Annotated in this window: 106 protein-coding genes, 1 tRNA gene and 1 pseudogene (1 of these 108 cut by a window edge); 50 read left to right on the top strand and 58 right to left on the bottom strand. The window is 65.2% G+C overall.

Translation table 11 applies throughout. The features are described 5' to 3' along the window. Window positions 1-1,519 (bottom strand): methyl-accepting chemotaxis protein (locus BLQ76_RS21675; protein ID WP_170842513.1); only part of this gene is annotated, 1,519 nt, incomplete at its 3' end. 293 nt (window positions 1,520-1,812) lie between these two features. Between BLQ76_RS21675 and BLQ76_RS07705 the strand changes: the two genes are divergently transcribed. After that, window positions 1,813-3,768, top strand: coding sequence for a PAS domain-containing sensor histidine kinase (locus BLQ76_RS07705; protein ID WP_139183959.1), 1,956 nt, complete (start codon window positions 1,813-1,815; stop codon window positions 3,766-3,768). After that, the gene (fixJ, locus tag BLQ76_RS07710; protein ID WP_090671473.1) at window positions 3,758-4,369 is read left to right on the top strand and encodes a response regulator FixJ; all 612 of its coding nucleotides are present in this window, start codon (window positions 3,758-3,760) and stop codon (window positions 4,367-4,369) included. The genes BLQ76_RS07705 and fixJ overlap by 11 nt, the downstream gene beginning before the upstream one ends. A gap of 20 nt (window positions 4,370-4,389) precedes the next feature. Here fixJ and BLQ76_RS07715 read toward each other — a convergent pair whose 3' ends face one another. After that, entirely contained in the window at window positions 4,390-5,196 is an 807-nt protein-coding gene (locus BLQ76_RS07715) for a DUF1684 domain-containing protein (RefSeq protein WP_090671476.1), read from the bottom strand. A gap of 161 nt (window positions 5,197-5,357) precedes the next feature. Beyond that, window positions 5,358-5,447 (bottom strand) — tRNA-Ser (locus BLQ76_RS07720). Between the two features lie 213 nt (window positions 5,448-5,660). Here BLQ76_RS07720 and BLQ76_RS07725 point away from each other — a divergent pair. The 5 genes from BLQ76_RS07725 (at window position 5,661) to BLQ76_RS07745 (ending at window position 11,210) form a co-directional block, all read left to right on the top strand. Further along, window positions 5,661-7,022 carry a LysM peptidoglycan-binding domain-containing protein gene (locus BLQ76_RS07725; protein WP_170842514.1) on the top strand — a complete coding sequence of 454 codons (1,362 nt, stop codon included), beginning with the start codon at window positions 5,661-5,663 and terminating at the stop codon, window positions 7,020-7,022. A 192-nt stretch (window positions 7,023-7,214) separates the two neighbouring features. Then, window positions 7,215-9,065 (top strand): ABCB family ABC transporter ATP-binding protein/permease, encoded by a 1,851-nt coding sequence (locus tag BLQ76_RS07730; protein WP_090672613.1) that lies wholly within the window; start codon window positions 7,215-7,217, stop codon window positions 9,063-9,065. A gap of 103 nt (window positions 9,066-9,168) precedes the next feature. Further along, a complete protein-coding gene (locus BLQ76_RS07735; protein ID WP_090671482.1) occupies window positions 9,169-9,867 on the top strand; it encodes a phosphatidylserine decarboxylase in 699 nt (232 codons plus the stop codon). Between the two features lie 37 nt (window positions 9,868-9,904). Then, window positions 9,905-10,654: a CDP-diacylglycerol--serine O-phosphatidyltransferase gene (gene pssA / locus BLQ76_RS07740; RefSeq protein WP_090671485.1), complete on the top strand. Its 750-nt coding sequence runs from the start codon at window positions 9,905-9,907 to the stop codon at window positions 10,652-10,654. A 1-nt stretch (window position 10,655) separates the two neighbouring features. Then, window positions 10,656-11,210 (top strand): pyridoxamine 5'-phosphate oxidase family protein, encoded by a 555-nt coding sequence (locus BLQ76_RS07745; RefSeq protein ID WP_090671488.1) that lies wholly within the window; start codon window positions 10,656-10,658, stop codon window positions 11,208-11,210. Window positions 11,211-11,219: 9 nt separating this feature from the next. On the opposite strand, the gene BLQ76_RS07750 is transcribed toward BLQ76_RS07745, so the two are convergent. From BLQ76_RS07750 to rpsF, 10 genes are all read right to left on the bottom strand, one after another. Continuing rightward, window positions 11,220-11,960, bottom strand: a complete 741-nt coding sequence (locus BLQ76_RS07750) for an SDR family NAD(P)-dependent oxidoreductase (protein WP_090671491.1) — start codon at window positions 11,958-11,960, stop codon at window positions 11,220-11,222. Window positions 11,961-11,990: 30 nt separating this feature from the next. Then, window positions 11,991-13,442 carry an amidophosphoribosyltransferase gene (gene purF, locus BLQ76_RS07755; protein ID WP_090671494.1) on the bottom strand — a complete coding sequence of 484 codons (1,452 nt, stop codon included), beginning with the start codon at window positions 13,440-13,442 and terminating at the stop codon, window positions 11,991-11,993. A 139-nt stretch (window positions 13,443-13,581) separates the two neighbouring features. Beyond that, entirely contained in the window at window positions 13,582-14,217 is a 636-nt protein-coding gene (locus BLQ76_RS07760) for a CvpA family protein (protein WP_090671497.1), read from the bottom strand. Window positions 14,218-14,290: 73 nt separating this feature from the next. Continuing rightward, window positions 14,291-15,685 (bottom strand): DNA repair protein RadA, encoded by a 1,395-nt coding sequence (gene radA, locus BLQ76_RS07765; protein ID WP_090671499.1) that lies wholly within the window; start codon window positions 15,683-15,685, stop codon window positions 14,291-14,293. Window positions 15,686-15,727: 42 nt separating this feature from the next. Continuing rightward, a complete protein-coding gene (locus BLQ76_RS07770; protein ID WP_090671502.1) occupies window positions 15,728-17,212 on the bottom strand; it encodes a replicative DNA helicase in 1,485 nt (494 codons plus the stop codon). A 130-nt stretch (window positions 17,213-17,342) separates the two neighbouring features. Then, window positions 17,343-18,614: a cyclopropane fatty acid synthase gene (locus BLQ76_RS07775; RefSeq protein ID WP_090671505.1), complete on the bottom strand. Its 1,272-nt coding sequence runs from the start codon at window positions 18,612-18,614 to the stop codon at window positions 17,343-17,345. Window positions 18,615-18,764: 150 nt separating this feature from the next. After that, complete coding sequence (gene rplI / locus BLQ76_RS07780) at window positions 18,765-19,352, bottom strand: 50S ribosomal protein L9 (protein WP_090671508.1); 588 nt, start codon at window positions 19,350-19,352, stop codon at window positions 18,765-18,767. 28 nt (window positions 19,353-19,380) lie between these two features. Further along, window positions 19,381-20,310 (bottom strand): hypothetical protein, encoded by a 930-nt coding sequence (locus tag BLQ76_RS07785; protein ID WP_090671511.1) that lies wholly within the window; start codon window positions 20,308-20,310, stop codon window positions 19,381-19,383. Between the two features lie 141 nt (window positions 20,311-20,451). Continuing rightward, window positions 20,452-20,700, bottom strand: coding sequence for a 30S ribosomal protein S18 (gene rpsR, locus BLQ76_RS07790; protein WP_062011642.1), 249 nt, complete (start codon window positions 20,698-20,700; stop codon window positions 20,452-20,454). Beyond that, on the bottom strand, window positions 20,701-21,150 hold the full coding sequence (gene rpsF / locus BLQ76_RS07795) for a 30S ribosomal protein S6 (protein ID WP_090671513.1): 450 nt from the start codon (window positions 21,148-21,150) through the stop codon (window positions 20,701-20,703). It abuts the gene before it with no gap. Between the two features lie 350 nt (window positions 21,151-21,500). Between rpsF and fabD the strand changes: the two genes are divergently transcribed. The 7 genes from fabD (at window position 21,501) to gmk (ending at window position 27,894) form a co-directional block, all read left to right on the top strand. Continuing rightward, a complete protein-coding gene (gene fabD / locus BLQ76_RS07800) occupies window positions 21,501-22,439 on the top strand; it encodes an ACP S-malonyltransferase (RefSeq protein ID WP_090671516.1) in 939 nt (312 codons plus the stop codon). 25 nt (window positions 22,440-22,464) lie between these two features. Then, a complete protein-coding gene (gene fabG, locus BLQ76_RS07805; protein ID WP_090671519.1) occupies window positions 22,465-23,202 on the top strand; it encodes a 3-oxoacyl-[acyl-carrier-protein] reductase in 738 nt (245 codons plus the stop codon). A gap of 211 nt (window positions 23,203-23,413) precedes the next feature. Further along, complete coding sequence (locus tag BLQ76_RS07810; protein ID WP_026358398.1) at window positions 23,414-23,650, top strand: acyl carrier protein; 237 nt, start codon at window positions 23,414-23,416, stop codon at window positions 23,648-23,650. A 131-nt stretch (window positions 23,651-23,781) separates the two neighbouring features. Then, window positions 23,782-25,044, top strand: coding sequence for a beta-ketoacyl-ACP synthase II (gene fabF, locus BLQ76_RS07815; RefSeq protein WP_090671522.1), 1,263 nt, complete (start codon window positions 23,782-23,784; stop codon window positions 25,042-25,044). Window positions 25,045-25,171: 127 nt separating this feature from the next. Beyond that, complete coding sequence (gene mltG / locus BLQ76_RS07820; RefSeq protein WP_425285144.1) at window positions 25,172-26,302, top strand: endolytic transglycosylase MltG; 1,131 nt, start codon at window positions 25,172-25,174, stop codon at window positions 26,300-26,302. A 36-nt stretch (window positions 26,303-26,338) separates the two neighbouring features. Beyond that, window positions 26,339-27,229, top strand: coding sequence for a YicC/YloC family endoribonuclease (locus BLQ76_RS07825; protein ID WP_090671525.1), 891 nt, complete (start codon window positions 26,339-26,341; stop codon window positions 27,227-27,229). After that, entirely contained in the window at window positions 27,226-27,894 is a 669-nt protein-coding gene (gene gmk / locus BLQ76_RS07830; RefSeq protein ID WP_090671528.1) for a guanylate kinase, read from the top strand. The genes BLQ76_RS07825 and gmk overlap by 4 nt, the downstream gene beginning before the upstream one ends. Here gmk and rsmA read toward each other — a convergent pair. From rsmA to BLQ76_RS07860, 6 genes are all read right to left on the bottom strand, one after another. Next, window positions 27,891-28,682, bottom strand: coding sequence for a 16S rRNA (adenine(1518)-N(6)/adenine(1519)-N(6))-dimethyltransferase RsmA (gene rsmA, locus BLQ76_RS07835; protein WP_210285802.1), 792 nt, complete (start codon window positions 28,680-28,682; stop codon window positions 27,891-27,893). The two genes, gmk and rsmA, sit on opposite strands and share 4 nt — an antisense overlap. Window positions 28,683-28,720: 38 nt before the next feature. Further along, window positions 28,721-29,764 (bottom strand): 4-hydroxythreonine-4-phosphate dehydrogenase PdxA, encoded by a 1,044-nt coding sequence (pdxA, locus tag BLQ76_RS07840; protein ID WP_210285803.1) that lies wholly within the window; start codon window positions 29,762-29,764, stop codon window positions 28,721-28,723. Next, window positions 29,761-30,687 (bottom strand): peptidylprolyl isomerase, encoded by a 927-nt coding sequence (locus tag BLQ76_RS07845; protein WP_090672620.1) that lies wholly within the window; start codon window positions 30,685-30,687, stop codon window positions 29,761-29,763. The genes pdxA and BLQ76_RS07845 overlap by 4 nt, the downstream gene beginning before the upstream one ends. 149 nt (window positions 30,688-30,836) lie before the next feature. Then, a complete protein-coding gene (locus tag BLQ76_RS07850; RefSeq protein ID WP_090671536.1) occupies window positions 30,837-33,287 on the bottom strand; it encodes an LPS-assembly protein LptD in 2,451 nt (816 codons plus the stop codon). 1 nt (window position 33,288) lies between these two features. Continuing rightward, on the bottom strand, window positions 33,289-34,368 hold the full coding sequence (gene lptG, locus BLQ76_RS07855) for an LPS export ABC transporter permease LptG (RefSeq protein ID WP_090671538.1): 1,080 nt from the start codon (window positions 34,366-34,368) through the stop codon (window positions 33,289-33,291). After that, a complete protein-coding gene (locus tag BLQ76_RS07860) occupies window positions 34,365-35,558 on the bottom strand; it encodes an LptF/LptG family permease (RefSeq protein ID WP_090671541.1) in 1,194 nt (397 codons plus the stop codon). Before BLQ76_RS07860 ends, lptG begins: the two co-directional genes overlap by 4 nt. A gap of 251 nt (window positions 35,559-35,809) precedes the next feature. On the opposite strand from BLQ76_RS07860, the gene BLQ76_RS07865 reads away from it, so the two are divergent. Further along, on the top strand, window positions 35,810-37,300 hold the full coding sequence (locus tag BLQ76_RS07865; RefSeq protein ID WP_090671544.1) for a leucyl aminopeptidase: 1,491 nt from the start codon (window positions 35,810-35,812) through the stop codon (window positions 37,298-37,300). 5 nt (window positions 37,301-37,305) lie between these two features. Then, a complete protein-coding gene (locus BLQ76_RS07870) occupies window positions 37,306-37,764 on the top strand; it encodes a DNA polymerase III subunit chi (protein WP_090671547.1) in 459 nt (152 codons plus the stop codon). 3 nt (window positions 37,765-37,767) lie between these two features. Here BLQ76_RS07870 and BLQ76_RS07875 read toward each other — a convergent pair whose 3' ends face one another. Beyond that, window positions 37,768-38,562 carry an alpha/beta fold hydrolase gene (locus BLQ76_RS07875; protein ID WP_090671550.1) on the bottom strand — a complete coding sequence of 265 codons (795 nt, stop codon included), beginning with the start codon at window positions 38,560-38,562 and terminating at the stop codon, window positions 37,768-37,770. A gap of 98 nt (window positions 38,563-38,660) precedes the next feature. Continuing rightward, entirely contained in the window at window positions 38,661-40,562 is a 1,902-nt protein-coding gene (locus tag BLQ76_RS07880; protein ID WP_090671553.1) for an ABC-F family ATP-binding cassette domain-containing protein, read from the bottom strand. Window positions 40,563-40,666: 104 nt separating this feature from the next. On the opposite strand from BLQ76_RS07880, the gene BLQ76_RS07885 reads away from it, so the two are divergent. Together BLQ76_RS07885 and ndk are read left to right on the top strand one after the other, a co-directional pair. Beyond that, window positions 40,667-41,365: a glutathione S-transferase family protein gene (locus BLQ76_RS07885; RefSeq protein WP_090671556.1), complete on the top strand. Its 699-nt coding sequence runs from the start codon at window positions 40,667-40,669 to the stop codon at window positions 41,363-41,365. Between the two features lie 74 nt (window positions 41,366-41,439). Then, a complete protein-coding gene (gene ndk, locus BLQ76_RS07890; RefSeq protein WP_090671559.1) occupies window positions 41,440-41,862 on the top strand; it encodes a nucleoside-diphosphate kinase in 423 nt (140 codons plus the stop codon). 54 nt (window positions 41,863-41,916) lie between these two features. On the opposite strand, the gene BLQ76_RS07895 is transcribed toward ndk, so the two are convergent. The 4 genes from BLQ76_RS07895 to uvrC form a co-directional block, all read right to left on the bottom strand. Further along, complete coding sequence (locus tag BLQ76_RS07895; RefSeq protein ID WP_090671562.1) at window positions 41,917-42,378, bottom strand: molybdenum cofactor biosynthesis protein MoaE; 462 nt, start codon at window positions 42,376-42,378, stop codon at window positions 41,917-41,919. 1 nt (window position 42,379) lies between these two features. After that, window positions 42,380-42,631 carry a molybdopterin converting factor subunit 1 gene (gene moaD / locus BLQ76_RS07900; RefSeq protein ID WP_090671563.1) on the bottom strand — a complete coding sequence of 84 codons (252 nt, stop codon included), beginning with the start codon at window positions 42,629-42,631 and terminating at the stop codon, window positions 42,380-42,382. 36 nt (window positions 42,632-42,667) lie between these two features. Then, window positions 42,668-43,252: a CDP-diacylglycerol--glycerol-3-phosphate 3-phosphatidyltransferase gene (pgsA, locus tag BLQ76_RS07905; RefSeq protein WP_090671566.1), complete on the bottom strand. Its 585-nt coding sequence runs from the start codon at window positions 43,250-43,252 to the stop codon at window positions 42,668-42,670. Between the two features lie 138 nt (window positions 43,253-43,390). Continuing rightward, window positions 43,391-45,454 carry an excinuclease ABC subunit UvrC gene (gene uvrC / locus BLQ76_RS07910; RefSeq protein ID WP_090672622.1) on the bottom strand — a complete coding sequence of 688 codons (2,064 nt, stop codon included), beginning with the start codon at window positions 45,452-45,454 and terminating at the stop codon, window positions 43,391-43,393. 373 nt (window positions 45,455-45,827) lie between these two features. Between uvrC and BLQ76_RS07915 the strand changes: the two genes are divergently transcribed. Continuing rightward, window positions 45,828-46,478 carry an outer membrane protein gene (locus tag BLQ76_RS07915; protein ID WP_090671569.1) on the top strand — a complete coding sequence of 217 codons (651 nt, stop codon included), beginning with the start codon at window positions 45,828-45,830 and terminating at the stop codon, window positions 46,476-46,478. Window positions 46,479-46,501: 23 nt separating this feature from the next. On the opposite strand, the gene BLQ76_RS07920 is transcribed toward BLQ76_RS07915, so the two are convergent. The 3 genes from BLQ76_RS07920 to BLQ76_RS07930 all read right to left on the bottom strand — a co-directional run bounded on the left by BLQ76_RS07920 (window position 46,502) and on the right by BLQ76_RS07930 (window position 48,476). Continuing rightward, window positions 46,502-47,098 carry a glutathione S-transferase gene (locus BLQ76_RS07920; protein ID WP_090671572.1) on the bottom strand — a complete coding sequence of 199 codons (597 nt, stop codon included), beginning with the start codon at window positions 47,096-47,098 and terminating at the stop codon, window positions 46,502-46,504. Window positions 47,099-47,105: 7 nt separating this feature from the next. Then, entirely contained in the window at window positions 47,106-47,555 is a 450-nt protein-coding gene (locus BLQ76_RS07925) for a hypothetical protein (protein WP_090671576.1), read from the bottom strand. Window positions 47,556-47,633: 78 nt separating this feature from the next. After that, window positions 47,634-48,476 (bottom strand): 23S rRNA (adenine(2030)-N(6))-methyltransferase RlmJ, encoded by an 843-nt coding sequence (locus BLQ76_RS07930; RefSeq protein WP_090671578.1) that lies wholly within the window; start codon window positions 48,474-48,476, stop codon window positions 47,634-47,636. A 157-nt stretch (window positions 48,477-48,633) separates the two neighbouring features. Here BLQ76_RS07930 and BLQ76_RS07935 point away from each other — a divergent pair, with 157 nt between their 5' ends. Further along, window positions 48,634-49,746 (top strand): alkene reductase, encoded by a 1,113-nt coding sequence (locus BLQ76_RS07935; RefSeq protein WP_090671581.1) that lies wholly within the window; start codon window positions 48,634-48,636, stop codon window positions 49,744-49,746. Window positions 49,747-49,853: 107 nt separating this feature from the next. After that, entirely contained in the window at window positions 49,854-51,956 is a 2,103-nt protein-coding gene (locus tag BLQ76_RS07940; RefSeq protein WP_090671584.1) for a molybdopterin-containing oxidoreductase family protein, read from the top strand. A 5-nt stretch (window positions 51,957-51,961) separates the two neighbouring features. Here the strand turns inward: BLQ76_RS07940 and purN are convergent, their stop codons facing one another. Then, window positions 51,962-52,630 (bottom strand): phosphoribosylglycinamide formyltransferase, encoded by a 669-nt coding sequence (gene purN / locus BLQ76_RS07945; RefSeq protein WP_280140056.1) that lies wholly within the window; start codon window positions 52,628-52,630, stop codon window positions 51,962-51,964. Next, entirely contained in the window at window positions 52,627-53,697 is a 1,071-nt protein-coding gene (gene purM, locus BLQ76_RS07950; RefSeq protein ID WP_090671587.1) for a phosphoribosylformylglycinamidine cyclo-ligase, read from the bottom strand. The genes purN and purM overlap by 4 nt, the downstream gene beginning before the upstream one ends. Window positions 53,698-53,863: 166 nt before the next feature. On the opposite strand from purM, the gene BLQ76_RS07955 reads away from it, so the two are divergent. From BLQ76_RS07955 to BLQ76_RS07970, 4 genes are all read left to right on the top strand, one after another. Further along, window positions 53,864-55,036 (top strand): AI-2E family transporter, encoded by a 1,173-nt coding sequence (locus BLQ76_RS07955; RefSeq protein ID WP_425285145.1) that lies wholly within the window; start codon window positions 53,864-53,866, stop codon window positions 55,034-55,036. After that, window positions 55,033-55,713, top strand: coding sequence for an HdaA/DnaA family protein (locus BLQ76_RS07960; RefSeq protein WP_090671590.1), 681 nt, complete (start codon window positions 55,033-55,035; stop codon window positions 55,711-55,713). The genes BLQ76_RS07955 and BLQ76_RS07960 overlap by 4 nt, the downstream gene beginning before the upstream one ends. Window positions 55,714-55,937: 224 nt before the next feature. Beyond that, entirely contained in the window at window positions 55,938-58,136 is a 2,199-nt protein-coding gene (locus BLQ76_RS07965; RefSeq protein ID WP_425285153.1) for an RNA degradosome polyphosphate kinase, read from the top strand. Then, complete coding sequence (locus BLQ76_RS07970; RefSeq protein ID WP_483073309.1) at window positions 58,111-59,643, top strand: Ppx/GppA family phosphatase; 1,533 nt, start codon at window positions 58,111-58,113, stop codon at window positions 59,641-59,643. Before BLQ76_RS07965 ends, BLQ76_RS07970 begins: the two co-directional genes overlap by 26 nt. A 10-nt stretch (window positions 59,644-59,653) precedes the next feature. Here the strand turns inward: BLQ76_RS07970 and rnd are convergent, their stop codons facing one another. Continuing rightward, on the bottom strand, window positions 59,654-60,805 hold the full coding sequence (rnd, locus tag BLQ76_RS07975) for a ribonuclease D (protein WP_090671596.1): 1,152 nt from the start codon (window positions 60,803-60,805) through the stop codon (window positions 59,654-59,656). Between the two features lie 185 nt (window positions 60,806-60,990). Here rnd and aspS point away from each other — a divergent pair, with 185 nt between their 5' ends. The 6 genes from aspS to BLQ76_RS08005 all read left to right on the top strand — a co-directional run bounded on the left by aspS (window position 60,991) and on the right by BLQ76_RS08005 (window position 68,838). Further along, window positions 60,991-62,781, top strand: coding sequence for an aspartate--tRNA ligase (gene aspS, locus BLQ76_RS07980; RefSeq protein ID WP_090671599.1), 1,791 nt, complete (start codon window positions 60,991-60,993; stop codon window positions 62,779-62,781). Between the two features lie 241 nt (window positions 62,782-63,022). Beyond that, complete coding sequence (locus tag BLQ76_RS07985) at window positions 63,023-64,465, top strand: UbiA family prenyltransferase (protein WP_090671602.1); 1,443 nt, start codon at window positions 63,023-63,025, stop codon at window positions 64,463-64,465. After that, window positions 64,458-65,798, top strand: a complete 1,341-nt coding sequence (locus BLQ76_RS07990) for an FAD-binding oxidoreductase (RefSeq protein ID WP_090671605.1) — start codon at window positions 64,458-64,460, stop codon at window positions 65,796-65,798. The genes BLQ76_RS07985 and BLQ76_RS07990 overlap by 8 nt, the downstream gene beginning before the upstream one ends. A gap of 111 nt (window positions 65,799-65,909) precedes the next feature. After that, on the top strand, window positions 65,910-66,356 hold the full coding sequence (locus BLQ76_RS07995) for an EamA family transporter (protein ID WP_090671608.1): 447 nt from the start codon (window positions 65,910-65,912) through the stop codon (window positions 66,354-66,356). Continuing rightward, the gene (locus BLQ76_RS08000) at window positions 66,353-67,366 is read left to right on the top strand and encodes an NAD-dependent epimerase/dehydratase family protein (RefSeq protein ID WP_090671611.1); all 1,014 of its coding nucleotides are present in this window, start codon (window positions 66,353-66,355) and stop codon (window positions 67,364-67,366) included. Before BLQ76_RS07995 ends, BLQ76_RS08000 begins: the two co-directional genes overlap by 4 nt. A 17-nt stretch (window positions 67,367-67,383) precedes the next feature. Next, the gene (locus BLQ76_RS08005; RefSeq protein ID WP_090671613.1) at window positions 67,384-68,838 is read left to right on the top strand and encodes an aspartate aminotransferase family protein; all 1,455 of its coding nucleotides are present in this window, start codon (window positions 67,384-67,386) and stop codon (window positions 68,836-68,838) included. A gap of 64 nt (window positions 68,839-68,902) precedes the next feature. On the opposite strand, the gene BLQ76_RS08010 is transcribed toward BLQ76_RS08005, so the two are convergent. Next, window positions 68,903-70,648 (bottom strand): hypothetical protein, encoded by a 1,746-nt coding sequence (locus BLQ76_RS08010; protein ID WP_210285761.1) that lies wholly within the window; start codon window positions 70,646-70,648, stop codon window positions 68,903-68,905. A gap of 210 nt (window positions 70,649-70,858) precedes the next feature. On the opposite strand from BLQ76_RS08010, the gene BLQ76_RS08015 reads away from it, so the two are divergent. Continuing rightward, on the top strand, window positions 70,859-71,671 hold the full coding sequence (locus BLQ76_RS08015; RefSeq protein ID WP_244519528.1) for a DUF1194 domain-containing protein: 813 nt from the start codon (window positions 70,859-70,861) through the stop codon (window positions 71,669-71,671). Window positions 71,672-71,675: 4 nt separating this feature from the next. Here BLQ76_RS08015 and BLQ76_RS08020 read toward each other — a convergent pair whose 3' ends face one another. From BLQ76_RS08020 to BLQ76_RS08060, 9 genes are all read right to left on the bottom strand, one after another. After that, window positions 71,676-72,635, bottom strand: coding sequence for a lysylphosphatidylglycerol synthase domain-containing protein (locus BLQ76_RS08020; protein ID WP_090671620.1), 960 nt, complete (start codon window positions 72,633-72,635; stop codon window positions 71,676-71,678). Window positions 72,636-72,840: 205 nt separating this feature from the next. Continuing rightward, the gene (locus BLQ76_RS22050; protein WP_170842515.1) at window positions 72,841-73,152 is read right to left on the bottom strand and encodes a hypothetical protein; all 312 of its coding nucleotides are present in this window, start codon (window positions 73,150-73,152) and stop codon (window positions 72,841-72,843) included. Window positions 73,153-73,252: 100 nt separating this feature from the next. Then, window positions 73,253-73,549 carry a response regulator gene (locus BLQ76_RS08030; protein WP_170842516.1) on the bottom strand — a complete coding sequence of 99 codons (297 nt, stop codon included), beginning with the start codon at window positions 73,547-73,549 and terminating at the stop codon, window positions 73,253-73,255. Between the two features lie 157 nt (window positions 73,550-73,706). Continuing rightward, the gene (locus tag BLQ76_RS08035; protein WP_090671633.1) at window positions 73,707-75,692 is read right to left on the bottom strand and encodes a putative bifunctional diguanylate cyclase/phosphodiesterase; all 1,986 of its coding nucleotides are present in this window, start codon (window positions 75,690-75,692) and stop codon (window positions 73,707-73,709) included. A gap of 47 nt (window positions 75,693-75,739) precedes the next feature. Then, window positions 75,740-76,684, bottom strand: a complete 945-nt coding sequence (locus BLQ76_RS08040) for a lipid A biosynthesis lauroyl acyltransferase (protein ID WP_090671635.1) — start codon at window positions 76,682-76,684, stop codon at window positions 75,740-75,742. Then, window positions 76,681-77,733, bottom strand: coding sequence for a zinc-binding dehydrogenase (locus BLQ76_RS08045; RefSeq protein WP_090672636.1), 1,053 nt, complete (start codon window positions 77,731-77,733; stop codon window positions 76,681-76,683). The genes BLQ76_RS08040 and BLQ76_RS08045 overlap by 4 nt, the downstream gene beginning before the upstream one ends. 40 nt (window positions 77,734-77,773) lie before the next feature. Beyond that, window positions 77,774-79,060, bottom strand: a complete 1,287-nt coding sequence (locus BLQ76_RS08050) for a beta-ketoacyl-ACP synthase (protein ID WP_090671638.1) — start codon at window positions 79,058-79,060, stop codon at window positions 77,774-77,776. Between the two features lie 17 nt (window positions 79,061-79,077). Then, window positions 79,078-80,274, bottom strand: a complete 1,197-nt coding sequence (locus BLQ76_RS08055; RefSeq protein WP_090671641.1) for a beta-ketoacyl-ACP synthase — start codon at window positions 80,272-80,274, stop codon at window positions 79,078-79,080. Between the two features lie 72 nt (window positions 80,275-80,346). After that, the gene (locus BLQ76_RS08060) at window positions 80,347-80,628 is read right to left on the bottom strand and encodes an acyl carrier protein (protein WP_062011556.1); all 282 of its coding nucleotides are present in this window, start codon (window positions 80,626-80,628) and stop codon (window positions 80,347-80,349) included. A 170-nt stretch (window positions 80,629-80,798) separates the two neighbouring features. On the opposite strand from BLQ76_RS08060, the gene dusA reads away from it, so the two are divergent. Then, window positions 80,799-81,821 carry a tRNA dihydrouridine(20/20a) synthase DusA gene (gene dusA, locus BLQ76_RS08065; RefSeq protein ID WP_090671644.1) on the top strand — a complete coding sequence of 341 codons (1,023 nt, stop codon included), beginning with the start codon at window positions 80,799-80,801 and terminating at the stop codon, window positions 81,819-81,821. A gap of 4 nt (window positions 81,822-81,825) precedes the next feature. Here dusA and BLQ76_RS08070 read toward each other — a convergent pair whose 3' ends face one another. From BLQ76_RS08070 to BLQ76_RS22670, 3 genes are all read right to left on the bottom strand, one after another. Continuing rightward, a complete protein-coding gene (locus BLQ76_RS08070) occupies window positions 81,826-82,524 on the bottom strand; it encodes a retropepsin-like aspartic protease family protein (RefSeq protein ID WP_090671648.1) in 699 nt (232 codons plus the stop codon). Window positions 82,525-82,534: 10 nt separating this feature from the next. Continuing rightward, window positions 82,535-82,699: a DUF1289 domain-containing protein gene (locus tag BLQ76_RS08075; RefSeq protein ID WP_090671651.1), complete on the bottom strand. Its 165-nt coding sequence runs from the start codon at window positions 82,697-82,699 to the stop codon at window positions 82,535-82,537. A 76-nt stretch (window positions 82,700-82,775) separates the two neighbouring features. After that, window positions 82,776-84,191 (bottom strand): sensor histidine kinase, encoded by a 1,416-nt coding sequence (locus BLQ76_RS22670; protein ID WP_280140057.1) that lies wholly within the window; start codon window positions 84,189-84,191, stop codon window positions 82,776-82,778. A gap of 300 nt (window positions 84,192-84,491) precedes the next feature. On the opposite strand from BLQ76_RS22670, the gene BLQ76_RS08085 reads away from it, so the two are divergent. After that, entirely contained in the window at window positions 84,492-85,052 is a 561-nt protein-coding gene (locus BLQ76_RS08085) for a uracil-DNA glycosylase family protein (protein WP_090671657.1), read from the top strand. Window positions 85,053-85,102: 50 nt separating this feature from the next. Further along, window positions 85,103-85,588 carry an Lrp/AsnC family transcriptional regulator gene (locus tag BLQ76_RS08090; RefSeq protein ID WP_062011542.1) on the top strand — a complete coding sequence of 162 codons (486 nt, stop codon included), beginning with the start codon at window positions 85,103-85,105 and terminating at the stop codon, window positions 85,586-85,588. Window positions 85,589-85,610: 22 nt separating this feature from the next. Here BLQ76_RS08090 and BLQ76_RS08095 read toward each other — a convergent pair whose 3' ends face one another. Next, on the bottom strand, window positions 85,611-86,495 hold the full coding sequence (locus tag BLQ76_RS08095) for an NAD(P)-dependent oxidoreductase (RefSeq protein ID WP_280140058.1): 885 nt from the start codon (window positions 86,493-86,495) through the stop codon (window positions 85,611-85,613). Between the two features lie 166 nt (window positions 86,496-86,661). Between BLQ76_RS08095 and BLQ76_RS22725 the strand changes: the two are divergent. Continuing rightward, window positions 86,662-86,877: pseudogene (locus BLQ76_RS22725) on the top strand (helix-turn-helix domain-containing protein); the annotation flags it as partial. A gap of 460 nt (window positions 86,878-87,337) precedes the next feature. Here the strand turns inward: BLQ76_RS22725 and BLQ76_RS22510 are convergent. The 7 genes from BLQ76_RS22510 to moaA all read right to left on the bottom strand — a co-directional run bounded on the left by BLQ76_RS22510 (window position 87,338) and on the right by moaA (window position 92,944). Next, on the bottom strand, window positions 87,338-88,111 hold the full coding sequence (locus BLQ76_RS22510) for an ABC transporter permease (protein WP_244519529.1): 774 nt from the start codon (window positions 88,109-88,111) through the stop codon (window positions 87,338-87,340). A 20-nt stretch (window positions 88,112-88,131) separates the two neighbouring features. Further along, on the bottom strand, window positions 88,132-88,839 hold the full coding sequence (locus BLQ76_RS08110; RefSeq protein ID WP_090671669.1) for an ABC transporter permease: 708 nt from the start codon (window positions 88,837-88,839) through the stop codon (window positions 88,132-88,134). A 185-nt stretch (window positions 88,840-89,024) separates the two neighbouring features. Then, window positions 89,025-89,822 carry an ABC transporter substrate-binding protein gene (locus tag BLQ76_RS08115; protein WP_090671674.1) on the bottom strand — a complete coding sequence of 266 codons (798 nt, stop codon included), beginning with the start codon at window positions 89,820-89,822 and terminating at the stop codon, window positions 89,025-89,027. A gap of 130 nt (window positions 89,823-89,952) precedes the next feature. Continuing rightward, window positions 89,953-90,579: a molybdenum cofactor guanylyltransferase gene (gene mobA, locus BLQ76_RS08120; protein WP_342028244.1), complete on the bottom strand. Its 627-nt coding sequence runs from the start codon at window positions 90,577-90,579 to the stop codon at window positions 89,953-89,955. After that, entirely contained in the window at window positions 90,576-91,493 is a 918-nt protein-coding gene (locus BLQ76_RS08125; RefSeq protein ID WP_244519530.1) for a DMT family transporter, read from the bottom strand. Before BLQ76_RS08125 ends, mobA begins: the two co-directional genes overlap by 4 nt. Window positions 91,494-91,595: 102 nt before the next feature. Beyond that, the gene (locus BLQ76_RS08130) at window positions 91,596-91,823 is read right to left on the bottom strand and encodes a YMGG-like glycine zipper-containing protein (protein ID WP_090671681.1); all 228 of its coding nucleotides are present in this window, start codon (window positions 91,821-91,823) and stop codon (window positions 91,596-91,598) included. 83 nt (window positions 91,824-91,906) lie between these two features. Continuing rightward, window positions 91,907-92,944 (bottom strand): GTP 3',8-cyclase MoaA, encoded by a 1,038-nt coding sequence (moaA, locus tag BLQ76_RS08135; protein WP_090671684.1) that lies wholly within the window; start codon window positions 92,942-92,944, stop codon window positions 91,907-91,909. 102 nt (window positions 92,945-93,046) lie between these two features. On the opposite strand from moaA, the gene BLQ76_RS08140 reads away from it, so the two are divergent. Next, window positions 93,047-93,421, top strand: a complete 375-nt coding sequence (locus BLQ76_RS08140; protein WP_090671688.1) for a gamma-butyrobetaine hydroxylase family protein — start codon at window positions 93,047-93,049, stop codon at window positions 93,419-93,421. Between the two features lie 7 nt (window positions 93,422-93,428). Here BLQ76_RS08140 and BLQ76_RS08145 read toward each other — a convergent pair whose 3' ends face one another. The 3 genes from BLQ76_RS08145 to BLQ76_RS08155 form a co-directional block, all read right to left on the bottom strand. Continuing rightward, on the bottom strand, window positions 93,429-94,187 hold the full coding sequence (locus BLQ76_RS08145) for a proteasome-type protease (RefSeq protein WP_090671691.1): 759 nt from the start codon (window positions 94,185-94,187) through the stop codon (window positions 93,429-93,431). A gap of 130 nt (window positions 94,188-94,317) precedes the next feature. Next, window positions 94,318-95,259 carry an alpha-E domain-containing protein gene (locus tag BLQ76_RS08150; protein ID WP_090671694.1) on the bottom strand — a complete coding sequence of 314 codons (942 nt, stop codon included), beginning with the start codon at window positions 95,257-95,259 and terminating at the stop codon, window positions 94,318-94,320. Between the two features lie 58 nt (window positions 95,260-95,317). After that, on the bottom strand, window positions 95,318-96,730 hold the full coding sequence (locus BLQ76_RS08155; RefSeq protein WP_090671697.1) for a circularly permuted type 2 ATP-grasp protein: 1,413 nt from the start codon (window positions 96,728-96,730) through the stop codon (window positions 95,318-95,320). A 177-nt stretch (window positions 96,731-96,907) separates the two neighbouring features. Between BLQ76_RS08155 and BLQ76_RS08160 the strand changes: the two genes are divergently transcribed. From BLQ76_RS08160 to BLQ76_RS08200, 9 genes are all read left to right on the top strand, one after another. Then, complete coding sequence (locus BLQ76_RS08160; RefSeq protein ID WP_090671700.1) at window positions 96,908-97,927, top strand: sugar-binding transcriptional regulator; 1,020 nt, start codon at window positions 96,908-96,910, stop codon at window positions 97,925-97,927. Window positions 97,928-98,052: 125 nt separating this feature from the next. Beyond that, window positions 98,053-99,372, top strand: coding sequence for an ABC transporter substrate-binding protein (locus BLQ76_RS08165; protein WP_090671703.1), 1,320 nt, complete (start codon window positions 98,053-98,055; stop codon window positions 99,370-99,372). A gap of 189 nt (window positions 99,373-99,561) precedes the next feature. Then, a complete protein-coding gene (locus BLQ76_RS08170) occupies window positions 99,562-100,425 on the top strand; it encodes a carbohydrate ABC transporter permease (protein ID WP_090671706.1) in 864 nt (287 codons plus the stop codon). A gap of 4 nt (window positions 100,426-100,429) precedes the next feature. Beyond that, window positions 100,430-101,260 carry a carbohydrate ABC transporter permease gene (locus tag BLQ76_RS08175; RefSeq protein WP_090671709.1) on the top strand — a complete coding sequence of 277 codons (831 nt, stop codon included), beginning with the start codon at window positions 100,430-100,432 and terminating at the stop codon, window positions 101,258-101,260. A 25-nt stretch (window positions 101,261-101,285) separates the two neighbouring features. Then, the gene (locus BLQ76_RS08180; RefSeq protein ID WP_090671712.1) at window positions 101,286-102,287 is read left to right on the top strand and encodes an ABC transporter ATP-binding protein; all 1,002 of its coding nucleotides are present in this window, start codon (window positions 101,286-101,288) and stop codon (window positions 102,285-102,287) included. A 183-nt stretch (window positions 102,288-102,470) separates the two neighbouring features. Continuing rightward, a complete protein-coding gene (gene rfbC / locus BLQ76_RS08185) occupies window positions 102,471-103,046 on the top strand; it encodes a dTDP-4-dehydrorhamnose 3,5-epimerase (RefSeq protein ID WP_090671715.1) in 576 nt (191 codons plus the stop codon). Next, a complete protein-coding gene (gene rfbB / locus BLQ76_RS08190; RefSeq protein WP_090671718.1) occupies window positions 103,043-104,113 on the top strand; it encodes a dTDP-glucose 4,6-dehydratase in 1,071 nt (356 codons plus the stop codon). Before rfbC ends, rfbB begins: the two co-directional genes overlap by 4 nt. A 4-nt stretch (window positions 104,114-104,117) precedes the next feature. Further along, window positions 104,118-105,002 (top strand): dTDP-4-dehydrorhamnose reductase, encoded by an 885-nt coding sequence (gene rfbD / locus BLQ76_RS08195; RefSeq protein WP_090671720.1) that lies wholly within the window; start codon window positions 104,118-104,120, stop codon window positions 105,000-105,002. Beyond that, window positions 104,999-105,931, top strand: a complete 933-nt coding sequence (locus BLQ76_RS08200) for a rhamnan synthesis F family protein (RefSeq protein ID WP_090671723.1) — start codon at window positions 104,999-105,001, stop codon at window positions 105,929-105,931. Before rfbD ends, BLQ76_RS08200 begins: the two co-directional genes overlap by 4 nt. Here the strand turns inward: BLQ76_RS08200 and BLQ76_RS08205 are convergent. From BLQ76_RS08205 to BLQ76_RS22055, 3 genes are all read right to left on the bottom strand, one after another. Next, entirely contained in the window at window positions 105,915-107,090 is a 1,176-nt protein-coding gene (locus BLQ76_RS08205; RefSeq protein ID WP_090671727.1) for a DegT/DnrJ/EryC1/StrS family aminotransferase, read from the bottom strand. The genes BLQ76_RS08200 and BLQ76_RS08205 overlap by 17 nt on opposite strands. Window positions 107,091-107,173: 83 nt before the next feature. Beyond that, the gene (locus BLQ76_RS08210) at window positions 107,174-108,340 is read right to left on the bottom strand and encodes a glycosyltransferase family 4 protein (protein ID WP_090671729.1); all 1,167 of its coding nucleotides are present in this window, start codon (window positions 108,338-108,340) and stop codon (window positions 107,174-107,176) included. A gap of 90 nt (window positions 108,341-108,430) precedes the next feature. Next, complete coding sequence (locus BLQ76_RS22055; protein WP_170842518.1) at window positions 108,431-108,733, bottom strand: lysozyme inhibitor LprI family protein; 303 nt, start codon at window positions 108,731-108,733, stop codon at window positions 108,431-108,433. A 25-nt stretch (window positions 108,734-108,758) separates the two neighbouring features. Here BLQ76_RS22055 and BLQ76_RS22730 point away from each other — a divergent pair, with 25 nt between their 5' ends. The 4 genes from BLQ76_RS22730 to minC all read left to right on the top strand — a co-directional run. Beyond that, window positions 108,759-109,469 (top strand): TspO/MBR family protein, encoded by a 711-nt coding sequence (locus BLQ76_RS22730; protein WP_342028246.1) that lies wholly within the window; start codon window positions 108,759-108,761, stop codon window positions 109,467-109,469. 74 nt (window positions 109,470-109,543) lie between these two features. Beyond that, complete coding sequence (locus BLQ76_RS08225; RefSeq protein WP_090671736.1) at window positions 109,544-110,308, top strand: SDR family NAD(P)-dependent oxidoreductase; 765 nt, start codon at window positions 109,544-109,546, stop codon at window positions 110,306-110,308. A gap of 107 nt (window positions 110,309-110,415) precedes the next feature. Beyond that, the gene (gene purU / locus BLQ76_RS08230; RefSeq protein ID WP_090671739.1) at window positions 110,416-111,282 is read left to right on the top strand and encodes a formyltetrahydrofolate deformylase; all 867 of its coding nucleotides are present in this window, start codon (window positions 110,416-110,418) and stop codon (window positions 111,280-111,282) included. Window positions 111,283-111,381: 99 nt separating this feature from the next. Beyond that, window positions 111,382-112,111: the 5' portion of a septum site-determining protein MinC gene (minC, locus tag BLQ76_RS08235; protein ID WP_090672644.1), read on the top strand. Its footprint extends 11 nt past the window's final position; the window shows 730 of its 741 coding nt (coding positions 1-730); the start codon lies at window positions 111,382-111,384; its stop codon lies beyond the right edge, outside the window.

The following is a 112,111-nucleotide window of genomic DNA, read 5'->3' on the forward strand; positions in this document are numbered from 1 at the left end:
CCTTGCCGTGCGGGCCGGCGCGTGCCGCCTCGATCGCCGCGTTCAGCGCCAGAAGGTCGGTCTGGCGCGCGATCTCCTGCACGAGGCGCACCTTCTCGGCGACCTCGGCCATCGAGGCCACGGCCTGCGTGGTGGCGCTGGCCACGTCCTCGGCCAGCGCGCGGGCCCGCACCGCCGTGCGCTCGGCCTGGGCCGCGTTGTCGGCGTTCTGGCGCACGTTGCCCGACATCTCCTCGACCGCGGCCGAGGTCTGCTCGGAGGCCGCCGCCTGCTCGCTGGAGCCCGACGACAGCTGCTCGGCGGTCGCCGCCGACTGGCGCGAGCCCGCCGCCACCTGCGCCGCCGAGCCGATCACGTCCGACACGATCTGCGACAGCTGAACGCTCATCGCATTCATCGACCGCAAGAGAGCGCCGATCTCGTCCTTGGACCGCACCTCGACGCGCTGTGAGACATCCCCCGAACCGATCGCGTCCGCAAGTTGAACAGCGTGCGCAAGCCCCCTGGCGATCGACGTCGCGATCCAGAAAGCCGCCGCAGAGCCTGCAATGAGAGCAAACGCCAGGACCGCGATCAGGGCGTTCCGGGTCGACAGGTAGTCCGCTTCGGTCGCCGCGCGCATGTCGTTCGCCGTCTTGGCTTCCGCTGCGACGAGATCCACGACCTTGGCGTTGACCGCGAGCGTCAGCGGACGAACCTGATTGATGGCGATGTCGGCGGCACGAGCGCTCGTGTTGGCCGTGCCCAGCTCGGAAATCTCGTCGAGAACCGCGATGACGTCGCCGCTCGCGGCGACCGTGGCGCGAATGTCCTTGGCGTACGGCGACGAGCTGCCGGCGGCTTCGTAGTCCGTTAGATGTTGCCGGATCGATGCGCGACGCTGATCGTACGTGTCTCGCGCGGCCTTCAGGCGACCGTCGTTCGTTTCCGCCACCGCCATGACGGCAAGGTATCGCAAGGTCTGCAGTTCGACGCGCAGATCGGCGTTGATGGTGCGCGCCGGACCGTCGTAGCCGCTCGACAACATCTTACCGCGCGTCGAGTCGAGCTGCTTGAGAAGATCGTCGCCGAGTTGGTGACCCTTCTCGGCATTAAGCTGAACGGCGCGGGCGGACGCGTTCTGCTGCGACAGGTCCATCGCCTGAACAGCGATCGCCTCCCATTCTTCGAGTTGCTGAAGAATCGCATCCGTCGCTGCGGCCACGTTCGGTGCGGCCGCCCGGTATGCCGCGAGGTCAGCTTTGGTCTTGACGAAGGTTTCCTCGACGGTCTTGCGGCGGTCGGCCTTCAACGCGACGTCGTCGACCATCACCAAGGCGTTCAGCGAGCGGCCCATGGTCTCGACCTGCTTGGCAATCGTACCCAGGGCGACGGCTCGTTCGAAGGGGCCCTGCGCGAAGTTTCGCATCGTCTCGTTGGCGGCGCCCAGACTGGAAACGCCGAGGTAGCCCGACGCAGCGAGCATCACAAGAACGCCGCCGAAGGTGCCGGCCAGTTTGGTTTTGATGGTAAGGCGCAAGACGATGAACCCCGGACGGCTGCCCCCGCGTTCAGCGGGTCTCTCGGTTGACAGGACGTCCGGATCTTCGGCGTTCGGGCTTACTCCACGTTGTAGGAGTGTCTGCGTAAAAACACCTATGCCTTGCTTGGTGGCGATGACATCGTAAGGCATACTCGCCATGCAAAACCTTGCGTCCGAGTGTCGGGATACGAAGACTGCCGACTGCTGCTTGCGCGCCGGGAACGAACGCTTGCGAATGTCGCGACCCAGGAACGGGTGTGACGATCCGAGGACGGGAGACAGCGCCGATCGTGACTTCGATCGTTGACCGAGCCCGGCACGGTCTGGTGGACGCCCAAGCCGAACCGTTCACGCCAGAAGAGACCGCCAGCGCAGGTCTTCTCTTTTCGGCCATGATGGCGTCGAAGCAGCCGATGTTCCTGGCATGGGGGGCGGACGCCCAGCTATTCTACAACGACGCCTACAGCGCCTTCCTCGGCTCGAAGCATCCCGCGGCATCGGGACGACCCGTGCTGGAGGTTTGGTCCGAGATCGCCGACGAGATCAGACCCCTGATCGAGCGCGTCTACGCCGGTGAGGCGATCCGCATGGACGATATCGCCTTGACGATCGATCGCGGGCAGGGGCCGGAAGACGCTCACTTCGCCTTCTCCTACACGCCGGTCCGGGAGCCGGGCGGTCCGGTACTTGGGCTGTTCTGCACCTGCGCCGAGACAACGGAACAGGTGAAGGCTCTCAGGCTGAGGGACGCGGCGGAAGCGGCGCTACGCGAGAGCGACGACAACTATCGGCATGTGGTCGCGCTCAGTCCGCAGATCCTTTGGGCCGCCGACGAGAACGGGCGGATCGTATCGGCGGGTCCGCGCTGGTTCGAGCTCACAGGCATGACGGAGACGGAGGCGCTCGGCGACGGCTGGACGCGCATGCTCCATCCCGACGACATCGCGCCGACCATCGCCGCCTGGACGCAGTCGATCGAGATGCGCCATCCGGTCGATCTGGAATATCGTCTGCGCGTTCGCGACGGCCGCTATCGCTGGTTCCGGGCCTATGCCGCGCCGCGCATCGCCCATGATGGCTCCGTGCTGCGCTGGTACGGTCTCCTTGAAGACATCCACGAACGAAAGGTCGGCGAGGAGCATATTCGATCCATCCTCGAGACCGTTCCCGACGCCATGGTCGTGATCGATGAGGAGGGAGTGATCCGTTCGTTCTCGAAGGCGGCGGAGCGACTGTTCGGCCTCGAACGTGTCGCGGTAGTGGGCGAGAACGTGCGTCTTCTGATGCCCGAGCCCTACCGCAGCGGTCATGACAACTACCTCGACCGATACAAGGAGACCGGCGACCGGCGCGTCATAGGCATCGGTCGTGTGGTGCTCGGTCGTCGCCATGACGGGTCGACCTTTCCGATGGAATTGGCTGTGGGCGAGGTCGCAACCGGTGACGAGCGACTTTTCATCGGCTTCATACGGGATCTGACCGAAAGCCGCCGCGCCGAGGAGCGCTTCAGTCAGCTCCAGGGCAAGCTTCTCCACATGTCCCGCTACACCGCGCTCGGCGAGATGGCGTCGGCGCTGGCCCACGAACTGAACCAGCCTTTGACGGCTGTCTCCAACTATCTGCGCGGATGCGCTCCCATCCTGTCGCGATTGCCGGGGCCGGACGGCGAACTCGTCGCTGAAGCCGTCGAGGAAGCGGCGGAACAGGCGATGCGAGCGGGCCGCATCATTCGGTCCATGCGGGAGTTCGTCACGCGCGGGGACAGCCGCCGCCAGAGCGAGGTTCTCGCCCAACTGATCGAAGAGGCGAGCGCGCTCGCCCTCGTCGGCGCCCGGGAAAAAGGCGTGCGGACCATCTTCCGTCTTGATCCGATGCTTCCCAAGGTATGGGTCGACCGTATCCAGATCCAGCAGGTCCTTCTGAACCTCATCCGGAATGCCGTCGAGGCAATGGACGGTTCATCGCGGCGGGAACTCACGATCACCGCGATCCCGGCGGATCGTGACCTCGTGGAGATCCTAATCGCCGATACGGGTCCTGGGCTCGATCCGGAGGCGGCCGAGAAGCTGTTTCAGCCGTTCAACACGACGAAGCGCGACGGGATGGGGGTCGGTCTTTCCATCTCCCGAACGATCGTCGAGGCGCATGGCGGTCAGATCGCCATGCAGCCGAACCCGGGCGGTGGCACCGTCTTCCGCTTCACGCTGCGGCGTTCCCCCTTGCACGAGATCGTCCATGCCCATTGATCCTGCCGTCCATGTCATCGACGACGACAAGGCAGTCCGCCGTTCGATCGCCTTTCTCCTGTCCGCGAACGGGCTTCCCGTACGGATCTACGAGTCCGGACGAAACTTCCTGGATCTCCTGGAGCCGGATGTCGCCGGCTGCGCGCTTTGCGATGTCCGCATGCCCGGGATGGACGGCATCGAGCTTCTGCGCGAGGTGCGTCGCCGCGACATCGCGCTGCCCTTCGTGGTGATGACCGGCCATGCCGATGTCGCGATGGCGGTGCAGGCGATGAAGGCCGGCGCGCTGGACTTCATCGAGAAGCCCTTCGAGGACCAGGCGCTGATCGCGCTCTTGCGCGAGGGCATGGAGCGCGGCCAGGCCGAGGGGCAGCGCACGCGGCGACGGGCGGCTCTCGAGGAGCGGCTCGGCCGTCTGACCCCTCGCGAGCGGCAGGTTCTCGAACTCGTCGCCGCCGGCAAGCAGAACAAGATCATCGCCCACGAACTCGGCATCAGTCCGCGCACCGTCGAAGTGCATCGCGCCAATCTGATCGAGAAGGTGGAAGCGAAAAGCACGTCCGATCTGATCGCGATCGTTCTGGAACGTTCGCAAACCTAGCGTGGCGTCGTGCTCCACCCTCAATGCGCCGGCGGGGCGCATTCTCCGGCTTCGATGCGAACCGACAGGACATTGCCGGGCGGGGGCAGGGGACAGACCGCAAAGTCCGTAAAGGCGCAGGGTGGGCTGACCGCCCGGTTGAAATCGAGACGGATCGTCGTGTCCGTCACGTCCTCGCCGAACAGGAAGCGCGCGGCCGCATAGGTCTTACCTGTCCGCGCCGTGGCATCGCGGAAGACGAACTGGGGTCGATCCGGCGATCCGTGGGTCGCGAGCAACTCGAAACGCTGTCCCCCATGCTCGAACACCGCCTTATGGGTGGCCTCGACCTCGGTGCGAATGCTGCGGCTCGTGTCGATCTCGACGGTATGGGGCGCATCCAACCGGACCCATTGGGCATCGATGCACCAGGACGGATCGAACGGCAAGGTTTCGAGGCGCGGACGCTGCTCGTCCGGCATAGGCCGCGTGTCGCGCACGCGCAGCGCATTCTCGCCGTTGAGGGTCGTCACCTCGAGAAGCAGCGGGCCGCTCGTAAAGCGCGGTGGCGCAGACTTCGACAGCGCCAACTGCTGTTCGGGTCCGCCGTCCGCCGGTCGGTAGCGCACATCCGATCCGTTCTGCAGAAGCGTTCCGACCCGCTCCGGTCCGGACGGCAGGACGATGTCGTTGTCCGGTCCGCTGCCGATCCGTATCGCGCCGTCCTCCAGCGGGTAGCGTCCGATGATGTTGAGCCAGCCGTCGGGCGCGGCCAGCGCGTCCATCCGGCGCTGGCGCCAGGCGCGAAACTCCGCTTCGAGCGTTGCCGTGGTTGAATCCGGGCGCATCGGCCAAACCTCTTTCGCTGTCGAACGGGTACCGGCACCACCCATGTCGGCGACCGTTGTCGCTCATCCATTCCGAACCGGAACCGCGATCCGCTCATCGATCGCGCTACGCCAAGCGATGTTCGATCAAGGGAAGGGCGGACGACCGCTGGTGTTCAGGATGGCGGAGAGGATGGGATTCGAACCCACGATACGGTCTCCCGTATACTCCCTTAGCAGGGGAGCGCCTTCGACCACTCGGCCACCTCTCCGGTCCGGTTGAGGTACCGGAAGGCGGCGCTTTGTTCAAGGGGAAGCAGAAGAGGCGTGCCGCCAAATCTCCGCACCGCTCGTGGCGACCGACTGACCACGCTCTGGGCGCGACACAGAGCCTTGTTCTTGCTGGAGATTGTTGTTGGGAATGAGGTCCGCTAATGCTGGGCCGACGTTTGTCAATCGTGCCCGAACCGAAAGCTTCGTTCCGAATGCGTTCCAGAACCGCGCTGATCGCTCTTTTCGTCCTGCTGGCGGCTGCCGCCTGGGGCTGGCGCGCCGGGGTCGTGGACACGCGCGGCGACCGCGCGGACGGGACGTCGACGCCGGCCGTTTCGGCGCTTGCGCCACAAGCTAGCAATCAGGCGCCATCGGTGGTGTCGCCTGCGGCGGTGCCTGCGGGCCAAGCTGCACCTGCCGGCACGCCGGCGGATCAGAAAGCTGCCGCGGAAGTGGCCGGTCAGGCCTCGCCGGCAACGCCGACCTTCGATGTGGTCCGCGTCGAACCCGACGGATCGACGGTTGTTGCGGGGCGCGCCAAGCCCGGTGAGACGGTGACCCTGCGCAATGGGGGCGACGCGCTGGCCGAGACCAAGGCGACCGCGACCGGCGATTTCGTTCTCGATCTGACGCTGCCTGCCGGCGAGCATCGTCTTCGCCTGTCGGACGCGGGCAATGCGCTGTCGCAGGATGCGGCCGTCGTCAGCGTTCCCGCACCGGGGCGACCGAACGATCTCCTGGTCATGATGGATCGTCCCGGCCAGCCGACGGAGATCCTCGCCAGCCCGTCGCGTCCGCAACCGGACGAGGTCGCTCCCACGGCGCCGGTTTCGAAGCCGGACACGCAGGTTGCTTCGGCCGTCGACAAGCCGGTGCCGACGGTCGCGACCCCGCAGGCGGGGCAAGAGGCCCGCCCGCAGTCGACCCTGGGCGTCGAGGCCGTCGAGGTCGAGAACCGTCGCCTGTCGGTCGCCGGAGCGGCGCCGGAAGGCTCGCGCCTTAATGTGTATCTCGACGACAAGTTGGTCGGACAGGCGGGCGGAACCGCCGACGAGCGCTTCATCGCCAACGCCATGGCCGATGTCTCGGTCGGATCGCATGTCGTTCGCATCGACGAGATCGGGCCGGACGGCAGCGTGGTGGCGCGGGCCGAGGTCCCGTTCAATCGGCCCGACGAGAACAGCATGGCGGCGATCGCGCCAAGCGCGCCGATCGCGGAAGCGCAGAGCCCCGTGGCGGATGCGCCGACCGTGGCGGACGCATCCGTGGCAAGCCAGCGGCCTTCGACGGACGCGACAGGTCCGACGCCGGCAGACAGCCGCGACGAGCCGAGCGGCGTTGCGACGGCCGGACCGTTGACCGTCGTCCAGCCCGCTCTCCAGGCCACGCAGGCCAAGGTCATCATCCGGCGCGGTGATACGCTCTGGCGCATCTCGCGTCGCGCCTATGGGCAGGGTGTCCGCTATACCGTCATCTACCTGGCGAACGGCGATCAGATCCGGAACCCCAATCGCATCTATCCGGGGCAGGTGTTCCGCATGCCGGACGATGGCGGGCGTCCGCCCCGCACCTGATGGTCAGCGGACGGGAATGGTTCGTCGCACTGGCGATCCGGGGCGCGGAGGACTAGAACGCCTCCAGACAAGGTGGGCTCCGATCGAGGGCCCGCACGCCGCTCCCGCCGATCGAGGCTGGCGCGGCGCCCTCCATTCCGGACATCCCCTGTGGCGAACCAGCAAGACACCGTATCGGGCGACGGCGCCGCCATGTGGCGAACGCTGCGCAACCTGTGGCCCTACATGTGGCCAAAGGAGCGCCCTGACCTCCAACGCCGCGTCTTGTGGGCGACCTTCTACCTCGTGCTGGCCAAGCTTCTGACGGTCGGCATCCCCTATTTCTTCAAGTGGGCGACCGATGCGCTGGACGGCGCGAACTCGGCGCGCGAATGGCTGCCGATCGTCCTGACCGGCGCGGTCACGCTGGTTGTCGCCTACAACGTCGCGCGCGTCGTCTCGGTCGCCTTGAACCAGTTGCGCGACTCGCTGTTTGCCAGCGTCGGCCAGTATGCGGTGCGCATCCTTGCCTTCCGCACCTTCGTCCACATGCATCAGTTGTCGCTGCGCTTCCATCTGGAGCGCCGCACGGGCGGTCTCAGCCGCATCATCGAGCGCGGCACGAAGGGCATCGAAACGATCGTTCGGTTCACGATCCTCAACACGGTCCCGACGCTTCTGGAATTCGCCCTGACCGCGGCGATCTTCGGCTTCACCTACGGCGTTTCCTATCTGGTCGTCGTGACCGCGACGGTCGTCCTCTACGGCTGGTTCACGATCAAGGCGAGCGATTGGCGCATCGCGATCCGCCGCGAGATGAACGACTCCGACACCGACGCCAATACCAAGGCGATCGACTCGCTCCTCAACTTCGAGACCGTCAAATACTTCGGCAACGAGGGCATGGAGGCCGAGCGCTTCGACCGCTCGATGGCACGCTACGAGAAGGCCGCCACGCAGACCTGGACCTCGCTCGGATGGCTGAACTTCGGCCAGGGCGTGATCTTCTCCGCTGGCATGGGCACCGCCATGGTCATGTCGGCGCTTGAGGTTCGTGCCGGCACGCAGACGCTCGGCGACTTCGTGTTCATCAACGCCCTGCTCATGCAGTTGTCGATCCCGCTGAACTTCATCGGCTTCGTCTATCGCGAGATCCGGCAGGGCCTCACCGATATGGAGGAGATGTTCCGTCTGCTCGGCATCCGTCAGGAGGTGACCGACCGGGCGGGAGCGTCGGACCTTCAGGTCACGGCCGGCGCGATCCGCTTCGAGGACGTTCGTTTCGCCTATGACCCGGAGCGACCGATCCTGCGTGGCGTCTCGTTCGAGGTTCCGGCCGGCAAGTCGGTGGCCATCGTCGGACCATCGGGCGCCGGCAAGTCCACGATCTCCCGCCTCCTGTTCCGCTTCTACGATGTCCAGGGCGGACGCATCCTGATCGACGGGCAGGACATCGCGTCCGTCACGCAAGCCAGCGTGCGAAAGGCGATCGGGATCGTGCCGCAGGATACGGTGCTCTTCAACGACACCATCAGCTACAACATCCGGTATGGTCGTATCGACGCGAGCGAGGACGACGTGCGGCGGGCGGCAGACCTCGCGCAGATCTCCGGCTTCATCGAAATGCTGCCCGACGGCTTCTCCACCATGGTCGGCGAGCGAGGCCTGAAGCTCTCGGGCGGCGAGAAGCAGCGCGTCGCCATCGCACGGACGATCCTCAAAAGCCCGCCGATCCTCGTTCTGGACGAGGCGACATCGGCGCTCGATACGCACACGGAGCAGGACATCCAAAGCGCCCTGCAACTCGTGTCCCAGCGTCGCACCACGCTCACCATCGCCCATCGCCTGTCGACCATCGTCGACGCGGACGAGATCCTGGTGCTGCGAGCGGGTGAGATCGTTGAACGGGGCACCCATCGCGACCTTCTGCAACAGAGCGGCCTTTACTCGGAACTTTGGACGATGCAGCGCGAGGAAAGCGAGGCCGAGGAAGCGTTGAAGCGGGTCCGGCAGGCCGAACGGGCCGGGAACGCACCCATGCGAGCCGACACGCAGCCGGCCTGACCGGCGGTCGCCGCGGACGAACCGGCGCACTCGGTTGTGAGCGCTGCGGTTTGCGCCTATCTCCTGCGCTCGCTTCCTCCTACGAAAGGCACGACCCCGCCCGATGGATATGATCGCCTCGATCCGAAACGCCTTCGTCCCGATCCACCGGGCCGGCTATCCGTTCATCGCGGGCTTCTTCGTCGTATCGCTCATACTCGGGCTTTTGTGGGAGCCGTTGTTCTGGGCGGGTCTCGTCTTGACATTGTGGTGCGCGTACTTCTTCCGCGACCCCTCGCGCGTGACGCCCGTTTCCGATGAGCTGGTCGTCAGTCCGGCCGATGGTCGTGTGTCGCTGGTCGGCCATGTCGTGCCTCCCAGCGAACTCGGGCTCGGCGACGAGCCGATGCTGCGCGTCTCGGTCTTCATGAACGTCTTCAATTGCCACGTGAACCGCGCGCCGGTGCGCGGCCGGATCGCACGCATCGCCTATCGCGAGGGTCAGTTCGCCAATGCCGAGCTCGACAAGGCGAGCGAGGTCAACGAGCGCTCGTCCATGGTCGTCGAGACCGTCCACGGCGAGGTGGGCGTCGTGCAGATCGCCGGCGCGGTCGCCCGTCGCATCGTCGTCTTCTCGCGCTCCGGCGACCCGCTCGAGGCCGGCGAGCGCTTCGGCCTCATTCGCTTCGGCTCACGCCTCGACGTGTACCTTCCGGACGGCGCGCACCCCCGCGTCAGCGAGGGGCAGATGGCGATCGCGGGGGAGACCGTGATCGCGGACTTCGGTCAGCGTCCCGCCTCGGTTCTGTGGCGCAAGGACTGAGCGCGCCGTGGCCGAGAGCGCCCCTTCGTCATCGCGCATGACCTTTCGGCAGATCCTGCCGAACCTCATCACCATCCTCTCGATCTGCGCGGGCGTCACAGGCATCCGCTTCGCTTTCGAGGGGCGGTTCGAGCTGGCCGTCGGCCTCGTTCTCGGAGCCGCCTTCCTGGACGGGATCGACGGCCGTATCGCGCGCCTCGTCAACGGGCAGAGCCGGTTCGGTGCGGAGATGGACTCCCTTGCCGACATCGTGAACTTCGGCGTCGCGCCGGCGCTCCTGCTCTACGCCTATACGCTGCACGACGTCGGCTCGATCGGCTGGATCGCGGCGCTCCTCTACATCAGCGGCTGCGCGCTTCGGCTCGCACGTTTCAACACGATGCTCGACGTGCCGGACCGCCCCGCCTGGCACTCGCAGTTCTTCACCGGCATCCCGTCGCCCGCCGGTGCGGCGCTCGCCCTGTTCCCGATGTATCTCGGCTTCGCGAGCAATCTGTATCTGCCCGACATCACGCCGGCCTTCGCGGCCGTGTATCTCGTCGTGGTCGGCATCTTGATGGCGAGCCGCATCCCGACCTTCTCGGGCAAGACCATCGGCATCCCCGTGCGGCGCGACCATGCGGTTGGCGTCGTTCTGGCCGTCGTTCTGTATATCGGCTTGCTGCTCAGCTTCTTCTGGGAGACGCTGACCGTGTCGGCTATCGCCTACTACGCGGCGATCCCGCTTTCGGTCCGTTCGTACCGGCGGCTGGCGGGACGGTCGGGCGGCCGGACAGACGGGGAATGACATGGCCAAGCAGTTCGAACGCATCGAGGACGGTCACCGCACCTTCATCGAGCGACAGCACATCTTCTTCTTCGGGTCGGCGGCCGGCGATAGCCGGGTCAACATCTCGCCCCGCTCCACCCAGCATTTTCACGTGCTGGACGATCTGACCGTCGCCTATCTCGATCTGACCGGCAGTGGCAGCGAGACCGCCGCTCATGCGAAGGCCGGAGGTCGCGCCACCGCCATGTTCTGCTCGTTCGAAGGGCCGCCCTTGATCCTGCGGCTCTACGGGCGCGCCCGCGTCGACTTCCGCGGAAGCGCGACCTACAAGGCGTTCCTCGCGCGGCATTACCGGTCCGGCGAGCCGCTGGGCGCGCGACAGGTCGTGACGCTCGACATCGATCTCGTCCAGACCTCCTGCGGCTTTGCCGTACCGACTTTCGAGCATACGGGCGAGCGACCGGTTCTCGACAACTGGGCCGAGAAGAAAGGCGAGGAGGGACTCCGCGCCTACCGGCAGGAGAAGAACCTCGCGAGCATCGACGGTCTGCCGACCGGCTTCGCCGAGGCCTGAGGCCGTCGCTCAGTCCGGTGCGTGGTAGCGCAGGAAGCGATTCTGCCGGACGTCGAAGAGTTGCCCGGTCTCCGTCAGTTCAGGCATGGCCAGCGGCAGGATGCGCGCCGCGACATCGGCTGGCTTGGGTAGCGTATCGGGATCCTCGCCGGGCATCGCAAGCGCGCGCATGGCCGTGCGCGTCGCGCCGGGATTGACGGAGTTGACCCGCAACGCCGTGTTCGCCGTTTCGTTGGCCCAGGAGCGCACCATCGCCTCGTCCGCCGCCTTGGTCGCCGCGTAGAGGCCCCAGAACGCCTTGCAGGAATGGGCGGCACCCGACGACAGGACGATCGCTCGTCCGGCCGGTGAGGCGCGCAGAAGCGGATCCACGGTGCGGATCACACGCCAGGTCGATGTCACGTTGAGCAGCATCGTACGCTCGAAGACTTTCGCCTCGATATGGCCGATCGGCCCTAGCACGCCGAGGACTCCTGCGTTGGCGACTAGTATATCGAGCTTGCCCCAGCGTTCGTGAATCGCACCGCCCAGACGGTCGATGCCCGTCATGTCGGCAAGGTCGAGCGGCACCAGGGTCGCCGCGCCGCCCGCGGCCCGGATCTCGTCATCGAGCTCTTCGAGCCCACCCACGGTGCGCGCGACGGCGACGACGTGCGCGCCTTCGGCCGCCAGCTGTTTGGCGAGATGATAGCCGATGCCGCGCGAGGCTCCGGTCACCAGTGCGACCGCACCGTTCAATCGTCCTGCCATGCGTCAACTCTTGCGTCCGTGTGGTCCGGGTCAGCCGTTCGTGGCGAGGAGCGAAAGCGGGCGCGTCTCCTCCGCGCTGTCGAAATCGGTCAGCGCTGTGGGGTAGTCGCCCGTGAAGCAGGCATCGCAAAACTGCGGGGCCTGCCGGTTGCGCTCCGGCTCCGCCGTCGCTCGGTAGAGACCGTCGATCGACAGGAAGGCAAGGCTGTCGACCTTGATGTAATCCGCCATCTCCTCGATCGACATACGGGATGCCAGCAGCTTCGACTTCTCGGGCGTGTCGACGCCGTAGAAGCAGCTGGCCGAGGTTGGCGGTGATGCGATGCGCATGTGCACCTCGGTCGCACCCGCATCGCGCACGAGCTGAACGATCTTCTGGCTCGTCGTGCCGCGGACGATGGAGTCGTCGACGAGAATGACGCGCTTGCCCTCGATGATCCGTCGGTTCGGATTGTGCTTGAGCTTCACGCCCATGTGGCGGATCGAGTCGGTCGGCTGGATGAAGGTCCGCCCGACATAGTGGTTGCGAATGATGCCGAGCTCAAAGGGGAGGCCGGCCTCCTGGGCGTAGCCGATTGCCGCCGGCACGCCCGAGTCGGGCACGGGCACCACGATGTCGGCCTCGGCATGGCTCTCGCGCGCCAGCTCCGAGCCGATCCGCTTGCGGATCTCGTAGACATTGCGGCCCTCGACGTTGGAGTCGGGCCGCGCGAAATAAACGTATTCGAAGATGCAGAACCGCGAGCGGCGCTTCTGGAAGGGGAAGTCGCTGGCGATGCCGTCTTCGGTGATCGTCACCATCTCACCCGGCTTGATGTCGCGGATGAAGTCGGCACCGATGATGTCGAGCGCGCAGGTCTCGGATGCGAGAACGAAGGCGTCGTCGAGCCGCCCCAGCACGAGCGGGCGGATGCCGAGCGGGTCGCGGACGCCGATCATGCGGTCCGGCGTCATGCCGACCAGCGAGTAGGCGCCCTCGAGGCGCGACAGCGCGTCGATCAGCTTGTCGTTGAAGTGCCGCGCGGCGCTCGTCGCGACCAGATGAAGGATCGTCTCGGTATCCGAGGTCGACGAGAAGATCGATCCGCGCCGCTGCAGCTCGCGCTGAACCGTGAGCGCGTTGGTGATGTTGCCGTTATGCGCGACCGCGAACCCGCCGGCGGACAGTTCGGCAAAGAAGGGCTGGACGTTGCGCAGCCCGCCGCCGCCCGTGGTGGCATAGCGCGTGTGGCCGATTGCGCATCCGCCGGGCAGGCGCTCGAGCACGGACTGCTTCGTGAACGTGTCGCCGATCAGGCCGGAATGGCGTTCCACATGGAACTGTCGCCCGTCGTAGGAGACGATACCCGCCGCCTCCTGACCGCGATGCTGCAGGGAGTGCAGTCCGAGCGTGACCAGAGCCGCCGCGTCCTGGCGGTTGAAAATTCCGAAGACGCCGCACTCCTCGTGCAGTGTATCGTCATCGAAGGGCGTCTCGTCCATGGGCTGAACCTCTCGTCCTGCCGGATAGCGGAAACGACCCATGTGGGGACGCCGCGGTGGGAATGCGAAAAGCGGAAGAAGCCCGGGGCAGCAGGTGCGTCCGGGCCTCCGTCATTCGGGAGCGTGTGCGCTCGTCGTGTCAGTTCGCCGGCGCGTCGGCCGGCTGTTCCTCGTCCTGCTGGATCGCGTCCTCGATCGACGCCGGCGCGTTCGAGGCCGGGGCATCCGAGGCGGCCGGTCCATCGGCAGGCGTCGTCGGCGTCCCGAACCGTTCGCGGATGGTTTCCTCCGGATTCTCGGGAAGCGCGGCGACGAGACGGGTGCCGAGGTCGTCGAGGAGCGGCTTGAAATGGGCGTTCGAGACCCAGGGCGGCTGGTTGCCGGTCTGGGGCGGGGTCAGCCAATTGAAGAACACCATCGCGACCACCACTAAGAGCAGTCCACGCGCGGCGCCGAAGGCGAAGCCGAGCACGCGATCGATCGCACCGATGCGGCTATCGATGATGAAGTCCGCGATCTTCAGGGTGATGAAGGAGACGACGATCAGCGTTAGGAAGAAAAGGCCGGCCGCCGAGGCCGCCATGGCGACCTTCTCGTTGCTGATGTAGTTCAGCGCGAACGGCGTGACGCGGGCATAGAACAGGAACGCGACGACCGCCGCGACGACCCAGCTGACGATGCTCAGCACCTCGCGCGAGAAGCCGCGAACCATCGCGAGCAGGCCCGATACGAGCATGATCGCAACGAGGATCGCGTCGAGAAGGGTGACGTTCATCGGCTGAGTGTGCCTGCTCGCGTTCGGTACTGTGTGCGTTGCATCATGCTTACACTTCGCTGGAGGGCAAAAATCAAGCCTCGGCTTCCAAGGCGCCTGCAGCCACGCGCGCGACCAGGTCCGGCAGTTGCTCGATCTCGATCGTCTCGCCGTCGCGCGAGCGAGGCGCGTCGGGTCCGACAAGCGGCTGCACGGACTGGCGAAAGCCTAGCTTTTCGGCCTCCTTGATGCGCTGGCCGCCATGGGACACCGGTCTCACCGAACCCGAGAGGCTGATCTCCCCGAAGTAGACGCAATCCGCCGGGAGCGGCCGCCCGGAAAGCGAGGAGACCAGCGCGGCGGCCACCGCAAGGTCGGCGGCCGGCTCCTTGATCCGGTATCCGCCGGCGACGTTGAGATAGACGTCATGCTGGCCGAGCCGCACGCCGCAATGCGCTTCCAGAACGGCGAGCACCATGGCGAGGCGCGGCTGGTCCCAGCCGATCACGGAGCGGCGAGGTGTGCCGAGCGGCGAGGGCGCGACGAGCGCTTGGATCTCGACCAGGACCGGCCGGGTGCCTTCCATTCCGGCGAAGACGGCGGCGCCGGGCGCTTTGCCATTGCGCTCGCCCAGGAACAGCTCGGACGGATTGGGAACCTCGCGCAGGCCGGCGTCCCCCATCTCGAAGACGCCGATCTCGTCGGTCGGACCGAAGCGGTTCTTCACCGTGCGCAGGATGCGGTAGTGATGCGCGCCCTCGCCCTCGAAGTAGAGGACGGCATCCACCATGTGCTCGACCACGCGCGGGCCGGCGATCTGCCCTTCCTTGGTCACGTGCCCGACAAGGATCATCGCGGCGCCCGTGGACTTGGCATAGCGGATCAGCGCCTGGCTACCGGCGCGAACCTGAGTCACCGTCCCGGGGGCGGACTCCACCACATCGGTCCAGACCGTCTGGATCGAATCGATGATCACGAGGTCCGGTCGCTTGTCCTGCCCGAGCGTGGCCAAGATGTCCTCGATGTTGGTCTCGGCCAGGAGCTCCACCGACGCGTCGGAAGCTTTCAGCCGTTGGGCGCGCAAACGCACCTGCGCGACGGCCTCCTCGCCGGATACGTAGATCACGCGATTGCCCGCACGAGCGAGCGCGGCCGCGGCCTGCATCAGGAGCGTCGACTTGCCGATGCCCGGATCGCCGCCGACGAGAAGCGCCGAGCCTCGCACGATGCCGCCCCCCGTCACGCGGTCGAGTTCCGCGATCCCGGTGCGGATGCGCGGCGCCTCCTCGGCCTCGCCCTGAAGCGGGAGCAGGGCGGAGGGACGACCCTTGCGGCGCGAGCGCGAGACAGGCCCGCCGGCGATGCCGCCACCGATATCGGACTCCTCGACGATCGTGTTCCACTCGCCGCAGGCCTCGCACTTGCCCTGCCAGCGCGAGGTCACGGCGCCGCAGTTCTGGCAGACGAACGTCGTCTTCGCCTTCGCCATCAGCGAGAGGCCTTGTTCGGTGATGCTGCGATCATGGCTCGGCTACTCGAAGCGCTCCGGCAGGTGGCTTTCCTCGGCGAGATCCGTGAAGCGCGTGAACTCGGCCTGGAAGGCGAGCGGCACCGAGCCGGTCGGTCCGTGGCGCTGCTTGGCGACGATGACCTCGGCCTTGCCGCGTGCCTCGTTCATCTCCTGCTGCCACTTCAGGTGCTCGTCGGTGCCGAGCTTCGGCTCCTTGTTCTGCAGATAGTATTCGTCGCGATACACGAACATCACGACGTCGGCGTCCTGCTCGATCGAGCCCGACTCACGAAGATCGGAGAGCTGCGGCCGCTTGTCGTCGCGGTTCTCGACCTGACGCGAGAGCTGCGAGAGGGCGATGATCGGAACGTGCAGTTCCTTGGCCAGCGCCTTGAGGCCCGTCGTGATCTCCGTGATCTCCTGCACGCGGTTGCCCGCGCTCTTGGACGATCCCTGCATCAGCTGGACGTAGTCGATCACCATCACGTCGAGGCCACGCTGGCGCTTGAGGCGTCGGGCGCGGGCCGACAGCGCGGCGATCGAGATGCCGCCGGTCTGGTCGATGTAGAGCGGTGCCTTCTGCATCATCTCGGAACACGCGACGAGCTTGGCATACTCGGCGTCCGTGATGTTGCCGCGGCGGATCTTGGACGAGGACACCTCGGCCTGTTCCGACATGATACGCGTGGCGAGCTGCTCGGCGCTCATCTCCAGCGAGAAGAAGGCGACAACGCCGCCGTTCTTGGCCTTGTACGATCCGTCCGCCTGCTCGGCGGGCTCGTAGGCCGAGGCGATGTTGAAGGCGATGTTGGTGGCGAGCGACGTCTTGCCCATGGCGGGGCGGCCCGCGAGGATGATGAGGTCGGACGGTTGAAGACCGCCCATCCGCTTGTCCATCTCGCGGATGCCGGTCGAGATACCGGACAGTCCGCCATCGCGATCCTTGGCCGCGCCCGCCATCTCGATGGCGAGCGTCATCGCGTCCTCGAAGGACTGGAAGCCGCCGTCGTAGCGACCGGTTTCGGCCAGCTCGAACAAGGCGCGCTCGGCGTCCTCGATCTGTTGCTTGGGCTCGGCGTCGATCGGCGCGTCGAAGGCAACGTTCACCATGTCCTCGCCGATGCGGATCAGCGAGCGACGGATGGCGAGGTCATAGACCGCTCGGCCGTAGTCGGCCGTGTTGATGATGGTCGTCGCCTCGGCGGCGAGGCGCGCAAGATATTGCGCGACGCTCATCTCGCCGACGCGATCGTTGGCGGCGAGGAAGGTCTTGATCGTGACCGGGGTCGCGATCTTCCCCATTCGGATCATCTGCGAGGCCTTGCCGAAGATCTCGCGATGGATCGGCTCGTAGAAGTGCTCGGCCTTCAGAAAGTCGTGGACGATGTAATAGGCGTCGTTGTTCACCAGGATCGCTCCGAGCAACGCCTGCTCGGCTTCGATGTTGGCGGGGGCCTCGCGATAAAGCGGCGACTCCTCTTCGAACTTGCGCGCGGCGTCCGCCATGGCGCGTCTCCTGTAGGCTCGGACGAAGCGTGGATCCTACAGGAGATGGGGTCTCGTGACCAACTTTCCGAGTGGGTATGCGCGCGACAAACGGACCATTTTCCTAGCCTCGCGCAAGGTCGGGGCTCCGCTACTCGGCGGCGACGCACTCGCGCGCCGGTTGGCTGACGGGGCGTGTGTCGCGCTGCTTCAGCGCCTGCTCCGCATCCTTCATGTAGTCGCGTCGGATCGGCAGCGTGTCGACCGCGTGCGTCAGCTGGATCTGGAACACGACATACCCCTGCCAGCGGAACGAGGCCTCCGAGATCGCGAGGTAGAATTCCCACATGCGGCAGAAGCGGCGGTCGTAGAGCGCTTCGGCTTCCGACCAACGGGCGAGGAACGCCTCGCGCCAGTCGCGGCACGTCTCGGCGTAGTGCAGGCGCAGGACTTCGATGTCGGTGATGCCGAGGCCCGAGCGCTCGATTGCCGGCATGACTTCGGAGAGTGACGGAATGTAGCCGCCGGGGAAGATGTGCTTATCGATGAAGCTGTTGGTGTTGTAGGGCGCGGTGGTGCGTCCGATCGTATGCAGCAGCATCACCCCGTCCGGCTTCAGCAGCTTGGCGGCCTGCGTGAAGAACGGATCGTAGAAGTCGCGTCCGACATGCTCGAACATGCCGACCGAGACGATCCGGTCGAAGCGCTCATCGATATGCCGGTAGTCCTCGAGCTCGAACCGGACACGGTCCGACAGGCCGCTCTCGGCGGCCCTCGCGTTGGAGCGCTTGAGCTGCTCGTCCGAAAGCGTGACGCCCTTCACCTTCGCTCTGCACTCGCGGGCGAGATAAAGCCCCATGCCGCCCCATCCGCTGCCGATGTCGAGCGTCGCGAGGTCGGGCCGGTCGAAGAGAAGCTTGGCCGCGATGTGCCGCTTCTTGGCAAGCTGCGCGTCGGCGAGCGACTGGTCGGGCGTCTCGAAGTAGGCGCAGGAATACTGCCAGTCGGGGTCGAGGAAGAGGGCGTAGAGATCGGCCGACAGATCGTAGTGCCGCTGCACGTTTCGCCGCGAGCGCTTCGGCACGTTGTTCTGGACGATGCGCCGGTACAAGAGGCGGACCTGTTCGATCGCCTTCATCCATGGCTGCCCCGTCGCGGTCATCGCGGCGTTTTCGAAGACGAGGGCGATCAGGTCGTAGATCGAGCCCGACATCATGTCGACCTCGCCGTCCATGTAGCATTCGCCGAGTTTCAAGGCCGGGTTATGGGCGATCTGGCGCTCGGCGGCCCGGGAGTTCAAGCGGAGCTCGACCTGGGGCGGACTGCCGTCACCGAAGCGGTACTGGCGTCCATCGGCGGTTTGGATCAGCAGCGTTCCCGTCCGGATCAGACGCTTCAGGTAGAAGGAAAGAAGCGGATACATCAGCGCCTCCGACTCGCCTCACGGACCTGCGTGAAAGCCAAATCAGAATGACGTGATCACGCAAAAAGAAAAGGCGTCCCGGTCCCCCGGAACGCCCATTCGTTGCGAAAAGCTCAGTGACGCGAAGCGATTTTGGCTTCGCGCTATGGTTCAGACCTGCGCTTCGGCCGTGTTCTCGCCGGCTTCGGTCTCCTCGGCGCCCTCGTCCTCGTCGGCATACTCGTCCTCGTCGACGCCGTAGATGGCGGCCGCGGAGGTGAGGGTCTCGCCACGCGCCTGACGCTCGGCTTCCTCGGCGGAGCGAGCGACGTTCACGTTGATCGTGATCGAGACTTCGGCGTGAAGGACGATGGTCACCTTGTGGATGCCGATCGCCTTGATCGGCTGGTTCAGCTCGACCGCGTTGCGGCTGACGTCGAAGCCTTCCGCCTTCAGAATGTCGGCCAAGTCGCGAGCGGACACCGAGCCGTAGAGCTGACCGGTCTCGCCCGCCGAGCGAACGATCGTGAAGCTCTTGCCGTCCAGCGTCTCGCCCAGGCCCTGGGCTTCGGAGCGACGCTCCTCGTTGCGCGCGACGAGCTGAGCCTTCTGCGACTCGAACTTGGCGCGGTTGGCATCGTTGGCGCGCAGGGCGCGGCCGGTCGGCAGCAGATAGTTGCGGGCGTAGCCGTCGCGCACGCGAACGGTGTCGCCCAGAGCGCCCAGGCGGTGGATGCGCTCGAGAAGGATGACGTCCATGGTACAGTTTCCTTTTGAGGGTTGAGGTTCAGGCGTCTGCCGGCGAAGCCGGCGGTTTCGCGGTCTCGAACAGGCCGAGCACCAGGAAGGCGAGAAGCGGGAAGGACAAAAGCGCGATCGCCGCATAGGTCGTGAAGAGGATCAGGACCCGCGACGGGCGGCCTCGCGTGCGCCGGTGCAGCGCTGCCAGACCGACGAACGTGAAGGCGAGCGCCAAGGCGCCGACCAGAACCGCCGCGACGGTTCCGGCCGTGCCGCCCAGAAACGAGGCTGCCAGCGCGACCGCGAAGAGCGTCAGGGCGTTGCGAGGCAACGTTGCGGTGGCCGGGATGTCGTCGCGAGGGCGTTGCAGGCGACCGCTCGTACGCGCGATGGCCGCCGAGACATACAGGCAGATCACGAGCGTCAGAAGAAGGAAGGCTGGCTGCACGAACGGGATGGCGCCGACGACGAAGTGAGCGATTTCCTGCACCTGAGCGGATTGCAGGTCGCCGCTCGCACCTTGTTGGGTCAACGCTTCGGCAACGAGCGGGGCGAGCTCGTCGCGATCAAAGCCAATCAGGGCGCCGAGCGCGATGCAGGCAGCGGCCGCCAGAAGCGTGGCTGACAGAAGGATGCGGCGGACCGGAAACCAGTCGAGCTGCGGCTGACGGTGCGGTCCTTCGATCGGGCGCGCCAGTCCGGCGATGTGTCCCAGGATCGCGGCGGGCAGCGCGACCGGGATGAGAACCGAGAAGCCTGCGTTCAACGTTCCAGCCGCAGCGGCGACGGCACCGAAGGCCGCGAGCGCCGCGACGAAGCCGCTGGCCGAGCCCCAGCCGAGGCTGGCGAGCATGATGGGGACGGGGGCAACCAGCGCAAGGCCGACCGCGCCGCTTGACTGGGTGACGAGCCCGGCGAACAGAAGGGCGGAGGCAAGGCCGGCCAGAAGGCCGATGAGAAGGGCGTCGGGCTTCATGAACTCTTCGCTGTCCTGCGGGGCGCGCAGTTAGGGGCAGGGCGCCCCAACTCGGCGATTTTCGTCGCATCCTGCATCCGGGCGCCGAGCACCGGGCAGGGAAAACGGCCGACCGCGAACGCCGCGGCCGGCCGACCTGTATTACTTCAGGACGTAGGGCAGCAGACCCAGGAAGCGGGCGCGCTTGATCGCCTGGGCGAGCGCACGCTGGTTCTTCTGCGAGACGGCCGTGATGCGCGACGGCACGATCTTGCCGCGCTCCGAGATGTAGCGCTGCAGGAGGCGGACGTCCTTGTAGTCGATCTTCGGCGACTCGCCCGACGCGAACGGGTCGGACTTGCGACGACGATGGAACGGACGGCGGGTCGGAAGCTGGGCGATGTCGACCATTTACGCGGCCTCCTCGGTGCGGGGACGGCGGGGACGATCGTCGTCCTCGCGACGCGGACGATCACCGTCGCGGTCACGGCGCGGCGGACGGTCGCCGCCGTCGCGGTCGCCGCGACGCGGACGGTCGTCGCGCTTCTGCATCATCGCCGACTGGTTCTCGTCGTGCTCTTCGACGCGGATGGTGATGTAGCGCAGGATGTCTTCGTTGAAGCGCATCTGACGCTCCATCTCCACGACCGCAGCGGCGGGCGCGTCGATGTTCATGAGCGTGTAGTAGGCCTTCCGGTTCTTCTTGATCCGGTAGGTGAGGGTCTTCAGACCCCAATTCTCGACCTTGCCGACCTTGCCGCCATTGGCCTCGATCACGCCGCGGTACTGTTCCACGAGCGCTTCGACCTGCTGGCCGCTGATGTCCTGTCGGGCAAGGAAAACGTGCTCGTAGAGAGCCATGGCGTTTGCCTTTCCATCGCGTTGAATCGCACGGGGCACAGCGGCTAAGCCTCTGCGACTCTCCTCGGAGACCGACCGGCAGGCGGACGGTATTGGAAAGACGCGTCAGGTGAGACGGTCGAGAGCGGGGACACGGGAAGACACGGGAACAAACCCGCATCGTTCGAACCAAAGCGCGAACGACTTCCGTTCAGCCCCCGGCTGTGGCATCCGGCGACGACGGGGTGCGCTTAGCCCAATCGGCCTTGCGTTGCAAGCCTGTCGCTTGCTGTTTGGGGTGCGCGACCTTGACATGCAACCGACGGCTGCCCATTCACCGCCGCAACGAAAGGCAGGGGGAACAGGACGATATGACGCTAGCGCTGCTATTTCCGGGTCAGGGAAGCCAGACGGTCGGCATGGGCCGGGAACTCGCGGACGCCTTCCCCGAAAGCCGCGCCGTCTTTGATGCCGTCGACGAGGCATTGGGCGAGCGTCTGAGCGAGACGATCTGGAACGGTCCCGAAGACGTGCTGCGCTCGACCCGCAACGCCCAGCCGGCGCTCATGGCCGTATCGCTTGCCGCGATGCGCGCGCTGGAAGCACGCGGCTTCGACTGGGGCCGCGTCGACTTCGTGGCCGGCCATTCGCTCGGCGAGTATTCGGCCCTGGCCGCTGCCGGAGCGTTGGATGTCGCCGACGCGGCACGGCTCCTTCGCATTCGTGGCGACGCCATGCAGGCGGCGGTTCCCGAAGGCGAGGGCGCGATGGCCGCGATCCTCGGTCTCGACGACGCCGACCTGGCTTCGGTCTGCGAGGAAGCGGGCCAGGGCGGCGTATGCCAGATCGCCAACGACAACGGCGGCGGCCAGATCGTCATCTCCGGAACGCGCGATGCCGTCGAACGCGCCATGGCCGCAGCGCTGACGCGCGGCGCCAAGCGCGCCATCGCATTGCCTGTTTCGGCCCCTTTCCATTGCATGCTGATGCAGCCAGCCGCCGATCGCATGGCGGAGGCGCTCGCCGGGGCTCGCATCGAGGCGCCCCGCGTACCCCTGGTCGCCAACGTTCTGGCGTCGGCCATCTCCGATCCCGGCGAGATCCGCGAGCACCTGGTCGAGCAGGTGACCGGGCAGGTCCGCTGGCGCGAGAGCATGGCGTATCTGGCGGATGCGGAGGTCGACACACTGCTCGAGGTCGGCGCGGGCAAGGTCCTCGCTGGTCTCGCCAAGCGGATCGACAAGCGCCTTGCGGCATCCAGCGTCGGCACGCCCGCCGATGTCGATGCGGCGATCGCGCGTCTCGCCTGACTTCCAAGGTTCAAGGATAGCCCTCATGTTCGACCTTTCCGGCCGCAAGGCGCTCGTCACAGGTGCCAGCGGCGGCATCGGCGAGGCGATCACCCGCAAGCTTCATGCCGCGGGTGCCGTTGTCGGCCTTCACGGCACACGGCGCGAGAAGCTGGAGGCGCTGGCGGGCGAGCTCGGCGAGCGCGTCCATGTGTTTCCGGCCGACCTCGGAGATCGCGCTGCGCAGTCGGCGCTCGCGGAGACGGCCGAGGCTGAACTCGGAGGCGTCGACATTCTGGTCAACAACGCGGGCATCACCAAGGACGGCCTGTTCGTCCGCATGTCGGACGAGGACTGGGACCGCATCATCGAGGTGGATCTCACCTCCGCCTTCCGCCTCACGCGCGGCCTTACGCATCCGATGATGCGCCGCCGCTTCGGACGCATCATCAACATCACCTCCGTGGTGGCCGTGACCGGCAACCCGGGGCAGGCCAACTACTGTGCGGCCAAGGCCGGCATGATCGGGTTCTCGAAGTCGCTTGCGCAGGAGATCGCCTCGCGCAACGTGACCGTCAACTGCATCGCGCCCGGCTTTATTGCGAGCGCGATGACCGACAAGCTCAACGAAAAGCAGCAGGAGGCGATCCTTGGCGCCATTCCGATGAAGCGGATGGGCGCTGGCGACGACATCGCGGCGGCCGCTCTCTATCTCGCTTCGACGGAGGCGGGTTACGTCACCGGCCAGACGCTGCATGTCAACGGCGGCATGGCGATGATCTGAAGCCGCCTGCGCGGTCGCCCGGGCGGGTTGGCCCCCTGCCGGTGCCGTGCTAATGCCCGACGCGCCGGCTTTCGCCAGCGGTGGGCGGGCTTAACCAACCCTCTTCTCATGTGCCGCTCCGCAGGTTCGCGCCGGCGGGCGGGCCGCTTGATAATCCCACCTCCGGCGTCTAACGAAAACGGCGGAAGCCACTTCAACACAAGGACTGACCATGAGCGATACCGCTGAACGGGTTAAGAAGATCGTCGTCGAGCATCTGGGCGTCGAGCAGGAGAAGGTGACGGAGAACGCTTCGTTCATCGACGACCTGGGCGCGGACAGCTTGGACACGGTCGAGCTCGTCATGGCGTTCGAGGAGGAGTTCGGCGTCGAGATCCCCGATGACGCGGCCGAGACCATCCTGACCGTCGGCGATGCGGTGAAGTTCATCGAGAAGAATCAGGCCTAATCGCCTGTCCAGGATGGGGATCCCGTGATCCCCATGGGCGAACCCGTGGTGGTTCGCCCAGCTCGCCCGGTGATCCGGGCCTTTACCGTCGCAAGCGGACGATCCGAGATGATGGGTTGGACTGACAGGCCATGAGACGCGTCGTGATCACCGGTACCGGCATGGTATCTCCCTTGGGATGCGGAACGGAGGTGACCTGGTCGCGCTTGCTGGCGGGTCAGAACAGTGCCCGCCGCGTCACGGAGTTCGAGGTCGAGGACCTTCCCGCGAAGATCGCTTGCCGCATCCCGGTCGGTGACGGCTCCGAAGGCACCTACAATGCCGACGACTGGATGGAGCCCAAGGACCAGCGCAAGGTCGATCCGTTCATCGTCTACGGCATGGCTGCGGCCGACATGGCGCTGGCCGATGCGAACTGGCATCCGGCGACCGATGAGGATCAGGTCGCTACGGGCGTGTTGATCGGTTCGGGCATCGGCGGCCTCGAGGGTATCGTCGATGCCGGCTATACGCTGCGCGACAAGGGTCCCCGGCGGATCTCGCCCTTCTTCATTCCAGGTCGCCTGATCAACCTCGTTTCCGGTCAGGTCTCCATCCGTCACAAGCTGCGTGGTCCGAACCACGCCGTGGTGACGGCCTGCTCGACCGGCGCCCATGCGATCGGCGATGCCACGCGGATGATCGCGCTCGGCGATGCCGACGTCATGGTCGCGGGCGGCGCCGAATCGCCGATCTGCCGTATCTCGCTGGCCGGCTTTGCCGCATGCAAGGCCCTGTCGACCCAGCACAACGACGATCCGCAGAAGGCTTCGCGGCCCTACGACCGGGACCGGGACGGTTTCGTCATGGGCGAGGGCGCGGGCATCGTCGTCCTGGAAGAGCTGGAGCATGCTCTGGCGCGAGGCGCCAAGATCTATGCGGAAGTCGTCGGCTACGGCCTGTCCGGCGATGCCTATCATATCACCGCGCCGTCCGAGGACGGCGACGGCGCCTATCGTTGCATGAGCATGGCGCTGAAGCGTGCGGGCCTGACCGCCAGCGACATCGACTACGTCAACGCCCATGGCACCTCCACGATGGCCGATACCATCGAACTCGGGGCCGTGGAGCGTCTGGCGGGCAACGCGGCGTCGCGCATCTCGATGTCGTCCACGAAGTCGGCGGTCGGCCATCTTCTGGGAGCGGCCGGCGCGATCGAGGCGATCTTCGCGACGTTGTCGATCCGCGACAACATCGTGCCGCCCACACTCAATCTCGACAACCCCGAGCGTGATACGCCCATCGATCTCGTGCCCCACAAGGCGCGGGAGCGCGAGGTCAATGTCGCCTTGTCGAACTCCTTCGGTTTTGGCGGTACGAACGCATCGCTGGTCCTGCGTCGCTACGCGGCCTGATCGCTCGGCGTTTCGCCATATTCACCGTTGATGCAACTGAGCGGGGGCGGCCGGACAATCTCCGGACCGCCCCTGCCGTTTTGTTTCCGAGCCGCCGCGAGGCGCTGCCAGTCCCCGGGAGAAGAGCGTGACGTCCGGCACCCAGCCCAACGACACCCCGATTCCGCCGACCGTCGAGGAGATGCGTGCCGCACGGCGCCGGCGTCGCTCGCGCGGCGCCCGCAACGGTTTCGTGATCGCGATGAACTTCCTGTTCACGATCGCCCTGTTCCTCGCAATCGGTGCCGGCGCGTTGCTGTGGTGGGGCAAGGGGCAGTTCGAGGGCCGCGGTCCTCTCGCCGCGGAGGCGACCTATCTCGTGCCGCGCGGTGGTGGGCTCGACGGGATCGCGAACGGACTGGAGCGGGCGGGCATCATCTCCAACGCCTCGATCTTCGAGTATGGCGTCCGTCTCGAAGGCGCTGGTGGGCAGCTCAAGGCCGGCGAGTATGCCTTCGCGCCCGGCGCCAGCATGCGCGACGTCATGGAGACGCTTCGCGACGGTGACGCGATCCTGCATGCCGTGACGGTACCCGAGGGCTGGACCGTTGCGCAGATCTACGCGCGCCTGGCTGCGGAGGAGGCGCTCGCCGGCGATCTGCCGCCGATGGTCCCAGAGGGCACGCTGCTGCCCGAGACCTACCGTTTCACGCGCGGCCAGAGCCGCGCCGAGATCGTACAGCAGATGAGCGCCGCCCAGTCGAAGCTCGTTCAGGACATCTGGGCCGATCGTGCGCCGAACCTGCCGATCTCGGATGTCGGTCAGTTCGTGACGCTCGCCTCGATCGTCGAGAAGGAGACCGGGATCGCGTCCGAGCGTCCGCACGTCGCCTCGGTCTTCGTCAATCGCCTGCGCAAGAACATGCGTCTTCAGTCCGATCCGACCATTATCTACGGTATTTGGGGTGGCGCAGGTAAGCCGCCCAACGAGCCGATCCGTCAGTCGCACATTCAAGGTGAGACGCCCTACAACACCTATGTGATCCGCGGCCTTCCGCCGGGTCCGATCGCCAATCCGGGCCGCGCGGCGCTGGAAGCCGTGGCCCATCCCCTCGATACCGACGATCTGTACTTCGTTGCGGACGGCACCGGCGGCCATGCCTTCGCCTCCACGCTCGACCAGCACAACGTCAACGTCCGGCGGTACCGCGCGATCGAGCGCCAGACGGCGAACGATCAGAACGCCACCGGCACGGGCGTCAGAGCCATCGCTCCCTGACATCGGCAAGCATTACTGGCAAAAAGGGAGCGCGCGATGAGCCTTCGCAGCATGACGGGCTTCGCGCGCGTCGAACGAGACGGAGCGCCGTCCGGTTTCGTGTGGGAACTTCGATCGGTGAACGGCAAGGGGCTTGAAATCCGCCTTCGCCTGCCGCCGGGCTTCGAGGAACTCGAGGCCGACATCCGACGCCTCGCTGCTGGCGCGCTCGGGCGGGGCAACGTCCAAGTATCGCTCGCTCATCGCCGTGATCCAGGTGTCGAGGTGCCGGGTTTTCGCGTCAACGAGGCGTTGCTGACGGATCTGCTGCGTCTGTCCGACGCGCTGGTCAGCGAGGGCCGCGCCGCGCCGCCGAGCGCTGACGGCCTGCTCGCCCTGCGCGGCGTCATCGAGGTGGCGGATGCGGAGCCGGCCGCTGCCCTTTCCGAACAACGGGACGAGATTCTGGCCGCCTTTCAAGAAGCGCTCGTGGCGCTTCGACGCTCGCGCGAGACCGAGGGCCGTTCGCTTCTGGCTGTTCTGAACGTGCGGCTCGATCGGATCGAGGAACTGACCAATCAGGCGGAGGCGCACCCGGCGCGTAGCATCGAGGCGATTCGCGCGCGCCTGGCCGATCAGGTGGCGCTTCTTCGGGGCGCAGCCGACGGCCTCGATGAGGCGCGCCTGCATCAGGAGGCGGCCTTGATTGCCACGCGCGCCGACATTCGTGAGGAGCTCGATCGTCTGACGGCGCATGTCGCCGCCGCCCGCGAGCTGCTGTCGCTCGACGAGCCGGTTGGCCGCCGTCTCGATTTCCTGTCGCAAGAATTTAACCGTGAGGCGAATACGCTCTGTGCCAAGTCGAACGCAACCGCGCTGACGGCCATCGGGCTTGACCTCAAGCTGTCGGTCGACCAGTTCCGCGAACAGGTGCAGAATATAGAATGAAGTCGCTGACCGATATCGAATCGACCGTTTCCGTCGCAAGGCGCGGCCTGATGCTCGTCATCTCGTCGCCCTCCGGCGCGGGGAAGTCGACGATCGCCAGAAACCTCCTGGAGCTCGATCCGCGCTTCTCGCTGTCGATCAGCGTCACGACCCGCAAGCGCCGACCCAGCGAGATCGACGGCGTTCACTACCACTTCATCGACGTTCCCACCTTCGAGCGGTTGCGCGCGACCGACGCGCTGCTGGAATGGGCGGAGGTGCACGGCAACCTGTACGGAACGCCGCGCGATGCCGCCGAGAAGGCGATGCGCGAAGGGCGCGACATGCTCTTCGACATCGACTGGCAGGGGGCCCGACAACTGCAGGAGCAGGCGAAGTCCGACATCGTGTCGATCTTCATCCTGCCCCCGTCGATGAAGGAGCTGAAGCTGCGCCTCATGCGGCGTGCGGAGGACTCGGGCGATACGATCGCCATGCGGCTGCGCAACGCGAGTGTCGAGATCGAACGCTGGCGCGACTACGAGTATGTCGTCGTCAACGACGATCTGGACCGTGCCTTCTCGGCGGTTCTCTCGATCGTCAACGCGGAGCGTCTGCGGCGCGACCGACGCCCCGGCCTGTTCGATTTCACGCAAGCGCTTCTCGAGGAAGCCCTGGACCTTTAACGGCCTAGAGCGTTCGCGAGATCGACGAACTCCGCGACGGATAGCGTCTCGGCGCGGCGTTGCGGGTCGATGCCGACCGTCCGGAGCAGGGCTTCACCCCCCACCGGCTTCAGGCTTTGACGCAGCATCTTGCGACGCTGACCGAAGGCCGCCTGCGTCACGCGTTCGAGATCGAGGAGACGAGCGGGTAGGGGGGAGGCCTTCGGCTCCAGCTGCACGATCGACGAGGTCACCTTCGGTGGCGGCGTGAAGGCCTCGCGAGACACGTCAAAGAGGATGGCCGCGTTCGTGCGCCAGCCGCAGAGAACGCCAAGCCGGCCGTAATGATCGTCGTCCGCTTCCGCCACGATCCGCAACGCGACCTCGCGTTGGAACATGAGCGTCAGGCTCGACCAGCGCGGCGGCCAGGGCTCAACGGTGATCCAGTTCAGCAGGAGTTGGGTGCCGATATTGTAGGGCAGGTTGGCGACGATCTTGTACGGACCCTCGCACAAGCTGGCCGGATCGATGTCGAGGGCATCGCCTTCGACGACCGTCAGGCGTCCCGGGTAATGCTGAGCGACGGCCTGCAGCGCCGGCAGGCAGCGCGGGTCCTTCTCGATCGCGATCACGTGGCCGGCACCATGCGCCAGAAGGGCGCGGGTGAGCCCGCCCGGACCCGGGCCAACCTCGACGACCGTCTCGCCTTCCAGCGGCATCGCTTGCCGGGCGATGCGTCCGGTCAGATTGAGGTCGAGAAGGAAGTTCTGCCCCAGCGCGCGGCGTGGGTCGAGACCGTTGGCCTCCATGACCTCGCGAAGCGGCGGCAAGCCGTCGAATGCCAGACTCACGCGGCGACCGGTGACTCGGCTCGAATGGCCGCCATGCGCCCAGCCAGGCGCAGGGCGGCAATGAAGCTGTTCGGCCGAGCGGTGCCGTTGCCGGCGCGATCGGCCGCGGTCCCGTGATCGGGCGAGGTGCGGATCACCGGCAGGCCGAGCGTTACGTTGACGGTCTCATCAAAGGCGAGGGTCTTGGCCGGGATCAACGCCTGATCGTGGTACATGCAAAGTGCCACGTCGTAGGTTGCGCGCGCCTCAGGGTGGAACAGCGTATCTCCCGGCAGCGGTCCGATGGCATCGACCCCCGCGGCCCGCAGGATCTCGACGGCCGGCCGCACGACGTCCTCGTCCTCGCGCCCGATCGCACCGCGCTCGCCTGCGTGCGGATTCAGGCCAGCGATGGCGAGACGAGGCGCATCGAGTGCGAAGCGCGATCGCAGGTCGTCCGAGACGATCCGCGCGGTCGCCACGATGAGATCGGTGGTCAGCGCGCGAGGTACGTCGGCGAGCGGAATATGGATCGTGACTGGAACACAGGACAACTCCGGTCCCGTCAGCAGCATCACCGGCTGGAGCACGCGGCCGGTCAGCGCCCCGCAGAGATCCGCGAGATACTCGGTGTGGCCGGGATGCGCGAAGCCGACGTCGTAGAGCGCCTTCTTGTCGATCGGGTTGGTCACGAGCGCCGCCACATCGCCCGACAGGCAGAGGCGGGTCGCCCGATCGATCGCCTCGACCGTTCCGGCACCGTTGGCCGGGTCGGTGCGTCCCGGCGCCTCAAGGTGACGGTTCACGAGCGGCAACACGGCCAGGTCTTGCTCCGACCCTTCGAGAGCCTCGGCGGGACTGCCGACGGTCCGGATCGACACGTCGATCTCGAGACGTTCGGCGCGTTGCGCCACCATCTCCGGGTCGGCCAGAAGTACGAAACGCGGAAGGTTCAGTCGCTCGCGGTCGCGATGAGCCATCAAGGTCACGTCGGCGCCGACCCCAGACGGTTCACCGATCGTGACCGCCAGAAGCGGCGAGGGGGCGTCGTCCACCGTCAGCGCCGAACGATCGTCGCGCGGTCCTTGAGCTTCTTCAACAGAGCTTGGTCGGGCTCCTGCTTGCCCATCGCTTCCATGTCGCGCGCCTGGAACACCATGGCGGCGGCCTGGTCGTCGCTGATCGACCGCGTGTCGCAGATCGCGACGAACTCGACGCCGCGCTCGGTTTCGATCGCCTTCGTGGTCTTGCCGCGCGAGCCCGCGACGATGTCGTTCTTCCAGCGCGGCGGCAGCTCCGGCTGCGCGACACGGCCGAGATCGCGCACGGTGACGTCCTTCAGGCCCTTGGCGAGATCATAGGTCGACGCGCAGGAGTTGAAGCGCTGACGCATGGCGTTGGCTTCCTGCATGCGCCGGCCCATCGCCGAGCCACGCTGCGCCGGCGGAACGACGAAGATGACCTGCTGCAGCGTGTATTCCGTCGTCGACGGCTTCTGGCCGCCCTGCTGCAGCATGCGTTGGACGACCTCGGACTCCGTCAGTCGCTCGCTCTGGCGCATGTTGGCCTGAACGGCCTGTCCCCAGGCCATCTGTACGCGGATGTAGTCCTTGAACCCCTTCGTCGAGAAGCCGGCCTGCCCCAGCACCTGACCGAGTTGCGCTTCGGTCAGCTTGTTGTCCTTGGCAAAGCGTCCGAACGCCTCGTCCACCATGGGATCGGGGATCTGGATGCCACGACGCCGGGCTTCCTGAACCTTGAGCGCCTCGTCGATCAATTCGTTGGTGGCGGCTTCCGCGCCGCCCGGTGCCCGGCGCAACTTCATGAAGGCCAGACGTTGATTGATCTGGAAGGTCGTGATCGGCTGCTTGTTCACCACGACCTTGATCTCGGACGCGGCCTGCGCCGTAGGCATCGTCGCGGTCAGCGCCGTCGCCGCCAACGCGGAGCACAGCAGCATGCGGGCGGCAAACTGGCGGATCATGATGGGTTCGGCTCCGATTCTCGGATGGCGGACGGGCAAGGGCATCCGCGTTCGTGGCACAGGCTCTTGGCGAAACCATGGTGGTTCTAACCGATGCGCCCCGCGATCGGAAGATCGCAGGGCCATCGATGGCAAGCCTCGCGCCTGCGTCAGTTCGAACCCAGACCGTAACCGAAGTCGGCGTCCGCCAACGTGCGCAGCGAAAGCTTGAACAGCACCTTCGTTTCCGCGGATGTCAGGTTGTAGCGGTCGCTGGTGTTCTTGTACTCGGCAATCAAGCTGAAGCATTCGTCGGCGTAGCCGATACCGAACGAGCGATCGATGATCTGCGCGTTCTCGATGTCGTAGGACACCGAGCCGAACGTGCGGATCTCGTCGGTCACCCGCAGCGTCGCGGCCGTCGTGACCTGGTGGCGGTCCTCCGGGAAGCCGTAGGTCGGCTGCGCGCTGATCAGCGAGTAGACGACCGACGTGTCGACGCGCTTGTAGGACACGCCGCCCATCAGGTCCGCCCGGTTCACGTCGAGCGTATCCTTGTCGAAGCGACCCTGCGCCCCGAGGCTGACGCCAATCGGCGTCGCAAGCGTCATGGCGGACACGTAGTCGGAGCGGTCGTTCTGGAGACCCGACTCGAACCCGACCAATGCGTAGTCCACCTGCGCATACGGGTTCTCGCCCGCCAGATGGAAGGATTGTCCGATCAGGGCGTCAATCGCGTATCCCGCGCCGAACACGCCGGAATACTGGACGCCCACATTGGCACGCGTTCCGCCCTCAATCCGGTCGTAGCCGGAGAACTTGTCCTCCGAGAAGAGATTGCCGGCATTGAAGACGAGGCTCTGGGCGTCCTCGTTCGGAAGCTCGCCCGCGACGCTTTCGTCGGGACGGATCAGGAGCTGCGCGATCGGTGTGATCACGTGGCTCGCGTTGGCCGTTTCGATCAAATACGGATAGCGAGCCTCGAGGCCGGCCGTCGCCATGCCGCGCAACCCCGCCTCGTCCACCTCGACGCCCCCGAGACCCAGCGGCAGGTCGCCGAATGGGTAGCCGACCGCGCTCATATCCGCGCGGTAGACATCGGCGCGGGCCGACAGCGACGGTGTCAGCAGCAGTCCGCCGGCGGTCGTGAAGGTTCGCCGCCATTCGGCCTGGGTCGTCGCACGCGAGTAGTCGCCTTCCAGCGTGTTGCGACGGAACACGTCGGTTCGATACGGAAAACCGTCCGTCCCGTTGCAAAGGCCGTTCTCGATGAAGGCCGACTCGCAAAGGAGAAGGTAACCGGGGCTCGTCGCGTCGCGCCGCAGGTTCGTGACGTTGACGTCGTAGGTGACCTGCCCTCCCAGAACGGGGTTCTCGTCGATGTACTGGTAGTCCAGCGTCGGCAGGACGTAGGGTTGGACGTCCTCTGTCAGACGGTTCTGCGTCTGAACGTCGAACTTCTGCGCGCGCAGGTCGAAGAAGCTCTGCTCACCCAATCCGGTCAGATAGATTTCCGACGTGTGGTAGACCTGACTGAAGTTCTCGATCTCGTAGTTGTTCGAGAAGTTGTTGTCGGTCTGGGCGAGGACATCCCATCCGAACGTCCAGCGATCGCTTAGCGCAAAGCGACCCGTCGTGCCGACCATGCCGCGGGTTTCGCCAGGGAAGTCCTGGTTGATGGAGACGCCGTCGTAGCGGAAATCGTCGAAGGCCGTTGGGTCGCTTTGCGAGATGCCGGCGGTCTGAAGCGTGAAGTAGCCGTTCTCGAAGGCCTTGCGGTACTCCGCCTCCCCGAGGAAGCCCTGCTTGGAATAGGGCGTTCCGGCGATCGTCAGATCGGAACTGTCGTCGAGCGCGAAGTAGTACGGCACGCGAACGCCGAAGCCGGTCTTGCTCGACGACTTGAACGACGGCGCGAGAAGGCCGGACTGGCGCTTCACGGTCGGATCCGGCGACGCAAAGTAGGGCAGGTACACCAGCGGCGCCCCGAAGAGCTCCAGCCTCGCACCATAGTAGCGAATAACCTTGCGGTCCTGATCCCAGACGATTCGCCGTGCCTTGACCTGCCAGGTTGGCGGGCGTTCGGGGTGCTGCTCGCAGGCCTCGCACGCGGTGTAGACGCCCTGCTCGAACGTCGTGCGCTGGCCGGGGCCGCGCACGGCCTGTCCCGCGGCGAAGCGGGTGTTGTCGGGCGTCTCAATGCGCAGCGCCTCGACGAAGCCGTTGGCGAAGTCATCGGTCACGTCGATCGAGTCGGCGTAGATGCGGTTTCCACCGGGCTCGACCAGTTCGACATCGCCCGACGCCACCAACCGGCGCGACGCCTGATCGTAGACGATGTTGCGGGCGACGAGCTTGTAGCCGCCATAGTCGATCTGCACGCCGCCGGCGGCCGTCACGACGGACTTGTCGCTGTCGTAGGTGACGGTATCGGCTTCCAGGAAGAGCTGGGAGCCCGCAGGGACGTTGACGTTGGCGCCCAGCTCTCCGAGCGACGCCTGGGCCAGCGCCACGGACGGCGCAAGCGCCAGCACCGAGAGCGCCGCGCCCGCCAGAAGTGCGCTCCGGAACGCCGATCGCCCCCCGGCGATCGTCCGGCGCGAGATCCCCCTCGCTGTCATACTACCCGTCCTCTTGATGGAGCAGGATCGTCGTCCCGAACAATCCCGCCGCCACGACCGGAAACCAAGCCGCCACAACGGTTGGAATCACGGCATTGCTTCCCAGCGCCTGCGCCAGGAAGGTGATCACGTAAAGCACGAAGCCGGCCGCGACGCCACTGACGATCAGGCCGCCGGACTGACCGGTCCGGGCATAGCGCACAGCGACGGTGCCCGCGAGTAACGTCATGGCGACGAACAGGGCCGGACGGGCGATCAGGGTCTGCAGCCGCATGGAGAAGGCGTCGGCGTTGTAGCCCAGCGCACGCGCGATCGCGACCTTGCTCCACAGGCCCCAGATCGAGATCGCCTCCGGGTCGGCCAGACGCTGCTCGATGTATTCCGGCAACAGGGTCGTGGGAATGGAGAACGTGTCGCGCCGCTCCGGCGGAAAGCCGATGCGGGTGATCGTCGGGTTGTCGATCCGCCACGTGTTGTCCTCGAGGCGGGCCTGCGCGGCGTCGATACGCTCCGACACGATGCCGTCGGCATTCAGGATGAAGGCGGTGACGCCGCCCATCACGGCGCCTCCGTTCGATACGGACCGCCCGCCGATGATCGATTCCACGCCGTTGCCCGTCTGGCGCAGCCAGGGCGCGCGGGCATTGGGCGCAACCGTGACGCCACCGATCGCCGTCTCGATATCTGCCGATTTCGCCCGGGCCAGCGAAGCGATTGGATTGTAGGCGAAGACCGCGAGTGCGCCGATCAGGACCGATCCAACCATGAACGGGGCAAGGATCTGCCAGACCGACACGCCCGCGGCCCGGGCGACGACCAGTTCCATCTTCCGGTTCAGCGAGACGAGCGTGAAGATCGACGAGAAGAGGATAATGAACGGGAAGGCCTGCTCGATGAAGGCCGGCACCCGAAGCGCCGAGATCGTCGCGATCGTCGTGAAGTCCACCTGCGACGAGGAGCCCCGCCGGCTCACTTCGATCATGTCGATGAGGTAGGTCAGCGCGAAAACGGCGATCAGCGTCGAAACGAAGCTGATGAGGTAGCGACGCAGGAAGTAGAGGCTGAGCGTGCGCTGTCTCATGTGCCGGGCGTCCTGCCCTCGAAGGGCGCCAGCGGCAGCAGGCGCATCAGCCGCACGCCGAAGCGGCGCACCGCATCGTTCGATCGCCGCACCCAGCGCAGCTCGCTGACGTTCACGTTGAACAGGTAGAGCCACAGGTCGAAGGCGATGGCCGATAGGGGGAGGGCGTAGACGAGCCAGACCGTTCGCACGTCGTCCTGCACCATCGACAGGGCCACGAAGCCCAACGCCTTCAGAACCAGCGCACCGCTCAGTCCGAGCATCATCGCCGCGCCGGGGCCCTGACGATTCGTGCGCGGATGTCCGGCGACGATCAGGGCCCAGAGCGCGAAGGCGATCGGATACAGGAAGTCGGTCCGGCGCTGCGCCAGTTCCTCGGTGAACTGGTTGGGATGCAGCTGGTAGACGCGATCGTTCGGATCGGGGTTCAGGAGTTCGCGCGTCGAGCGCTCCGACATGCGGATCCAGTCGCCCGCATCCACGGGACGCAGGTTCGCCAAATCGAAGGCGTAGGTCTGAAACTCGATGATCGAGACCGCGCCGTCCGTATTGTCGCGGCGGTGCAACTGCCCGTCGTCGAGCACGAGATAGGACTGCCCCAGCCGCTCAACGACCGTCGCCTCGCGCGCGAAGTAGGTCAGGTCCAAAGCCGGATCGCGGGTGTCGGCCAGAAACAGGCCGCGAACGTTGGGACCGCGTGCTTCCTTGATGCTCATGATCAGCCCGTCCTGCACGCGCTCGAAGCGGCCCGGCTGGAGAAAGAGGCTGATGGCGTCGGCATTGATGGCGCGCACGCCGTTCTGGAAGGCGCTCGAGGCCTTGGGGCCGATGTAATTGGAGTTGACGAAGACGATCAGCGCTCCGACGGCGCCCAGAAGAAGGATCGGGTTGGCGATCACCTTGCGCGACCCGCCCGACGCCGCGATCACAGCACGCTCCGAGTCGGCATTCAGATTGTTGAGGGTCTGGATCGCACCGATCAGAAGCGCGAAGGGCAGGACGCCGGCCGCGAGATCGGGCATCAGCATCAGGGCGATCCAGAAGATGTCGCCGGCCGCCGTCGCCGTGGTGCGAACGATATCCAGCCGCTGGAGCACCTGCACGATCCATACCACGAGGACCAGCGATGCGAGCGCTCCCGCGCTGAAGGTCAGCGCTCGGCGGAAGATGTAGCGTTCCAGAATTTTCATGCGTCGTTCGTGTCGCAGTTCCGTTCTTCAGCCGCCGACGCCCGGCCTTCGCACCCCTACACTGGGTCAGCTTGGCTAAAGAAGGGCGAACACGCATGGTTAGCGCTTTCTGAACAGCGGCACCACTCTTGCAATGCCGGCGCGGGGCACGACAATGACAGCGTCGCGGGCCCGGCGACGTCGCGTCGGGCTTGCTCGAATCGGCGCCTCCGTTCCGGTGGCCGCCGCCTCACCATGACATCGGAGTCGACATGTCCCAGCCGCCCGTCCTTCGCTTCGCGCGCCCCGAACTGCCGCAGAGTGGCGTGCTTGTCGTCCTGACGGAGAGCGTCGAGACACTGCCGAGCGCGCTGCCGATCGACCTGCGTGGTGGTCTCGAGAAGGCGTCCCGGCTGGCGAAGTTCAAGGGCAAGAGCCTGTCAGCGGCCGAGTTCGTCGCACCGTCGGGTACCGAACTCGATCGGATCATCCTGATCGGAACCACGACCGAGGGGACGCCCGGCGAGGAGGATCGCCTGAAGCTCGGTGGCACGATCGCCGCCAAGTTGAAGGGCGTCGAGACGGCCGCCGTCTGGGCCGAGACGATCGATCCGGCCGCCTTGGCCGATATCGGGCTCGGTATCCTGCTGCGCAGCTACCGCTTCGATCGATACAAGTCGCGCAAGGCCAAGCCGGGCGAGGAGGAGGAGAACGGCGACGTCGAGGCGACGATCACCTTTCTGACCGCCGACCCGGACGCTGCCGAAAAAGCCTTCGCCGTGGTCCGCGAGGTGTCGGCTGGCGTCGTGCTCGCCCGTGACCTCGTCAACGAACCGGCCAATATCCTGACCACCACCGAATACGCGTCGCGCATCGCCGGGTTGCGCGATACCGGCCTCGAGGTCGAGATCCTCGACGAGAACCGGATGCGCGAGCTGAAGATGCACGCGCTGCTCGGCGTCGCGCAAGGCTCGCCCATGCCGCCGCGGCTCTGCATCATGCGCTGGAACGGTGCCGGTAACGACGAGGCGCCGCTCGCCTTCGTCGGCAAGGGCGTGATCTTCGATACGGGCGGCATCTCGATCAAGCCAGCCGCCGGCATGGAGGACATGAAGGGCGACATGGGCGGCTCGGCGGCCGTGGTCGGTCTCATGCGGGCGCTCGCAGGTCGCAAGGCGAAGATCAACGCGGTCGGCGTCGTCGGGCTCGTCGAGAATGCCGTCGACGGGAAGGCCCAACGGCCCGGCGACATCGTGACCGCCATGTCCGGCACGACGATCGAGGTGTTGAACACCGATGCCGAAGGCCGTCTCGTTCTGGCGGATGCGCTCTGGTACACCCAGGAGCGCTACAAGCCCCGCTTCATGATCAACCTCGCGACGTTGACGGGCGCGATCATCGTCGCGCTCGGCAACCATCACGCCGGCCTCTTTTCCAACAACGACGAGTTGGCCGACCGCCTCCTCGCCGCCGGTCTCGCGACCGGCGAGAAGGTGTGGCGCATGCCGCTCGGCAAGGAGTACGACAAGCAGATCGAGGGCAAGTTCGCCGACATCAAGAACATCGGTGCCGGTCGCGCCGGCGGTTCGATCACGGCGGCGCAGTTCCTGCAGCGCTTCGTCAACGACGTGCCCTGGGCGCATCTCGATGTGGCCGGCACGGCCATGGGGTCGCCCTCGACCGAATACAATCAGTCCTGGGCTTCGGGCTTTGGCGTTCGCCTGCTCGATCGTCTTGTCCGCGAGCACTACGAGACGCGCTGACCCGCTTGCCCGAGGTTCTGTTCTACCATCTGACCGAGAGCCGGCTCGAGGAGGCGCTGCCCGACCTTCTCGAGCGCTCGCTCGCGCGCGGTTGGCGGGCGGTCGTCCAGTGCGTGACGACCGAGCGCCGCGATGCGCTCGACCAGCATCTATGGACCTTCCGGGAGGACAGTTTCCTTCCCCATGCGACCGACGCGGCGGCTTCGGCCGCCACGCTGCAGCCGGTTCTCCTCACCACGGACCCGGCGCAACGGGCAAACGACCCCCAGGTGCGATTCATGGTGGAGGGCGCCAGTCCCGAAGCCGGCTGGGGCGATGCGAAGCGTGGCGTGTACCTGTTCGATGGCCACGACGATCACCAGCTGCAGCTGGCTCGCGAGCGATGGCGAGCCGAGAAGGCCGCCGGCAACGACATTACCTACTGGCAGCAGACCGAGGATCGGCGCTGGGCGAAGCGGGCATGACGGTCAGCTGAGGTCCCGGTCGATGAAGTCGAGAACGGCGGTGGCATAGCCTTCCGGATCCTCGATCGGTGCCGAGTGTCCGACATCCGGCAGGATGACCAGCGATGCACCAGGAATCGTTTCGGCCATGTATTCCGTGTGCTTCCGGCTGATCGCCTCGTCGTGGTCGCCGATCACGACCTCGGTCGGGACCGTGATCGACGCCAGGTCCTCGGCCGTGAAGTTCGGCTCGTTGGCCCACAACGCGTGGATCTCGTCTGCGACGTCGTCGTAGTGGCGCAGTTCCGGAACGCTCTCCGGCGCCACGTAGTGCTTGACCCCGTCCGGCGTTGCGTTGGCGGCCTGCACGAAGAGGCGCGTCAGGCGTTCGGGGTGATGGATCGCGATATCGAGGCCGATGATGCCGCCGTCGCTCCATCCCACCAAGGCCGCTTTCTGGATGCCAAGCGTGTCCAGAAGCTTCAGGTAGTCGTCGGCCATCAGATCGTAGGTGATCGGCTCCGACGTCCGGGTCGAGCGGCCCTGGCCGCGGCTATCGGCGACGATCACCTGATGATGCTCGGCCAGCGCCGCGATCTGGTCGCGCCACACGCTGGAGTCCGACAACCCGCCATGAATCAGCAGGAGCGGGGAGCCGCTCCCGTAGATGCGGAAGAACAGCTCGATCCCGTTGACGCTCGCATATCCCAGCTGGTTCGAAACGAGCGGCCCGCTGGCCTCGGCCTGTTTGTGCAACGGGAGGACGACCGCACTGGCCATACAGGCCAAGGCCAGAGACGCGAGAAGCTGACGCGCCATGAGAGGATCCTTCCCGACCGGCCCGGCGGATCGAACCCGCCACCTCTCAAACGACGCTAGAAGCCGTTTCGCTCCCGCGCAACATAACGCGGATGTGATTATTCCGCCGCCATGGCGGCGTCATGCTCCGTGGTGAGCTCCAACCACTCGCCCTCGACCTTTTCGAGGGTGCGCTCGGCATTGCTTTTCTGCTTGGCGAGATCTGCGGCCTTGGAGGTGTCCTTCGTGTAGAGGGCGGGATCCGCCAGCTTCGTATCCAGCTCGGAGATCGTCTTCTGAAGACGCGTCAGTTGGATCTCGAGGCCAGAGATCTTCTGTCGCAGGGGTTTGAGCGTCTCGCGCCGTTCGGCCGCGAGGCGGCGCTGATCCTGTTTCGAGACGATCGGTGCGGCGACCACCTCCACGGCCTCGCCCTGGTTACCGCCGCCGGCGCGCGCGCCGGACAGGATCAGTTTCTTGTAGTCCTCCAGGTCGCCATCGTAGCGCGACACCGTCCCATCGCCGACGATCCACAGGCGATCCATCGTCGCCTCGACCATATGGCGATCGTGGCTGATCAGGATCACCGCACCCGAATAGTCGTTCAACGCGTGGACCAGGCTCTCGCGCGCTTCGATGTCGAGGTGGTTGGTCGGCTCATCGAGGATCAGGACGTTGGGCGAGTCGATCGTGGCCAGTCCCATCAGAAGGCGGGCCTTCTCGCCGCCCGACAATGAGTCCGCTACCGTATCCATCTTCTGCGTCGGCAGGCCCATCTGGGCCACGCGCGCGCGCACCTTGGCCTCCGGCGCGTCAGGCATGAACCGTCGGACATGCTGCACCGCTGTCTCGTTGGGCCGCAAATCGTCGATCTGGTGTTGCGCGAACATCGCGATCTTAAGCCCGGGCGCGCGCGTCACCTGTCCCGCTTGCGCCGTGAGACGTTCGGCCAGAAGCTTGGCGAAGGTCGACTTGCCGTTGCCGTTGGCCCCGAGAAGCGCGATGCGGTCGTCGGCGTCGATGCGCAGGTTCAAGCCGCGCAGGATCGAGCGATCCGGCGTGTAACCGACCGCCACGTTCTCCATTCGGATGATGGGCGAGGCGAGGACCTTGGCCGGTTCCGGAAAGACGAAGGGCGTGACCTGTTCTTCGACGATCGCCTGCAGCGGCTTCATGCGCTCCAGCGCCTTCAGTCGCGACTGGGCCTGCCGCGCCTTGGACGCCTTGGCGCGGAAGCGCTCGACGAAAGCTTCCATGTGCTTGCGCGCGGCGTCCTGCTTGACGATCGCCTTCTGGAGCAACTCGAGCTTCTCGGCACGCTGCCGCTCGAAGCTGTCGTAGTCGCCGCGATAGAAGACAAGCTTCTTCTGATCCAGATGCACGATCGCGTTGACGGCGTTGTTCAGGACGTCGCGGTCGTGGCTGATGATGAGGACGGTGTAAGGATAGCGGGCGACGAAGTTCTCCAGCCAGAGCGTGCCCTCGAGGTCGAGGTAGTTCGTCGGCTCGTCCAAGAGCAGCAGATCGGGACGCGAGAACAGGACGGCCGCGAGCGCGACGCGCATCCGCCAGCCGCCGGAAAACGAGGACACGGGACGCGCCTGCGCCCGCGCGTCGAAGCCGAGACCATCGAGGATCGCGGCAGCACGAGCCTCCGCCGAATGGCTCTCGATGTCCGCCAGCCTCAGATGGATCTCGGAGATGCGCTCCGGATCCCTGGCGGTTTCGGCCTCCTCTAGCAACGCGACGCGTTCGAGGTCGGCCGCCAGAACGACCTCCAGAAGCGACTGCTCCGTGCCGGGCGCCTCCTGGGCGACCTGTCCGATACGCGTTCCCTTCGGGATCGAGACACTTCCGCTTTCCGATCCGAGATCGCCGGTGATCACACGGAAGAGGGTCGACTTTCCCGCCCCGTTGCGGCCCACGAGGCCGGCCTTCGTGCCGCTCGGGATCGAGAGCGTGGCATGGTCGATCAGAAGGCGTCCGGCGACGCGGGCCGAAAGGTCGGTGATCTGAAGCATGGGCAGCTTTTCGCATGGTTGCGCGAGTGGGGAAAGAGGAGGGCGCACTGGCCCGCCGAGCCGCGCGACGCTATGGCGAGGCACGCAGCCTGGAGGATCCGGTCATGACCATTCAGCTCTACGACCTCGTCGGCGCCGACCCGGCGCGCCCGTTCTCGCCCCATTGCTGGAAGGCGCGGATGGCATTGGCTCATAAAGGGTTGAAGCCGGAGGTCCTGCCGGTGCGCTTCCCGGAGGTGGCTTCGCTGGAAGGGGGTGGAGGCCGTACCGTGCCGCTGGTCCGCGACGGCGACACCGTGGTGCAGGATAGCTTCGCGATCGCCGAGTACCTGGACGACCGCTATCCGGACCGTCCGATGCTGTTCGAGGGAATGAGCGGACGGGCGCTGACGCGCTTCGTGGAAAGCTGGATGCAGCGCGCCGTGCATCCCTATCTCGTGTCGGTCGCCGTTCTCGATATTCACGATTTGCAAGACCGCGAGGGCCAGGCCTGGTTCCGTGCCAAACGCGAGGCGCTTTTCGGAAAGTCGCTCGAGGAGGTCCAGTCCGGTCGCACACCGGAGTCGGCGGCTGCCTTCGCGCGGACGCTGGAGCCGTTGCGCGTCACGCTGAAACGCCAGCCCTTCCTGGGAGGCGAGACGCCGCGCTTTGCCGATCATATCGTGTTCGGTGGTTTCCAATGGGCTCGCGTGGCAACCCGGTATCCGGTTCTGCCGGAGGCGGGCGACCCGATCCACGAATGGTTCGAGCGGTGTCTCGATCTCTACGATGCGCTGGGGCGTCGCACGCCGGCCGCCGCCTGAACTTGCCGGTCTTTCAGGGCGCCGCTATAGAGCGGCCCCGCTTCCCAAACGATTCCAACCAGGAAACAGAGCCCATGGCCATCGAGCGCACCTTTTCCATGATCAAGCCCGACGCGACCCGTCGCAACCTGACCGGCGCGATCACCAAGATGCTGGAGGAGGGTGGCCTGCGCGTCGTCGCTTCCAAGCGCGTCTGGATGAGCCGTCGCGAGGCCGAGGGCTTCTATGCGGTCCATAAGGAGCGTCCGTTCTTCGGCGAGCTCGTCGAGTCGATGTCGGCCGGTCCGACCGTCGTCCAGGTGCTGGAGGGCGAGAACGCCATCTCGCGCAACCGCGAGCTGATGGGCGCGACCAACCCTTCGCAGGCAGCCGACGGCACGATCCGCAAGAGCCACGCCCTGTCGATCGGCGAAAACTCGGTGCACGGCTCGGACGCACCCGAGACCGCCGCTCAGGAGATCGCCTACTGGTTCTCCGAGACCGAGATCGTCGGCTGAAGCCGATCTCTCACTGAGATGCGACGCCGGTCCTCGTGGCCGGCGTTTTCGTTTCTACAGCTTGTGCCAGCGGCTTGCCGAGTGGTCGTCGGTATCCTTCGCGGTGACCCAATCGCCGACCGTCCCGTCGATCAGGTGCTCCCGCTTCCAGAAGGGCGCCCGCGTCTTCAGGAAGTCCATGACGAACTCGGCCGCCTCGAACGCGGCCTGGCGATGCGTCGATGCGCAGGCCAGGAACACGATCTCCTCCCCAGGGCGAACGCGCCCGTAGCGGTGCAGGCAGCGCGCTGACAGCAACGACCAGCGCTCCGTCGCCTCCTGCAGGATGCGCGCGATCTCGCGCTCCGCCATGCCAGGATAGTGCTCAAGCTCCAACTCGGCCAAGCGCCCGCCCTCGTCACGGCAGAAACCGAGGAAGGTCACGACCGCGCCAGCCTCGCCGGCGGGCGTCGCAAGCCTCGTCTCCTCGGCGATGTCGATGCGGCTGCCGGTAACGGCTGCGGAGAACTTCGCCACGTCAGCCGCCGGTCATGGGCGGAAAGATCGCGATCTCCTTCGCGCCTTCCAGCGGTTGGGCGTGGTCGACATGTTCCTGATCGATGGCGACGCGAACGACCTCGGGTGCCTGAAGCGCTGCGGCATGGTTGTCGGATTGCGTCTTCAGGTAGCGCAGGAGGTCTCCCACGGTCAGGACGCCAGCCGGAAGAACGACTTCCTCCTCCGCCACGCCAATCCGTTCGCGGATCCAGGCGAAATAAACGATCTTCATGCCACGCCTCCGGTTCGGTTCGGGCCAGACGCGCCCTCAGTCACCGATATGGCGCAGCCCCGCTCGGAAGTAATCGTAGCCGGTGTAAAGCGTGATCAGCGCCGCGACCCACAGGAGGGCGATGCCGACCTCCGTCACGAGATAAACGACGCGATCTCCGGCCGGGCCGGCAAGCAGGAAGCTGAGCGCCACCATCTGCGTCGCCGTCTTCCACTTGGCGAGCCGGGTGACGGGAACCGAGACCTTGAGTTCGGCCAGATACTCTCGCAGGCCGGACACGAGGATCTCGCGGCAGAGGATCACGATCGCAGCCCAGATCGACCAACCCGCGATCGTGCCGTCGGCGGCCAGGAGAAGAAGCACCGCCGCCACCAGCAGCTTGTCGGCGATCGGGTCGAGCATCCGCCCGATGGTCGAGGTCTGTTGCCAGGCCCGTGCGAGGTAGCCGTCGAGCCAGTCCGTCACGCTCGCCACGACAAACAGCCCGAGCGCCCACCAACGCGCCGTCTCCGAACCGTGCAGCTTGCCCTCCACAAAGAAGCACAGGACCACCAGCGGCACGGCCACGATGCGCGCGTAGGTCAGAAGGTTCGGGATGTTCAGCGCCCGCTTGGTGGCCATGCAGTGGGTCCGGTTCATGAGAAGGCCGGCGACCGGACCGCGAAACGGTTCGGCCAGTTGATCCGCTGTTCAAACGCGCCCGCCGGCCCCGCGTCAACAGCGCGGCCGGGTTCGCGGGCCCGAAAACGGGGAATGACGTTACTGACGCTCGTGGAAATGATCGTAGATCGTGCGCGCCATGGCGGCCGAGATGCCTTCGACCTTCAGAAGGTCGTCCATCGCGGCGCGCGACACGGCCTTCGCGGTTCCGAAATGGTGGAGCAGCGCCCGCTTGCGCGATGGACCGATGCCGCCGATCTCGTCAAGCGGGTTCTTGACCAGTTCCTTCTTTCGCTTGGCCCGGTGGGTGCCGATCGCAAAGCGGTGCGCCTCGTCGCGCAGACGCTGGACGAAGTAGAGCACGGGATCGCGCGGCGGCAGCGAGAAGGGCTCGCGACCCTGCACGATGAAGCGCTCGCGCCCAGCGTCTCGGTCGACGCCCTTGGCAACGCCGATGGTCGTGACCTTGTCGGCGATGCCGAGGTCATCGAGGATCTTCCGTACCGCCGAGATCTGGCCCTTGCCGCCGTCCACCAGGACGAGGTCCGGCCATGCGGGCATCTCGGTCTCGTCGGCGGCCTCCTCGGGTGCTTCGGGGTCGGCCGGCGGTCGCTCGGGCGCGGGACCGGTCGCGCCTTCCTCCTTGATCAGGCGCGAGAAGCGCCGGGTCATCACCTCGCGCATCATGCCGAAGTCGTCGCCCGGTGTGATGTCCTGACCCTTGATGTTGAACTTCCGGTACTGGCTCTTCGCGAAACCCTGCGGACCGGCGACGATCATCGCGCCCACCGCTGCGGTGCCCATGATGTGCGAGTTGTCGAAGACCTCGATGCGCCGCGGCACCCGTTCCAATGCGAACGTATCCTTGAGGCCCGCCAACAGCCGAGCCTGAGACGATGTTTCGGCCAGTCGGCGTCCTAGGGCCTCGCGGGCGTTGGAGGTTGCGTGGTCGACGAGGTCGCGCTTCTCGCCGCGCTTGGGCACCGCGATCTCGACGCGGCGCTCGGCGCGCGTCGAAAGAAGCTCGGCGAGGATGGCCGCATCCTCGACCTCGACGGGCAGGAGCACGAGGCTCGCGGCCGGCTTGTCCTCGTAGAACTGGGCCAGGAACGCGCCGAGCACCTCGCCCGGCTCCAGCGAGGGATCGGCCTTCGGGAAGTAGGCGCGGTTGCCCCAGTTCTGGTTGGTGCGGAAGAAGAAGACCTGGATGCAGGTCAGCCCACCCTCCTGATGGATCGCGAAGACATCCGCCTCCTCGACCCCGTGCGGGTTGATGCCCTGGTGGCCCTGGATGTGGGCCAGCGCCGAAAGGCGGTCGCGAAACACGGCCGCGCGCTCGAAGTCGAGATCCATCGAGGCTTCCTGCATCGCCTCGGCGATGGTGCGCTTCACCTGTGCGGACTTGCCGGACAGGAAGGCCTTCGCGTCCGACACGAGCCCGGCATAGTCCTCCAGGCTGATCTCGCGCGTGCAGGGTCCCGAGCATCGCTTGATCTGGTAGAGCAGGCACGGGCGCGTGCGTGTCTCGTAGACGCTGTCGGTGCAGGTGCGCAGGAGAAAGGCGCGCTGAAGCGAGGCGACCGTGCGACCGACCGCGCCACCCGACGCGAAGGGGCCAAAATAGCTGCCTTTCCGCGAGCGCGCTCCCCGATGCTTGAAGACGGCAGGCGCTTCGTGGTCGTCCGACACGAGGATGTAGGGAAAGGACTTGTCGTCCCGCATCAGGACGTTGAAGCGCGGACGCAGGCGCTTGATGAGGTTCGCCTCGAGCAGAAGCGCCTCGGTCTCCGTGCGGGTGGTGACGAACTCCATATGCCGGGTCGCGCGGATCATGCGCGCGATGCGGTTCGTGTGCCCGGCCATGCGCGTGTAGCTCGCGACGCGCTTCTTCAGCGACTTCGCCTTACCGACGTAGAGAACCTCGTTCGCCTCGTCGAACATCCGGTAGACGCCGGGGCTGTTGGGCAACTGACGCTGGAAGGCATGGATCAGTTCGGCGCCGACCAGCGTCTGGTCGACCGCGCGACCGCCGCTGTCCCACTCGATCGCCGCCAGAAGGGGACTGGGCTCGGAGGCCGTTTCGACGTCCTCGCCTTCCAGGTCCTCCGGCTCGTCCTCGAAATCGATGGCGGTTTCGTCGGTCATCTCGTCCTGACGGGGCATGCGGGGTGTGAGCGCCCGTGCCGAACGACCGCGAGGCCGACGGCGCAGACGCCAAGCCTCGGCCAGGGACACCGCCACGCCGTTCATTCTTTCTTCATGCTTCATGCCGCTGCGAAAGCGGGGGCGAATGGGGCACGATGAAGGCGGACGGGCCCACCGGGGCAGTCGGTCACATATGGGAAGAATCCCGTGAGTGTCACCCCACTGCCATTGGCAAATCGCGCCAGCCGGACTTAGTTGACGGGTAAGCGAACACGACGCGACGCCCATAGGCCATTGGGTACAAGGGCTGCGGGAACCGCGGGTCGAACCGGACGTTCGCGACACGAATGGGCATCTCGCCATCAGGCTGTGCCCCCGAACCGAGGGTCCGATGAGCATTCGGCGCGTCATGTTGGTTGCAACGGTTCTGGCGCCGGTGGCGTTGTCGCAGGCCCTTGCTGCCGACGCCGTGGTGCCGGACCTGTCCGCTCCGAGTGCGTCCGACGTCTACACGTGGTCGGGTCCCTACGCGGGCGGCTTCGTGGGCTACAATTTCGCCAACTTTGACGCGGCCGGCGGTGCGTCGGTCGACGGCGAAGGTATCGTGGGCGGTGTCTATGCCGGCTACAACCTCCAGACGGAGCGTCTTGTTTACGGCGCCGAGATCGATGCGGGCGCATCGGATGTCGATGCCAGAGGTTTCAGCTACGCCACGGGAGTGCCAATCTCGGCCAACTCGACGGCCTTCGGATCACTGCGTGCCCGCGTTGGCCTTGCGATGGATCCGATCCTTTTGTTCGCGACCGGCGGCGTTGCGGTGTCGAACCAGCAGATCAGCCTCGGCGGCTTCGAGGACGACAACACTCACGTGGGCTACACGCTCGGAGCCGGCATTGAGGCGCAGGTCGCCGACGGCGTGACCTCGCGCGTCGAATATCGCTATTCCGACTTCGACTCCAAGACCTACGATCTCGGCAACGTTTCGGTCTCGTCCGGATTCGACGAGCATTCCATTCGCGCGGGTCTCGCCCTCAAGTTTTGAGGGCGAGCAAAGAAGCACTAAGGTCAGGCCGCCGGACGATGGGCGGCCAGTTCCGGATGCGCGGCGAAGAAGTGATCCATCCAGCGTGCCAAAGACGCATGCCGGTCGCGTAGCTCGTTCGAGAAGCGCAGGTCCAGCCAGCCCAAATCCGACGCTACGGCGATGTGAGCCAGATTGGGCGTCTCGCCCAGCGACCGCACCTCGTGCTCCAGCGCATCCAGCGAACGATGAGCACGGCGCCACTGCTTGTCGACCCAGGGCTGGTGCCGTTTGTCCTCCGGACGATAGCGCACCTCGTAGAGCGTCAGCATGGCGGCCTCGGTCATGCCGTCCGCCAGCGCTTCGATGCGCTTCGCCTGCGACCATTCCGCGAGGATCTGGGGGATCAGAAGATTGCCGCTCGAGCGGTCGAGCCACTCGCAGATCACGCGGCTGTCGTAGAGCGAGGAGCCGTCGTCCAGAACCAGGGCCGGAATTTTGCCGATCGGATTGGTGCCGACCAGCGTCGCGCCTTCCTCCGCGGTGTCGGTCGGGACGAGGTCGAGTTCGAAGCCGCAGATGACCGCGGCCATACGGACCTTGGATGTGAAGGGTGAGGGGCGGGTGCCGAGAAGACGCATCCGGACCTCAGAACCGGCGCAGCGATTCGCAGTTCGCGCCGTACACACGCCACGGGTCGAAGCCCAGGATGCAGCCCTCGGCGCGCCAGCTGACACCGGCGAAGCCCATCGGATACTCGACGACGTAGTAGAGCGTCCGGCGCTCGCCGGATGAGACCAGTGCCGTGCCCTGGCAGTAGCGACGCTCGATCTCCTTGCGCTCGGTGCGCGGCTGGTAGCTCTTCTCATAGAGTTCGCTGAACTCGACCACCGCGAGCTGAGCCGGAACGGTGCGCTGCACGCCGTACTCGAACTGATCCTCGACCTGCGCCAGGACTCGCGGGTCCTCGCACGAGGGCACCAGCGCCGTGTAGACGACGGCCGGCGCGGGCGCCGAGGCGTAATCGGCGGCAGGAGCGATGCTGACGCTGCCCAGCAACGAGGACAGGGCAAGGAGGGCGGCGAGGCTGCGGCGCATGGAAAACCCTTCGGTTCGAAGGCGTCGGCGATCACGTCCTCGCCGCTGCCTCTTTTTCGACAACATATCGCACTCGCGTCACTCGGGAACCAGCATTTCGACGCTCGTCGATCCCGAGCGGTCAGTTTCAAGCAATGGTCGCAGCAGGTTCAGGAGGCGCTCCGCTTCCGGCACGAAGGTCCATGGCGGGTTCACGACCAGGAAACCGGTTCCGACGAGGCGTTCGTCGGCTCCGACCGGTTCGCGCAGCAACTCCGCGGTCGCAATGTTACGCAGGCCGCTATCCCGGAAGCCCGACAGGAGGGCGTGACGCCGCTCGCGCTGCTTGATCGGGTACCACACGGCATAGGTGCCGCCCGGCCAGCGCTTGGCGGCGGCGACGACCCGTTCAACGATCCGCTCATGCTCGCCGACCTCCTCGAAGGGCGGGTCGATCAGGACGATGCCGCGCTTCTCCTTCGGCGGGAGATGCGCGCCGAGCGCAAGCCAGCCGTCGAGATGGATGACCCGCACCTGGTGGTCTCCTGCGAACTCGTCGTGCAGCATTTCCGCATCGGTGGGGTGGAGCTCATACGCCGACAAGCGATCCTGCGGCCGCATGAGGGCGCGCGCGACCAGGGGCGAGCCCGGATAGCTGTCGGCGCCGTGGCGTTCGCGTACGGCTTCGACCGCCAGCCGGTAGGGGCGCAGGAGCGGGTCGTCCCAGACCGATGAGTCGACAACCCGATCGATGCCGCTTCGCCGCTCGCCGGTGCGGTTCGACTCGTCTCCCGCCAGGTCGTAGCGACCGATGCCGGCGTGCGTGTCGAGGATGCGAAAGGCCTTCGGCTTGAGCTTCAGATATTCGACGAGGCGCGCCAGCAGGGCGTGCTTCACGACATCCGCAAAGTTGCCGGCATGAAAGGCGTGGCGGTAGTTCACGGGTTGCTTCCTTCCCACGTCGCTCATTGGTCGACGCAGCGTTCAATGGTCCTGTCCCCTTTGGGAACCGGAACCCCTTCCCATATCCCGCGTCTCGTGTCGCGAGCGACGTCTCCCGCGTCGCCGCGCAGTAGGATTACGAAGGAAACGCCGACAGATGGCCGACTCGAAGCTCTTCGAACCGTTCGACCTGGGTCCGACCCGTCTTTCCAACCGCACCGTCATGGCGCCCCTGACGCGCTCGCGCGCCACCTCGGATGGCGTGCCCAAGGACATGCACGTCACCTACTACCGCCAGCGCGCCGGCGCTGGCCTCATCATCTCGGAGGCAACCAACATTTCGGTCGAGGGGCGCGGCTATGCCTGGACGCCCGGCATCTACACGGATGAGCAGGTGGCGGCCTGGAAGCGGGTCACCGACGCCGTGCACGCGGAGGGCGGCAAGATCTTCCTGCAGCTCTGGCACGTCGGCCGCATCTCCCATCCGGATCTGCAGCCGAACGGCGGTCTGCCGGTCGCTCCGTCCGCGGTGAAGCCGTCGGGCAACGCCTTCACGGAAGACGGCTTCAAGGAGCATGTCGAGCCACGCGCGCTGGAGGAAAGCGAGCTTCCACGGGTCGTCGAGGACTATCGTCGCGCCACCCGCAACGCCCGTGCTGCCGGCTTCGACGGCGTCGAGGTCCATTCGGCGAACGGCTACCTCCTGGACCAGTTCCTGCGCGACGGCACCAACAAGCGCACCGACCGCTACGGCGGATCGATCGAGAATCGCATGCGCTTTCCGCTGGAGGTGCTGGACGCCGTCGTTAGCGAATGGGATGCCGGTCACGTCGGAATTCGCATCTCACCGGTCACGGTGATGGGCGGCTCGTCGGAAAGCGATCAGCAGGGGCTGTTCAACGCCTATGTCGAGGAGATCGCCAAGCGAGGCGTCGTCTACATGCACGTGATCGAGGGGCAGACCGGCGGCGATCGCGATAAGGACAACTTCGACTACCACGCGCTGCGGTCTCGCTTCGGCGGCACCTACATGGGCAACAACGAGTATGACTACGAGCTCGCGCTGAAGCGCCTCAACGACGGCGAGATCGACCTCGTCTGCTTCGGAAAGCTCTTCATCTCGAATCCCGATCTGCCCGTCCGCCTGCAGCTGGGTGCCCCGCTGAACGAGTGGGACAAGGACACGTTCTACGGCGGCGACGAGCACGGCTACACGGACTATCCCGCGCTCTCGCCCGAGGACAAGACACGCTACGGGCAAGCGGCCTGACCGACACTCAACGGCCGGGTGATCGGCAAGCGTTCACCCGGCCGTGTGATGGCTCGCATCGTCAAAATGAATGAGCCCTTGGTGCGCGGTTTCGCTATAGCGGAGCCATGAACCAGATCGCCCCTGCCAAGGCTTTCACGGCCTGCCCGCACGATTGCCCCTCGACCTGCGCGCTGGAGGTCGAGGTGCTCGGTCCCTCCCGTATCGGGCGGGTGCGCGGCGCCGAAGAGAACAGCTACACCGCCGGCGTCATCTGCGCGAAGGTGGCGCGGTACGCCGAGCGGGTCCACCACCCCGATCGTCTCCTGCAACCGCTTCAGCGCGTCGGCGCAAAGGGCGAGGGCGCCTGGAGACCGGTCACCTGGGACGACGCGCTGGACCTCGTGGCGGAGCGCTTCGTGCAGGCCGAGGCGCGGCATGGCTCCGAAGCGGTCTGGCCCTACTACTATGCCGGAACGATGGGTCTCGTGCAGCGCGACGGCATCCATCGCCTGCGACACGCCAAACGCTACTCCAACCAGTTCGACTCGATCTGCACGAACCTCGCTTGGACAGGCTTCGTCGCGGGCACGGGCAAGCTCGCCGGGGTCGATCCGCGGGAGATGGCCGTCTCCGACTGCGTGGTGATCTGGGGCACCAATGCGGTCGCGACCCAGGTCAACGTCATGACCCATGCCGTGCGCGCCCGAAAGGAGCGCGGTGCGCCGATCGTCGTGATCGATATCTACGACAACCCGACGATGCATCAGGCCGACATGGCGTTGAAGCTGCGACCGGGCACGGACGGCGCACTAGCCTGCGCGCTGATGCACGTCGCCTTTCGCGACAACACCGCCGACCGCGCCTATCTCGCTCGCTTCGCCGACGACGCGGCAGGCCTCGAGGCGCATCTCGCCTCTCGCGACCCGGCTTGGGCGGCATCGATCACCGGCCTGACTGTCGGTGAGATCGAGGGTTTGGCGGCGCTGCTGGGCCGGACGCCGCGCAGCTATTTCCGTCTCGGCTACGGCTTCTCGCGCCAGCGCAACGGCGCAGTGGCGATGCACGCGGCGCTGAGCGTTCCGACCGTCTTCGGCCATTGGCAGTACGAGGGCGGCGGCGCCTTCCACTCGAATTCCGGCATCTGGGGCTTCGACAAGAGCCTGATCGAGGGTCACAGCTTCCGCGACCCGGCGATTCGCCACCTCGACCAGTCGCGCATCGGCGCGGTTCTGACGGGAGATCGAGAGGCGCTGGCGGGCGGTCCGCCTGTTTCCGCCATGCTCGTCCAGAACACGAACCCTGCCAACGTCGCGCCCGAGCAGCGCCTCGTGCGGCAGGGGTTGATGCGCGATGATCTCTTCGTCTGCGTCCACGAGCAGTTCATGACGGATACGGCAAAGCTCGCCGACCTCGTTCTGCCGGCTGCGACATCGATGGAATACGACGACATCTACCGGGGCGGCGGGCAGAGCCATGTCCTGTTCGGACCCAAGGTCATCGACCATCCCGAGACCGTTCGCACCAATCATTTCGTGGTCGAGGAGCTGGCCAAGCGGCTGGGCGTCGCCGATCGGCCGGGCTTCGGCCTGAGCGAGCGCGAACTGATCGACGACATGCTGAAGCGATCGGGCTATCGCTTGCTCGAGGCGCTGGAGCGCGAGCGCTGGGAGGATCGTCAGCCGCCGTTCGCGGAGGCGCATTACCTCGATGGTTTCGGTACGCGCGACGGTCGCTTCCGCTTCCAGGCCGACTGGATCGGCATGGCGGCGCCCAACCGGCCACCGCTCTCGATGGGCCTGCTCGGCCCGGTGGCGGATCTATCGAGCTTTCCCGACCATGCCGCACTGATCGAGGATGCCGACGAGACCCATCCCTTCCGGCTTGCGACGCCGCCCGCTCGTCAATTCCTGAACTCGAGCTTTGCGGAAACCAAAGGATCGCGTCAGCGAGAGGGACGGCCCGAGTTGCGCATCCACCCGGAAGATGCGGCACGGCTCGGCCTCGCAGCCGACCAGCGCGTGCGCGTCGGCAACGCGCGTGGCGATGTCGTTCTACCGTTGCGGATCGACGACGGCATGAAGCCGGGCGTTCTCGTCCACGAGGGGCTGTGGCCGAACGACGCCTTCGAGAATGGTGAGGGGATCAACGTCCTGACCGGTGCGGACCCCACCGCCCCGTTCGGCGGCGCGGCCTTCCACGACAACCGGGTCTGGCTCCGCCCGGTCTGAAAGCCCTAAGGCCGGGACGGCGAGACGAGGATCGTGGGCGCCGCCGCATTCACGCCGCCGACCTCCGCAAGCACGGCGCGTCCCTCGACCCAGCGCACTGCACCGGTCGCGACCAGCGCGAGCGCGTGGGGATAAAGACGATGTTCCGCGGCGAGCAGTCGCGTCGCCAGCTGGTCCGGCGTGTCGCCGGCCTCGATCGCAATCGCGGCCTGCGCGATGATCGGTCCCTCGTCCATGCCGGCGGTAACAAAGTGGACGGTGCAGCCATGCACCCGCATTCCCGCGTCCAGCGCCCGCTCATGCGTATGCAGGCCGGGGAAGAGGGGCAGAAGCGAGGGGTGAATGTTGATCATCCGTCCCGCGTAGCGATCCGTGAAGTCGGCGGTCAGGAGACGCATGTAGCCGGCAAGGCAGACGATGTCGGGCCGGAAGCGCTCGATCGCTGCGACCAGAGCCTCCTCATGCGCCTCACGCGAGGCGAACCCGCGATGGTCGACCGCAGCGGTCCCGATCCCCTGCGCGGCCGCAGTCGCGAGACCGCCTGCGTCCGGGCGGTTCGACAGGACGGCGACGATTTCGGCGGGGTAGGACGGGTCCACCGCCGCCTCGATCAGCGCCTGCATGTTGGAGCCGCGTCCCGAGATCAGGACCGCGACACGCTTGCGACCGCTCACAGTGCGAGCGAACCGTTGAATGTGACCGCGGCTTCGCCCTCGCGCAGCAAGAGGCGACCGAGCGGGACGACCCGCTCACCCTCTTCGGCGAGAAGTGCCGCGAGGGTTGCGGCGTTCGCTTCGCTGACGACGACGACCATGCCGATACCGCAGTTGAAGGTCCGCAGCATCTCGCGCTCCGCCACTCCGCCCTGGCCCGCGAGCCAACCGAACACCGGAGGGACGGGCACGGCGGGAAGATCGATGTCGGCGCGCAGCGCCTCCGGCAGAACGCGCGGAATGTTCTCGGTGAAGCCACCACCGGTGATATGGGCGAGGGCCTTGATGCCCGCGCCCTCGCGGATCGCGCGAAGCAGAGAGCGGACGTAGATCCTGGTCGGGGTGAGGAGAACCTGGCCCAGCGTTCCGTCGGCATCGAACGGAGCCAGCCCGTCGAGCGATGCGCGGCTGGATTCCACGATGCGGCGCACCAGGGAGTAGCCGTTGGAATGGAGGCCCGACGACGCAAGACCGAGCAGGACGTCGCCGGCCGCGATGTCGTCCGACGGGAGGAGGCCGCCGCGCTCGGCGGCGCCGACCGCGAAGCCGGCGAGGTCGTAGTCGCGGTTTGCGTAAAGGCCCGGCATCTCGGCCGTCTCGCCGCCGATCAGGGCGCAGCCGGCCTGCCGGCATCCTTCCGCAATGCCCGAGACGATCGCCTCACCCTCGGCGGGGTCGAGCTTGCCGGTCGCGAAGTAGTCGAGAAAGAAGAGCGGCTCCGCGCCCTGGACGACGAGATCGTTGACGCACATGGCGACGAGATCAATGCCGATCGTGTCATGTCGACCCGCGTCGATGGCGACGCGCAGCTTCGTGCCGACGCCGTCGTTGGCGGCCACGAGGACCGGATCCTGAAAACCAGCCGCCTTCAGATCGAACAAGCCGCCGAAGCCGCCGATTTCGCCGTCGGCGCCCGCGCGTCGTGTCGAGCGGACGAGCGGCTTGATGCGACGGACCAGTTCGTTGCCGGCGTCGATGTCGACGCCCGCGTCGGCATAGGTGAGGCCGTTGGTGTCGCTAGCGCTCATGTCGGCTCCGCCGCGGTTCGTAGGTGACGCGCGAGTTCGCATGATCGCTTGCGCCTCGCAAGCCTTATCCCCGCCTGTGCTTGACGCTCATCCGCGCCCCTGCCTATCTCCCAGCCTGCAACGCCTGCGTCCGACCGTCGGGCGGCGTCGCGGTTGGAGCACCCGCATGATGAGCCGAGACCGCAGCCGACTGCTCCAGCGCCAGATCCTGTTCTGGAGCCTGTCGGCCGGTTTGTTCGTCGTCTTCCTCTGGATCTTCCGTGGCATCCTGTTGCCCTTCGTGCTGGGCATGGTGATGGCCTACTTTCTCGACCCGATCGCCGATTGGCTGGAGCGTCGAGGCCTGTCCCGGCTGCTGGCCAGCATCGCGATCCTCGTCACGTTCATCGTGGTGTTCGTTCTCGTTCTTCTGATCCTGGTGCCGGTCATCAGCGGGCAGATCGCCAGCTTCGTGGAGCGCCTGCCGCAGTATCTCGGGCGTTTGCAGGAACTGGCGGTCGATCTGCGGAACGGTCCGCTGTCCCGGTTCGTGGAGGGAAGCGAGCAAACCCTCCAACAGGATTTTCAGGCCGTGGTGCGTCAGCTGTCCGGCTTCGTGACCGGTCTTGTCGCCTCGCTCTGGACCTCGAGCCTCGCGCTCGTGAACTTCGTTTCGCTCTTCGTGGTCACGCCGGTCGTCGCCTTCTATCTCCTGCTCGACTGGGACCGCATGATCGCGTCGGTCGACGCCATGGTCCCGCGCCAGTACGTCACGACCGTACGCCGTCTGGCGCGTGACATCGACCGGTCCGTCGCGGGATTCGTCCGGGGGCAGGGATCGGTCTGCCTCATCCTCGGCACGTACTACGCGGTCGGTTTGACGTTGGTCGGCCTGAACTTCGGATTGCTGATCGGCTTCTTTGCCGGCGTCATCTCGTTCATTCCCTATGTCGGTTCGGCGGTCGGCCTTGTGATTGCGCTGGGCGTCGCGCTCGTTCAGTTCGCGCCCGACTGGATCTGGGTCGCCGCCACTCTCGGCGTGTTCTTCACCGGACAGTTCGTGGAGGGAAACATCCTTCAGCCGAAGCTCGTGGGTGCCTCGGTCGGGCTGCATCCGGTCTGGTTGATGTTCGCGCTGTTCGCCTTTGGTGCCATCTTCGGCTTCGTCGGCCTGCTGATCGCCGTACCGGCCGCCGCAGCTGTGGGTGTCCTCGTAAGGTTTGCAATTCATCAATATATGGGTAGCGAAATGTACTACGGGCGACCTCTCGAGGTGACCCCGGCCGGACGGGCGCTGGAAAGCGAGCGGTCCGAGACCGCCCTGCGCAACCAGCTCGATCCGGGGCCCCGACGCGATTGACCCAAGCCCGCGCCCAGCAGCTGCCGCTCGATCTCGGCTCCCACCCGTCGCTGGCCCGCGACGACCTCGTGGTCTCGGAGGCCAATGCCTTCGCGGTCGGCGCTGTCGACGCCTGGCCTGAATGGCCTCATCCCGTCGTCGTCGTGGTGGGGCCGAAGGGCTCCGGCAAGACGCATCTCGCCTGCGCCTGGCAGGACCAGTCTGGTGCGGCGGTGTTCATGCCGGGCGACACGCTGCCCGAGCCGCCCTTCGCGGTCGTGATCGAAGACGTCGATCGCGGCGACTACGCCGAGGAGGACCTCTTCGCGCTCGTGAACGCGGCTCGTCTCGGCAACGGCTTCGTCATGCTGACCTCGCGCGTGCGGCCTGCCGCGCTCACGCTGCGCACGCCCGACCTCCTCTCGCGCCTTCGCGCGGCGACGGTTCTCGAGATGGCCGCGCCCGACGACGATCTGCTCGTGGGCGTCCTCATGAAGCTGGCGGCGGATCGCCAGCTCGAGCTCGATCCGCGCCTCCTCGACTTTGCGTTGCGCCGCATGGATCGCTCCTTGGATGGTGCCGCAGAGCTCGTACGCCGGCTCGATCTGGCGACGCTTGCCGCGCGGGAAAGGCTGTCGCGCCCGCTCCTGAAGCGCGTTCTCGACGAGATGTCGGTGGAAACCGCGCCACCGTCATGAAAGGATCGCGTCCGTCGTCTAGTCCCGCGCGACCAAGACCGACAGGAGGCGATTCAACCGTGAGCGAGACCGTCAGCGAAGAGAAGAAGCCCGCCCGCTCCGCGAGCCGTCGCCGGAATGTCGAGGTGCCGGTGGCCGACGTTCCCGCGACCATAGCGCATGATGGCGAACAGGCGGTTCGGATCGATCTGCCGGAGGCCATGCCCGATCTCGACCAGCCTTTGATGGAGGCGATCGGCGCCGTTCCGGCATCGCCGGCCGCGGAGGTCGCGCCGCCGGCCGCGTCCGACCTTCCGCCGGACCGCTACGTGAACCGCGAGATCTCGTGGCTGCAGTTCAACCGGCGCGTTCTCGAGGAATCCGAGAACACCGCTCATCCGCTTCTGGAGCGCGTGCGCTTCCTGTCGATCTCGGCCGGCAATCTGGACGAATTCTTCATGGTCCGAGTGGCGGGCCTGGCCGGGCAGGTGCGCGCAAAGCTCGAGATCCGATCCGACGACGGCCTTCTTCCGCAGGAGCAGCTGAACCTCATTCTGGCCGAGGTGGAAGCGCTACAGATCGCTCAGCAGGCGTCGCTCGCCGAGCTTGTGAAGGCGCTCAAGGCCGAGAACATCCTGATCGTCGGGGCGGGCGAACTGAAGAAGGACGATCGCGCCTGGCTCGAGAAGCATTTCGACGACGCGATCTTTCCGGTCCTGACGCCACTTTCGGTGGACCCGGCCCATCCGTTTCCGTTCATTCCGAACCTCGGTTTCTCGATGGCCTTCGCGCTGGAGCGAGAACGCGACTCGCAGCGCATGAATGCGCTTCTGCGCCTGCCCACCGCGCTGCAACGCTTCATAGAGATGCCCGTCAGCGAGTCGGGGCAGGCGCGCTTCGTGCCGCTGGAGAGCGTCGTCGCGCTGTTCATCTCGCGACTGTTTCCAGGCTATCGTGTGCGCGGCCAGGGAACGTTCCGCATCATTCGCGACTCGGATATCGAGGTCGAGGAGGAGGCGGAGGATCTCGTTCGCCTCTTCGAGACGGCGCTCAAGCGCCGCCGGCGTGGGCGCGTGATCCGCATCGAGTTCGATCACGTGATGCCCGAGGGTCTGCGTAACTTCGTGGCGGGCGAGCTCAACGTCTCCGAAAACCGCGTGTCGGTCATGGACGGAATGCTCGCGCTCGACTCGGTATCTCAGATCGTGCGTGTACCCCGCGACGATCTCAAGTTCTCGTCCTATATCCCGCGCTTCCCGGAGCGGATCCGCGAACACAATGGCGACTGCTTCGCGGCGATCCGCGAGAAGGACATCGTCATACACCATCCCTACGAGAGCTTCGACGTCGTGGTGCAGTTCCTGCGCCAGGCCGCTCTCGACCCCAATGTCGTGGCGATCAAGCAGACGCTCTACCGGACCTCGAACGACTCGCCGATCGTGCGCGCGCTCGTGGATGCCGCCGAAGCCGGAAAGTCGGTGACGGCGCTGGTGGAGTTGAAGGCTCGCTTCGACGAGGAAGCGAACATCAAGTGGGCGCGCGACCTCGAGCGCGCCGGCGTGCAGGTCGTCTTCGGCTTCATCGAGAAGAAGACCCATTCCAAGATGAGCCTCGTGGTCCGGCGCGAGGAGGGCAAGCTCGTCTCCTTCGTTCACCTGGGCACGGGCAACTACCACCCGATCACGGCGAAGATCTATACGGACCTCAGCTACTTCACAGCCGATCCCGACATCGCGCACGATGTCTCCATCATCTTCAACTACATCACCGGATATGCCGAGCCTTCGACGCTGCGCAAGCTCGCGGTCTCGCCGCTGACGCTGCGTCGGCGCATTCTCCAGCACATCGAGGAGGAGATCGCGCACGAGAAGGCGGGCCGGCCGGGCCAGATCTGGATGAAGATGAACTCGCTGGTCGATGCCGAGATCATCGACGCGCTGTACCGGGCGAGTCAGGCGGGCGTCGAGATCGACCTTGTCGTGCGCGGCATCTGTTGTCTCAAGCCGCGCGTACCCGGCTTGTCGGACAACATTCGCGTCAAGTCGATCATCGGGCGCTTCCTCGAGCACAGCCGGATCTTCTGCTTCGGCGCCGGCCACGGGTTGCCTTCGGAAAAGGCTCTCGTCTACATGGGCTCGGCCGACATGATGCCGCGAAACCTCGACCGCCGGGTCGAGACGCTGGTGCCCATCACGACCCCGACGGTTCACAGTCAGGTGCTTTCGCAGATCATGCTCGCCAACATTCTCGACAATCAGCAAAGCTGGTCGGTGCTGTCGGACGGCACCTCGCGTCGCATCACGCCCTCGGAAGGGGAGATGCCCTTCAACGCGCAGCGCTACTTCATGACCAACCCGAGCCTCTCGGGACGAGGGAAGGCCCTGAAATCGAATGCACCCAAGCTCATCGCCCGACAGCGTGCCGAGCATTCCCGCTTCGATTGACGCCGACGCACAGGGGCGCATCCGCGACCGGGTTCCGGTCGCGGTCGTGGACATCGGCTCCAACTCGGTGCGCCTCGTCATCTACGAGGGCAACAGCCGGGCCCCGACGATCCTCTTCAACGAGAAGGTGTTGAGCGGCCTCGGTCGCGGCTTGGCCCAGACCAACCGGCTCGACGACAAGGCCGTCGCCAGCGCGATCGGCGCGTTGACGCGGTTTCGCGCCCTGTGTCGGCAATCGGGTGTCGGCGAGGTCCATCCGATCGCGACCGCCGCCGCGCGCGAGGCAACCAACGGACCCGACTTCATCCGCGCCGCCGAAGCGGCGATCGGTTGCCCGATCACCATTCTCTCCGGTGCCGACGAGGCGCGCTTCGCGGCAGAAGGCGTGATGGCCGGCTTTCACGCCCCGAGCGGCTTCGCGGGGGATTTGGGCGGCGGTAGCCTGGAGATCGTCGAAATCAGCAACGGCGCGATCGGGCAGGGCATCACCATGCCGCTCGGCGGCCTTCGACTGCAGGATCTATCGGGTAACGATCCCGCCAAGGCCCGTGCCATCGCCGACAGTCACGTCGTCGCCTCCGGGTTCGGTCCGCTCGCTGCCGGCCGTCCCTTCTTCGCGGTCGGTGGAACGTGGCGCAACCTCTTCCGCCTGCACATGGAGCAGACGGGGTATCCGCTGCACGTCATGCACGGCTATACGGTGAAGGCGGCCGATGCCGCCGACTTTCTCGGCGCGGTCGTCAAAAGCGACCCCGAGAAGCTGCCGGGCATCGCCGCCGTATCGCGCTCGCGTCGCCAGCTCCTCGCCTTTGGTGCCGTGGCGATGCAGGCGGTCGTTCAGCACCTCAAGCCGTCCGAGATCGTCCTGTCTGCCTACGGCGTGCGGGAGGGTTATCTGCATTCCCGCCTGTCGGACGAGGACAAGGCCAAGGACCCACTGATCGAGGCCGCGCACGAACTCTCGGTCCTGCGCTCGCGCTCGCCGCGCCACAACGAAGAACTCGTGGAATGGACCAACCGGACCTTCGCGGCACTCGGTATCGCCGAGACCCTGGACGAGGCGCGCCTGCGCCGCGCCGCCTGTCTTCTCACCGACATCTCGTGGCGCGCGCACCCGGACTATCGCGGGCGCCAAAGCATGTCGATCATCGTCAACGCGAACTTCCCGGCCGTTGATCACGCCGGCCGCGCCTATCTCGGGCTTGCCAACTACTACCGCTACGAAGGCGAGTTCGATCCGGTGGCGCTCAACGTCCTCGGCCAGGCGGTCGACACGCGATCGCTTCATCTGGCCCGCGTCCTCGCATCGCTCTTCCGGGTGACGTACCTTCTGACGGCCGCCATGCCCGGCGTCCTTGGTCGCCTGCGCTGGCTGCAGGATCCGCGCGGCGGGTTCACGCTTGCGGTTCCGCGCGAACTCGCGGGTCTTATCGGCGAGCGGCCGGAAGCGCGGCTTCAGGCCTTCTCGCGGATCGTCGACCGCACCTTGCGCATGGAAGCTCGTTGAGGTCGCGCCGTCAGAGCGCGACCACCTCGACCTTGCGGTTGCGGTAGACGAGGGCCGTGCGTCCGGCCAAGAGATCCAGCGCACGCGCACCAAAGAGCTCGCGCCGCCAACCCTGAAGCGCCGCGACGTCGGCCTTTTCGCCCTCAACCGCCAGCTTCTCCAGATCGTCACCGGATGCGATCATGCGACCCGCGACGCCACGTTCCTCGACGACGATCTTCAGAAGCACGCGAAGGAACTCCACCGCCGCCGCCGTTCCTTCCGGGAGGTTCGGCGGGCGGGGGATCGGCGGCAACTCGCCTCGCGGCACCGCCAGCGCCCGGCCGACCGCCGCGAGGATCTCTCGGCCGGCGGACGAGCGCTCGAAGCCCTTCGAAACCGAACGCAGGCGGCCCAGCGCCGTTTCGTCCTTCGGCTGCTGCTGCGCGATCTCGTAGATCGCGTCGTCCTTGAGAACGCGGCTGCGCGGCTGGTCGCGTGCGCGCGCCTCGCGCTCGCGCCAGGCGGCGACCTCCTTCAGAACCTGTAGTTCGATCGGCTTGCGGACCCGCAGCTTCAACCGGCGCCAGGCGTCGTCGGGATGGATGTCGTAGGTGCGCGGGTCGCTGAGAACCGCCATCTCGTCGCGCAGCCAATCGGTCCGGCCCTCGACCTCCAACGCCGAGCGCAGGTAGCGGTAGGCGTCGCGCAAGTACGTCACGTCTGCCAAGGCGTAGGTCAGCTGATCGTCCGATAGCGGGCGATGCCGCCAGTCCGTAAAGCGCGAGGTCTTGTCGATGCGCCCCGAACTCGTGCGAGCGACCAGCTGATCGTAGGCGATCGACTCGCCGAAGCCGCAGACCATCGCGGCGACCTGCGTGTCGAAGAGCGGGGCAGGAATCAGACCGCCGAGCTTATGAATGATCTCGATGTCCTGCCGCGCGGCGTGAAAGACCTTCAGGACGTTTCGGTTCGCCATGAGTTCGAAGAACGGCGCCAGATCGATGTCCGGCGCGAGCGGATCCACCAGCACCGCGAGATCATCGGACGCCATCTGAACCAGGCAGAGCTCCGGCCAGAAGGTCGTCTCCCGGATGAACTCGGTATCGACCGTGACGAACTCCGCTCGCGCGAGTGTCTGGCAGGCATCCTGAAGGGCGGCGGTCGTCGTGATGGGCTCCATGCGGTCCTCTTACCGTCTCCGCCGGCCGCTTGCACGTGGCGCGCGTGCGCCGAGCACATCTATTCACGGGATTAGGGGTAGGGCGCGCGAACTTGACAGTCGTTAACGGCCATGCGTTTTCCGCCCACTAGACCGGGGCGCGGCGCGAGGCGTGCGTCCAGCCGAGTTCAGTCGAAAGAAGACCCATGCATCGCTACCGCAGCCATACCTGTGCCGCGCTCCGCCCCGCCCATGTCGGCGAGACCGTCCGCCTTTCGGGTTGGGTTCATCGGGTTCGCGACCACGGCGGCCTTCTGTTCATCGATCTGCGCGATCACTACGGCCTGACGCAGATCGTCGTCGATCCGGAAAGCGCGGCCTTCAAGACGGCCGAGGCCGTGCGATCGGAATGGGTGATCCGCGTCGACGGAGAGGTGAAGGCGCGCACGCCCGAGACCGTGAACGCGAAGCTGCCCACCGGCGAGGTGGAGATCTTCGCGCGCGAGATCGAGGTGCTGGCGCAGGCCAAGGAGTTGCCGCTGCCGGTGTTCGGCGAGCCGGACTACCCCGAGGACGTGCGCCTTCGCTATCGCTTCCTCGACCTGCGCCGTGAAACGCTTCACCGCAACATCATGCGCCGCACGCAGGTCGTCGCCGCCATGCGCCGCCGCATGACCGAAAGCGGCTTCAACGAGTTCCAGACACCGATCCTGACGGCGTCGAGCCCGGAAGGCGCCCGCGACTTCCTGGTCCCGTCGCGTCTTCACAACGGCATGTTCTATGCGTTGCCGCAGGCGCCGCAGCAGTACAAGCAGCTCCTGATGATGTCGGGCTTCGATCGCTACTTCCAGATCGCGCCCTGCTTCCGCGACGAGGACCCGCGCGCCGACCGCTTCTACGGTGAGTTCTACCAGCTCGACCTCGAGATGAGCTTCGTCGAGCAGGAAGACGTGTTCCAGACGATGGAGCCCGTCATTCGCGGCATCTTCGAGGAGTTCGCGGACGGCAAGCCCGTCAGTCAGACCTTCCGCCGCATCCCCTATGCCGAGTCGATCCGGCGCTACGGCTCCGACAAGCCGGATCTGCGCAACCCGATCGAGATGCAGGCCGTGACCGAGCATTTCGCCGGATCCGGCTTCAAGGTCTTCGCCGGCATGATCGCGAAGGACCCGGCCGTCGAGGTCTGGGCCATTCCTGCCAAGACCGGCGGATCGCGGGCCTTCTGCGATCGCATGAACGGCTGGGCGCAAGGCGAGGGGCAGCCGGGCCTCGGCTACATCTTCTGGCGCGAGGAGGCCGGCAAGCTGGAAGGCGCCGGGCCGCTCGCCAAGAACATCGGCGAGGAGCGAACCGAAGCGATCCGCACGCAGCTCGGTCTTGGCGCGGGCGATGCCTGCTTCTTCGTCGCCGGCGTGCCGTCCAAGTTCTATTCCTTCGCCGGCTCGGCGCGTACCCGCGTCGGCGAGGAGCTGAACCTCGTCGACCGTGACCGGTTCGAGCTTGCCTGGATCATCGACTTCCCGTTCTACGAGTGGGACGAGGACAACAAGAAGGTCGACTTCGCGCATAATCCCTTCTCGATGCCGCAGGGCGGCATCGAAGCGTTGGAGGGTCAGGAGCCGCTGACGATCAAGGCGTTCCAGTACGACATCGTCTGCAACGGCTTCGAGATCGCGAGCGGAGGCATCCGCAACCAGTTGCCCGAAACCATGGTGAAGGCGTTCGAGATCGCCGGCTATACGCGTGCGGACGTCGAGGAACGGTTCGGCGGCCTGTATCGTGCATTCCAGTACGGTGCACCGCCCCATGGTGGCATGGCGGCGGGCGTCGACCGTATCGTCATGCTCCTGTGCGGCGCCAAGAACCTGCGCGAGATCGCGCTGTTCCCGATGAACCAGCAGGCCCACGACCTCTTGATGGGTGCTCCGGCTGAGGCGACGCCGGCGCAGCTTCGGGAACTCGGCCTGCGTGCAATCCCACCGGCGCCGAAGGGCTGATCTCGCGCCCGCTGCGCTTCCGCACGGGAAGGGTGGCGGGCAGGCCTATGATACTGTTATCAGCAGCCGTGCCGTAGCGGTTTAAGGGGTGTTCATGCTTTCCGTCGGATCGAGGTGACTGGTCGAACCGTCGGTTAACCGCGTTCGGCATTCACGCAATAGTGGATGCTTCTTTCACTGCGCGGAAAGGTTGACCGTCGAATGATCCGGCTCAAACCGGACCTATCGAACGGAAAGCCTCATGGACACGCTGATCTCGCGCGCCGAGTGTCCCGTCTATGCCGACCTCGACGGCACACTGATCCGCAGCGACCTCCTTTGGGAGACGCTGTTCCTGTTCGCGCGGCAGGATCCTCTCCAGTTCTGGCGCGCCTTCGGCTGGCTCGCGCAAGGGAAATCCGTTCTCAAGGACGAACTCGCGGCGCGCGTCGAGTTCGATGCCAAGAGCCTGCCCTACCGCGAAGAGGTCGTGGCTGCCCTGCAAGCCGAGCGGGAGACGGGACGGCGGATCGTCTTGGCGACGGCCTCCAACGAGCGGCTGGCCCATGCGGTCGCCGACCATCTCGGCATCTTCGACGAGGTCCTGGCGAGCGATCGCGAGACCAACCTGTCGGCGTCCCGCAAGCTGGAACGCATCGTCGCGACGTGCGGACCGCAGGGATTCGATTACTTCGGCAACTCGCAGGACGATGTCTGCCTGTTTCGCGAAGCGCGTCAGGCGACGGTGGTGCAACCGGACCGGGCCGCCACCAACTGGCATGCCGGAGCCGATCCGCATACTCGTCTGATCCGCGACGATGGCCACCCTGCGAAGGCTCTCGTGAAGGCGCTTCGTCCGCATCAGTGGATGAAGAACGTCCTGGTTTTCGTCCCGATCGTGCTCACGCAGGAATATCTCAACATCGGGTTGTTCCTGGCCGGCATCCTGGCGTTCGTGTCGTTTTCGTTCGCGGCATCCGCCGTCTACATCGTCAACGACCTCCTAGACCTCTCCGCAGACCGTCGCCACAAGACGAAGCGCAACCGTCCGTTCGCCTCCGGTCGCGTTCCGATCCCGACAGGTCTTGCGATGGCGGGCGGCCTGCTCGTCGTGTCCTTCGGGATCGCGGCCTTCCTGCCCGTTGCCTTCATACTGGTGCTCGGCGTCTATCTCGTCGCGACGACGGCCTACTCGTTCGCCTTGAAGCGTATGCTCCTGATCGACGTCCTGACGCTGGCCGGGCTGTACACAATGCGCATCATCGGCGGCTCCGCCGCCGCTGCGACGCAGGAGTCCTTCTGGCTCCTGGCTTTCTCGATCTTCTTCTTCCTCTCGCTTGCGCTCGTGAAGCGCTACACCGAACTGGCGGACTTCGGGACGGGCGCGTCTCGCGCGGTGACCGGGCGCGGCTATGTCGACGAGGACATCGAGACGATCGGCCAGGCCGGCATGGCATCGGGCTTCGCCTCGGTCCTCGTCTTGGCCCTCTACATCGACAGCGCGGAGGTCAACGCGCTCTACAGCCACCCCTATATGATCTGGCCGCTGTGCCCGCTGGTCCTCTACATCATCGTGCGCATCTGGGTGCTCGCGCGACGGCGCCAGATGAACGAGGATCCCGTGATCTTCATCCTGCGGGATTGGCGCTCGCAGATCATGATCGCGGCAGGCGCGCTGATGTTTGCCGGTGCCGCCTATGTCTGAGACCTACGACAGCTGGGGACGCCTGGGTCGCCCGCAAGGGGGGCGGCGGGCGATCCCAGGAGCGGATGGGTTCCCATCGGTTCGTTCGCCGGCAGGACTCCTGCCTCGCGGCAACGGGCGTTCCTACGGCGATAGCTGCCTGAACGATGCGGGGCTCCTCGTCGACCTGACGGCGCGGAACCGTATCTTCGGCTTCGACGCGGAAACCGGTCTTCTCGACGCGGAACCGGGCGTTCTTCTTCGGGACGTGACGCGGACCGTGGCGCCGCTGGGATGGTTCCTGCCCGTGACGCCGGGCACACAGTTCGTCACGCTGGGCGGCGCCTTGGCGAACGACGTTCATGGCAAGAATCACCATCGTCGCGGCACGTTCGGCACCTGGGTCGAGGATTTCACGCTGGTCCGCTCGGACCGCCTGCCGATGCGCTGTGCCCGTGACGAGAATAGCGAACTCTTCGCGGCGACGATCGGGGGCATGGGCCTGACGGGAATCGTGACGCGGCTGCGCGTCCGGATGATGCGGGTCGCCTCCAGTTCGATTCGGCAGGTCACCCATCGCTTCGACCGCCTGGAGGACTACTTCGATCGTGCCGAGGAGGCTGACGAACGTCACGAGTACGCCGTCGCCTGGATCGACTCGCTGGCGACGGGTTCGCATTTCGGACGCGGGCATCTCATATGCGGCGACCACGAGGCGGACGGGACCCTGTCGGGCGACGCGAAGCCGGGACGGTTGAGGGTCCCGTTCACCCCTCCGGTCAGTCCGCTGCGGGGCGTTGCCCTGCGAGCCTTCAACGAACTCTACTATCGCCGTGCGGCGGCCGGGCGCAGCGAGCGGACGGTCGCCTTCGAGCCGTTCTTCTATCCGCTCGACGGCGTGACGGACTGGAACCGACTCTACGGGCCGCGCGGCCTGCTTCAGCATCAGAGCGTCGTACCCTATGAGCGAGGAGCGACCGCGGTCCGGGCCCTGATGGAGTGTGCCCACGCGCACGGGCAGGGGTCATTCCTCACGGTTCTCAAACGTTTCGGCGATCGTCCGAGCCCGGCGCTTCTGAGCTTCCCGCGTCGTGGCTGGACCCTGACGCTCGACTTCCCGCACCGCGGTTCGCGGACGCTGGATCTCATGGCAGCGCTGGATCGCATCGCGATCGAGGCGGGTGGTGCCGTGAATCCCTACAAGGACGCGACCATGTCGCCGGACACGTTCGCCGCCTCGTTCCCGGAGTGGCGGCGGCTCGAGGCATGGCGCGATCCGGCGATCGTGTCGGATAGCTGGCGACGGACCGCGCTGCGTCTTCCGGCGCAGGCAGGGCGTGCCGAAGCGGCCTGATACCTTTCGTTGACGCTGCGGAACATCAATCGGCTGCCGTTAAGCGAAGCCCAAGAAGCCGCAGGACAGATTGCAGCCCGAAGCGGCGCATGAGGCGCCCGAGGAGCCGAGATGAGTCGATACATCCCCTTCATCCTCTTCACGGTGTTCACCAACGCCGCGGCACAGATGATGTTGAAATACGGCATGATGCAGCTGGGGCCGCTCAGCTTCGCCGGCATGAACCCGATCCTGAAGATCCTGCAGATCGTCTTCAGCCCCTTTGTTTTCCTCGGGCTCCTGACCTTCGTCATCTCGATGGCCTCGCACCTCTTCGTCCTCTCGAAGGTCGAGCTCTCCTACGCCTATCCGTTCCTGTCGCTGGCCTACGTCGTGGTCGCGGTGGCGGCCTGGATGCTGTTCGGCGAGCAGCTGACGGCGGCCCGCATCGGCGGCATCGCGCTGATCTGCGCGGGCACGGTTCTGATCGCCAAGGGCGGCGGCACGGTGGTGGAAGACCCGGCCGCTTCTCCGACGCTCGCACACAACACCAACACCACGCAGGGAATCGTTCGATGAAGCACATCATCTTCGGTGGCGACGGCTTCGTCGGCCGCCATCTGGCAGCGCGTCTCGTGGCGGACGGCGAGGACGTGATCGTCGCGGACATCGCCAAGTCGGACCTGCCGCACTACGCCCAGTGCCGCCACATGACGGTCGACGTCACAGACCCGGCCGCCGTTCGCTCCGTGCCGATGACCGCCGACGACATGGTGTACAACCTGTCGGCCAAGATGCTGTCGCCGCTCCAGGTGCGGGCGAAGCGTCATGAGTTCTTCTATCCCGTGAACTACGACGGGACGAAGCACATCATGGAGGCCATGCATGCGGCAGGCGCCATGCGCCTCGTCCACTTCACGACCGACATGATCTACGGCCACACGGTCGTGACCCCGATGACCGAAGACCACCCGGTCGCGCCGCTCGGCGAATACGGAATGTCGAAGCTCGAGACGGAGCACCTCGCCGCCGAATGGCGCAAGCGTGGCATGCGCATCTCTCTCTTCCGTCCGCGCCTCATCATCGGTCCGGGGCGCCTCGGCATTCTCGAGAAGCTGTTCAAGCTGGTCGATGCGAACCTGCCGGTTCCGATGATCGGTTCAGGCCGCAATCCCTACCAGTTCATCTCGGTCTTCGACTGCGCGGAGGCCGCGCGCCTCGCCTGGAAGGCGGGTGTGCCGAACGAGGCCTACAATCTCGGCTCGCTGAACCCGCCGCCCGTACGCAAGCTGCTGGGCGACCTCGTTCGACATGCGGGCTCGCGTTCGATCCTGCTGCCGACGCCGGCCTGGGCGGTGAAGCAGACGCTGAACCTCCTGGACGCCGTGAACCGTCCGCTGATGGACCCCGAGCAGTATCTCATCGCCGACGAGGAATGCGTGCTGGACGTTTCGAAGGGCGCGCGCGACCTCGGCTGGGTGCCGCAGTACCGCGACGAGGACATGCTGATCGCCGCCTACACCGAATACCGTGCGAAGAAGACGGGTGCAGCCGCGCCGTCGCATGCCTTCGCTGAAGCCGCCGAGTAAGGGAAGGAACCGAACCCATGCTGGATCGCCCCATCACCGCATCTCCCTCGCTCGATGCCGCGCCGCGCGTCGGCCCCCCCAAGCCCGACCTGCTGACGGTCGAGGATGCCAAGGCCATGGACGTCGGCACCATGGCCGACCTCTTCAAGCATCACGTGAACCCCGGCCAGTTTCATTTCATGAAGTTGCTCGGCTTTCATAAGGTGAAGGTCGAGCGCGCCGAGGGCATGTTCTACATCGATCAGAACGGCCGCCGCATCCTCGACTTCTTCGGCGGCTTCGGTTCGCTGGCCTTCGGGCACAACCATCCGCGCATCGTCGAGGCGCGCAAGCGCTTCCAGGACGAGAAGCGGCACGAGATCGCGATCGCCTTCCTGTCGCAGTACGCCTCGGCGCTGGCGAAGAACGTCGCGGCGTGCTCGCCGGGCGAGCTCGACATGGTGTTTCTGGGCTCCTCGGGCTCCGAGGCCATGGAGGCGGCGATCAAGGTCGCCGAGCGTGCCTCGGGACGCAAGAACTGCAAGATCGTCCATGCCGAGAACTCCTTTCACGGCAAGACGAAGGGTGTTCTGTCGATCACCGACTCGCCGCTCTACAAGGGCGAGTTCAAGCTCGTCGACAACACCTACCGCGTCCCGTTCGGCGATCTGGCGGCGCTGACCTCCGTGGTCCGCTCCGATCCGGATGTCGGCGTAGTGGTGCTCGAGACGATCCAGGGCGGAGGCGGCATCATCGAGGCGCCGACCGAGTACTGGCAAGGCGTTCGCGCGCTGTGCGACCAGCACAAGGTCATCTGGGTCGCCGACGAGGTGCAGTGCGGCTATGGCCGCTCGGGTCGCTTCTACGCCTTCGAGCACCACGGCGTCGTGCCCGATGTCACCGCGTTGGCCAAGAGCTTCGGCGGCGGCAAGGCCGCGATGGCGGCGATGATCGCCAAGCGCGACGTCTACATGCGCGCGTATGGCACGCCCAAGACCGCGATGATCCATGCTCATGCCACCTTCGGCGGCATTGGCGAGGGATGCATCACGTCGATCGAGGCTCTCAACACGCTCTATGACGAGGATCTCATCGGCAACGCTGAGGTGGTCGGCGCCTACCTGAAGGAACGGCTGCAGGCGATCGCGGAGAAGTATCCTTCGATCATCAAGGAGGTGCGCGGTCGCGGCCTGATGGTCGGCCTCGAGTTCCACGACTTCTCGAAGACGCTGCCGTTCGCGCTGCGCCCCGTGGTGGCACTGCTCGACGACAAGCTGAAGGGGTCGCTGTCGGGCTTCATCGGCGCGTTGCTTCTGAAGGACTACGACTGCCTGGTCGCCTTCACCGAGTACAACCGCAACGTCATTCGCCTGGAGCCGCCGCTGATCTGCAGCCACGACAACGTGGACCAGTTCTGCGACGCGCTGGACGACCTGCTTGGCCGCGGCATCGTCTCGATCGTCAAGGATTTCGTGAAGACCCAGATGGGCTGAGGCCGATCAGAGCCGCCAGAATGACGAAGGGGTCGGTCGGATAGGTCCGGCCCCTTCATGCGTTTCAGGACGACGGGCCGAGATCGGCGCGGATATACGCCTGCCAGCACGGCGACAGCTCGATCAGTCGATGACCGGTCAAAGCCGGTTCGTAGATTCGCCGAAGTGACATGTTGGCGTTTGTCACCGGGCAACGCGGGTAGAGCACGAGATCGGCCTGCTCGACGGCAGCCTTGGTCGCGGCATCGAGGGGCGGGACCGCTCGGAAGGGGTCCGCACCGATCGCGATCTGTCGGACCGCATCCTTGTCGAGCAGATACGCGAACGGGTTCACGAAATTGAGGTCCATGACCGTTCGGAAGCGCACGCCATTAGCGGTTTCATAGGCGCGGACCGCATCGACGGCTTCGCTGGCAGCCAGAAGCCACGCGATCTGAAAGTCCATCTCGGAATAAAGCGAGAAGGTGGGCAGAAGGTCCGCATCCGCGAAGGCCTGGTAGGTCGCGCGCTGGTCGACGTAGCTGCGCAGGAGCGCGTATCCGCGCTCGATGACTTCGGGGCGCTGCGAGATCTGCGCCAGACCCTTGAGGTTCGCGACCGGCAGGGTCTCGTAACGCATCTGGCCGATCAAGGCCCGCATGCCCTTGTGAGCGACGTTCACGGCCGGCGGGATGGCGGTTGCGGCGACCAGCGCGAAGACCAGGATCGTTCCGCGATCCGCATAGCGTCCGGAGGCCATCAGAATGGCAAGGAGGACGGGCCAAACAAAGATGAACCCCTGGCCGCCCGTATTCTGGGTCTCGTAGAAGAGCCCCGCGAAAAGCAGAACGCCGAGCCAGACCGAGTTGCGGTCGAGTACGGCATGAAGCGTTGCGAGATTGGGACGCCGAACGGCGGTTAGCGCCAGTTGCAGCGCTGGCCGACGATCGAGCCACAGAAGGGCGATCAGCAGGCAAAGGCCGGAACCAAAGATTCCGAAATGAATCGAGGCGGCCTGAATGAAGCGGCTGGCAAGCACACCCTCGTTCATCGCGACAAGGGTCGATATGTCACCGAGGTAGGCTGATACGAGCCCGGACATCGCCTCGATCAGCCCTAGCACCGCGGCGAACGCGACGACGGACATCAGAGCGGTCGACAGGCGCACGCGCCCGGCCGCGAAGGCAAAGGCGCACAGGAGACCGCCGGTGATGAATCCGGTGATCTTCGACAGGAAAAGCGCGGCACAGCACCAGGCGATCGCGAACAGGAGGACGCGCTGGCGACGCTCGAACACCAGGGCGACGGTCAGGGCGTAGAGAACCTGCGCGCCCTGGCGATTGTAGATGCCATAGCCGTCAACGCTTGGATAACTTGACGCCTGTTCGACATTGATCGGGAACAGCACGAACAGCAGGAGCGGAAGAAGCAGCGTGAGGGCGACGCTTCGGGATGACCGGTCGATGCGAGCGAGAACCGGAAGCATCGGCGGCAGGATCACGAGAAGGTAGGACCACTGCGTGAGCAGCAGCGGTTGCCCGGTCGGGAAGAGGCGCATGCCCGCCGCTTGCATCCAGTATCCCAAAGGTCCGACCGGCGCGAAGAAGTCGACAGACGGTATCTGACCGTCGAGGACACGGGTTGCGCCATCGATGATGACGTAAAGATCCCAGTACATCGCGCCGATCGGGACCGACACGCGAAGGCTGAGGAGCAGGGCGCAGCCCAGTAAGACGAGAAGAACAACCCCGAGCGGCGACAGAAGGTGAGCGACCGTCCCTCCCGTGCGTCGCACGGCCACGCCCTTCGGCGTATCGCTGATCTCGCTCAATTCCAGCTCCCGTCCGGCGCGTCGCTGCGCCCGGGGCCGAACCGTCGGTGACCGGCGCGGCGGTCGCCTGCGGCCGCGAAGCGCATGGATGGCTCCGGGTCCGGGGCTTGTTAGCGTTCCGAAGTTGCGCGAGGGTTGTGGTCCTGACGCTGACGCGCCTGCGTGACGGCTCGATGGCCGGATGCGCGGCTCCGAATGGAGAACGGGCCCATGCGCATGCTGATCGCCGCCCTTGCCTTATCGTCGATCTCGGCGTTCGCAGCGCAAGCTGCCGACACGCCCGTCGATGTCGAACTCGTTCTAGCGGTTGACGTGTCCTGGTCGATGGATCGGGGCGAGCAGGAAATTCAGAGGGCTGGCTACGTTGCAGCGTTGCGCAGCCCAGAGGTCCAGAAGGCGATCCTGGAGGGCGGCTACGGCCGCATTGCGGTCGCCTATGTCGAGTGGGCAGGAGACTCCGCTCAGAACGTGGTCGTTCCCTGGACGATGATCGACTCGAAGGAGGCAGCCGAAGCCTTTGCCTATCGTTTGTCCGTCGAGGAGCCGGATCGCGAGCGTCGCACGTCGATCTCCGCGGCCATCGATTTCGTTGTTCCGATGTTCGACGACAACGGCTTCGAGGGGATGCGTCGGGTCATCGATATCTCGGGTGACGGTCCGAACAATCAGGGGCGCCCCGTCTTGGCCGCGCGAAGCGCTGCCCTGGAGCGCGGTATCACCATCAACGGCTTGCCGCTCATGACGTCGGGTGAGGGCGATCCCATGGGGCGCTGGGGTTCGATCGCGAACCTCGATCGCTACTATGCGGACTGCGTGATCGGCGGTCCCGGAGCCTTCGTGATTCCGGTCAACGAGTGGTCGCAGTTTCCGGAAGCTGTTCGCCGGAAGCTGGTGCTGGAACTGGCGGACGTCTGGCCGACGCGCGAGAGCCCGGAAGCGTCGCCCGTGCTGCGTATTGCAGCATCGAACGCCTCGGACTGCCTGGTTGGGGAAGCGATGTGGCAGCGCCGCTACGACCGCTGACGCGTTAGACCTCGGACCGCGTGGGTGAACGGGTTTCCGCACCCCGGCGTCGCATCGCCCCTTGCTCGAACACCAGAACCATCAGGATTGCGAACGCGAAGGGAACGAGGAGGTAGAGAATTCGGAACACGAGAAGGGCCGCCAACACGTCCGTCTCCGCCATATCCGACAGGCCCGCGAGAAACGTGACCTCCAGTACCCCGAGACCGCCCGGCGCGTGGGAGATCAAAGCCAGCGAGAAGGAGATGACGAAGATCGCCAACACCGTGACGAAGCCGGGATTTCCGGCTGCCGGCAGCGCGAAGTAGATGATGGCGGCGGCTGCCACGATCTCGAGCGGCGCCGCCACGAGCTGACGCAGAACGACGTCGCGCTTGGGATATTGCAGCTGGAATTTGCCAATATGTCGAGGTGGTAGCCCGCGAAGGCTCCCGTAGACGTAGAGAGTCAGAGCGGCGACAATCGCCAGGGCGACGGCGACCGGGACAATCTGCGGCACGTCGAAGTAGCGCTGAACGATCGACGGGTTTATCAGCAGCGACGCTGCGGTGACGATCAGAACGCCTAAACCGAAGGTGAACGAACAGAAGGCGATCAGCAGCGCGATCTCCGATCCGCGCAGTCCCTTGGATGAATACGCTCGATAGCGAACGACGGCGCCAGAGAAGACCGAAGCACCGATATTATGCGACAGCGCATACGTCGTGAACGAGGTCGCCGCGACGAAGGGCATCGAGATGCGACGCCCCACATGCCGCAGGGCCAACCGGTCATAATAGGCGAGCATGACGTAGGCGAGGGCGGCCGACAGGATCGATCCGGTCCACTGCCCGGCGCTGATCGCGGTGAAACTCGACCAGATATCTTCCAGAGATAGGCCGCGGACCTCGCGGTAGAGGAGCCAGCAGGAAACGATGACGGCGAGACCGCCGATCACCGGCCAAATGGCATCCTTCATCTTCATGCGGCGTCCTTCCCATTCACGGGATCACTTCGATCGGGTTCGGGGCGCAGTCCCGCACCTTCGGCACGGTGGCCCGTACATAGCCATTCAAGGCGACGCGCGAAAGAACACGAAACCGTTTGTCCGGAACGTGTTGCCGGTCGTGCGATCCGTTCTGATCTGCGGGTCTGACATATCGGGCCAGCCATCTCGGGACAGATGATCTTCAGCGTTCGGCATATGACCGATCGATCGGGAACGATCGATTTTCGTGGGAACCGCCGGAACCAAATGCCGCACCGTGCCGTTCTTCGGCCGCATTCTCGACCTCTCGGAGTTCTTGGTCATGATCCGTCGTATGCCTGCCGTCATCGTCGCTCTTACGGCCGTCATGGCCCTTTCGGCGTGTGCCAACACCGTGCGCGGCGTCGGTCGCGACGTTGGTAACACCGTCGAGGCAACCGGGCAGGCGGCGCGCGATATCGCTCCGCGCTGATCGCAACAGGTTCTTGCAGACGAGGAAAAGGCGGTCGAGCATTCGGCCGCCTTTTTTGTTTGGTTTAGGGGGGCGCACAGGGGGGCAAGGTGATCTTGTGCACAGGGTTGCAGACGCTTCCCCGAGCGTTGTGTCTCCGCTTCTACCAGCGCAACCCCGACAGGACTTGAGCGATGTCCGTGCGACGGAAAGGTTTTCCGACGCAACGCACGTTTCGAAAGCGCGCGGGCAGGCCGTGGCGGTTTCCGGTCACGAAGCAAAAGGGGATCCTGCGATCCGCCAACCGGTCCGCGACCGGAAGGGAGGTTGTCCCGTACAGGTCGAGATCGAGCAACGCGAAGTCGACGTCCGCTTGGGAGAAGCTCATACCCTCGTTCAAGGTCCTGGCCCAAACGCAGTCGGCATCTGTGCTTTCGGACACGATGTCCTCGAGGTCCATCGCGATCAACGGTTCGTCTTCGACAATCAGAACACGCATCGGCCAGTCCCTCAGGTTCCCAGGGACACAACGAAACGCGCACGCTTATGTTCGATTTACATCAAATGCGAATGGTTGTTTCGAGTGGCATGGTTTCTGCCGAGTAAAAAAGCGGTGTTCAAATGGCGACCGCGACAGCTGACTGCGGCTCCATCCCGGACTGAGCGTTCGCGGCGAAGTTTCGCAGCATCGTATCCGCTACGCGGTCGGCGGGCATGGGCTTGCCGAAGTAGTATCCCTGCAACTGGTCGCATCCCAGTCGTGACAGGACGTCGGACTGTTCCCGGGTCTCGACGCCTTCAGTCGTCACCTTCATGCCCATGTGATGACCCATGGCGATGATCGTTTCGAGGATGCGCTCGATGTTGGGCTCGCCGTCGTTGAATGCGGCCATGAAGGATTGGTCGATCTTCAGCTTGTCGAACGGGAAGCGCCAGAGGTAGCCGAGCGAAGAGTAACCCGTTCCGAAGTCGTCCATCGCAATGGAGATGCCGAGCGCCTTGATGTCCTGCAACTGACGCAGGACCGTGTCACGGCGATCGAGCAACAAGGACTCGACCACCTCGATCTCGAGGCGATGTCCGGCGATGCCGGCATTCGCCAAGGCATCCTCGATGATCGGAAGGAGGTCGTCTTCCGCGAACTGGACCGCCGACAGATTCACCGAAACGAAGAGCGGCTCGGGCCAGAGGGCGATCTGGCGAGTCGCCTCGCGCAGGACCCAGTTCCCGATCTCCTTGATCAGCCCTCTTGCCTCCGCAATCGGGATGAAGACCGATGGAGGAATATAGCCGCCCGCTCCATCTGGGAGGCGGATCAAGGCCTCGAAACCGAGGGCGGTACCCTGCCTTGCCGAGACGATCGGTTGGTAGAAAAGTTCAAACCCGTCCTCAGCCAGGGCTGTTCGCACCATCCGTTCGACCGTTCGGCGCCGGTGCGCTTCCTCGTCCATGCCTGGGTCGAACAGGACGTAGTTTCCAAGCTTGTGGCTCTTGTGGACCGTCAGGGCGAGTTCCGCGTGCCGAACGACTTCGTCGAAGGTTCGCCCATGATCGGGCGTCGACGCCGCACCGATGCAGATGCGGGGCTGCAGAGTATGGCCGTCGATGACGACGTCCTGTTCCAACGCATGCTTCAGGCGCACGGCCAACCCATCGATCTCCGCAAGGGTCGTGGTGCGCCGCTGCAGGAGGACGAAGTCGTCCGGGCCGATGCGAGCCGCGAGGTCTCCGACGTCCGGCATCGTCCGCAGGCGATTGGCGAGAGTCCGCAGCAGTTCGTCGCCGGTCGGCTGCCCGAGCGAGTTGTTGATGTCGCCCAGGTTCTGAAGGTCCACGAAGAAGACCGTGAGGCGCTCGCGCGTCGCGCGTGCCGTCGCGAGGATGCGGTCGGCTTCCTCCTGTACCCGCTTGCGGTTGAGAAGCCCGGTCAAGGCGTCGTGGTTTGCGAGGAACTGGATGCGCTCATCGGCTTGCTCGATCCGCCGCTTGCGCTGGATGTAGATCAGGGCCGGGATGCCGGTCGCGGTCAAAAGAATGCCGACGAGAACGGCGGCTGCGATGCCGAGGACCCGGACGTAGCTGCCGTACGCGCGGCCGCTGTCGGGCATGACGCCGAGGAAGCCGATGCGTTGGCCGTCGCGCTGCAGCGGAAGGATCACGACATAGTCGCCGGTCGCACGCTTCTCCAGCGCGACCCATGAGCCGTCTCGCCGGACATAGTCGTCGGCCAGCCGGTCGCCGGTCACGGTTCCGCCCGGACGATTGCGCAGGAGCCACTCGTAGCGGATGGAACGGGGCGAGAAGACCTCCGTGCCGCGATCATCGAAGATCGTGAAGTTCGCGATACCGGAGGCGGCCGATATGTCGCGGACCGCGGTTTCGATATCAGCTTCGCGCGAAACGCCGGTGAGAAGGGCGTCGAGCGCCGTCTGGTTTCCGGTCAGGTAGCTGGCGAAGCGCGTCGCCGCTCGCTCGGCGTCCGCTTCCATCAGCTTGTCGACGGATCGCTCGGCTAGAAAGACGCTCGCGCATGCAACGGTCGCGAGGACGATCGCCCCGCCCATCGTCGTCATCATGTACGAGCGAATTGCTTTGAGTTTCATCGCATATGGCCCCTCCCGGCAACCATAGGCGGCGGACCGTTAACAAGTCAGTTCACGGCGCGAGCGGGCGGGTCGATCTGCCAGCGTCTGTGGAACCACATCCATTGTTCGGGATGCTCCCGCACCCACGCCTCGACGACGTCGTTCAGCAGCTGACACGTCGCATCGATGTCAATGTCTCCGCTCGGGTCCCGTGGAAGCTCGAGTTTCGGCTTCAGTTCCAAGCGATAGCGTCCGTCGGGAAGTCGGATCGAGCGAGCGGGATGAACGTCGCAATCGAACTGACGAGCCAGCTTGGCGAGAAGCGGATTCGTGCGGCAAGGGCGACCGAAGAACGTGCCAAGCCGGCCCTTCGCAAACTTCTGATCGACGAGCATGCCGACATGTCCGCCGCGTTGGAGAACGCCGGCGAGCGCCCAAGCCGCACCCGCCTTGGACGGAACGAGCTTGCCGCTGTTCGTGCGGCGCGTACGCTGCACCTCACGCGCGATGTAGCGATTGTTCGGCTGCCGGAAGAGGGCGGTGACCTCTAGACCGAACGTTGCGGCGCAGATGGGCAGGAGCTCGAAGCAGCCCGAATGCGCGGTAAAGAAGATCGTCGGGCGCGTGCTGTCGCGCAGGGCCTCGAAGATCTCGATCCCTTCGACCTCAATACGCCCGGTACCAGCCGGCTGCGATGGATCGAAGTCGAACAAAGCATCTAGGAAGACATATTCGGCGGCAACTCGCCCCATCTGGCCCCAGTTCGAAACGGCCGTCGCCTGGATCCAAGCGTCGCTACGGTCCGGATAGGCAGCCCTCAGATTGGCGACCGCGAGCCGGTGTCGCGGCGTCCAGGGACCGATCCAGCGGGCGAGACGATCCGCCAGCGCCAGCCCACGCTCCGCCGGAAAGCGGCGCAGCAACGCGAGGATGGCGAATAGGACCTGCGCGACGAGGTAATTCCGTGCCTTCTTCTGGAGCTTCCAAGCCCGCGCGAGCCGCTGGTTCATGCTGCGGCCCGCAGCTCCTCCTGATCCAGTCGAAGCAGAATCTTACCGAAGACCTGACGCCCCTCCATCCGGCTCAAGGCAACACCGATCTCGCCGAAGTCGACCTGCGTATCGACGACCGGGCGAACCAGACCGCGGGCCATCTTCTGCATCGCGTCGGCCATGTTTTCCATGCGGCATCCGAAGGAACCGATCAGGCGCAGCTGCTGCTGGAACAGCATCATGAGGTTGACCTGCGTCGACACACCCGACGTCGAACCGCATGTCACCAGACGCCCACCACGGCGCATGCACAGCATCGAACCGGCGAACGTATCGGCGCCGACATGCTCGAACACGACATCGACACCGCGCTTTCGGGTCAGCTTGCGGACGGCACCTTCGAAACGATCCGTGCGATAGTTGATCACATGATCCGCGCCGAGCGCGCGCGCGGGTTCTATCTTCTCGTCGGAGCCGACCGTCGCGATTACGGTCGCACCGTGCCGCTTCGCAAGCTGAATGGCTGCGGTTCCGATGCCCGACCCGCCAGCGTGAACGAGGATCGTCTCGCCGGGCTCGAGCTTGGCGTTGTCGAACAGCATGTGCTCGACCGTGCCGAACGTCACCGGCGCCAACGCGGCACCGATCGCGTCGCAGCCCGGTGGGGCGGGGACGAGCAGCCGGGCCGGCAGATTGATGCGCTCCTGGGCGAACCCGTCGAGGTGAAAGCCGTGAACGCCGCCCACATGTTCGCAAAGGTTGTCGGCACCGGCGCGGCACGCCTTGCAGAGACCGCAAGTTCGCGCGCCATAGATCGAGACCAGTTGGCCGGGAACAAGACCACTGGTTCCTTCGCCCAGGCGCTCGACAACGCCCGATGCCTCCGCGCCGATCGTCAAGGGCAGTTTGCGCTTGGCGAACGCCATGCCGCGCCAGCCCCAGACGTCGATATGGTTGAGAGCGACCACCGAGATGCGAACAGTGACCTCGCCCGGTCCGGGCGCGCCCGGCTCTTCGATTTCGACGAGCCGCAGGTCCTTGTCGGCTATGAGTTGCAGTGCGCGCATGTTGGTCAAACCTTGGCTTCGCTCGGGCTCGGGCTCGGTATCAGGCGCGCGGTTCGCGCCCGAGAACCAGCGATACGTTCTGTCCGCCGAACCCGAAGGAGTTCGACAGCACGGCCGAAACGTCGGCGGATCGTGCCGTATGCGGCACCGTATCGAGCGGAATAGCGGGGTCGGGTTGGTCGTAGTTGATGGTCGGCGGCAGAACGCCCTCACGCATCGCCAGGATCGAGATCACCGCTTCGATGGCGCCGGCCGCCGTCAGCGTATGTCCGATCATGGACTTCGAGGACGAGATGGGGGTGTGCTGGATGTTCTCGCCGAACACGGCGGCAAGGCCCGAATATTCCATCCGGTCGTTTTCCGGCGTCGAGGTGCCGTGAGCGTTGATGTACCCGATGTCCTCCGGACGCAGACCCGCGTCGGCCAGACCGGCCCGAAGCGTCGCGATGATCGGCGATCCGTCAGGCTTGGAGCGAGTGCGGTGGAAGTCATCCGCCTTCTCGCCCACCCCCAGGAGAACGCCGAGCACGGTCGCGCCTCGTGCCCGCGCCGCCGACAGCGATTCGAGAACCAACGCACCGGCGCCTTCCGCCATGACGAAACCGTCGCGGTCTCGCGAGAAGGGCTTGGAAGCGCGCTCCGGTACGGCATTCTGCGTCGAAAGAGCGGACAGAAGCGAGAAGCGGATCAACGCTTCGGCACCGACCGATCCGTCGGTGCCAATAGCGATGCAGCGCTCGGTCTCTCCGCGTCGGATGGCCTCGACGCCGAGCTGGATCGCGCTGGCACCCGAGGCGCAAGCGGTGGAAAGCGTCACCGGAAGGCCGCGCGTCCCGAGCTCATCGGACAGTCGCTCCGAGATGCCGCCGAACAGAGTGAGGTCGTAGATCGACTGCGACCGATTGGAGCGCGCCAGATCGAGCAGGCGATCATAGCCTGCCTCTTCGCGAGCCTCGCCGGGTAGCCCATCGAGATAAAGCCGTTGCGACCACTCCAGTTCGATCGGGGGCGCCGCGAGGAACAGGGGACCCGCGAAATCCCCGTCCGGTAGACCGGACTGCTGGATTGCCTCACGACCGGCAGCCTCGGCGAGCGCATAGGAGAGATCGATGCCACTCCACGGCTCGACGTTCATGAAGTCGACGGTGCCAGCGATCGTCGTGCGAAGATTGTCGGTCGGAAACCGCGTGATCGTATGAATGCCCGAGCGACCGGCGGTCAGAGCCGTCCAGTTGTCCGCAACACCGCGGCCCAACGATGTGACGAGGCCGACGCCGGTCACGGCGACGACGGGACGACCGAGATGATCCAGATCGCTGCTAGGCATAACCGTCTCTTGTTTCCTCACGCCGCAGTGGACTCGAGGACGCAGACGCCCTCGCCACGCCGATGACCGTGACTCGTGACGACGACCGAACGCGGCGCGAAGGACGCCGGTCGCTCCTCGCCTCCGCCGGCGGGCGCCGGAAGGATGCCGTGCGCGAGACAGATTGCACCCAACGCAATCGACGCCGGAAACTGCGCCTCGAAACCGTGCCCCACCAGGTTCGCGACCGCTCGGACCGGCGCGCTTCCCAGACGAGGGAACAAGGCCTGCGTCTCCCGCAGCATGTCGTCCGCAAGGCCGGTCGCGCCGGACAGCACCAGCGCATCGTCACCGTCGACACCGCTGGCCTCGACCATGGCGCCGAGCCGTTCGCTCATGGCATCCGGCCGACCGCGATCCCCCGCGACGAAGCGGACCACGCCATAGGCCGTGGCGCCACGCTCTCGCGCGCTGTCCGCAGACTCCAGAACCAGAAACGCCCCCATGCTTCCCGGCACGATACCGCCGGCATCACCCCGTCGCTCGGAAACCGGTTGCCATCCGTTGCGCGGAAGCAGACCCGCCAGTTCGTAGTTCAAGAGAAGATCCTTGCGCTCGGCGGAGAAGGCGCCGCCGACCAGGCAGATACGGCTCTGACCAGCGCGCACGCGTGCCGCGGCGACCTGGACGGCGGAAACGCCGGCCCCTTCCTCACCCATGAACGTGCGCGAGGAGCCCGTCACCTTGTGAACGATCGAGATATTGCCGGCCATCAGGTTCGAAAGCTGGGCGAGAAACAGGGTCGGACGCAGTTCGCTCGACAGGAGCTCGTTGATGAGCGGACGCGGGTCATCGACTCCGCGAGCCCGCGCCATCACCAGCGCATCGACAGACGGGTCACGCTCACCGCCACCAGCAGCGACGATCATGTCGATTCCCGAGCGCACGCTTTCGTCAACTGGTATCGCGGCATCGTCCAGCGCTAGACCTGCCGTGTAGACACCGATCTTCTGCCAGGTCTCCATCTGCCGCTGGTCGCCCTTCTTGGCGATCTGCCGGCTCCAGTCGATCTCTGGCAGCGGATGGACGAGGTAGGGCGCGAAGCGATCGGCCTCGATGCGAGGCTGCGGTGTCGCCCGATCCCGCAAACGCGACACATGCGCTTCGACACCCTCACCGAGCGACGATACGAGGCCAACCCCCGTGATCAGCACCGTATGCAGGGCGTCCGGCATGACAATTCCGTTTCCAAAACGACCGCGAGCGTTGCGAAGCGCGGTCTTCCGTTGCTCGGCGCGGCGGCTGCCTCAGGCGGCCTTAGCCGCACGCAGCTCGTCGATCTTTGCGACGAGGTTCTTCATGACGAAGTATTCTTCGGTGCTGGCCTGACCGTCGTTGACGCGCTGCGTCCAGGTTTCCAGCGGGATCTTGATGCCGAACTCCTTGTCGATCGCAAAGACGATATCCAGAAAGTCGAGGGAATCGATGCCGAGGTCGTCGATCGTATGGCTCTCGGGCGTGATCTGGCTGCGATCGATTTCGCTGGTTTCGGAGATGATGTCGGCCACGCGGTCGAAGGTTGAAGACAAGACGCGTACCTCGTAGATGCGGAAGATCGGTTGAAGAGGCAGCGTATAGGCAATCCCTCGGCTTTTGCAAAGCAGGCCGAACCGTCCGAACTTTTGGCCGGACTGTTTCCACGGCGGGAGCCTCGAACCGTTCCTGCCTGCGACTTGGCGAGAAAGGGTCGAACCCGACCATGACGGCGACCACCCGCGATAGGATATCCCTTTACCAAGCCGGCATGCCGGTCTTTGCCGTTGCCCCCATGATCGATTGGACGGATCGGCATTGCCGGATGCTGCACCGGCTGCTTGCGCCCGACGCGCTCCTTTATACGGAGATGGTGGTGGCAGACGCGGTGCTGCATGGAGACCAAGATCGGATCCTTGGTTTCCACCCGGCAGAGCATCCGGTCGCCTTGCAACTCGGTGGTTCCGATCCCCAGAAGCTCGCTCGCGCCGCCGCGATCGGTGCCGAGATGGGGTATGACGAGATCAACCTCAACGTCGGTTGCCCTTCGGACCGCGTCCAGTCGGGGGCCTTTGGAGCCTGCCTGATGCGGGAGCCGAGGCTTGTTGGCGCATGCCTGCGCGCGATGCGGGACGCCGTCGACGTGCCGGTCACCGTGAAGTGCCGGATCGGCGTCGACGAACAGGATCCGGGGCCAGCCTTGGACGCCCTCGCGGACGAGGCTGTCGAGGCCGGCGCCACGGCGATCTGGGTCCATGCGCGCAAGGCATGGCTGCAGGGTTTGAGCCCCAAGGAGAATCGAGAGATCCCGCCGCTCGACTACGATCGAGTCTACGCGCTGAAGCGACGCCTTCCAAACGTCTTCGTCGGCCTGAATGGCGGCCTGACCAGCGTTGCGGCCGGAGCCGCCCAACTCGACCGGGTTGATGGCGTGATGCTGGGACGCGCCGCCTATGGACAGCCCGACGACTTGCGCAACGTCTCGCCGTTGATCGCGAGGACAGATCGCCGACCGATCGGAGACGCCGAGTTGATCGAGGCCATGATGGCTTACGCGGACAGCCATATCCAACGCGGTGGCCGCCTCGGCCAGGTAACGCGCCACATGACGTCACTTTTCACCGGCCGCCCCGGCGCAAGGCGCTGGCGTCAAATTCTATCGGAGGAGGGGGCGCGCCCCGGCGCGGACGTCCAAGTGCTTGCCAGGGCTTTTGCCGAGGTGCAGCCGATCGAGACGGTCGCGGCCTGACCATCTACTCCGTCAGGATCAGTCGGTTGCCACGAAACTCGACGGAACGGAACGTATCGAGGAAGCTCAGACCCAGAAGGCCGATGCCGAGGTCTTGATCGACGATAACGGCCGAGACGTTGCGTCGTTCGATCCCGCCCACCGACAAGCGATCGATGCGAACACCGGCCGCCTGCGCAACGCCGTTGGCGGTCCGAATGGGCGTTCCGTAGTGCAGCGTATCGACGGGAATACCGGCGCGGGCCGCTGATGCCTGATCGAGGGCGACGACGCTGGCACCCGTGTCTGCGACGAAGCGAAGGGTGACGCCATTAACGGACGCGTCGACATGGAACTGTCCATCGCCCGACCGTTCCACGGAGATGCGTCTGTCGCCGGCTTCGCCGGTGGTGGACGTGCGTCCGGGCTGAAGAGCCGACAACATCCGATCACCGACGAACCGGAGTTCCGGACCGAAGACGTACAGCGCGGTCACGACGGCAAAAGCAGCCAACCACGTGCCGGCGGAGAGAGCTGCGCTGACCCAGCGTCCGCGGGCGGAGCGAAGAACGCCGGCGCCGATCACAGCGGCGAGCACACCGCCGTACAGGAGACCTGCGAAGTCCCCGTCGGGGATGCCCAACAAGGGCGCTCCGCCGAGAACGAGGAACGCGCCACCAACGACCAGAACCGCGAGGAGAATGCCAAAAGGGCCGAACGTCATGCGAACCGCGTCACGAGCAGGCTTCGCCTCGCAAACGATCGAGAACCGAACGTTGCTCGGCTTCGCCCATCGTGGACCACCGCGTGATCTCCGAGATCGTCCGTCGACACGCGAGACAAACGTCCCCTTTGGGTGACAGGCGACATTCGCGCCGACAGGGCGAGGGGACGGTCAATCGTCATGCTTTCCTAGTTGGGTGTCGCTGTCGCGGGTCGCAACGACAAGGGATAGCCCTCACGCAAACGCGACCGTCAGCCCAGCTCCGTCATCGCCGGCATCACTTCCAACACCCGGGAATGTGGAAAGATCGCGATCGCCTCGGTTCCCTTGCCCACGGCGGAATGAAGTTCGAACGTGCCGTTGTGTAGTTCGACTAGAGCGCGGACAATGGGGAGACCGAGGCCGGTACCCTGTTCGGCACTCTTGATCGCCGCAGCGCCTTGTCCGAACGAGGACAGGACGATCGGGATCTCGTGCGACGGTATACCGGGACCGGTATCGCGAATCGACACGTATTGGCCGCCGCCGGCCGTCCAGCCGACCCGCAACAGGATGCGCCCGTTGGGCGGCGTGAACTTCACCGCGTTGGACAAGAGGTTCAGGGTGACCTGCCGAAGGGATCTCGGATCGCCCCATAACTGGGGGAGGTCGCGCTCGAACTCACCGACCAACGAGATATTCTTGGCATCGGCTTTGAGCTGGACGAAGGCGATCGACGCCTCGGCGACGGTCACCAGATCCACGGGCTCTTCGTTCAGCGTGTAGCGTCCGGCCTCGATACGGGAGAGGTCCAGGATCTCGTTGATCAGATCCAGGAGGTGCTGGCCCGACGTATGGATATCGCCGACATACTCCTTGTAGGTCGGGTTGCCGAGCGGTCCGAGGATCTCCTTCATGATCACCTCGGAGAAGCCGAGGATGGCATTGAGGGGCGTGCGGAGTTCGTGGCTCATGGTCGCGAGGAAGCGAGACTTCGCCAAGCTTGCTTCCTCGGCGCGTGCTCTTGCCTCGTCGAAGTGCGTTCGGGCGATCTCGACCTCGGCGACCAGTTGCTCCCGCTGCACCTGATGGTGCAGCGCGTCGATCGACGAGCGGCGAAACCGGTGGGCGGCCAGACCGAGTGCTGCGACCAAGAGCAGTGTCGCCGTCTCGAAGACATCCGACGGGAACACGGCGCCGTCGGCCAACGAGACAGCGGACGCCGCCGCCAGGGGCACGAGGCCCGACGCGACCGCATGTGCCAGGTGCGCGGCGAGAAACGCAACGCCGATCGCCCAAACGAGACCGAGCACGAAGCGAGCACCGTCGCCGATGCCGGGCACGCACGTGCCGCAATCCGGGCCCAGCGTCCAAGCGATCAGGGGAAGACCCATGACTGCCAGCGCGAACTGGAACAAACGCGGCCAGCGTCCGATCGAGGGTTGCAGAGCCGGTCGTGCGTGGAAGAGGACGAGGGCTGCCAGCGAAGGAAGAAGGCTCGCCACGCCGACGGCGAGCCAACGCAGCGGCAGGGTTCCGGTGTCGTTCCATTGCACGAGGCAAACCAGCACGAGCAAGGTGATGTGCAGCATCGCCAGCAGCGGAACGCTCGCGACATGCCGCCCCAGCAGATCCTGTTCGATACTCGGGGGGAGCCCTTCGCTCGAGACGAGGCGTTCGCGTGCCAAGCGCAACGTTCGGCCGACGTCGCCTCCGGCATCAGAACCGTTCAGGGTCGTCGAAAGAGGGGGCGGGGCGGCGAATGACATCGAGAGCGGCGGAACTCGATCCGGAACACGGTTTGGGCCGCTTCATCATGTTGCGGAAAGCTTAAGGAATTGGCTTAAGAAACGCACAAAGCCACGCTGAACTGCGAGACCAAACCCCTGTCTTCCGAGGATGCAGACCGAAGCGATGGCGCGAGACGTTCTGCCTTGGTCGGCTTGAGTGCGCGGATCCGCGCCTGCCGCATCTGCCGAGACGCGCCGATGGGCGAAGCCTTGGAACCGGAACCCAACCCGATCCTGGTTCTCTCTGCGACAGCGCGCATCTGCATCGCCGGTCAGGCACCGGGCGTTCGGGCCGACCGATCCGGCGTCCCGTTCTCGGACCCCTCCGGTGACCGGTTGCGGGACTGGATGGGGATCGGTCCGGAGGTCTTCTACGACGCCAGCCGAATCGCGATCGTGCCCATGGGGTTCTGCTTCCCGGGCCTCGATCGCCATGGCGGTGATCGCCCGCCGCGCCGCGAGTGCCGGCTGACGTGGCACGACCAGGTCTTTCAGAGTCTCGATTCGCTTGAGCTGGTCCTCATGGTCGGCGGATACGCCCAGACCTGGCATGCGCGCCGGGCAGGCGTCGGCCTGCCGTCCGGGGGCGTCGGGCCGGCGGTCTCGGCCTGGCGCAACGCCGCGTTTCGGGACGCGACGCCACAACTCCTGCCCCTACCGCACCCTTCCTGGCGCAACAACGCATGGCTGAAGCGCAACCCATGGTTTGAACGCGAACTGTTGCCGGACTTGCGGACGCGCGTGGCGCAACTGACGTGACGCTTCCACAGGACCTGATACAAGGCCGTGTGTTGACGGGGAACGACGGAATGGATCGGTTGGATAAGAAGATCCTGCGCCTGCTGCAGGAGGACTCGACCCTGGCGGTGGCTGACGTTGCCAAGCGCGTGGGCTTGTCGACCACGCCGTGCTGGCGTCGGATCCAGAAGCTCGAAGAGGAGGGCGTCATCCGGCGGCGCGTCGCGGTGCTGGATCCGACGAAGATCAACGCACGTGTGACCGTTTTCGTATCCGTTCGCACCGCGACCCACTCGGTCGAGTGGCTGAAGCGCTTCTCCGAGGTCGTGTCGGAGTTCGACGAGGTGGTCGAGTTCTACCGTATGAGCGGCGACGTCGACTACCTCCTGAGGGTCGTCGTGCCCGACATCGCGGCCTATGACGCTTTCTACAAGCGACTGATCGCTCGTATCGAAATCCGGGACGTTTCGTCATCCTTCGCGATGGAACAGATCAAGTACACGACGGAACTGCCGTTGGACTACATGATCTTGGAAAAGGGCGACCGGGACGCCTGACGCCACCGGTCGCTGAGCGCTTCTAGCGTGTGAGGCGTGCGAGGAGCGACGACGTATCCCAGCGTCGCCCGCCCATTGTCTCGACCTCGGCATAGAACTGGTCGACCAGAGCGGTGACGGGCAGCTTGGCGCCGTTGCGCCGAGCTTCCTCCAGACAAATTCCCAAGTCCTTCCGCATCCACTCGACCGCGAAGCCGAAGTCGTATCGGCCTTCCGCCATGGACTTGTGTCGGTTCTCCATCTGCCAAGAACCGGCGGCTCCCTTCGAGATGACATCGACCACATTGCCCAGATCGAGTCCCGCCTGCTGGCCGAAGTGCAAGGCTTCGGCGAGGCCCTCGACCAGGCCGGCGATGCAGATCTGGTTCATCATCTTGGCCAACTGTCCACTTCCGGCGGGACCCATGAGGCCGACCATCCGTGCGTAGCTATCCAGCACCGGGCGGACCGTTTCAAACGTGTCGGCACCGCCCCCCACCATGACGGTGAGAACGCCATTCTGCGCGCCCGCTTGTCCGCCCGAGACGGGGGCATCGAGGAACCGGCCGTTCTTGGCGGTCACCGCCTCGTCGAGCTCGCGCGCGAGCGTCGCGGAGGCCGTCGTGTGATCGACCAGGATGGCTTGTGGGGACAGGCCTGCTAGGATGCCGTCGTCGCCGTAGACCACCCCGCGAACGTCGTCATCGTTGCCGACGCACATGAAGACGACATCGGCTTGCATCGCCGCTTCGCGCGGCGAATGGGCGACACGGCCGCGATGCTCCGAAGCCCAGGACTGCGCCTTGGCGGCGGTCCGATTGTAGACAGCGACGTCGTGTCCGCCTTTGCCGGCGAGATGTCCTGCCATGGGATACCCCATGACGCCCAAGCCCACGAATGCGACCTTCATCGATTTCCCTCCGCCCACGCGTTCTCGACTGCGCTAGCAGGTTCGCCGACCTGCGCGATAGGGGGCGTCGACGCCAAGATCCGCTTCGACCGTGAGATGCCGAAAGCGTCTATCTGTGCCTGAACCGAATCGGCTCCATTGCCGTTGCGGCAAGTAGCTGTCGTCAGTGTAGGGGCGTTTGGGAATGCCGCTCGGAACTTCGTCGTCGCGACGTCCCCCTAGGCCGAGAGGGCGACCGGCAAAGAACTCCGAAGCGGACGTGTCTCGACGAATCGTCGAGATAGCCGAAGAACGCTTTCTCACCGACGGGTTCGACGCAACGAGCATGGAAGCGATCGCCATCGAGGCTGGCATCTCGAAGCGCACCCTTTACGCCCGGTTCCGCTCGAAACCACTCCTCCTTCAGGCTGTCGCAGACCACCTCTTCGACCCGTCCCGAAGTGAGTTCACCCGCTACCATGAACGCACCGATCCGCCTGAGACGGTGTTGCGCGACATGGCGCATCACATGCACCGACGTGTGCTGATGCCGTTTAGCATCGCCGTCTACCGCCTCGTCGTGTCGCAGTCCCAGAGACACCGGGACGATGCTGGAATGATGCTCGGCGGAGAGCGCTACCTCGTGCCCCTCGTCACGGCGTTGGCCTTCCAGTTCCGGCGCGGCGCAGAACAAGGAACGATCACCGATCGCTGGGAGCCAAACCTCCTGGCCGAACAGTTTCTCGAGGCGGTGTGCGCATGGGACCTGCGACGTCTCGTCTTCGGACACGAGTTGCCGCAGCGATCCGAGATCAATCAGGCACTGGTCGATCAGCGGTTCGAGCTCTTCTTCGCCGGCCTGCGGCCCTTAGAGGGTGCGTCTATCGTTGCAGATGGCGGGTCGCGCGACGCTCGATCCAGTCCGTCAGATGCCGCAGCACTTCAACCAGCACCAGATAGAAAACGGCGGCCCAAATGTATGTCTGAAAGTCGAAGGTCTTACTGAACGCGCGACGGGTTTCGCCGAAGAGATCGAACACCGTGATGATCGCAACCACGGCCGAGGTCTTAATCATCAGAATGAGTTCGTTGGCGTAAGGCCTCAACGCGACGATCAAGGCCTGCGGCAGGATGATGCGGCGGAGCGTCGTCGCCTTTGAAAGCGCGAGCGACTTCGCCCCTTCCCACTGTCCGGCCGGAACGCTCTCGATGGCGCCCCGAAGGATCTCGGCCTGATACGCCGCGGTGTTCAGTGTCATGGCGAGGATCGCGCAGTACCAGGCCTCCCGGAAGAACCACCACAGGCCCACCATCTCGATCTCCGCCCGGAACGAGCCGAGACCATAGTAGATCAGGAAGATCTGCGCGAGGAAGGGCGTGCCTCGGAAGAAGGTCACATAGACACCGCTCATGCCGCGAGCGATTCGGTTCGACGATAGGCGCCCGGCCGCCAGCGGAACCGAAAGAAGCGCACCAAGCGTGTAGGAGATCGCGACCAGCGTGATCGTGACGCGCAGCCCGCTAAGGTACGCGGGTCCGTATGCCGCGATGAAGGATGGGTTGAAGACGGATACGAGATAGACGACGAGCGCCACCCCGCCTGCGACCCAGATGCCAAGGATCGAGAGACCGAGAAGGCCCGGCTTCGAACGCATTTGTGAGGGAGCCGTAGATGTCATCGCACCGCCTCTCCACGTCGCGCCCAATTCTCGATACGCCGAACGACCGAGAGCGAGACGAACGTCAGAAGCAGGTAGAGCACGCATGCCAGTGCGAAGAACAAGAACTGTTCCCTCGTGACGCGGGCCGCGACACCGGTCTGCCGCAGAATGTCGGCAAGACCGATCACCGATACGAGCGAGGTATCCTTGAGAAGGTTGAGCCACACGTTCGTCAGGCCCGGCAGGCTGATCCGGACGAGTTGGGGAAAGATGACGAGGCGCAAAATCGACAGACGAGACAGGCCGAGCGCACGACCGCCCTCCCACTGCCCAGTCGGGATCGCCTGGAACGCGGACAGGAAGACCTCGCTGGCATAGGCCGCGAAGACGATGCCGAGCCCGATCATGCCGGCGACGAAGCTGGACAGGAGGACCTGCTGGAGGCCGACAGCCCCGGTCATGAGGTTGAGGACGTTCTGCCCGCCATAGAAGACGAGAAAGAGCGTCAGCAACTCGGGCAGGCCACGGAACAGGGTCGTGTAGATCTGCGCGGCAAGACGCAAGGCCGGATCGGCGCTTCGTTTCGCAACCGCCAGCGCGAAGCCGAGACCGAGACCGAAGGGAAGGGTTGCGATGGCGAGCGCAGCCGTGACCAGCACGCCGGAGGCGATCTCGTCACCCCATCCCGTATCGCCGAAGCTGAGAAGCTGAAGGAAATTCATGGTCAGGCGGTCCGGCGCAGGCACGCGGCCGTCCCGCACCACGGAACGGCTGGGGCGGCCTGCGCGTGGCACAGGACGCCCCGACGTGTCGAGTCCGGGGGCGGCCGATCGCTCGGGATCCGCCGCCCGTATGCCTCGCCGCGCCGCAGTTCGCTCGTGTGCACCTGCGGCGCGTCCCTGGTGTCTTACTGGCCGTATACGTCGAACTTGAAGTACTTGTCCTGGATCGTCTTGTAGGTGCCGTCCGCTCGGATCGCGACGATCGCGTCGTCGAACATCTTCTTCAGCTTCTCGTCGCCCTTGCGGAGAGCGATGCCAGCGCCACGCCCGTAGATCTGCTCGCTCGGAGGAAGCGAGCCAAGAACCTTGCAGCATGCGCCTTCCGGGCTGTCGATCCACTGCGACAGAACGACGATGTCGTCCGAGACAGCGTCGAGACGACCGTTCTCGATATCAAGCTTGTACTCTTCGGCGGTCGGGTAGACCCGGACGTCGGCGTCCGGGAAATAGGTCTCGACGGCCTGCGAGTGGGTGGTCGAACCCTGGACGCCGATCGTCTTGCCCGACAGCGATGCGGCTGTCGTGTCCGCGATCGCCGAATCCTTCGGCACGGCCAGCGCGCCCGGCGTGTTGTAGTACTTGTTGGTGAAGAGAACCTGCTTCTCGCGTTCCGGCGTAATCGACATCGACGCGATCACCGCATCGAAGCGATCGTTCTGCAGGGCCGGGATCATTCCGTCCCAATCATTGGTCACGAAGGTGCAGGTCACCTTCATCTGCTGGCAGAGCGCGTTCGCGATATCGATATCGAAGCCTTGCAACTTGCCGGAGGCATCCAGAAAGTTGAACGGCGGGTACGCGCCTTCCGAGCCGATGCGAACCTCGGTCCATGTCTTGTCGGCATCGCCGCTTTGCGCCGCCGCGACGCCGGCGAGCGCCGACAGGGCGGCTGCGGTCAGGAGAAGGGTCTTGAAGGTTCGCATGAAAGGATCATTCCTTGGGAGACGGCAGAGACTTCGCGGCACCGAGCAGGGGCCTTCGAAACGAGCATGCCCATAAACGCAGCGATACTGCCGGTTTCACGACGAGGCGCAAGGGCCGCGATGACGGGAATTAGCGGTTTCCGTAAACTGCCACATGATGGCGAGCACGCTCGATGTCGCTTGGCGTGTTAATGTTGAAGAACGGATCCCCGTCGGGCGCATCGTCCATGTCCGGGAAATCCACGACAACGTGCGGCACGACACCGATCGCGGAGCGCAGCGAACGCTCGGGAGCGTCGTCGATCTGCGCGATCGCTTCCGAGGTCCACAATGCAAACGTCGGTATCCAGTTGGTTCGGTGACTGGCTACGGCGACGCCGTCGGGCGGTACGCGGGCGCTCAAGGATGCAACAACGTCTCGGGGAAAGAAGGGCGTGTCGGCCGCTGCCGTCATGAGAAGGAAGGACGACAGCCCTTTCGTGGCTTCGACATGACGCGCGGTCGATACGACACCGTTCAACGGGCCGTGGAACGAGCCACCCGCGTCTGCAACGAATGTCCAGCGCGGATCGACCTGTTCGAGGCTGGATGCTACCGACACGACGATCTCATCGACTTGCGGCTGGAGACGCTCGATCGCCCGGACAAGCAGGGACCGGTCGCCGAGGGCGAGCAGCGGCTTGGGGCGCTCTGCGTTCATGCGCGCGCCTCGACCGCCTGCGAGAACCACGCCGATGACGGGACGCCTTCGATTCACGGTACCTCGGCTTCTGCAGCGGTCTTGATGCCCCGTCGGGTCTCGCGGCGAATCATGTAGGCACCGCTTGCGACCACGATGGCGGAGCCGAGAAGCGCGGAAGGCTGGGGTATCTCAGCGAATATGACGATGCCCAGAACGAACGCCGACAGGAGAACGGTGTAGCGGAATGGGGCAACGAAGCTCATGTCGCCCATGCGCACGGCCAAGACGATCAGAACGTAGCCGACGCCGACGGCAACGGCTGCAACCGCCAGCATAGCCCAGAGCGAGCCGGTCATCGGTTGCCAACCAGCCACCGGAAGCCAAGCGAAGCCGGTCAGGCATACCGCCCCAGCCGTTATGCAGGCGACGTGCAGGGACGGAATCGAGCTCGGCATGGCGCGTGTCACGAGATCTCGTACGGCCGCCGCGAGGACCGAAAGAACCACCCAGACGGCGTAGATGTTGAACCCCTCGCTGTCCGGTCGAACGATGACCAGCACGCCGAGAAATCCAGTCGCGATCGCACACCAACGTCGCCATCCGACCTGCTCGCGCAGGAAGATGGCGGCCAGAAGGGTGATCGTGAGCGGAAGCGCCTGGAAAATCGCCGTCGTGTTGGCGAGCGGCATGTGACGCAGCGCGGAAATGTAGGCGATCGTCGTGGCGATGTCGGCCAAGGCTCGGCACATCACGGCCGGATGGAACGCATGCCGGATCGGAAGAAGCGCGCCAAACCACAAGGCCAGCGCAACCAGAAGGGTTGTCGTCATGACGCCCCGGAGCGCCATGATCTGGGCGGTCTCGATAGAGCCCGACGAGAGCTTCACGAGCGCGTCGTTGACCGCGAACGCCGCTTGCGATGCCACCATGAGAGCGGCGGCGCGTATGTTGTTGGCTGCCGCCGAAGGCGACGTGGCAGGCGACTTCAAGCGAAACTTCCCCAACGGGCGCGATGGGGAAGGCCTTAGGATGCTTGAGGATACGAAGCCAGCGCCGTTTGGTCGACTGGCTCCGAATCCCGAACGCTATCCTCAGTAGTAGCCGCGGCGGCCCGAGTTGCGGCCGATCACGGCACCCGCGGTACCACCGGCCACGCCACCGATGACCGCGCCCGTTCCGCCACCCACTGCGTTGCCGACGACCGCACCGCCGGCGCCGCCGATCAAGGCTCCGCCCACGGTCCGCTCGGACGTGGTGCATCCTGTCGAGATCAACATGACGGCACCCAAGGCGAGGGCAGGCTTCCAGACAGACTTCATGATCGACTTCCCCACAGATACACCCGCGTCACTCGCGGTGCGTCGCCAACGCTCGACGCGCCCGGTCGTTCCAACGCCACAGCCTAGCCGCCGGTCACGCTCATGTGTCGCGATACAGACGGGCGCCGCGTTGCGCGATCGATCACGAAGTCATGACCTTTCGGCTTGCGGGCGATCGCGGAGTCGATCGCGCGGTGAAGCGCCTCGTCGCCTTCGGAACCGCGCACCACGGCCCGGAGATCCGCGGCATCCTCCTGGCCGAGGCACATGTAGAGCGTGCCGGTGCACGTCAGCCGCACCCGGTTGCAACTTTCGCAGAAGTTATGGGTCATCGGCGTGATGAAGCCGAGGCGACCGCCTGTCTCGGCGATCGTGACGTAGCGCGCCGGTCCGCCCGTGCGGTGCGCCGACTCGCGCAGCGTCCAGCGCTCGGCGAGCCGGGCGCGTACGAGATCGAGGGGAAGGTAGCGGTCGGTTCGGTCCTCGTCGATCTCGCCCATCGGCATGGTCTCGATCACGGTCATCTCATGACCCTCGCCATGCGCCCAGGCGACCATGTCGGCGAGTTCGAACTCGTTGAAACCCTTCAGTGCGACTGCGTTGATCTTGATCAGGATACCGGCTCGACGCGCAGCCTCGATACCTTCTAAAACCCGGGCCAGATCGCCGCGCCGTGTGATCGCGCGGAACTTCTCGGGGTCTAGCGTGTCGAGAGACACGTTCAGGCGTTTCACGCCGCAATCCGCCAGTTCCGATGCATAGCGGACGAGCTGCGAACCGTTCGTGGTCATCGTCAGCTCTCCCAGCCGACCGGTCGCGAGATGCCTGGAAAGCGAGCGAACGAGTTGCATCAGGTCGCGCCGCACCAACGGTTCGCCGCCGGTCAGGCGCAGTCGTCGGACACCACGCTCTATGAAGGCGCTCGCGATACGGTCGAGTTCCTCAAGTGTCAGAAGATCGCGTTTGGGCAGAAACTGCATGGTTTCGGACATGCAGTAGGTGCAACGGAAGTCGCAGCGGTCCGTCACCGAGATGCGAAGGTACGAGATGGCGCGCCCGAAGGGATCGATGATCGGGGCGGCGTGTGTGCTGATCGGCGCGGATCGGTCGAGTAGATTCATGGACCGTCGACGCGCGACGGCGTCGTCCTTTTCTTTCAATTCGGGACTGAATGTGGAAGGTGCATAGGGAGGGGTCAAGCAAAGCGTCTCAGGGAGATCAAGATGCCGTCCACGGACCAGGATCGCGCACCCGCGCAGATCCGCGTTTCGCCCGATCGACGGACCTTGACCGTGGTTCATGGCGACGGCGCGCTGGATCGGTTTCCCGCTGAACTGTTGCGCGTCCTGTCTCCCTCCGCCGAGGTTCAGGGTCACTCACCCGAACAACGCGTCACGGTTGGCGGCAAGCGGGATGTCGCGATCCGCGACGTCCAGCCGGTGGGACGCTACGCGATACGGATCGTGTTCGATGACGGGCACGACACCGGTCTCTATACCTGGCGCTATCTGTCAACGCTCGGCGTCGAGCAGGACGCTCGATGGAGCGCCTACCTCAACGAACTTTCGCTGAAGGGACTTCGCCGAGATCCGAACTGACGCCCGATCAAGCGTTGGCCGGCTTTATCGAAGGCTGGGGAACGAAGCCGGGGAGGTTGTCGAAGGCGGCCTTCAACGAGTCGGACCAGCCGTCCGAAATCATGCGGAAGTAAGGGTCGCGCTGGTCGAAACGCTGGCGGTACCCTGCGGTCAGCGCATCGGTCTCGTAGAGTTGCAGATCGATCGGTAGCCCGACCGAAAGGTTGGATTTGATGGTCGAATCGAACGAAACGAGCAGAAGCTTCACGGCGTCTTCCATGCGCATCGCCGGGTCATAGGTCCTCACGATGATCGGCCGTCCGTACTTGTGCTCGCCGATCTGGAAGAACGGGTTGTCGGGACCGGCCTCGATGAAGTTGCCTTCCGGATAGATCATGAAGAGGCGAGGCCGTCCGCCCTTGATCTGACCGCCGAGGATGAACGAGCCGAGGAACCGGCTTTCCGCATTCGGACCCCCTTCCGCCGTATAGGAAATGACCTCGCGCAGCGTTTCACCGACCAGCTTCGCGGTTTGAAACATCGAGGGTTGCTTCATGAAATTGCCTCGACGCTCCGCCGGAAGGATGCCGCGCTCTTCCAGAAGCGAAATCGTCGATTGGGTCGTGGCCAGGTTGCCCGCCGACAGAAGGCAGACGAAGCGGTCTCCCGGCGCACTCCAGGACCGCAGTTTCGTGACGACCGAAATGTTGTCGACGCCTGCGTTCGTCCGCGTATCGGACATGAACACGATGCCTCGATCGAGAAGCATTCCGACGCAGTAGGTCATGGGTCCGGTCTCTCCAAGCGGCCAGCGTCTCGGCCTGCGCGCCTGCTTATCGCGCGAGGCTGGAACAGACCACAAGACGTTGCGGTGTGCCGTTCGCTCGCGGGTACGGCGACGATCCCAGCCCGAGTGCCTACGAGAAGAAGCTGTAGGAACGGGCGATCTCGTTGGACAGACGATTTCCGTCGACGATCAGGTCCTCCAGAAACTCGTGCAGTCCTGCGTCGATGATCTCCTTCACGCCGCGCGACTCGAGCCGGGCCGCCGTCTCGCGCGCCAGGCAATGGCACTCGTGCTCGGTACCGTAGGCTTTAGCCAGGTAGTCGAGGCTGTCGTTGATGCAGCGGTACGAGTAGCTGAGCGAGCGCGGCATGCGCCGGTTGAGGACGAGAAAGTCGATGATGTCCGCGGCTCGGAACTCCGGCTCGTACTCCCATGCGTAGGACCGTAGAGCCGAGACCGATCGCAGGAGGGAGCCCCACTGGTAGTTGTCCAACGAGGAGCCGACCGAGGAGTGGTCCGGCAGCAGAACCCAGTATTTGACGTCGAGAATGCGAGCCGTGTTGTCGGCGCGTTCCAGGAACGTGCCGAGATTGCAGAAATCGAAGATCTCGTTGCGCAGCATGGTGCCGTAGAACGCGCCGCGAATCAGCGCGGTGCGGGCCTTCACAAGGTCGAGAACGGCGGGAAGGTCGTCGACGGGGCGGGCAAAGCGCGAACGCAGGATGATCCAGCTCTCGTTGAGCGCTTCCCATGTCTCGCGCGTCAACGCGGTTCGCACCATGCGCCCATTCGAGCGCGCGACGCCGATCGAGGACAGGATCGACGACGGGTTATCGAGGTCGCGGACCATGAAGTCGATGATGCGTTCGGGCGCGAAGTCATCGTACTTGGCGAGATACTGTGTCTCGATGCCCGCCGAGACGAGCACCGATTGCCACTCTTCCGGCTGTCCGATCAGGTTCGTGAGCGAGAGACGCAGGCCGGCGTCGAGGAGGCGGGCCGTGTTTTCCGCCCTCTCGATGTAGCGTTGCATCCAGAAGAGACCGTTGGCAGTGCGTCCAAGAAGCGGCATGAGGTCGGCAGTAGCCTCCGAGGATGGGGAAAGGGCGGATCTGGACGCGTCGGCTGCGTCAGTCCTCGAGCACCCAGGTATCCTTGGTGCCGCCGCCTTGGCTGGAGTTGACCACGAGAGATCCCTGCTTGAGCGCGACGCGCGTCAGGCCGCCGGGAATGATCTTGACGATGTCGCTGACCAGCACGAAGGGGCGTAGATCGACGTGCCGGGGCGCCAGACCCGCCTCGGTCAGGATCGGCACGGTCGAGAGCGCCAGTGTCGGCTGCGCAATGTAGTTGCCGGGGCGCTCGCGGAGCTTGGCGGCGAACGCCTCGCGCTCAGCTTTGGACGCAGCAGGACCGACGAGCATCCCGTAGCCACCCGAACCGTGCACTTCCTTCACGACGAGTTCGTGGAGATTGTCGAGAACGTGCGCCAGACTGTCGGCCTCGGCGCATCGGAACGTCGGCACGTTCTCGAGGATGGCGGGACGGCCCGTGTAGAACTCGACGATCGCCGGCATGTAGGAATAGATCGCCTTGTCGTCGGCAATACCGGTGCCCGGCGCGTTCGCGATGGTGATGCCACCCGACCGATAAACGTCCATGATTCCGGGCACGCCCAACATAGAGTCCGGCCGGAAGGCGAGGGGGTCGAGATAGGCGTCGTCGACCCGGCGGTAGAGGACGTCGATCGGCAGGTAGCCTTCCGTCGTTCGCATCGCGATGCGACCGTCGATCAGCTTGAGGTCCGAGCCCTCGACGAGTTCGACGCCCATCTGGTCCGCCAGGAAAGCGTGCTCATAGTAGGCGGAGTTGTGGATGCCCGGGGTCAGGATCGCGACGCGCGGCGACCCCGAGCACGCGGACGGCGCGACGGCTGACAGCGATCTGCGCAGGTGACCGGGATAGGTTTCGACGGGGCGAACCCGGTTTTGCGCGAAGAGTTCGGGAAACATCTGCATCATCGTTTCCCGGTTCTCGATCATGTAGGACACGCCGGACGGGGTCCGCGCGTTGTCTTCCAGGACGTAGAACTGGTTTTCGGCGGTGCGCACGATGTCGACACCGATGATGTGCGTATAAACGCCGCCCGGAGGTCGGAACCCCACCATTTGCGGCAGGAACGCCTCGTTGTTCTCGATGAGGCGGCTGGGAACGACCCCGGCGCGCACGATCTCCTGATCGTGGTAGATATCGTCGAGAAAGGCGTTCAGCGCCTTGACCCGTTGCTCGATCCCTTCGGCAAGCCGACCCCATTCGGACCCAGAGATGATGCGCGGCACGATGTCGAACGGGATCAGACGCTCCGCGGCCTCCTGCTCGCCGTAGACGTTGAAGGTGATGCCGGTTCGACGGAAGAAGCTTTCGGCCTCCGTTGCCTTCTGGGCCAGGGTTTGTGGGACCTGTTGCGCATACCAGGAGTGGAAGCGGCTATAGGGCGCTCGCACGTCCTTATCGGACACCAGCATCTCGTCGAACCCGCTCAAGCCCCGTCCTTCCAAATTGTTGCCCTGCGGGAATGATGCGCGAATTGACCGTCTTGCCAAGCGTTTTCCGTCGCCTGGACGCTCACGACGCTCGAATCGGTGGACGGGCGAATGCGCGCTTGCATGCGGGTCACTCCCTCGCCCATCTTGCCCGCCCGCAGGGCCGGGGAGGGAACGATGGCCAAAACGAGGGAGGAGCCGGCAAACCGGCTCGATATGGCGGCGCGTGCCGGCTGGCTCTACTATGTCGCCGGCAATACGCAGGACGAGATCGCCGCCAAGCTTGGATTGTCGCGTCAGGCGGCTCAACGGCTGGTCTCCTTGTCCATGTCGTCGGGGCTCGTGCGCGTGCGCATCGAGCATCCGGTCGCCGAGACGCTGGAGCTCGGGCGCTCCTTGGCGGACCGCTTTGGCCTGGATGGCGTGGAGGTCGCTCTGGCCGATCCGTCGAAGCCGTCGCTGGCCGGAATTGCCTCGGCTTGCGCTGCCCGTCTGGAACGCGAGCTGCAGCGCACGGAACCCCTTGTGATCGGCGTCGGGACTGGTCGCAGTCTTCGCTCGGCGGTCGAGCAGATGTCGCCGATGCGCTGTCCGCAGCACCGGATCGTGTCGCTGACCGGCAGCATCGCGCCGGATGGGACGGCGGCCGTCTATAACGTCATCTTCTCTTTGGCGGACAAGATCGAGGCGGCCCATTACCCGATGCCGCTCCCGGTCGTCGCGCCATCGCCGCACGAGCGCACCGTCTTGCGTGAACAAGCGATGCTGCGCTCGCTCCATGAACTGGCTCGATGTCCCGACCTTGCCTTCGTCGGCGTCGGCGAGATGGGTCCTCGTGCCCCGCTCCTGGCCGATCGCTTCATCTCCGCCGAAGAATGCGCCGAGGTGATCGAGCTCGGCGCGGTCGGCGAGATCATCGGCTGGATCTTCGACCGGAATGGGCGCGTCATCGATTGCGCACTGACGCGCCGCGTCCTCAGCGCTCCGCTGCCGTTTCCAGACACAACGCGCGTCGTAGCGGTCGCGGCGGGCGCGTCCAAGGTCGACGCGATTCTGGGAGCGCTTCGTGGTCACCTCGTTGATGAACTCATTACCGACGAGGAGACGGCGCGCCTCCTGTTGGAAGCGGGTTCCGACGCAGACGGAACAGACGCTCCGAAGGGTCTTGCCAAGAAATCCGCGCCGGGAAAGATATAGCGCAGCGGGCCTTGATCACGGCGCGTGCACTGCGGCACGAGAATCGTTTGACAAGACTCCGGCATCGGTGGGAATTTGCCCGGACACCGGGTATTTGCCCGTTACTGGGCTTTGGGAGGCTCTTCATGAACTACCGCGCATGGGTGGCGGGCGCCATCTCCTTCTCAGCGCTGGCGACCGCACCGGCACTGGCGCAGACGACGCTCACGATCGGCACCGTGAACAACAACGACATGATCCGCATGCAGGGTCTGACGTCGGAGTTCACGAAGCAGCACCCCGACATCTCGGTCAACTGGGTGACCCTGGAAGAGAACGTGCTGCGTCAGCGCGTGACCACCGACATCGCGACGAAGGGTGGTCAGTTCGATATCATGACGATCGGCACCTACGAGGTTCCGATTTGGTCGAAGCAGCAGTGGCTGGCACCGCTGAGCAACCTCGGCGCCGAATACAACGCCGACGACCTGCTGCCTCCGATCCGCGCCGCTCTCTCGACCGACGGAACGCTCTACGCCGCTTCGTTCTACGCGGAAAGCGTCATGACGCTGTACCGCAAGGATCTGCTGGAGAAGGCTGGGCTGACGATGCCCGAGAAGCCGACCTGGGACTTCATCTCGCAGGCTGCCGAGAAGATGACCGACAAGAACGCGGGCGTCTACGGCATCTGCCTGCGCGGTAAGCCGGGCTGGGGCGAGAACATGGCGTTCCTCGGCAATATGGCCCGTGAGTTCGGCGCCAACTACTTCGACGCCAACTGGAAGCCGCAGTTCGAGTCGGAAGGCTGGAAGAAGGCCGTCACGCTCTACGTCGATCTGATGACGAAGTACGGCCCTCCGGGCGCGGCCTCGAACGGCTTCAACGAGAACCTGTCGCTGTTCGGGCAGGGCAAGTGCGGCATGTGGATGGATGCCACCGTCGCCGCCTCGTTCGTGACCGACCCGAAGCAGAGCCAGGTTCCCGACAAGGTTGGCTTCGCGCCCGCCCCTTGCGGAACGGACAACTGCCCGAACGAGGGTGCGAACTGGTTGTGGGCTTGGTCGCTCGCGATCCCAGCCTCGTCGCAGAAGAAAGAGGCGGCCGAGACCTTCATCTCCTGGGCGACGTCCAAGGCCTACGCCGACCTCGTCGCGTCCAAGGAGGGCTGGGCCAACGTACCTCCGGGCACGCGGACTTCGCTCTATCAGAACCCGGAATATACCAAGGCTGCGCCGTTCGCCGAGCAGACCCTGGCGGCAATCAACCGCGCCGACCCGTCGATGGGACCTGAGAAGCCCTATGTCGGTCTGCAGTTCGCTGCCATTCCCGAGTTCCAGGGTCTCGGCACTGCCGTCGGCCAGGTGATGGCGGCTGCACTGTCCGGGCAGCAGACGGTCGATCAGGCTCTTGCTGCCGCGCAGGCCCAGGCCACCCGCGAGATGACTCGCGCGGGTTACATCAAGTAGGTTCGGATCCCGTCCCTCCGGGTGCTTTTGTAGGCATCCGGAGGGATCATTCGCGCCGCGTGTCAGCTGACGCGTCGTCCCGTTCCCTTCGTTTCTTCGAGACTGCCAGAACGCGTCGGCTTTCCGGCGCGGGAGTCCCGTTTGACCGCTGCCGGTCCCCTCGGGCCGCCGCCTTTCCGGATCGAGTCCATGGCGACCACCCATACGAAGTCCGCCGCACGTGCCATGATGGCGCCATCCGTCATCGCGCTCTTCATCTGGATGATCGTCCCGCTGGTCCTGACGATCTATTTCTCGACGTTGCGATACGGGTTCTACAATCCCGAGACGCCCTTCGTCGGCTTCGAGAACTACCAGTACTTTCTGACCGACCCGCGCTTCTTCAGCGCGTTCCAGAACACCCTGATCTTGGTTGCCGGCGTTCTGGCGATCACGGTGATCGGCGGCACGCTGATCGCTCTGTTGCTGGATCAGGAGTTCTTCGGTCAGTCACCCGTCCGTCTTTTGGTACTCGCGCCCTTCTTCGTCATGCCGACCGTGGCGGCTCTGGTGTGGAAGAACATGATGATGAACCCGGTCTATGGTGTGATCGGGCAGGGGTTGAATGCGATCGGAATGCCCTCGATCAACTGGCTGACGGACTACCCGCTGCTGTCGATCATCATCATCGTCGCGTGGATCTGGCTTCCCTTCGCGACGCTAATTCTTCTCACGTCGCTGCAATCGCTGTCGGAGGATCAGAAGGAGGCGGCCGAGATGGACGGCGCGAAGCCGCTGTCGATCTTCTTCTACATCACGCTTCCGCATATGAAGCGCGCGATCACAATCGTGATCCTGATCCAGACGATCTTCCTTCTGTCGGTCTACGCCGAAATCTTCGTCACGACCGGTGGCGGTACCTCATCGTCGAACCTGCCGTTCCTGATCGCTTCGATCATCTCGCTGGAAGGCGATGTCGGTACAGCGTCGGCAGGCGGTATCGTCGCGGTCATTCTGGCGAACCTCGTATCGATCGTGCTCGTCCGCTTCGTCGGCAAGAACCTGGAGGCCTGAGCCCATGTCGCGTCGCGTCTCGCCCGGCCGCAAGATCGGTATGACCGTCCTCGCCTGGGCGGTCGGGCTCCTGATCTTCTTTCCGATCCTTTGGACGATCCTGACCTCGTTCAAGACCGAACTCGACGCGATCGCGATCCCGCCGAAGTTCCTGTTCTTCGACTGGACAACCGAGAACTACGTCGCGATCCAGGAGCAGCGGAACTACTTCTCGTTCCTTCTGAACTCGATCTACCTCTCGCTCGGCTCGACGGCGTTGGGTCTTCTCTTCGCGATCCCCGCCGCTTGGGCCATGGCCTTCTCGCCGACGCCCCGCACCAAGGACGTTCTCCTTTGGATGCTGTCGACGAAGATGATGCCGGCGGTCGGCGCCTTGGTGCCGATCACGATCCTGTTCCGGAACTTCGGACTGCTCGACAGCCGCTTCGGCTTGATCGTCATCCTGTTCCTGATCAACCTGCCGATCATGGTCTGGATGCTCTACACCTACTTCAAGGAGATCCCCGGCGAGATCCTGGAGGCGGCGCGTATGGACGGGGCGAACCTGCGCCAGGAGCTCTTTCGTGTCCTGGCGCCGATGGCCGTACCGGGCATCGCATCGACGATCCTTCTCAACGTCATCCTGGCTTGGAACGAGGCCTTCTGGACGCTCCTGCTCACCACCACCAACGCGGCCCCATTGTCGGCCTTCATCGCCTCTTTCTCCAGTCCGCAGGGCAACTTCTACGCAAAGCTCTCCGCCGCCTCGACGCTCGCCATCGCCCCTATTCTCATTATCGGGTGGTTCTCGCAGAAGCAGCTCGTGCGCGGCTTGACCTTCGGCGCCGTGAAATGACCCGTCTCGCAAAGGAAACGCGTACATGAGTGCGATCCAACTCCAGAAGGTGCGCAAGACCTTTGGCGACGCCGTGATCATCCCTGGCATCGACCTCGACATCCGGGACGGCGAATTCGTGGTCTTCGTCGGACCATCCGGCTGCGGAAAGTCGACGCTTCTGCGGCTGATCGCAGGGCTAGAAGACGTGTCGGGCGGCAAGATCGTGATCGACGGCCGCGATGTGACCGAGGCGCCTCCCGCCAAGCGGGGATTGGCCATGGTGTTCCAGTCCTACGCGCTCTATCCGCACATGACCGTTGCGGCCAATATCGGCTTTCCGCTGAAGATGGCGAACATGCCGAAGGACGAAATTGACCGGAAGGTGAAGGCCGCGGCCGCGACGCTCAACCTTACCGACTACCTTCAGCGACGTCCCCGCGAGCTGTCCGGCGGTCAGCGTCAGCGCGTCGCGATCGGCCGCGCGATCGTGCGTGAACCGAAGGGCTTCCTGTTCGATGAGCCCTTGTCGAACCTCGACGCCGCCTTGCGCGTCAACATGCGCCTCGAGCTTTCGGAGCTGCATCAGCAGCTCAAGACGACGATGATCTACGTCACGCACGATCAGGTCGAAGCGATGACCATGGCCGACAAGATCGTCGTGCTGAACCGGGGAAACATCGAACAGGTCGGCTCGCCGCTCGAACTCTACGCTCGTCCGGCCAACCTTTTCGTCGCCGGCTTTATCGGCTCTCCGAAGATGAACTTCCTGAAGGGAGAGTACGCGGCTCGTGCCGGGGCCGCGACCATGGGCATTCGTCCGGAGCACCTGGCGCTCTCCACGTCGGGCGGCGAGCTGCGCGGGACCGCTGGCGTATCCGAGCATCTCGGTTCCGACACATTCGTGCACGTGAAGCTCGACAACGGTGAACAGGTGACCGCCCGCTCACCCGGCGATTTCCGGGTGGGTCATGGAGATACCGTCTTCCTGACGCCGGAGCCCGGACGCCTTCACCGCTTCGACGACAAGGGGCTCAGCGTCCACTGATAGGGGAGGGCTCCAAACAGGAGTTCCTGACATCCGGGAGCGGAGCGTCGACGTAGCCGAAGCGCGGGACGCTTGAGCCCGCCCGTTCCATGCGATAGGCCCTGCGCGGAAACCGCCGGTCCGGGCCAGCAAGTCCGGTCGGCATCGCGCGGCTTGTCCGCTCATCCCGAGGTATTGCGACGAATGCTGGACGTACGGCAGCTGGACATTCCAGAGGTTCTCGAGATCAAGCCACGCAAGTTCGGGGATGATCGCGGCTTCTTCTCCGAGACCTTCAACCGGGACCGGCTGCGTGACAACGGCATCGATCTCGACTGGATGCAGGACAACCAGTCCTACTCCGCCGAGGCGGGCACGCTGCGCGGTCTTCACTACCAGGAACCGCCCTTCGCGCAGGACAAGCTCGTGCGAGTGTTGCGTGGGCGGATACTCGACGTCGCCGTCGATATCCGCAACGGCTCGCCCAGCTTCGGCCAATGGGTCTCGCTCGAACTGTCGGCGGACCTGTTCAATCAGATCCTGGTGCCGAAGGGTTTCGCGCACGGCTTCCTGACGCTCGAGCCGGACACCGAAGTCTTCTACAAGGTGACGGCGCGCTATAGTGGCGAACACGACCGGTCAATCCGGTTCGATGACCCGGCGATCGGTATCGACTGGCCGCTCGGTGGCCGCCAACCGGTCCTTTCAGCCAAGGACGCCGCCGCGCCGACGCTGGAGGAGGCCGAGACGCCCTTCACCTTCGAGGAGGCCAGCCGATGAAGATCCTCGTCACCGGCGGCGCCGGCTTCATCGGGTCCGCGGTCTGTCGCCACCTGATCGCCGATACCGACCATTCGGTCGTCAACCTCGACAAGCTGACCTACGCGGCGACGCTTGGCTCGGTGGCTCCGATCGAGGAGAACCCGCGCTATCGGTTTGCGCGCGGGGACATTCTCGACCGGCGTTTCGTCTCCGAGTTGCTGGACGCAGAGAAGCCGGACGCCGTGATGCATCTCGCGGCCGAGAGCCACGTCGACCGGTCGATCGACGGTCCGGGCGACTTCATCCAGACCAATATCGTCGGTACCTACGAGCTTCTGGAATCCGTGCGCGCCTATTGGGCGAAGCTTCCGGACAGCCGGAAGGCGAATTTCCGCTTCCATCACATCTCGACCGACGAGGTATACGGCGACCTGCCGCTCGACGACAGCCTCTTCACCGAGGACACGCCCTACGCTCCGTCCTCGCCCTACTCGGCGTCGAAGGCCGCGTCCGATCATCTCGCGATGGCCTGGTTCCACACCTACCATCTGCCGGTCGTCCTCTCGAACTGCTCCAACAACTACGGCCCGTTCCACTTCCCCGAAAAGCTCATCCCGCTGATGATCCTCAACGGCCTGGAAGGTCGCCGCTTGCCGGTCTACGGACGCGGCGAGAACGTCCGCGACTGGCTGTATGTCGGCGACCATGCCAAGGCGCTGGCGCTCGTCGCCACCAAGGGCGTACCCGGACGATCCTACAACATCGGCGGGCGCAACGAGCGCTCGAACCTGACCGTCGTCGAAACGATCTGCGACACTCTCGATCGCCTCGCGCCACCGCTCAATACCGGTCCGCGCCGCCAGCTCATCGACTTCGTGACGGACCGTCCCGGGCATGACCTGCGGTACGCGATCGACGCCACCCGCATCGAGACCGAGCTGGGTTGGCGCGCGGAAGAGACGTTCGATACGGGCTTGGAGAAGACGATCCGCTGGTATCTCGACAACGAGAGCTGGTGGCGTCCGATCCGTGAGAAGCGCTATTCCGGAGAGCGGCTCGGCTCGAAGACGGCGGAAAAGGTCTGACCCGATGCGCATTCTGGTCACCGGGCGCGAGGGACAGGTCGCTCAGGCGCTGGTCGCCTTGAATGGGAACAGCGCCGAGGTCGTCGCTGTCGGACGGCCCGATCTCGACATCACGCAGGCGCAGTCCGTCCGCGGTATCGTGGCGGAGCTGAAGCCCGATATCGTGGTCAACGCCGCTGCCTATACGGCCGTGGACCGAGCCGAGAGCGACGAGGCCTTGGCCTTCCTGGTGAACCGGGACGGCGCGCGCAACGTCGCAACCGTCGCTGTTGAGTATGGCCTTCCGGTCATCCACATCTCGACCGACTACGTGTTCGATGGCCTCGGCATGGAACGTTACCGGGAGGACGATCCGACCGGCCCGCAAGGGGTTTACGGCCGGTCGAAGCTCGAGGGTGAGCGCGCGGTTGCCGCGGCCAACCCCGCTCATGCGATCCTGCGCACCGCGTGGGTGTACGGACCGTTCGGGCAAAACTTCCTGAAGACGATGCTACGACTGGCCGGCGACCGCGATGTCGTCCGTGTGGTTGGGGATCAGCACGGGACGCCGACCTACGCTCCCGATATCGCCGAGGGCATCCTGGCGGTCGCGCATCGGCTCCAAGCCCGAGATCCGAACGCGCAGGGAATCTTTCATATGGTCGCGGACGGAGAGACGACGTGGGCGGGGTTCGCTGAAGAGATCTTCGCTCGCTCCGCCGAGCGGGGCGGTCCGTCGGCGCAAGTCGAACCGATCAGCACCCGCGAGTATCCCACACCTGCCAAGCGGCCGGCCAACTCGCGGCTCGACACGGCTCGCTTCGTCCGTGATATCGGGCACCGGTTGCCGGACTGGCGCTCGGGGGTCGTTCGCTGCCTTGATGCCTTGGAGAGAGCGTCCGCACGATGACGGACCCCGGCGTGCCGGTCGTCATCGTCCACGTTCATTACGCGGACGTCTGGGCGGACATGGCGCGCGAGATCGCGACCGCCTTCGATCGACCATTCGGTCTCGTCATCACATGCCGCGATGATGGCATCGCGCTGGCCGAGGTTCGGTCGCCTCATCTGGTTTTTGCGCGTCGGCTCCGCACGGAAAATCGTGGTCGCGATGTTCTGCCGTTCCTGCACGCTTTACGTGAGATGGGCGATGGTTTCGAACTCGGACTGAAGCTCCATACCAAGCGTTCCAAACACCGGGCCGACGGTGAGGACTGGCGTCGGTACATGATGGACTCGCTTCTCGGCGGCGAGGGGGGCACGCCAGCCGCGCTGCGCCTGATGGAGCGTGACCATGAGTTGGGCCTGGTTGCACCGCTGGCGCATCTATTGCCGTTGGAAGGCCGGATCGCCCTCAACCGGCGTGCCATGCGCCGCGTTGCCGACCGGATGGATATCCCGCTCGACTTCGAGGAACTGACCCGGAAACGCTTCGCTGCCGGCTCCATGTTCTGGTTTCGGCGCAAGGCGTTGCGTCCCTTTGCTAAAACCGTACTCGACGACCTTTTTCCCAAGGAGAAGGGTCAGCTTGATGGAACGGCAGCCCATGCGGTGGAGAGGCTTTTCGCGCTCGTCTGCGAGCGCTCAGGCTACTGGGTTACGGCCGCCGAGGCTCTTCCGGATCTGCTGGCAGCTCCGCAGCTCGACGCGGCAACTCGGACGGCGCTCACCGAATCAGCGGTTGCCAGAACGTCCAACCCTTTCGCACTGCCGATCAGCCGCTTCTGGGGACGGCACCCCTACCTTCTCCTGGCGGCGCACCATGCCTATGTGCGGACACCGCGGCCCGTCTGGCGCATTGCGCGCCAGCTCCTTCGACGCTTTACGCTCGACCGCTGATCGGCGTCTCAGCCACCGCGCGGTTGAGGACGTCGAGCGACTCACGAACTGCATCGATGATGCGATCCTGTGTGGCTTCGTCGAGATACGCGTGCATCGGCAGGCTGACGACGTCCCGGCACAAAGCCTCCGTCACCGGCAGCCCGTTGCCGCCGACCGGCCAATGACGGTAGGCCGTCTGCTGATGCAGGCCCTTGCCGTAGTAGATGACGGTGGGAACGCCGCGTTCTCGCATCGCAACTGTGAACGTGTCGCGTTGGCCGCCCGGAATGCGGACGGTGTACTGCGCCCACGTCGAAACGACGTTGTCATCGATCGTCTGTGGCAGGACGAGCCCATCCAGACGCTCGTGGTAGCGCCGGGCGATACGTGTGCGGGCTTCGATCTCGTCCGGGAAAATCGCGAGCTTCTCGACCAGTACGGCTGCCTGGAACGTATCGAGCCGTGCCGTCAGACCCAGACGCACGTTGTCGTACTTGTCGGTGCCCTGACCATGAATGCGAATCGATCGCAGGATCGCGGCAAGGTCGGCGTCGTCGGTCTGCATCGCTCCGCCGTCACCCCAGCAGCCCAGCGGCTTCGCCGGATAAAAACTGGTGGCGACCACATCGGCGAAGGCGCCGGCCTGCCGACCATCGCGTGTCGAACCGAAACCCTGGGCCGCATCCGAAATCAACTTCAGCCCGAACTCATCCGCGACGGCCCGGATCGGTGCATAGTCCGCGATTTGTCCGAACAGGTCGACGGCGATGATGGCCCGCGGCACAAGCTCGCCACGCCGCACGATCTCTTCGACACTTTGGCGAAGATGGGCGGGATCGAGGTTGAAGGTCCCGGGCAGGACATCGACAAAGACAGGCGTCGCACCGACGAGACCCACGACCTCCGCGGTCGCCGCGAAGGTGAAGCTCGGCACGAAGACCGCGTCGCCCGCGCCGATGCCCCAAGCCATGAGCGGCATGACAAGTGCGTCCGTGCCCGAGCCGCAGGTGACGGTCTCGCGCGCGCCCGTGAACACGCCGAGCGCCGACTCGAGCTCAGCCACATCGGGACCCATGATGAAGGCGCCCTGATCCATGATTCGCCCAAGCCGCGCCTCGACGGCGGGACGCACGCGGTCGCGCTGCGTAGCAAGATCGATGAACGGGATCGGGGTCATGGGCGGAGGCTCCGGACGCGGCAGTTTCGGCAAGGGCTATCGGTTTCGGGTGCGAAAGCAACCCGTTGCCGTTACCGGGCCGTTCACGATTGGCGCGTTGTCCGCCAGTCTTCGTGAGCGTCCAGCCGATCCTCGAGCAGTTCCTTGTAGAGCACTGAGAGCGCCGCCATGACGTCTCGCTCGGTGTATCCATCTCGAACGCGCTCGGCCGCAGCGGCGCCCATCCGGTGGACGAGTTCCCGTGAGGCCGCCAACCGCTCGATGGCGGCCGCCAGTCCCTCGATGTCGTCCACCGGACGAACGAAGCCGTCGAGGCCATCGCGTACGAACGAGCGACAGCCGGGAACATCGGTGGTCAGGTTGAGCCGACCGCATGCCGCGGACTCGAGCAGCGTGCGCGGAAGGCCCTCGCCGCCGCGAGAGGGCAGGATCGCCGCGTCGTGCGTTGCCCAGACCGAGACGACATCGCGCGTTGCGCCATGAAAGCGAACGCCGGGGCGTCGGCCCCACTCCTCAAGCGTCGTTTGGGCGATCGAGCGTGGATTGGAGGGATCAGGCGCCCCGTAGAGGTCGAGTTCGACGTCGACTCCCTTCCGACGTGCGAGCGATACGGCCTCAACCGCGGTATCGACGCCTTTCGACCAAAGCATGCGCGAAACCAGCGCAAGGCGAAGCGGCCCGTCGCCCAGCGGCGACTGAACGGGCAGGGCATCCGGGTCTATGCCCGCCCCACCGACGAAACGGCAGTTCTTGTCTGCTGGGTCGAAACCCAGCACGAGAGGGTCATCACGATTCTCGAATAGGAAGACCGTTCGCGACGATCTCAACGGGCCACGCAACAAGGTCCGGAGTATCAAACGGCCGAGCCTTCCCTTCGCGTCGCGTCGAGCCCCGATGAGGCCCAGGCCCGTCGGTGCGAAGACGCGGCGCTCGATGCCCGCCGCGCGAGCCGCCGCGCCGCCTGTCAGGATCGACTTCAACGCGATGCAATGCACGAGATCGGGCTTTTCGGTCACCAGGACGTTGCGCATGGTGCGAACGGTGCGAAGCAAGGCGTGAGGGTTGAGACTTCGTCGCTCCGCTTCCACCGCCCGAACACGAGCGCCGGTTGCCTCGATGATCGCGGCATGGTCCCGAACACGCGTCACGACCATGACATCCAGCCCCATCTCGCGCGCAGCGCGTGCCATGGGCAGGAAGTGCGAGGCGAAGAACCAGTCCTCGGTGACGACAAAGGCAATCTTGGGCATGGTGGCGTGTATCGATGCTGACGCGTGACCCCGCAAGGGTCTTGTCGCGCCAGCGGTCTCTGCCTCACACGCGAGGTGAGGCTGTCCTCCTCAACCTGCTGTTTCCGCGAGCTCGATGGCCCGCGTTCCGGTTAGGTCGCGTTGGCAGATCAGCGTGGCCGACGTCCGGATCGTGCCGTCCTTCCAGTAGGCGAAAACGCGGTCGCACTCGGCATCGCGATAGGCGATCCAAGCGCGCTGAGCGCTCTTGAGCGTGGAAACGATGTCGGTTTCGTAGTTGGCGGAGAGTTCGCGATCCTTCTCTTCAGCTGCCTTCAGGGCAGCCTGATAGTTGCGGTTGAGGATCGTGTCCCACGCCGCTCGTTCGGTCTCGAGACAGGCGTCGGTCGCCATCGTGGACACCGCGCCCGGAAGCGCCATGCAGCTCTCCGTTGCCTTGCCAAGGCAGCTCCGCGGCTCGTCACCAGCTGCCGCGATGCAGCTTTCGACGCTCCGCAACGTCTCGGCTTCGCTGGGACCGAAGTCCTGCGCAACGGCGAGCGGGCTCAAACCAAGTAGGACGAGAAGGGAGAGGAATGCGACGCGCGTCGCCATGGCGGGTTGGTTCCTTCGTAGAGCCGGACTAAACGAACGGAACGCTATCCTTCCGTTTGGTCGGGGACAATCTGCCGTGTCGCTTCTTGCGTTCCTTGTTTTATCGGCGGCCGTCGCCTCGACCGGCATCATCTTCAAACCGGGTGTCTGGTATCGGGGTCTGAAGAAGCCTGCCTGGACACCGCCGAACCGCGCGTTCCCGATCGTCTGGTCGATCCTCTACATCCTGATCGCGATCAGTGGGTGGCTCGTCTGGCGACAGCAGGGGTTGAGCTGGCCGTTTCTGATCTTCGCTGCGCAACTCGTCGCTAATCTCCTGTGGTCCTGGCTCTTCTTCGGACGGCGTCGCCCGGACCTGGCGTTCGCAGATATCGTCGTGCTCTGGATCTTGGTGGCCGCCAACATTGCGGCATTCGCCCCGATCAGCGCGACGGCAGCCTGGTTGCTCGTGCCGTATCTCGTTTGGGTGAGCGTTGCGGTGGCGCTCAATCTTTCGGTATGGCGCCTCAATCGAGATCGCGGGGTCTTCGCCTGACCGCGCCGCTTGACGCCTCTGGTCGCGTCCGTCACACCCCCGGCGCCGCGCACGGCGCGAAAGGGAACCCCGACATGAGCTTTGCCATCTACCCGAGCCTTGAGGGACGTTCCGTGTTCGTCACCGGCGGTGCGTCGGGGATCGGTGCCGACATCGTCCGCGCGTTTGCCGCGCAAGGCTCGCGCGTCGGCTTTGTTGATCTGGACGAAGCCCGGGCCACGGCACTCGTCAATGAAATCGAGGCGACCGGGAAGGGCATGGTCGCCTTCGAGCCTTGCGACCTGCGCGATATCGACGCCTTGCGCGATGCCCTCGGTCGGTTGCGTGAGCGCGTGGGACCGGCCGATGTTCTCGTCAACAACGCCGCCCGTGACGATCGCCACGGATGGCAGGACGTCACGCCCGACTACTACGATGAGCGCATCGCCACGAATCTGAGACACATGTTCTTCGCGACCCAAGCGGTTGCCCCGGACATGATCGCCCGTAACCGCGGCTCGATCGTCAATCTCGGTTCGAACTCCTGGTGGGAGGCCGGCGGCGGTATGCCCGTCTACACGACGGCCAAGGCGGCCGTTCACGGCATGACGCGCTCGTTCGCACGCGATCTCGGACCGCATCGTATCCGCGTTAACACCGTGGTGCCGGGTTGGGTGATGACCGAGCGACAGAAGGAGCTTTGGGTAACGCCCGAAGCTCTCGACCGGACATTGGCTCGCCAGTGCATTCCAGTACCGATCGAGCCTGTGTATCTCGCGCGGATGGTTCTGTTCCTGGCGTCCGACGATGCCGCCATGTGCACGGCCAACAACTACATGGTGGAAGCGGGCTCGATCTGACCGCGGTCGGCCTTCTCCCGGCTGCTGTCGTGTCTTCGCTACCGGACACCGCACCGATCCGCTAAGGCGAACCGTTCGTTCCGCCTTAGCCAGGGAGCCGCACGCCCGTGCCCACGCCCGAAGACTTCATTCTATCCCTGTCATGCCCGAACCGTCCGGGTATCGTCGCGGCCGTATCACGGCACCTGTTCGACAACGGGGCCGACATTCGTGAGGCGGCTCAGTTCGATGATCCCGAGACGGGACGCTTCTTCATGCGCGTGCGCTTTGCCATCGTTCAGGCGGTGGTGACGGTGGATAGTCTGACCAAGGGCTTCGAAACCATCGCAGACCGTTTCGGGATGGATTGGCGTGTCTCATCGAGCGCGAAACGGCAGAAGGTGCTGATTCTCGTCTCACGCTTCGATCATTGCCTGGCCGATCTTCTCTACCGGTGGCGGATCGGCGAGTTGGCCATGGACATCGTCGGCATCGCGGCGAACTACCCGCGCGAGACCTACGGGCACCACGATTTCGACGGCATCCCCTTTCATTACCTTCCGGTGACGCGCGACACGAAGCGTGAGCAGGAGGCCCGCATTCTCGCGATCGTCGAGGAAACGGGTGCCGACCTCGTCGTTCTCGCTCGTTACATGCAGATTCTGTCGGACGAGATGTCCGCGGCACTGTCGGGTCGCTGCATCAATATCCACCATTCCTTCCTGCCGGGCTTCAAGGGTGCCAAGCCCTATCACCAGGCCCATCTGCGAGGCGTGAAGTTGATTGGCGCAACCGCTCACTATGTCACGGCCGATCTCGATGAGGGGCCGATCATTGAGCAGGATGTCGAGCGCATCTCGCATCAGGATGCGCCCGACGACCTCGTCCGCAAGGGGCGCGATATCGAACGACGGGTCCTGTCGCGAGCGATCGCATGGCATCTCGATAATCGCGTTATCCTGAACGGCGACAAGACCGTCGTCTTCCGCGACTGATCCGCAACGGTTCCCTTTCGGCGCCCACCATCGGGTACGAATTAACCCTCGGTTAAGCCTGAGGGTGTTCAGTCGGTCATCAACGAAGCCTTAACGATGATGACCGAAACCTTAACCTCCCGTAAAGCGGTCCGCCTGCGTGGTCGCTCCTTCCTGGCTCTGGTGCTGTCGCCGGAACTTCCGTTCCGCGACTGGCTGGCCCAGCTGGACGATCTCGCGCGGCGATCCACCGGCTTCTTCCTAGGCCGTCCGATCGTTCTGGACGTGAGCGGCCTACCGATCACCCGTGAGCAGCTGGCTGATCTGCTGGCTGAACTTACGAAGCGGAACGTCCGCGTCATGGGCATCGAAGGTGCCCTGCCGTCGATCCTCGGACCCGGCATGCCGCCTGAGATGAAGGGCGGGCGCAACGCACCCGACATCGAGGTACCGGAAGCGAACGCCGCGCCAGCAGCCGCGAAGCCTGCAACCGACACCGTACAGGCGCGCTTTGCGATGCCGGCGCCGACGCCCTCGCTGCTGATCGAGACACCTGTCCGCTCCGGTCAGTCGATCATCTTCCCGGAAGGCGATGTCACGATTCTCGGCTCGATCTCGTCGGGCGCCGAGGTGATCGCTGGGGGCTCGATCCATGTGTACGGCGCCCTGCGTGGGCGCGCGCTCGCCGGATCCAGCGGCAACGAGAACGCGCGCATCTTCTGCCGCAAGCTTGAGGCCGAACTCATCGCCATCGACGGTCTCTACAAGACCGCCGAGGACATCGATCCCAAGGTTTTCGGACAGCCGGTGCACGCCTGGCTGGACGACACCGTTCTGAAGACCGTGGTCC

It is taken from the genome of Aureimonas jatrophae (genome assembly GCF_900104035.1).
GTDB lineage: Bacteria > Pseudomonadota > Alphaproteobacteria > Rhizobiales > Rhizobiaceae > Aureimonas > Aureimonas jatrophae.

What these genes read in the sequence shown, in the direction of transcription:
- fixJ (WP_090671473.1), top strand. Translation starts at nt 3,758, where the DNA reads ATGCCCATTGATCCTGCCGTCCATGTCATCGACGACGACAAGGCAGTC.
- BLQ76_RS07715 (WP_090671476.1), bottom strand. Translation starts at nt 5,196, where the DNA reads ATGCGCCCGGATTCAACCACGGCAACGCTCGAAGCGGAGTTTCGCGCC.
- BLQ76_RS07725 (WP_170842514.1), top strand. Translation starts at nt 5,661, where the DNA reads ATGCGTTCCAGAACCGCGCTGATCGCTCTTTTCGTCCTGCTGGCGGCT.
- BLQ76_RS07730 (WP_090672613.1), top strand. Translation starts at nt 7,215, where the DNA reads ATGTGGCGAACGCTGCGCAACCTGTGGCCCTACATGTGGCCAAAGGAG.
- BLQ76_RS07735 (WP_090671482.1), top strand. Translation starts at nt 9,169, where the DNA reads ATGGATATGATCGCCTCGATCCGAAACGCCTTCGTCCCGATCCACCGG.
- pssA (WP_090671485.1), top strand. Translation starts at nt 9,905, where the DNA reads ATGACCTTTCGGCAGATCCTGCCGAACCTCATCACCATCCTCTCGATC.
- BLQ76_RS07745 (WP_090671488.1), top strand. Translation starts at nt 10,656, where the DNA reads ATGGCCAAGCAGTTCGAACGCATCGAGGACGGTCACCGCACCTTCATC.
- BLQ76_RS07750 (WP_090671491.1), bottom strand. Translation starts at nt 11,960, where the DNA reads ATGGCAGGACGATTGAACGGTGCGGTCGCACTGGTGACCGGAGCCTCG.
- purF (WP_090671494.1), bottom strand. Translation starts at nt 13,442, where the DNA reads ATGGACGAGACGCCCTTCGATGACGATACACTGCACGAGGAGTGCGGC.
- BLQ76_RS07760 (WP_090671497.1), bottom strand. Translation starts at nt 14,217, where the DNA reads ATGAACGTCACCCTTCTCGACGCGATCCTCGTTGCGATCATGCTCGTA.
- radA (WP_090671499.1), bottom strand. Translation starts at nt 15,685, where the DNA reads ATGGCGAAGGCGAAGACGACGTTCGTCTGCCAGAACTGCGGCGCCGTG.
- BLQ76_RS07770 (WP_090671502.1), bottom strand. Translation starts at nt 17,212, where the DNA reads ATGGCGGACGCCGCGCGCAAGTTCGAAGAGGAGTCGCCGCTTTATCGC.
- BLQ76_RS07775 (WP_090671505.1), bottom strand. Translation starts at nt 18,614, where the DNA reads ATGTATCCGCTTCTTTCCTTCTACCTGAAGCGTCTGATCCGGACGGGA.
- rplI (WP_090671508.1), bottom strand. Translation starts at nt 19,352, where the DNA reads ATGGACGTCATCCTTCTCGAGCGCATCCACCGCCTGGGCGCTCTGGGC.
- BLQ76_RS07785 (WP_090671511.1), bottom strand. Translation starts at nt 20,310, where the DNA reads ATGAAGCCCGACGCCCTTCTCATCGGCCTTCTGGCCGGCCTTGCCTCC.
- rpsR (WP_062011642.1), bottom strand. Translation starts at nt 20,700, where the DNA reads ATGGTCGACATCGCCCAGCTTCCGACCCGCCGTCCGTTCCATCGTCGT.
- rpsF (WP_090671513.1), bottom strand. Translation starts at nt 21,150, where the DNA reads ATGGCTCTCTACGAGCACGTTTTCCTTGCCCGACAGGACATCAGCGGC.
- fabD (WP_090671516.1), top strand. Translation starts at nt 21,501, where the DNA reads ATGACGCTAGCGCTGCTATTTCCGGGTCAGGGAAGCCAGACGGTCGGC.
- fabG (WP_090671519.1), top strand. Translation starts at nt 22,465, where the DNA reads ATGTTCGACCTTTCCGGCCGCAAGGCGCTCGTCACAGGTGCCAGCGGC.
- BLQ76_RS07810 (WP_026358398.1), top strand. Translation starts at nt 23,414, where the DNA reads ATGAGCGATACCGCTGAACGGGTTAAGAAGATCGTCGTCGAGCATCTG.
- fabF (WP_090671522.1), top strand. Translation starts at nt 23,782, where the DNA reads ATGAGACGCGTCGTGATCACCGGTACCGGCATGGTATCTCCCTTGGGA.
- BLQ76_RS07825 (WP_090671525.1), top strand. Translation starts at nt 26,339, where the DNA reads ATGAGCCTTCGCAGCATGACGGGCTTCGCGCGCGTCGAACGAGACGGA.
- gmk (WP_090671528.1), top strand. Translation starts at nt 27,226, where the DNA reads ATGAAGTCGCTGACCGATATCGAATCGACCGTTTCCGTCGCAAGGCGC.
- rsmA (WP_210285802.1), bottom strand. Translation starts at nt 28,682, where the DNA reads ATGGAGGCCAACGGTCTCGACCCACGCCGCGCGCTGGGGCAGAACTTC.
- BLQ76_RS07845 (WP_090672620.1), bottom strand. Translation starts at nt 30,687, where the DNA reads ATGATCCGCCAGTTTGCCGCCCGCATGCTGCTGTGCTCCGCGTTGGCG.
- BLQ76_RS07850 (WP_090671536.1), bottom strand. Translation starts at nt 33,287, where the DNA reads ATGACAGCGAGGGGGATCTCGCGCCGGACGATCGCCGGGGGGCGATCG.
- lptG (WP_090671538.1), bottom strand. Translation starts at nt 34,368, where the DNA reads ATGAGACAGCGCACGCTCAGCCTCTACTTCCTGCGTCGCTACCTCATC.
- BLQ76_RS07860 (WP_090671541.1), bottom strand. Translation starts at nt 35,558, where the DNA reads ATGAAAATTCTGGAACGCTACATCTTCCGCCGAGCGCTGACCTTCAGC.
- BLQ76_RS07865 (WP_090671544.1), top strand. Translation starts at nt 35,810, where the DNA reads ATGTCCCAGCCGCCCGTCCTTCGCTTCGCGCGCCCCGAACTGCCGCAG.
- BLQ76_RS07875 (WP_090671550.1), bottom strand. Translation starts at nt 38,562, where the DNA reads ATGGCGCGTCAGCTTCTCGCGTCTCTGGCCTTGGCCTGTATGGCCAGT.
- BLQ76_RS07880 (WP_090671553.1), bottom strand. Translation starts at nt 40,562, where the DNA reads ATGCTTCAGATCACCGACCTTTCGGCCCGCGTCGCCGGACGCCTTCTG.
- BLQ76_RS07885 (WP_090671556.1), top strand. Translation starts at nt 40,667, where the DNA reads ATGACCATTCAGCTCTACGACCTCGTCGGCGCCGACCCGGCGCGCCCG.
- ndk (WP_090671559.1), top strand. Translation starts at nt 41,440, where the DNA reads ATGGCCATCGAGCGCACCTTTTCCATGATCAAGCCCGACGCGACCCGT.
- moaD (WP_090671563.1), bottom strand. Translation starts at nt 42,631, where the DNA reads ATGAAGATCGTTTATTTCGCCTGGATCCGCGAACGGATTGGCGTGGCG.
- pgsA (WP_090671566.1), bottom strand. Translation starts at nt 43,252, where the DNA reads ATGGCCACCAAGCGGGCGCTGAACATCCCGAACCTTCTGACCTACGCG.
- uvrC (WP_090672622.1), bottom strand. Translation starts at nt 45,454, where the DNA reads ATGCCCCGTCAGGACGAGATGACCGACGAAACCGCCATCGATTTCGAG.
- BLQ76_RS07915 (WP_090671569.1), top strand. Translation starts at nt 45,828, where the DNA reads ATGAGCATTCGGCGCGTCATGTTGGTTGCAACGGTTCTGGCGCCGGTG.
- BLQ76_RS07920 (WP_090671572.1), bottom strand. Translation starts at nt 47,098, where the DNA reads ATGCGTCTTCTCGGCACCCGCCCCTCACCCTTCACATCCAAGGTCCGT.
- BLQ76_RS07925 (WP_090671576.1), bottom strand. Translation starts at nt 47,555, where the DNA reads ATGCGCCGCAGCCTCGCCGCCCTCCTTGCCCTGTCCTCGTTGCTGGGC.
- BLQ76_RS07935 (WP_090671581.1), top strand. Translation starts at nt 48,634, where the DNA reads ATGGCCGACTCGAAGCTCTTCGAACCGTTCGACCTGGGTCCGACCCGT.
- BLQ76_RS07940 (WP_090671584.1), top strand. Translation starts at nt 49,854, where the DNA reads ATGAACCAGATCGCCCCTGCCAAGGCTTTCACGGCCTGCCCGCACGAT.
- purM (WP_090671587.1), bottom strand. Translation starts at nt 53,697, where the DNA reads ATGAGCGCTAGCGACACCAACGGCCTCACCTATGCCGACGCGGGCGTC.
- BLQ76_RS07955 (WP_425285145.1), top strand. Translation starts at nt 53,864, where the DNA reads ATGATGAGCCGAGACCGCAGCCGACTGCTCCAGCGCCAGATCCTGTTC.
- BLQ76_RS07965 (WP_425285153.1), top strand. Translation starts at nt 55,938, where the DNA reads ATGGAGGCGATCGGCGCCGTTCCGGCATCGCCGGCCGCGGAGGTCGCG.
- rnd (WP_090671596.1), bottom strand. Translation starts at nt 60,805, where the DNA reads ATGGAGCCCATCACGACGACCGCCGCCCTTCAGGATGCCTGCCAGACA.
- aspS (WP_090671599.1), top strand. Translation starts at nt 60,991, where the DNA reads ATGCATCGCTACCGCAGCCATACCTGTGCCGCGCTCCGCCCCGCCCAT.
- BLQ76_RS07985 (WP_090671602.1), top strand. Translation starts at nt 63,023, where the DNA reads ATGGACACGCTGATCTCGCGCGCCGAGTGTCCCGTCTATGCCGACCTC.
- BLQ76_RS07990 (WP_090671605.1), top strand. Translation starts at nt 64,458, where the DNA reads ATGTCTGAGACCTACGACAGCTGGGGACGCCTGGGTCGCCCGCAAGGG.
- BLQ76_RS07995 (WP_090671608.1), top strand. Translation starts at nt 65,910, where the DNA reads ATGAGTCGATACATCCCCTTCATCCTCTTCACGGTGTTCACCAACGCC.
- BLQ76_RS08000 (WP_090671611.1), top strand. Translation starts at nt 66,353, where the DNA reads ATGAAGCACATCATCTTCGGTGGCGACGGCTTCGTCGGCCGCCATCTG.
- BLQ76_RS08005 (WP_090671613.1), top strand. Translation starts at nt 67,384, where the DNA reads ATGCTGGATCGCCCCATCACCGCATCTCCCTCGCTCGATGCCGCGCCG.
- BLQ76_RS08015 (WP_244519528.1), top strand. Translation starts at nt 70,859, where the DNA reads ATGCGCATGCTGATCGCCGCCCTTGCCTTATCGTCGATCTCGGCGTTC.
- BLQ76_RS08020 (WP_090671620.1), bottom strand. Translation starts at nt 72,635, where the DNA reads ATGAAGATGAAGGATGCCATTTGGCCGGTGATCGGCGGTCTCGCCGTC.
- BLQ76_RS22050 (WP_170842515.1), bottom strand. Translation starts at nt 73,152, where the DNA reads ATGCTCGACCGCCTTTTCCTCGTCTGCAAGAACCTGTTGCGATCAGCG.
- BLQ76_RS08030 (WP_170842516.1), bottom strand. Translation starts at nt 73,549, where the DNA reads ATGGACCTCGAGGACATCGTGTCCGAAAGCACAGATGCCGACTGCGTT.
- BLQ76_RS08035 (WP_090671633.1), bottom strand. Translation starts at nt 75,692, where the DNA reads ATGAAACTCAAAGCAATTCGCTCGTACATGATGACGACGATGGGCGGG.
- BLQ76_RS08040 (WP_090671635.1), bottom strand. Translation starts at nt 76,684, where the DNA reads ATGAACCAGCGGCTCGCGCGGGCTTGGAAGCTCCAGAAGAAGGCACGG.
- BLQ76_RS08045 (WP_090672636.1), bottom strand. Translation starts at nt 77,733, where the DNA reads ATGCGCGCACTGCAACTCATAGCCGACAAGGACCTGCGGCTCGTCGAA.
- BLQ76_RS08050 (WP_090671638.1), bottom strand. Translation starts at nt 79,060, where the DNA reads ATGCCTAGCAGCGATCTGGATCATCTCGGTCGTCCCGTCGTCGCCGTG.
- BLQ76_RS08055 (WP_090671641.1), bottom strand. Translation starts at nt 80,274, where the DNA reads ATGCCGGACGCCCTGCATACGGTGCTGATCACGGGGGTTGGCCTCGTA.
- dusA (WP_090671644.1), top strand. Translation starts at nt 80,799, where the DNA reads ATGACGGCGACCACCCGCGATAGGATATCCCTTTACCAAGCCGGCATG.
- BLQ76_RS08070 (WP_090671648.1), bottom strand. Translation starts at nt 82,524, where the DNA reads ATGACGTTCGGCCCTTTTGGCATTCTCCTCGCGGTTCTGGTCGTTGGT.
- BLQ76_RS08085 (WP_090671657.1), top strand. Translation starts at nt 84,492, where the DNA reads ATGGGCGAAGCCTTGGAACCGGAACCCAACCCGATCCTGGTTCTCTCT.
- BLQ76_RS08090 (WP_062011542.1), top strand. Translation starts at nt 85,103, where the DNA reads ATGGATCGGTTGGATAAGAAGATCCTGCGCCTGCTGCAGGAGGACTCG.
- BLQ76_RS22510 (WP_244519529.1), bottom strand. Translation starts at nt 88,111, where the DNA reads ATGCGTTCGAAGCCGGGCCTTCTCGGTCTCTCGATCCTTGGCATCTGG.
- BLQ76_RS08110 (WP_090671669.1), bottom strand. Translation starts at nt 88,839, where the DNA reads ATGAATTTCCTTCAGCTTCTCAGCTTCGGCGATACGGGATGGGGTGAC.
- BLQ76_RS08115 (WP_090671674.1), bottom strand. Translation starts at nt 89,822, where the DNA reads ATGCGAACCTTCAAGACCCTTCTCCTGACCGCAGCCGCCCTGTCGGCG.
- BLQ76_RS08130 (WP_090671681.1), bottom strand. Translation starts at nt 91,823, where the DNA reads ATGAAGTCTGTCTGGAAGCCTGCCCTCGCCTTGGGTGCCGTCATGTTG.
- moaA (WP_090671684.1), bottom strand. Translation starts at nt 92,944, where the DNA reads ATGAATCTACTCGACCGATCCGCGCCGATCAGCACACACGCCGCCCCG.
- BLQ76_RS08140 (WP_090671688.1), top strand. Translation starts at nt 93,047, where the DNA reads ATGCCGTCCACGGACCAGGATCGCGCACCCGCGCAGATCCGCGTTTCG.
- BLQ76_RS08145 (WP_090671691.1), bottom strand. Translation starts at nt 94,187, where the DNA reads ATGACCTACTGCGTCGGAATGCTTCTCGATCGAGGCATCGTGTTCATG.
- BLQ76_RS08150 (WP_090671694.1), bottom strand. Translation starts at nt 95,259, where the DNA reads ATGCCGCTTCTTGGACGCACTGCCAACGGTCTCTTCTGGATGCAACGC.
- BLQ76_RS08160 (WP_090671700.1), top strand. Translation starts at nt 96,908, where the DNA reads ATGGCCAAAACGAGGGAGGAGCCGGCAAACCGGCTCGATATGGCGGCG.
- BLQ76_RS08165 (WP_090671703.1), top strand. Translation starts at nt 98,053, where the DNA reads ATGAACTACCGCGCATGGGTGGCGGGCGCCATCTCCTTCTCAGCGCTG.
- BLQ76_RS08170 (WP_090671706.1), top strand. Translation starts at nt 99,562, where the DNA reads ATGGCGACCACCCATACGAAGTCCGCCGCACGTGCCATGATGGCGCCA.
- BLQ76_RS08175 (WP_090671709.1), top strand. Translation starts at nt 100,430, where the DNA reads ATGTCGCGTCGCGTCTCGCCCGGCCGCAAGATCGGTATGACCGTCCTC.
- BLQ76_RS08180 (WP_090671712.1), top strand. Translation starts at nt 101,286, where the DNA reads ATGAGTGCGATCCAACTCCAGAAGGTGCGCAAGACCTTTGGCGACGCC.
- rfbC (WP_090671715.1), top strand. Translation starts at nt 102,471, where the DNA reads ATGCTGGACGTACGGCAGCTGGACATTCCAGAGGTTCTCGAGATCAAG.
- rfbB (WP_090671718.1), top strand. Translation starts at nt 103,043, where the DNA reads ATGAAGATCCTCGTCACCGGCGGCGCCGGCTTCATCGGGTCCGCGGTC.
- rfbD (WP_090671720.1), top strand. Translation starts at nt 104,118, where the DNA reads ATGCGCATTCTGGTCACCGGGCGCGAGGGACAGGTCGCTCAGGCGCTG.
- BLQ76_RS08200 (WP_090671723.1), top strand. Translation starts at nt 104,999, where the DNA reads ATGACGGACCCCGGCGTGCCGGTCGTCATCGTCCACGTTCATTACGCG.
- BLQ76_RS08205 (WP_090671727.1), bottom strand. Translation starts at nt 107,090, where the DNA reads ATGACCCCGATCCCGTTCATCGATCTTGCTACGCAGCGCGACCGCGTG.
- BLQ76_RS08210 (WP_090671729.1), bottom strand. Translation starts at nt 108,340, where the DNA reads ATGCCCAAGATTGCCTTTGTCGTCACCGAGGACTGGTTCTTCGCCTCG.
- BLQ76_RS22055 (WP_170842518.1), bottom strand. Translation starts at nt 108,733, where the DNA reads ATGGCGACCGACGCCTGTCTCGAGACCGAACGAGCGGCGTGGGACACG.
- BLQ76_RS22730 (WP_342028246.1), top strand. Translation starts at nt 108,759, where the DNA reads ATGCAGCTCTCCGTTGCCTTGCCAAGGCAGCTCCGCGGCTCGTCACCA.
- BLQ76_RS08225 (WP_090671736.1), top strand. Translation starts at nt 109,544, where the DNA reads ATGAGCTTTGCCATCTACCCGAGCCTTGAGGGACGTTCCGTGTTCGTC.